The sequence below is a fragment of the Sorangium sp. So ce448 genome (assembly GCF_051520915.1).
Taxonomy (GTDB): domain Bacteria; phylum Myxococcota_A; class Polyangia; order Polyangiales; family Polyangiaceae; genus Sorangium; species Sorangium cellulosum_B.
On sequence record NZ_CP150343.1, the window covers coordinates 4,459,214 to 4,574,556 of the forward strand.

General features: G+C 72.1%; 81 protein-coding genes (2 of these 81 running past the window's edge). 45 read left to right on the plus strand and 36 right to left on the minus strand.

All coding sequences use genetic code 11. From position 1 onward, the window contains the following. Nucleotides 1–2,661, plus strand: partial view of a HEAT repeat domain-containing protein gene (locus tag WMF45_RS17000; RefSeq protein ID WP_437717926.1) — the 3' portion only. Its footprint begins 1,398 nt before the window's first position; the window shows 2,661 of its 4,059 coding nt (coding positions 1,399–4,059); its start codon lies off the left edge, out of view; the stop codon is at nucleotides 2,659–2,661. Between the two features lie 219 nt (nucleotides 2,662–2,880). On the opposite strand, the gene WMF45_RS17005 is transcribed toward WMF45_RS17000, so the two are convergent. Together WMF45_RS17005 and WMF45_RS17010 are read right to left on the minus strand one after the other, a co-directional pair. Further along, nucleotides 2,881–4,908 (minus strand): DsbA family protein, encoded by a 2,028-nt coding sequence (locus WMF45_RS17005; RefSeq protein WP_437717927.1) that lies wholly within the window; start codon nucleotides 4,906–4,908, stop codon nucleotides 2,881–2,883. Nucleotides 4,909–5,320: 412 nt separating this feature from the next. Beyond that, the gene (locus WMF45_RS17010) at nucleotides 5,321–5,815 is read right to left on the minus strand and encodes a hypothetical protein (protein ID WP_437717928.1); all 495 of its coding nucleotides are present in this window, start codon (nucleotides 5,813–5,815) and stop codon (nucleotides 5,321–5,323) included. Nucleotides 5,816–6,105: 290 nt separating this feature from the next. On the opposite strand from WMF45_RS17010, the gene WMF45_RS17015 reads away from it, so the two are divergent. After that, complete coding sequence (locus WMF45_RS17015) at nucleotides 6,106–8,910, plus strand: serine/threonine-protein kinase (RefSeq protein ID WP_437717929.1); 2,805 nt, start codon at nucleotides 6,106–6,108, stop codon at nucleotides 8,908–8,910. A gap of 65 nt (nucleotides 8,911–8,975) precedes the next feature. Continuing rightward, nucleotides 8,976–10,481 carry an MATE family efflux transporter gene (locus WMF45_RS17020; RefSeq protein WP_437717930.1) on the plus strand — a complete coding sequence of 502 codons (1,506 nt, stop codon included), beginning with the start codon at nucleotides 8,976–8,978 and terminating at the stop codon, nucleotides 10,479–10,481. A 19-nt stretch (nucleotides 10,482–10,500) separates the two neighbouring features. Here the strand turns inward: WMF45_RS17020 and WMF45_RS17025 are convergent, their stop codons facing one another. From WMF45_RS17025 to WMF45_RS17045, 5 genes are all read right to left on the minus strand, one after another. Further along, nucleotides 10,501–12,570, minus strand: a complete 2,070-nt coding sequence (locus WMF45_RS17025; RefSeq protein WP_437717931.1) for a bifunctional aldolase/short-chain dehydrogenase — start codon at nucleotides 12,568–12,570, stop codon at nucleotides 10,501–10,503. Between the two features lie 46 nt (nucleotides 12,571–12,616). After that, nucleotides 12,617–13,933 carry an adenosylhomocysteinase gene (gene ahcY / locus WMF45_RS17030; protein WP_437552819.1) on the minus strand — a complete coding sequence of 439 codons (1,317 nt, stop codon included), beginning with the start codon at nucleotides 13,931–13,933 and terminating at the stop codon, nucleotides 12,617–12,619. Beyond that, on the minus strand, nucleotides 13,923–15,035 hold the full coding sequence (locus WMF45_RS17035) for an ArsR/SmtB family transcription factor (protein WP_437717932.1): 1,113 nt from the start codon (nucleotides 15,033–15,035) through the stop codon (nucleotides 13,923–13,925). Before WMF45_RS17035 ends, ahcY begins: the two co-directional genes overlap by 11 nt. 251 nt (nucleotides 15,036–15,286) lie before the next feature. After that, nucleotides 15,287–16,582 (minus strand): M16 family metallopeptidase, encoded by a 1,296-nt coding sequence (locus tag WMF45_RS17040; protein ID WP_437717933.1) that lies wholly within the window; start codon nucleotides 16,580–16,582, stop codon nucleotides 15,287–15,289. Continuing rightward, a complete protein-coding gene (locus WMF45_RS17045) occupies nucleotides 16,579–18,387 on the minus strand; it encodes a peptidylprolyl isomerase (protein WP_437717934.1) in 1,809 nt (602 codons plus the stop codon). The genes WMF45_RS17040 and WMF45_RS17045 overlap by 4 nt, the downstream gene beginning before the upstream one ends. Nucleotides 18,388–18,516: 129 nt before the next feature. Here WMF45_RS17045 and WMF45_RS17050 point away from each other — a divergent pair, with 129 nt between their 5' ends. From WMF45_RS17050 to WMF45_RS17065, 4 genes are all read left to right on the plus strand, one after another. Further along, nucleotides 18,517–19,026 (plus strand): hypothetical protein, encoded by a 510-nt coding sequence (locus WMF45_RS17050; protein ID WP_012235598.1) that lies wholly within the window; start codon nucleotides 18,517–18,519, stop codon nucleotides 19,024–19,026. A 121-nt stretch (nucleotides 19,027–19,147) separates the two neighbouring features. Next, nucleotides 19,148–19,531, plus strand: coding sequence for a PilZ domain-containing protein (locus WMF45_RS17055; protein ID WP_437717935.1), 384 nt, complete (start codon nucleotides 19,148–19,150; stop codon nucleotides 19,529–19,531). 127 nt (nucleotides 19,532–19,658) lie between these two features. Then, nucleotides 19,659–20,084, plus strand: coding sequence for a hypothetical protein (locus tag WMF45_RS17060; RefSeq protein ID WP_437717936.1), 426 nt, complete (start codon nucleotides 19,659–19,661; stop codon nucleotides 20,082–20,084). Between the two features lie 10 nt (nucleotides 20,085–20,094). Then, on the plus strand, nucleotides 20,095–22,188 hold the full coding sequence (locus WMF45_RS17065; protein WP_437717937.1) for an ATP-dependent DNA helicase: 2,094 nt from the start codon (nucleotides 20,095–20,097) through the stop codon (nucleotides 22,186–22,188). Between the two features lie 63 nt (nucleotides 22,189–22,251). On the opposite strand, the gene WMF45_RS17070 is transcribed toward WMF45_RS17065, so the two are convergent. Beyond that, nucleotides 22,252–23,904 (minus strand): hypothetical protein, encoded by a 1,653-nt coding sequence (locus WMF45_RS17070; RefSeq protein WP_437717938.1) that lies wholly within the window; start codon nucleotides 23,902–23,904, stop codon nucleotides 22,252–22,254. 179 nt (nucleotides 23,905–24,083) lie between these two features. Between WMF45_RS17070 and WMF45_RS17075 the strand changes: the two genes are divergently transcribed. From WMF45_RS17075 to WMF45_RS17095, 5 genes are all read left to right on the plus strand, one after another. After that, a complete protein-coding gene (locus WMF45_RS17075) occupies nucleotides 24,084–24,671 on the plus strand; it encodes a gluconate 2-dehydrogenase subunit 3 family protein (protein ID WP_437717939.1) in 588 nt (195 codons plus the stop codon). After that, on the plus strand, nucleotides 24,668–26,305 hold the full coding sequence (locus WMF45_RS17080) for a GMC family oxidoreductase (protein ID WP_437717940.1): 1,638 nt from the start codon (nucleotides 24,668–24,670) through the stop codon (nucleotides 26,303–26,305). Before WMF45_RS17075 ends, WMF45_RS17080 begins: the two co-directional genes overlap by 4 nt. A 299-nt stretch (nucleotides 26,306–26,604) precedes the next feature. Further along, on the plus strand, nucleotides 26,605–28,338 hold the full coding sequence (locus WMF45_RS17085) for a sigma-54-dependent transcriptional regulator (RefSeq protein ID WP_437717941.1): 1,734 nt from the start codon (nucleotides 26,605–26,607) through the stop codon (nucleotides 28,336–28,338). 426 nt (nucleotides 28,339–28,764) lie between these two features. Then, nucleotides 28,765–30,108 carry a zinc-ribbon domain-containing protein gene (locus WMF45_RS17090; protein ID WP_437717942.1) on the plus strand — a complete coding sequence of 448 codons (1,344 nt, stop codon included), beginning with the start codon at nucleotides 28,765–28,767 and terminating at the stop codon, nucleotides 30,106–30,108. A gap of 209 nt (nucleotides 30,109–30,317) precedes the next feature. After that, nucleotides 30,318–33,419: a hypothetical protein gene (locus WMF45_RS17095; protein ID WP_437717943.1), complete on the plus strand. Its 3,102-nt coding sequence runs from the start codon at nucleotides 30,318–30,320 to the stop codon at nucleotides 33,417–33,419. 4 nt (nucleotides 33,420–33,423) lie between these two features. On the opposite strand, the gene WMF45_RS17100 is transcribed toward WMF45_RS17095, so the two are convergent. Both WMF45_RS17100 and WMF45_RS17105 read right to left on the minus strand, forming a co-directional pair. Continuing rightward, nucleotides 33,424–34,998, minus strand: coding sequence for a hypothetical protein (locus WMF45_RS17100; RefSeq protein WP_437717944.1), 1,575 nt, complete (start codon nucleotides 34,996–34,998; stop codon nucleotides 33,424–33,426). A gap of 131 nt (nucleotides 34,999–35,129) precedes the next feature. Then, nucleotides 35,130–35,813, minus strand: coding sequence for a hypothetical protein (locus tag WMF45_RS17105; protein ID WP_437717945.1), 684 nt, complete (start codon nucleotides 35,811–35,813; stop codon nucleotides 35,130–35,132). Nucleotides 35,814–36,492: 679 nt separating this feature from the next. Between WMF45_RS17105 and grxD the strand changes: the two genes are divergently transcribed. Continuing rightward, complete coding sequence (grxD, locus tag WMF45_RS17110; protein ID WP_437552835.1) at nucleotides 36,493–36,807, plus strand: Grx4 family monothiol glutaredoxin; 315 nt, start codon at nucleotides 36,493–36,495, stop codon at nucleotides 36,805–36,807. Here the strand turns inward: grxD and WMF45_RS17115 are convergent. Both WMF45_RS17115 and WMF45_RS17120 read right to left on the minus strand, forming a co-directional pair. Beyond that, nucleotides 36,804–37,562 carry a uracil-DNA glycosylase gene (locus tag WMF45_RS17115; protein ID WP_437717946.1) on the minus strand — a complete coding sequence of 253 codons (759 nt, stop codon included), beginning with the start codon at nucleotides 37,560–37,562 and terminating at the stop codon, nucleotides 36,804–36,806. The two genes, grxD and WMF45_RS17115, sit on opposite strands and share 4 nt — an antisense overlap. Next, the gene (locus tag WMF45_RS17120; RefSeq protein WP_437717947.1) at nucleotides 37,559–38,848 is read right to left on the minus strand and encodes an esterase/lipase family protein; all 1,290 of its coding nucleotides are present in this window, start codon (nucleotides 38,846–38,848) and stop codon (nucleotides 37,559–37,561) included. The genes WMF45_RS17115 and WMF45_RS17120 overlap by 4 nt, the downstream gene beginning before the upstream one ends. Before the next feature lie 90 nt (nucleotides 38,849–38,938). On the opposite strand from WMF45_RS17120, the gene WMF45_RS17125 reads away from it, so the two are divergent. Further along, the gene (locus tag WMF45_RS17125) at nucleotides 38,939–40,132 is read left to right on the plus strand and encodes a hypothetical protein (protein ID WP_437717948.1); all 1,194 of its coding nucleotides are present in this window, start codon (nucleotides 38,939–38,941) and stop codon (nucleotides 40,130–40,132) included. A 4-nt stretch (nucleotides 40,133–40,136) separates the two neighbouring features. Here the strand turns inward: WMF45_RS17125 and WMF45_RS17130 are convergent, their stop codons facing one another. The 5 genes from WMF45_RS17130 to WMF45_RS17150 form a co-directional block, all read right to left on the minus strand. Continuing rightward, nucleotides 40,137–40,739 (minus strand): adenine phosphoribosyltransferase, encoded by a 603-nt coding sequence (locus WMF45_RS17130; protein ID WP_437717949.1) that lies wholly within the window; start codon nucleotides 40,737–40,739, stop codon nucleotides 40,137–40,139. 41 nt (nucleotides 40,740–40,780) lie between these two features. After that, nucleotides 40,781–41,557 carry a 5'/3'-nucleotidase SurE gene (gene surE, locus WMF45_RS17135; RefSeq protein ID WP_437717950.1) on the minus strand — a complete coding sequence of 259 codons (777 nt, stop codon included), beginning with the start codon at nucleotides 41,555–41,557 and terminating at the stop codon, nucleotides 40,781–40,783. A gap of 24 nt (nucleotides 41,558–41,581) precedes the next feature. Beyond that, nucleotides 41,582–43,195 (minus strand): aldehyde dehydrogenase family protein, encoded by a 1,614-nt coding sequence (locus tag WMF45_RS17140; RefSeq protein ID WP_437717951.1) that lies wholly within the window; start codon nucleotides 43,193–43,195, stop codon nucleotides 41,582–41,584. A gap of 100 nt (nucleotides 43,196–43,295) precedes the next feature. Continuing rightward, complete coding sequence (locus WMF45_RS17145) at nucleotides 43,296–45,518, minus strand: hypothetical protein (protein ID WP_437717952.1); 2,223 nt, start codon at nucleotides 45,516–45,518, stop codon at nucleotides 43,296–43,298. Between the two features lie 98 nt (nucleotides 45,519–45,616). After that, nucleotides 45,617–47,443: a c-type cytochrome gene (locus WMF45_RS17150; protein WP_437717953.1), complete on the minus strand. Its 1,827-nt coding sequence runs from the start codon at nucleotides 47,441–47,443 to the stop codon at nucleotides 45,617–45,619. A 438-nt stretch (nucleotides 47,444–47,881) separates the two neighbouring features. Here WMF45_RS17150 and WMF45_RS17155 point away from each other — a divergent pair, with 438 nt between their 5' ends. The 3 genes from WMF45_RS17155 (at nucleotide 47,882) to WMF45_RS17165 (ending at nucleotide 55,325) form a co-directional block, all read left to right on the plus strand. Continuing rightward, nucleotides 47,882–49,510 (plus strand): TolC family protein, encoded by a 1,629-nt coding sequence (locus WMF45_RS17155; RefSeq protein ID WP_437717954.1) that lies wholly within the window; start codon nucleotides 47,882–47,884, stop codon nucleotides 49,508–49,510. Nucleotides 49,511–49,683: 173 nt separating this feature from the next. After that, nucleotides 49,684–51,900, plus strand: a complete 2,217-nt coding sequence (locus WMF45_RS17160; RefSeq protein ID WP_437717955.1) for a sodium-translocating pyrophosphatase — start codon at nucleotides 49,684–49,686, stop codon at nucleotides 51,898–51,900. 95 nt (nucleotides 51,901–51,995) lie between these two features. Then, nucleotides 51,996–55,325 (plus strand): SNF2-related protein, encoded by a 3,330-nt coding sequence (locus WMF45_RS17165; protein WP_437717956.1) that lies wholly within the window; start codon nucleotides 51,996–51,998, stop codon nucleotides 55,323–55,325. A 160-nt stretch (nucleotides 55,326–55,485) separates the two neighbouring features. On the opposite strand, the gene WMF45_RS17170 is transcribed toward WMF45_RS17165, so the two are convergent. Genes WMF45_RS17170 through WMF45_RS17180 form a run of 3 tightly spaced genes read right to left on the minus strand, consistent with a single transcriptional unit; the run spans nucleotide 55,486 to nucleotide 57,335 of the window. Then, entirely contained in the window at nucleotides 55,486–56,094 is a 609-nt protein-coding gene (locus tag WMF45_RS17170) for an ExbD/TolR family protein (RefSeq protein ID WP_437717957.1), read from the minus strand. Beyond that, nucleotides 56,091–56,654, minus strand: coding sequence for an ExbD/TolR family protein (locus WMF45_RS17175; RefSeq protein ID WP_437717958.1), 564 nt, complete (start codon nucleotides 56,652–56,654; stop codon nucleotides 56,091–56,093). The genes WMF45_RS17170 and WMF45_RS17175 overlap by 4 nt, the downstream gene beginning before the upstream one ends. 3 nt (nucleotides 56,655–56,657) lie before the next feature. Beyond that, nucleotides 56,658–57,335 (minus strand): MotA/TolQ/ExbB proton channel family protein, encoded by a 678-nt coding sequence (locus tag WMF45_RS17180; protein ID WP_012235624.1) that lies wholly within the window; start codon nucleotides 57,333–57,335, stop codon nucleotides 56,658–56,660. A 996-nt stretch (nucleotides 57,336–58,331) separates the two neighbouring features. Here WMF45_RS17180 and WMF45_RS17185 point away from each other — a divergent pair. From WMF45_RS17185 to WMF45_RS17200, 4 genes are all read left to right on the plus strand, one after another. Continuing rightward, nucleotides 58,332–58,952 carry a MotA/TolQ/ExbB proton channel family protein gene (locus WMF45_RS17185; RefSeq protein WP_231864858.1) on the plus strand — a complete coding sequence of 207 codons (621 nt, stop codon included), beginning with the start codon at nucleotides 58,332–58,334 and terminating at the stop codon, nucleotides 58,950–58,952. 226 nt (nucleotides 58,953–59,178) lie between these two features. After that, nucleotides 59,179–59,748, plus strand: coding sequence for an ExbD/TolR family protein (locus WMF45_RS17190; protein ID WP_437300011.1), 570 nt, complete (start codon nucleotides 59,179–59,181; stop codon nucleotides 59,746–59,748). Nucleotides 59,749–59,763: 15 nt separating this feature from the next. After that, nucleotides 59,764–60,345: an ExbD/TolR family protein gene (locus tag WMF45_RS17195; protein ID WP_020735583.1), complete on the plus strand. Its 582-nt coding sequence runs from the start codon at nucleotides 59,764–59,766 to the stop codon at nucleotides 60,343–60,345. Between the two features lie 191 nt (nucleotides 60,346–60,536). Continuing rightward, the gene (locus WMF45_RS17200; protein ID WP_437717959.1) at nucleotides 60,537–61,541 is read left to right on the plus strand and encodes a hypothetical protein; all 1,005 of its coding nucleotides are present in this window, start codon (nucleotides 60,537–60,539) and stop codon (nucleotides 61,539–61,541) included. Between the two features lie 121 nt (nucleotides 61,542–61,662). Here WMF45_RS17200 and WMF45_RS17205 read toward each other — a convergent pair whose 3' ends face one another. From WMF45_RS17205 to WMF45_RS17215, 3 genes are read right to left on the minus strand one after another with little or no spacing between them, the layout of a single operon-like run. Then, entirely contained in the window at nucleotides 61,663–62,964 is a 1,302-nt protein-coding gene (locus tag WMF45_RS17205) for a DUF4147 domain-containing protein (protein ID WP_437717960.1), read from the minus strand. Then, nucleotides 62,961–63,683, minus strand: a complete 723-nt coding sequence (locus WMF45_RS17210) for a hypothetical protein (protein WP_437717961.1) — start codon at nucleotides 63,681–63,683, stop codon at nucleotides 62,961–62,963. Before WMF45_RS17210 ends, WMF45_RS17205 begins: the two co-directional genes overlap by 4 nt. After that, nucleotides 63,683–65,014 carry an HD domain-containing protein gene (locus WMF45_RS17215; protein ID WP_437717962.1) on the minus strand — a complete coding sequence of 444 codons (1,332 nt, stop codon included), beginning with the start codon at nucleotides 65,012–65,014 and terminating at the stop codon, nucleotides 63,683–63,685. Before WMF45_RS17215 ends, WMF45_RS17210 begins: the two co-directional genes overlap by 1 nt. 981 nt (nucleotides 65,015–65,995) lie before the next feature. Here WMF45_RS17215 and WMF45_RS17220 point away from each other — a divergent pair. After that, complete coding sequence (locus WMF45_RS17220; protein WP_437717963.1) at nucleotides 65,996–68,113, plus strand: hypothetical protein; 2,118 nt, start codon at nucleotides 65,996–65,998, stop codon at nucleotides 68,111–68,113. Nucleotides 68,114–68,402: 289 nt separating this feature from the next. Further along, nucleotides 68,403–70,124 (plus strand): serine/threonine protein kinase, encoded by a 1,722-nt coding sequence (locus WMF45_RS17225; protein WP_437717964.1) that lies wholly within the window; start codon nucleotides 68,403–68,405, stop codon nucleotides 70,122–70,124. Between the two features lie 39 nt (nucleotides 70,125–70,163). Here WMF45_RS17225 and mutH read toward each other — a convergent pair whose 3' ends face one another. Both mutH and WMF45_RS17235 read right to left on the minus strand, forming a co-directional pair. Next, nucleotides 70,164–70,847, minus strand: a complete 684-nt coding sequence (gene mutH, locus WMF45_RS17230; protein ID WP_437717965.1) for a DNA mismatch repair endonuclease MutH — start codon at nucleotides 70,845–70,847, stop codon at nucleotides 70,164–70,166. 218 nt (nucleotides 70,848–71,065) lie between these two features. Continuing rightward, complete coding sequence (locus tag WMF45_RS17235) at nucleotides 71,066–74,689, minus strand: protein kinase domain-containing protein (RefSeq protein WP_437717966.1); 3,624 nt, start codon at nucleotides 74,687–74,689, stop codon at nucleotides 71,066–71,068. A gap of 418 nt (nucleotides 74,690–75,107) precedes the next feature. Between WMF45_RS17235 and WMF45_RS17240 the strand changes: the two genes are divergently transcribed. Continuing rightward, the gene (locus WMF45_RS17240) at nucleotides 75,108–76,307 is read left to right on the plus strand and encodes an aminotransferase class V-fold PLP-dependent enzyme (protein WP_437717967.1); all 1,200 of its coding nucleotides are present in this window, start codon (nucleotides 75,108–75,110) and stop codon (nucleotides 76,305–76,307) included. A gap of 28 nt (nucleotides 76,308–76,335) precedes the next feature. Here WMF45_RS17240 and WMF45_RS17245 read toward each other — a convergent pair whose 3' ends face one another. Beyond that, nucleotides 76,336–77,193 (minus strand): metallophosphoesterase, encoded by an 858-nt coding sequence (locus WMF45_RS17245; RefSeq protein WP_437717968.1) that lies wholly within the window; start codon nucleotides 77,191–77,193, stop codon nucleotides 76,336–76,338. A gap of 177 nt (nucleotides 77,194–77,370) precedes the next feature. On the opposite strand from WMF45_RS17245, the gene WMF45_RS17250 reads away from it, so the two are divergent. From WMF45_RS17250 to WMF45_RS17290, 9 genes are all read left to right on the plus strand, one after another. Next, nucleotides 77,371–79,119 carry a phosphoenolpyruvate carboxykinase (GTP) gene (locus tag WMF45_RS17250; RefSeq protein WP_437717969.1) on the plus strand — a complete coding sequence of 583 codons (1,749 nt, stop codon included), beginning with the start codon at nucleotides 77,371–77,373 and terminating at the stop codon, nucleotides 79,117–79,119. 288 nt (nucleotides 79,120–79,407) lie between these two features. Then, nucleotides 79,408–79,965, plus strand: coding sequence for a GbsR/MarR family transcriptional regulator (locus tag WMF45_RS17255; RefSeq protein WP_437717970.1), 558 nt, complete (start codon nucleotides 79,408–79,410; stop codon nucleotides 79,963–79,965). Nucleotides 79,966–80,055: 90 nt separating this feature from the next. Continuing rightward, nucleotides 80,056–81,132 (plus strand): polyprenyl synthetase family protein, encoded by a 1,077-nt coding sequence (locus WMF45_RS17260; RefSeq protein WP_437717971.1) that lies wholly within the window; start codon nucleotides 80,056–80,058, stop codon nucleotides 81,130–81,132. A gap of 80 nt (nucleotides 81,133–81,212) precedes the next feature. Further along, entirely contained in the window at nucleotides 81,213–82,487 is a 1,275-nt protein-coding gene (locus WMF45_RS17265) for a hydroxymethylglutaryl-CoA reductase, degradative (protein WP_437717972.1), read from the plus strand. Continuing rightward, nucleotides 82,484–83,215: a bifunctional demethylmenaquinone methyltransferase/2-methoxy-6-polyprenyl-1,4-benzoquinol methylase UbiE gene (ubiE, locus tag WMF45_RS17270; protein WP_012235642.1), complete on the plus strand. Its 732-nt coding sequence runs from the start codon at nucleotides 82,484–82,486 to the stop codon at nucleotides 83,213–83,215. The genes WMF45_RS17265 and ubiE overlap by 4 nt, the downstream gene beginning before the upstream one ends. 33 nt (nucleotides 83,216–83,248) lie before the next feature. Continuing rightward, nucleotides 83,249–85,093, plus strand: a complete 1,845-nt coding sequence (gene menD, locus WMF45_RS17275; protein ID WP_437717973.1) for a 2-succinyl-5-enolpyruvyl-6-hydroxy-3-cyclohexene-1-carboxylic-acid synthase — start codon at nucleotides 83,249–83,251, stop codon at nucleotides 85,091–85,093. A gap of 186 nt (nucleotides 85,094–85,279) precedes the next feature. After that, entirely contained in the window at nucleotides 85,280–86,215 is a 936-nt protein-coding gene (locus tag WMF45_RS17280) for a 1,4-dihydroxy-2-naphthoate polyprenyltransferase (protein WP_437717974.1), read from the plus strand. 5 nt (nucleotides 86,216–86,220) lie between these two features. Beyond that, nucleotides 86,221–87,294, plus strand: a complete 1,074-nt coding sequence (locus tag WMF45_RS17285; RefSeq protein ID WP_437717975.1) for a mandelate racemase/muconate lactonizing enzyme family protein — start codon at nucleotides 86,221–86,223, stop codon at nucleotides 87,292–87,294. Then, nucleotides 87,282–88,841, plus strand: a complete 1,560-nt coding sequence (locus WMF45_RS17290; RefSeq protein ID WP_437717976.1) for an AMP-binding protein — start codon at nucleotides 87,282–87,284, stop codon at nucleotides 88,839–88,841. The genes WMF45_RS17285 and WMF45_RS17290 overlap by 13 nt, the downstream gene beginning before the upstream one ends. Nucleotides 88,842–88,879: 38 nt before the next feature. Here WMF45_RS17290 and WMF45_RS17295 read toward each other — a convergent pair whose 3' ends face one another. Next, nucleotides 88,880–89,317 (minus strand): acyl-CoA thioesterase, encoded by a 438-nt coding sequence (locus WMF45_RS17295; RefSeq protein WP_437717977.1) that lies wholly within the window; start codon nucleotides 89,315–89,317, stop codon nucleotides 88,880–88,882. 186 nt (nucleotides 89,318–89,503) lie between these two features. Here WMF45_RS17295 and WMF45_RS17300 point away from each other — a divergent pair, with 186 nt between their 5' ends. Both WMF45_RS17300 and WMF45_RS17305 read left to right on the plus strand, forming a co-directional pair. Then, nucleotides 89,504–90,556: a hypothetical protein gene (locus WMF45_RS17300; protein ID WP_437717978.1), complete on the plus strand. Its 1,053-nt coding sequence runs from the start codon at nucleotides 89,504–89,506 to the stop codon at nucleotides 90,554–90,556. Nucleotides 90,557–90,775: 219 nt separating this feature from the next. After that, nucleotides 90,776–91,594 (plus strand): lysophospholipid acyltransferase family protein, encoded by an 819-nt coding sequence (locus WMF45_RS17305; protein WP_437717979.1) that lies wholly within the window; start codon nucleotides 90,776–90,778, stop codon nucleotides 91,592–91,594. Between the two features lie 25 nt (nucleotides 91,595–91,619). Here WMF45_RS17305 and WMF45_RS17310 read toward each other — a convergent pair whose 3' ends face one another. Beyond that, nucleotides 91,620–92,804 (minus strand): lipin/Ned1/Smp2 family protein, encoded by a 1,185-nt coding sequence (locus WMF45_RS17310; protein WP_437717980.1) that lies wholly within the window; start codon nucleotides 92,802–92,804, stop codon nucleotides 91,620–91,622. Nucleotides 92,805–92,954: 150 nt separating this feature from the next. On the opposite strand from WMF45_RS17310, the gene WMF45_RS17315 reads away from it, so the two are divergent. The 3 genes from WMF45_RS17315 (at nucleotide 92,955) to WMF45_RS17325 (ending at nucleotide 97,451) form a co-directional block, all read left to right on the plus strand. Continuing rightward, nucleotides 92,955–93,611, plus strand: a complete 657-nt coding sequence (locus tag WMF45_RS17315) for a hypothetical protein (RefSeq protein WP_437717981.1) — start codon at nucleotides 92,955–92,957, stop codon at nucleotides 93,609–93,611. 44 nt (nucleotides 93,612–93,655) lie between these two features. Further along, nucleotides 93,656–95,860, plus strand: a complete 2,205-nt coding sequence (locus tag WMF45_RS17320) for a protein kinase domain-containing protein (RefSeq protein WP_437717982.1) — start codon at nucleotides 93,656–93,658, stop codon at nucleotides 95,858–95,860. A gap of 100 nt (nucleotides 95,861–95,960) precedes the next feature. Then, nucleotides 95,961–97,451 (plus strand): tetratricopeptide repeat protein, encoded by a 1,491-nt coding sequence (locus WMF45_RS17325; protein WP_437717983.1) that lies wholly within the window; start codon nucleotides 95,961–95,963, stop codon nucleotides 97,449–97,451. Nucleotides 97,452–97,468: 17 nt separating this feature from the next. On the opposite strand, the gene WMF45_RS17330 is transcribed toward WMF45_RS17325, so the two are convergent. The 3 genes from WMF45_RS17330 to WMF45_RS17340 all read right to left on the minus strand — a co-directional run bounded on the left by WMF45_RS17330 (nucleotide 97,469) and on the right by WMF45_RS17340 (nucleotide 100,396). Next, a complete protein-coding gene (locus tag WMF45_RS17330; RefSeq protein ID WP_437717984.1) occupies nucleotides 97,469–98,224 on the minus strand; it encodes a hypothetical protein in 756 nt (251 codons plus the stop codon). 86 nt (nucleotides 98,225–98,310) lie between these two features. Further along, on the minus strand, nucleotides 98,311–99,648 hold the full coding sequence (locus WMF45_RS17335; protein ID WP_437717985.1) for an NAD(P)/FAD-dependent oxidoreductase: 1,338 nt from the start codon (nucleotides 99,646–99,648) through the stop codon (nucleotides 98,311–98,313). A gap of 241 nt (nucleotides 99,649–99,889) precedes the next feature. After that, the gene (locus WMF45_RS17340) at nucleotides 99,890–100,396 is read right to left on the minus strand and encodes a DUF2505 domain-containing protein (RefSeq protein WP_437717986.1); all 507 of its coding nucleotides are present in this window, start codon (nucleotides 100,394–100,396) and stop codon (nucleotides 99,890–99,892) included. 237 nt (nucleotides 100,397–100,633) lie between these two features. Between WMF45_RS17340 and WMF45_RS17345 the strand changes: the two genes are divergently transcribed. Next, nucleotides 100,634–101,065, plus strand: a complete 432-nt coding sequence (locus tag WMF45_RS17345) for a response regulator (protein WP_437552878.1) — start codon at nucleotides 100,634–100,636, stop codon at nucleotides 101,063–101,065. Nucleotides 101,066–101,122: 57 nt separating this feature from the next. Here WMF45_RS17345 and WMF45_RS17350 read toward each other — a convergent pair whose 3' ends face one another. The 3 genes from WMF45_RS17350 to WMF45_RS17360 form a co-directional block, all read right to left on the minus strand. Further along, nucleotides 101,123–103,348 (minus strand): protein kinase domain-containing protein, encoded by a 2,226-nt coding sequence (locus WMF45_RS17350; protein ID WP_437717987.1) that lies wholly within the window; start codon nucleotides 103,346–103,348, stop codon nucleotides 101,123–101,125. A gap of 90 nt (nucleotides 103,349–103,438) precedes the next feature. Next, nucleotides 103,439–104,830: a pyridoxal phosphate-dependent aminotransferase gene (locus WMF45_RS17355; RefSeq protein ID WP_437717988.1), complete on the minus strand. Its 1,392-nt coding sequence runs from the start codon at nucleotides 104,828–104,830 to the stop codon at nucleotides 103,439–103,441. Between the two features lie 67 nt (nucleotides 104,831–104,897). Then, on the minus strand, nucleotides 104,898–106,718 hold the full coding sequence (locus tag WMF45_RS17360; RefSeq protein ID WP_437717989.1) for a hypothetical protein: 1,821 nt from the start codon (nucleotides 106,716–106,718) through the stop codon (nucleotides 104,898–104,900). A 467-nt stretch (nucleotides 106,719–107,185) separates the two neighbouring features. Between WMF45_RS17360 and WMF45_RS17365 the strand changes: the two genes are divergently transcribed. From WMF45_RS17365 to aroA, 4 genes are all read left to right on the plus strand, one after another. Beyond that, entirely contained in the window at nucleotides 107,186–107,608 is a 423-nt protein-coding gene (locus WMF45_RS17365; RefSeq protein ID WP_044964995.1) for a hypothetical protein, read from the plus strand. A 919-nt stretch (nucleotides 107,609–108,527) separates the two neighbouring features. Beyond that, the gene (locus WMF45_RS17370) at nucleotides 108,528–109,124 is read left to right on the plus strand and encodes a hypothetical protein (protein WP_437717990.1); all 597 of its coding nucleotides are present in this window, start codon (nucleotides 108,528–108,530) and stop codon (nucleotides 109,122–109,124) included. A gap of 53 nt (nucleotides 109,125–109,177) precedes the next feature. After that, nucleotides 109,178–110,092, plus strand: a complete 915-nt coding sequence (locus WMF45_RS17375) for an isoaspartyl peptidase/L-asparaginase (protein ID WP_437717991.1) — start codon at nucleotides 109,178–109,180, stop codon at nucleotides 110,090–110,092. A gap of 411 nt (nucleotides 110,093–110,503) precedes the next feature. Beyond that, nucleotides 110,504–111,802 carry a 3-phosphoshikimate 1-carboxyvinyltransferase gene (aroA, locus tag WMF45_RS17380; RefSeq protein WP_437717992.1) on the plus strand — a complete coding sequence of 433 codons (1,299 nt, stop codon included), beginning with the start codon at nucleotides 110,504–110,506 and terminating at the stop codon, nucleotides 111,800–111,802. A gap of 150 nt (nucleotides 111,803–111,952) precedes the next feature. On the opposite strand, the gene WMF45_RS17385 is transcribed toward aroA, so the two are convergent. Together WMF45_RS17385 and WMF45_RS17390 are read right to left on the minus strand one after the other, a co-directional pair. Next, nucleotides 111,953–112,708: an alpha/beta hydrolase gene (locus tag WMF45_RS17385; RefSeq protein WP_437717993.1), complete on the minus strand. Its 756-nt coding sequence runs from the start codon at nucleotides 112,706–112,708 to the stop codon at nucleotides 111,953–111,955. 300 nt (nucleotides 112,709–113,008) lie between these two features. Then, complete coding sequence (locus tag WMF45_RS17390) at nucleotides 113,009–113,680, minus strand: sulfite exporter TauE/SafE family protein (RefSeq protein ID WP_437717994.1); 672 nt, start codon at nucleotides 113,678–113,680, stop codon at nucleotides 113,009–113,011. Nucleotides 113,681–114,577: 897 nt separating this feature from the next. On the opposite strand from WMF45_RS17390, the gene WMF45_RS17395 reads away from it, so the two are divergent. Next, entirely contained in the window at nucleotides 114,578–114,913 is a 336-nt protein-coding gene (locus WMF45_RS17395; RefSeq protein WP_437719549.1) for a 4Fe-4S binding protein, read from the plus strand. A 311-nt stretch (nucleotides 114,914–115,224) separates the two neighbouring features. Then, nucleotides 115,225–115,343 carry the beginning of a rhamnogalacturonan lyase gene (locus tag WMF45_RS17400; protein ID WP_437717995.1) on the plus strand. Its footprint extends 1,936 nt past the window's final position, so 119 of the gene's 2,055 nt are visible here — the first part of the coding sequence; it begins with the start codon at nucleotides 115,225–115,227; its stop codon lies off the right edge, out of view.

Below are 115,343 nucleotides of genomic sequence, written 5' to 3' on the forward strand. Positions count from 1 at the left end.
CCGCTGCCGCGAGCCGCTGCGGCGCTCCAGCAGCAGCCCCACGGATCCGCATCCACGGCGTCGACAGCGGCGGCATCGGTACCCGCAGCGCCGGCACCTGAGGCGCCGGTACCCGTACCGTCGGCACCCGCGGCGCCGTCACCCGCAGCGTCGGCGCCTGCGGCAACTCCGGCGGAGCGACGCGAGCTCTCCTCGAGCGCGCCGGCGGCGAAGGTCTCCATGCGCGAGGCGGGACGGTCTGCGTCCGCTGCGCAGAGGCGGAAAGGCCCCTTCACGCTGGCCATGGCCGAGCAGGCGCTCGCCGCCGTCGGATCGAGCGAAGAGGTGCTCGGGGTCCTCTTCGACTTCGCTCAGCAGTACTTCGAGTACACGGTCCTGTTCACGGTGCACGGCGAGCGCGCTGAAGGTCGCAACGCTTCAGGTCCAGGCGCCGAGCGCGAGCGCGTCACGAAGATCGCCGTGCCCTTCGAACGTCCGAGCGCCCTCTCCAGGGCGCGCGCGCTCCGCGCGCCGGTCGTCAGCGCCGTCGCCGGCAGCGCGCCTGACGCCGAGCTCCAGCGCGAGCTCGGCAGGAAGGTACATGCGGCCGCCGTGGCGGTCGTCCCGATCGTCGTGCGCAGCCGCGTCGTCGCGCTCGTCTACGGCGACGACGGCGCCACCTCGGTCGAGCTCTCGAGCATCGGAGACCTCATCGCGCTCGCCGGCGTCGCGGCGACGGTGCTGGAGCGGCTCATCCTGCGAAAGAAGCAGAACCGCAGCGGCGGAGCCCAGCAAAGCGACGGCCCGGCGCCCCACGAGGCCGCCGCGCCTCAGCAGAAGGCGCCCGCGCCGCCGCATCCCGCGCCCGCGCCTTCGGAGGACGCCTCCGCGCGTTCTGAGGACGCCGCTGCGCCGATGGACGAGCAGGCCACGGAGGGACCGCTCTCCCTGCGCACCCGCGCCGCGCTGATGGAGCTGAGGAGCATGGTCCGCGCGGACGCGCACGGCTCGCACGTCGCCGCCGCGGGCGCGCAGCTGCCTGCGGCGGATGGGGACCGCGACGCGGGAGAGCCCCCGCCCGCCGAGCCCTCCGACGTCGCGCCGCAAGCCGTGCGGCCGCAGGGCGGCTGGAGCACGGAGGACGGCGCTTCTGGGATCGACGCCGTCGCGCGGGCCTTCGGCCTTCGCGGCACCGGCGTGGAGACCGAGCCCGTGCGGCCGGACGAAGGTGTCGCGCATGCGATGGCCTTCAGCTCGACGATCCCGCCGGCCCCGACGCCGCACGCGCAGCGCATGGGCTCCGAGCCGCAGTTCCGGTCGGGCCTCGAGGTGGACGCGGACGTCGTGTCCGGCACGGCCGTCACGGCGCCGATGATGCCGGCGGTCACGCCGCCGATGATGCCGGCGGTCACGGCGCCGATGATGCCGGTGGTCACGCCGCTGCCTGGGCCGCGCGCCGCGGCGTCGTCGGCGCTCATCGACGAGATCCCCGACCTCGAGATCCCCGCGGCGCCGGTCCCTTCGGCGTCGGAGGACCTCGATCTCGGCGAGCCGGAAGAGGCGCGGACGAAGCGCTACTCACGGCCGCCGTGGATGCTCGACAGCTCGATCACGCCGGGCGCAGAAGAGCACCGGGAGCTCGGGCCGGCGCCGGCCGCGGGGCGGCCTTCATGGCGCCGCCGTACGCCTGTCGCCGTCGAGAGCGCCACGGCGTACGCGAGGCCCCCGTCCGAGCGGCGCGCCGCGGTCTCGCCGTCGCCGGCCGGCGACCTGCGCGCGGAGTACACATCGCTCGTTCAACATGTCCTCGCGGGCGGCGAGGCCGGCGCGAGGGCGTTCGCCGAGCTCGTGCGCAACGGCGACACGGCGATCTCGGTCGTCGCCGCGCGGTTTCCCGGTCCGCTCCGGATCGATCGTCAGCGCTTCCGTGAGCAGCTCGCCGGCCCGGAGGGCGCCGCGATCGTCGCCTCCGTGCCGCCTGCCTCCCAGTGCGGGCCGCTGCTCGAGCTCATCGTCGCGATCCGGCGCCCGGCGCTGCCCTTCATGACCGTGCGGAGCGCCTCGCCCGATCCCGAGGTGCGCCTGTGGGCCACGCACGTGCTCGGCGAGCTGACGTACCCGGAGGCCGCCAACGCGCTGCTCCCACGGCTCTTCGACGACAGCGTCGCCGTGCGGCGGATCGCGATCCAGTCGGCCGCCTCGCTGATCGCGGCGCCGCCCGCGGGCGGCCCGATCCTGCAGGGGCTCGACCACATCGCGCGCGACCGCGAGGAGGCGTCCGCGCGGCGGCTCGCGGCCATCGAGACGATGACCGAGATCCGCTCGGGAGGCAGCGTGCCGGCGCTCATCAGCGCGCTCACCGACCCTCACGAGGCGATCGTCGAGGCGGCGGCGCGGGCGCTGGTCGTCGTCACGCGGGACGATCTCGGCCGGGACGCGCGCAGGTGGCTGTCGTGGTGGTCGAGGAACGGCGAGCGCCATCGCATCGAGTGGATCATCGACGCGCTCACGCACGAGAAGCCTGCCATCCGCCGCGCGGCGATCGACGAGCTGAAGGGCGTCACCAAGGAGTACTTCGGGTACTACGAGGACCTGCCGCGGCAGGAGCGGGAGGCCGCCCAGGAGCGCTACCGCGCGTGGTGGATCTCCGAGGGGCGCTCGCGGTTCCGCACCACCGGCTGACGCCGCAACCATGGAGCGGGTGGCAGCGGGCGGGCGGCTCGCGGCGCCGCCTCCCGTGGGAGCGGCGCGCCGCCGCCTCACGGACGACGCGCGCAGAAGGAGGTTGAGCCCGCGTCGCGCGGGGAGGCGGGCGGCTCGGCCGCTCAGCGGGAGCCGCCCGTCGGGTGGGCTTCAGGGAGGGTCAGGGGAAGGGGAGCGAGCGAACCGCGCGGCGGCGGTTCACTTCGGCGCGGCGGGGGCGGCGGCCGGCTGCGTGGCGGGCGCCGGCCTCTTGGCGGGCAGCCCGGCGGGCGCGGTCTCGCCGGCTTCCTTCATGGCCTTGTCGATGAGCTTCTTGAACTTCGAGAACGGCTGCGCGCCGCTGATGAAGTAGCCGTTCACGACGAACGCCGGCGTCCCGCTGATGCCAGCCTTGTCCGCCACGGCGCCCTCGGAGTCCACGAACGCCTTGTGGGTGTTCCCGTCGAGCGCCTTCTTGAACTTGGCCAGGTCGAGGCCCTGCTCCTCGGCGTACTTCTCGAGCGAGGCGCGCGAGAGGGCGTCCGGCTGCCCCTGATTCTTGAAGAGCACCTCGTGGTACGCCCAGAACCCGGCGTTGCCCTTCTGCGTGTAGGCCTCCTGCGCGGCCTCGGACGCGAGCGGCGCGTTCTTGTGCATCGGCAGCGGCCGGTGGCGCCACACGATCTTCAGCTTGTCGCCGTAGGTCTTCGAGATCTGGGAGACCGTGTCCTCGACGCGCTTGCAGAACGGGCACTCGAAGTCCGAGAAGACCTGCATCACGACCTTGGCCTTCTCGCCGCCCTTCCACGGGCTGTTCGGCGCCGGAGCGGAGACCTCCTTGCGCTCGGGCGGCGGGGGCTCCTTGCCGTCCTTGATGATCTCGGCGTAGAGGTCCTTGGCCGCGACGCCCTTGGCGAGCAGCGCCTCCGACTTCTTGATCTCCTCGTCGATGATCGTCTTGAACTTGTCGATCGGCTGCGCGCCGACGAGCCGGCGGCCGTTGATGAAGAAGTGCGGGGTCCCGGACGCCTGCAGGTCGTCCGCGAGCTCCTGATCGGCGGCGATGGACGCGCCGTGCTTCTTGGTGGCGATCGCGGCCTTCACCTTCTCGACGTCGAGCCCGAGCTCCTTGGCGTAGCCGAGCAGGTCCTCGTCGTTGAGCTTCTGCTGGTTCTTCCAGAGCAGATCGTACGCGTCCCAGAAGCCCTTCTCGCCCTTCTGCGCGCGGGCCTCCATCGCGAGCTCAGCCGCGGGCTCGGCGCGCTGGTGGAACGGGAGCGGGTTGTTCTTCCAGACGAACCGGACCTTGTCCCCGTAGGTCTTGACGATCTCGTCGAGGGTCGGGACGACCTTGCTGCAGAACGGGCACTGGAAGTCGGACCACTCGACGATGGTGACCAGCGCGGTGGCCGGGCCCTTCGCCGGCGCGTCGCCGACGGGCACCTTCCAGATGGTCTTGTCGTCCTCCTGCGGGCGCTCGCGGTCCTTCTGCGGCGGCGCCTTCGCCTTGTTCTCCCCCGCGAGCTTCGCGTACACCTTGTCGGGCTTGGTCCCGGCGGCGACCGCCGCCTGCGCGGCCTTGAGCTGCTCGTCGATGACGGACGTGAACTTGTCGATCGGCTGAGCGCCGCTCAGGAACACGCCGTTGATGATCGAGGCGGGCGTGCCGGTGACGCCCGAGGTCTTGCCGACCGCCATGTCGGCGTCGATCTTGGCCATGTACTCCTGCCGATCGAACGCCGCCTTGAACTTCGCCCTGTCGACGCCGGCGTCGCCGGCCCACTTCTCGAAGTTCTCGGGCGTGAGGCTCTTCTGGTTCTGGAAGGCGAGCTCGTGGAACTTCCAGAACGCCTTCGAGCCGCCGAGGCGGAACACGGTCTCGGCCGCGAGCGCCGCCGGGCGCGCGTTCTTGTGGAAGGGGAGCGGGTTGTTCTTCCAGAGGATGCGCAGCTTCTCGGGACCGTACTTGTCCTTGAGCTGGTTGATCGTCGTCTCGACCTTGCTGCAGAACGGACACTCGAAGTCGCTGAAGACGACCATCGTCACCGGCGCCGCCCGGGTGCCCCACATGGGGTCCTTCGACGACACCGGGACCGCCGCGTCCTCGTCGGTCCACGGCTGACCGTCCTCGAGGGCCGCCGAGATCTCATGCCCGCGCGAGCCGGCGCTCCGATCGATGCTCCACATCAGCCCCATCCCTGCGATGAAGCAGAGAAGAAAGCCGACGATGGCTGTTCCCTTGTTCATGATGTTTCCTCTCTCAACGTGGTGGGGCTCCGCCAGGCGGGCCCCTCCTTCAACGCGGGCGCGGCACCGGGTGCAGCGCCCGCGACAAGATCGCGAATCGTGACCTCCCAGGGCGGCGAGCCACCCCGGGCCGAGGGAGCCGCCGCCGCGTGCGCGCGGCGCAGCCCCCAGCGGAGCGCCAGGGCCGATCTCGACCCCTCACGCCGGCGCCTGCGCCCGGCCACGGACGCAGCTGGCACCTCGCCCTCGAGAGGGCGAGCCTGCGCGACGTGGGACCGGACCAGCGCCTAGGAGGCTCGGGTCAGACCGGCAAGCGCTCCGGATCTCGCGGCAGAGACGCCGTCGCGCCGAGAGCTGCGGTCCACGAGAGACCACGCGGCGCGATCACGTGCGGGCTGCCGGCGAGCTCGCCTCATCGAGGCGGGTGGTAAACGCCCTGCGCGACGCCGGGACGCGGTCCTCCGGAGAGCGCCGCGAACGAGAAGAGCGAGAGCGGCGCGCACGGGGCGGGGAGGACGAGGTCAGGAAGGAGCAACGCCTGCTGCGGGGCGCTGGAGAGCTCGCTCACAGGGCCGGGGTGCCGCGAGTTCGGCCCGACCATCGGCCCGCCATCGCCCCTGGCGCAGCCCGGCGCCGCGTCGATCCGCGCGTCGGTGATCGGGAGGGTGCGGGGCGGAGCGACCGAGGAAGCTCCGCGGGGATCGCAGATCGGCGCGTCCCTCGTCTCGCCCGTCGCATCGTCGACGCTGGTCAAGACGGTGCATGACGGCTCGTCCGGCGGGGCGACGATCGTCATCCGGTCTTCCTCGCACACCGGGACGATCGCGGCGCGCGCTGTCAGCGGCAGGACCAGCGCCAACGCGAACGTCAGCACGGTCATCAGGCGCTGGACAGCGTGTCGCGACATCCCTCGCAAGGATTAGCCGAGGCATGCAGGGAGAGCAATGGCCCGGATCCCCGCAGGAACGCGACACTTCGGGGTCTTCCTGGACGGATCCCGACGCTTCTCCAGGGTACCGCCCGGAGGACGCCACTTGTCGACAGGGTGTGGATAACCCTGTGGATAAGGTGGAGATCCCCTGTGTCGAAACGGTGGTTCGAGCGGCCCGCGTCAGCAGGAGCACGGGCGATTTCAGCGTCGCGCAGCGATTCGCGCGAACTTGGCCCACCTTGTCCTACATCCGGTAGGTTCGCTTCATGGCGAACTCCTCCGCGACCGTGCCTCGCCCGGTTCCTCCGCCCTCGCACGAGCCCACCAAGAGCGGCTTCGCTGCGGACGATGTTCCCCGGCCGCTCGGCCGTTACGTGCTCCTGCGGCGCATCGCTCGGGGAGGCATGGGGGAGGTGTTCCTCGCCTCCACGACCGGGCTGGAAGGCGCCGAGCGCCCCGTCGTCGTGAAGATCATCCGCCGCGAGCACGCGTCCGATCCGAGCTACATCGCCCGCTTCCTGGACGAAGCGCGGGTGCAGGCGCAGCTCCAGCACTCCGGCGTCGCGCAGGTCATCGAGGCGGACGTCGACCCCGCGACGGGGGAGCCTTACGCGGTGGTCGAGCACGTCGAGGGCCGGAGCCTCGGCGAGGTCCGGGCCCGCGCGGTGCAGCTCGGGCACCGCTTCGACTGGGCGGAGGCGGTCGCGATCGCGACGATGATCGCCGAGGCGCTCGCCCACGTGCACGAGCGCAGGGACCCGTCGGGCGCCGCGCTCGCCATCGTCCACCGCGATCTGTCGCCGCAGAACGTGATGCTCGGCTTCGCCGGCGACGTGAAGATCATCGATTTCGGCACCGCCCGCGGGCAGAACCGGCGCTGCCACACGGTCGCGGGCGTCGTCTTCGCGAAGCCGGGCTACGTCGCGCCGGAGGTCGCCAACGGCGACCCGGGCGACGCGCGGGTCGATCTCTATGCGCTCGGGATCATGCTCTGGGAGCTGTGCGCGGGGCGCCGGTTCCTCCAGGGCGACGCGCAGACGCACATGGCCGCGGTCGCGCGCAACCAGAACGACCCGCCGCCGATCGCGCTGTCGCTCGGGGCCCCGTCGGCGCTCGACGCCGCCATCGGGCGGCTCACGGCCTTCGACCGCGAGGCCCGGTACCCGTCGAGCCGCGCCGCCGCGCGCGACCTCGCCGCGCTCCTCGGGGCGGCGGTCGCCCTGCCCGGCGGCGAACGCGGCGTGCGCGCGCGGGCCGCGCACCTGATGCAGCGCCTGTTCCCTGGCGAGCCGGGGCGCTCGCGCGGCGAGTTCGCGGCCCTCGTCGCCGCTGCCAAGGCCCATCGCGCCACGGCCGTGACGCCGGTGAGCCCGCGCGCCGAGGCCATGGCCTCCGCCGAGCGCGTGGACGACGGCACGCTGCCCGGGACGCGCTACCGGCTGCTGCGCGAGATCGGGACGGGCGCGAGCAGCACCGTCCACGAGGCGGAGCACGTCGATCTGGGGCGCCGCGTGGCGCTCAAGGTCGTCTCGGCGGAGCACTCGGCGACCGACGTGATCGCGAGCCGCTTCCGCCGCGAGGCCCGCGTCCTCTCGCGCCTCTCGCACGAGCACCTCGTGAAGGTCCACGATTTCGGCATGGCCGCGGACGGCCGGCTGTTCTGCGCCATGGACCTCCTGGAGGGCGAGACGCTCGACGCCCTGCTCGTCCGCGGCGGCGCGATCGACTGGAGGGACGCGCTCGCGATGGCCGCCAAGGTGCTGAGCGCGCTCGAGCTCGCGCACGCCGAGGGGCTCGTTCACCGGGACATCAAGCCCGAGAACCTCTTCATGACGCGCCCGCGCGGCGTCGAGGGGGCGCTCTCCCTCGCGGACGCCGGCCTGAAGCTGCTCGATTTCGGGCTCGCGAAGCGCCTCTCCGACGATCGCGGCGAGGCCGACGGCGTCGTAGACGAGACGGGCGCCGGCGAAGGGCCGGCCCGGGCCGCGGTCGCGATCGTCGGGACGCCCGAGTACATGGCCCCCGAGCAGGCCGCGTCGGGGCGCATCGACGGGCGCGCCGATCTCTACGCGCTCGGCTGCGTCCTCTACGAGATGCTCACGGGGCGCCTGCCGTTCGTCGAGCAGAGCCTCGTCGCGCTGATCGACGCGAAGATCAAGGGCAGCCCCGAGCGCCTCCGCGAGCGCGCGCCGACCCGGCAGATCCCGACGTTCGTCGACGATCTGGTGATGCGCGCGCTGGCCCGTCACCCGAGCGTCCGCTTCCAGAGCGCCGCCGAGATGCGAAAGGCCATCCTGGAGGCGCTGGGGCGACCTGCTCGCGCGCGCACCCGCCGCCGCGCGCTGGGGTTCGCCGCGGTCGCTGCCGCGATGGCGCTCGCGGGCGTGCTGGTCGTCGGCAAGGGGCGCGAGCTGGTGGCCCGTGTCCCCGCGGTCGCTGCGCTCGTCGGCGCTGCGGGCGAGGCGGCCGCGACGTCGGGTGATGCGGCGCAGCCCGCCGCGCCGGCGGTCGCCGCGGAGGCGCCGGCGGTCGTTGCGGAGGCGCCGGCGGCAGCTGCGGAGGCGCCGTCGCTCGCGGCAGCTTCCTACGCGCCGGCGTCCGTCGCGGCAGCTCTCGCGGCGGCCAGCGCGGCAGGGCAGGGGAGCGCCACGCCTCCGGCCCTCGCGGCTGTGCCCGCCGCCGGCTCCGATGCCGCCGCGCCCCGAGAGGGAGCCGCGCAGCCTGCGGCGGTCGTGTCACCTGCGCAGGCCGCCGTCGCGAAGAGCGACGCGGCGAAGCCGCTCGCGAGGGGCGAGTCCGCCCGGCGCGCCTCGGCGATGACCGCGCGCGCGCCGACGCCGAAGGCCGACAAACCTGCGGCGCGCGGCGCGGCGGATCGCGCCTCCCGCGAGGTCGCGAAGCGCGAGCCCAAGGCGCGCGAGCGATCGTCCTCGTCCGCGGCGCGCGAGTCGGCCGCGCCGACACCCGCGCGTGGCGAGGCTGCCACGGCGGCGAAAGACGCGCACGAGGATCGCAGCGAAGCGAAGCGGCGCCGTCACAAGCGGCGGTCCCGGGTCGCGAAAGCGGAGTAGCCGCGCGTCGCGCGGCGCATTTCGCTCGCGCATGGGCCGCGGCGTTGTATACCGCGCAGCCTGCGATGGCTCAGATCGCCTTGTCCGCGCCGGGTTCGAACGCCGTTACTTCGGGCCCACCCCATCGCGCCATCCTGCGGCTCGCGCTGCCGACCGTGGCGGCGATGCTCACCCAGAGCATCGTCAACGAGGTCGACATCGTCTTCTTCGCGCACCTGCCGTGCCCCGAGTCCTCGAACGCGCACGCGGCGCTCTTGCCGTCGCTGATCGTCCTGTGGCTGTTCGGCGGCTCGCTCAGCGCGATCTCGGTCGGCACGCAGGCGTTCACGGCGCGCCGCTTCGCCGAGAATCGCCCCGCGGACGCTGGCGCGGTCCTCGCGAACGCCCTGTTCTTCGCGATCGTCGCCGGCGTCGTGTTCTCCGCGATCGGGTACCTGACGATGCCGTACATCCTGTCCGTCATCATCAAGGTGCCGGACGCGCGGCAGGCGGCGCTCGATTACCTCGGCTGGCGCCTGCTCGGCGTGACGTCGATGGCGGCGACGTTCGCGCTGAAGGCGTTCTTCGACGGGATCGGCAAGACGCACATCCACCTGGTCTCGGCCCTCGCGATGAACGGGCTGAACATCGTGCTCTGCCTCCTGCTCATCTTCGGCAACGCCTCGCTCGGCATCCCGAAGTACGGCATCGCCGGCGCGGGCATGGCCGGCTTCATCTCGACCTACGTCGGCCTCGCGATCATGCTCGCGTACGCGCTCCTGCCGGAGTACCGGCGCAGCTACCGCCCGTTCGCCACGAGCAAGCTCTCGGCCCCGCTCGTCTGGTCCATCCTCAGGCTGTCGATCCCGAGCGCCGTCGCGACCGTCGCGATCATGACGGGCTTCGCCCTCTTCTACGCGATCGCCAGCAAGCTCGACCAGGTCGCGCCGGCGGGCGTGGTCTCGCCGCTCTGCCCCGGCGGCCGCGCGGAGCCGGTGTACGGCGCCGCGACCACGGTGATCGTCGGGATCCTGAAGCTCACGTTCACCGCCTGCCTCGCCTTCGGCACGTCGACGGCGACGCTGGTCGCGCAGTCGCTCGGCGAGAAGGACGGCGACAAGGCCGCGCGCTTCGGCTGGACCAGCGTCCGGCTGGGGCTCGCGATCTTCGGCGTCGTCGGCCTGCTCGAGGCGATCTTCGCGCCGCAGATCCTCGCGTTCGCCAGCAGCAGCGAGCTCGTCCAGGCCGCGGCGCTCCGGCCGCTCCAGATCATGGGCATCTGCACGCCGCTCGTCGCGGTCGGCATGATCCTGACGCAGGCGCTCTTCGGCGCGGGCAACACGATGTTCGTGATGGTCGTGGAGCTCATCCTGCACTTCACCTGCCTCGTCCCGCTGGCGTGGCTGCTCGGCATCACGCTCGGCTTCGGCCTGATGGGCATCTGGGGCGCCGGCGTCGCGTACGTGGTCCTCCTCGCCGCGACCATGGTGTGGAAGTTCCGCTCGGGGGACTGGAAGAAGATCCGGCTCGACGCCCAGAAGCCCCTCGACGAGGCCGTGATCGGCCAGGGCGGCGGCGGGGCGAGCGCGTAGGGGCCCTGAGCCGACCGGCTCAGCGGGGGAAAGCGGCGGCGTTCCCGCCGTCGACGGTCACGACGCAGCCCGTCGTGGCCTCGGCGGTCGCGAGGTAGAGGAAGGCCTGCGCCACGTCCGCCGCGGTGGTCTCGCGCCGGAGAAGGTTGTCGCGGAAGTAGTCGTCGACCGAGACGTTGCGGGCGCGGGCGCGCGCCTCCAGCAAGCCGGCGCCGAAGAGCGCGGTGCGGATCCGGTCGGCGTTCACGGCGTTGGCCCGGATGCCCTGAGGCCCGAGGTCCACGGCGTACTGGCGCATCAGCGAGACGAGCGCCGCCTTGGCGACGCCGTAGGGGCCGAAATCGGGCCCCTGGTTGAACGCGCTCTTCGACGCGTTGAACAGGATCGCGCCGCCTGAGCCCTGCGCGAGCAGCACCCGCGCCGCCGCGCGGGCGACGTTCTGGTGGCCGAGCAGGTTCAGCTCGAGCGACGCGCACAGGGCCTCGTGCCCCTCGGACGTGTGGAGCGATCCAGAGAACGCGCGGCCTGCATTCGACACGACGACGTCGACGCCGCCGAAGTGCGCCGCGCTCTGCGCGAACGCGCGGTGCACGCTCGCCTCGCTGCGCACGTCGCAGGCGACCTTCATGCAGCGGCCGCGGTAGCGGCCCCCGAGCTCGGCGGCGGCCTTCTCGAGCGACTCCTCGTCGCGATCGGCCAGCACCACGTGCGCCCCCGCGGCGAGGAACGCCGCCGCCGTCGCGTGGCCGATCCCCGAGGCGGCGCCCGTGACGAGCGCGATCCGTCGATCGAGCGGGCCCCGCTGGCCTGCGCCGAGCTTCAGCTTCGCCTGCTCGAGGCTCCAGTACTCCATGTCGAAGAGATCGAGCTCCGGGACCGGCTGGTACCCGCCGAGCGCCTCGGCGGCCTCGATCACGGAGACGGTATGGGCGTAGACGTCCGCGACGATCTCCGCCTCGGCGCGGGTGCCGCCCACGCACAGCGCGCCCGCCCCGGGGAACAGCAGCACCCGCGGGAACGGATCGAGCTCGTCGCGGACGACGCTCCGCGCCGCGCAGGAGCGGCGGAAGTACTCGTGGTACTCGTCCACGTACCTCGCGATGGCCTGCTCGACGGTCGCGCGGAAGCGCGCCGTGTCGGTGATGTCGTGGCTGTGGATGACGAGCGGCCGCGCCTTGGTGCGGATGACGTGATCCGGCGTGGCGCAGCCGATCTGCGAGACCCTGGCCAGATCGTCGCGCGCGCAGAACGCGAGCAGCTCCAGGCCGGTGCGGAGCGTGCAGACCCAGGGGCGCCCCGACGCGCGGGCGAGCGCTCCGCGGACGACCGGCCCGATGGCGGCCCGGAGGTCCGGATCCGCCACCACCGTGGGGTGCGAGACGATCACGCTGCGCTCGGCGATGTAGTGCTCGGCGCGCGTCACGGCGTCGATCATGCGCGTGTAGCTCTCCTCGGCGGTGTCTCCCCACGTGAAGACGCCGTGCTTGTCGAGGATCATCAGCGACGGGAGCGCCCCTCGCGCGAGGCGCTCCCGGACGAGCTCGGCGACGCGGCGGGCGAGCGCGAAGCCCGGCATGACGTACGGCACGAAGAGCGCGCCGTCCCCGTAGATCGCCTGGACGACCTCGGCCGAGCCGGGCTGATCGATGACCGCGAGGACGGCGTCCGCGTGCGTGTGATCGACGAACTTCGCGGGGATGATCGCGTGCAGCAGCGCCTCGACCGATGGCGTCGGGCTCGCCGGATCCAGCATCTGGCCGCGCAGCAGCGCGACCATCTGCTCGTCGGTCATCGCCTCGAGCGCGCAGGCGCGCTGGAGCGGCGCGAGGCGGCACGCCGGGAAGCCGCGCGGCTCGATGGTCGCGAGGTCCCACCCGCTGCCCTTGATGAAGAGCACGTCGACGCGATCGCCGAGCAGGTCGACGGCCGTGCTCTTGACGCTCGTGTTCCCGCCCCCGTGGAGGACGAGCGACGGATCGGCGCCGAGCAGGCGGGAGGTGTAGACGCGGAGGGCGAGATCCTCGCCCCAGGTCGAGGCGTAGGTGTCGAGGGTGCGCTGGGCTTCGTCCTTGCTGTGGCGAGGATCCATCGTTCGGCCGCCTACCCCAGCGGCGGAGGCGCCGAAAGCCCGCCGCTCAGTAGCGGTAGTTCTCGGCCTTGAAGGGGCCCTCGGCGGGGACGCCCAGGTACTTCGCCTGCTCCGTCGTGAGCTGGGTCAGCTCGACCCCGAGCTTCGGCAGGTGCAGCGCCGCGACCTTCTCGTCGAGCTTCTTCGGCAGCAGGTGGACGCCGATCGTGTGCTTCTCGGTCCACAGGGCGATCTGCGCGAGGACCTGGTTGGAGAACGAGGTCGACATCACGAACGACGGGTGGCCGGTGGCGCACCCGAGGTTCACGAGCCGGCCGCGCGCGAGGACGATCAGCCGCTTGCCGTCCGGGAAGATGAAGTGATCGACCTGCGGCTTGATGCTCTCCTCCTTGATCTCGGGGTTCTTCTCGAGCCACGCGATCTGGATCTCGGAGTCGAAGTGCCCGATGTTGCAGAGGATCGCCTCGTCCTTCATCGCGATCATGTGCTCCGCCCGGACGACGTCCTCGCAGCCGGTCGCCGTGACGAAGATGTCGCCGACCGGGGCGACGGTCTCGAGGCGCTTCACCTCGTAGCCCTCCATCGCCGCCTGCAGCGCGCAGATCGGGTCGATCTCCGTGATGATCACGCGCGCCCCCAGGCCGCGCAGCGACTGCGCGCACCCCTTGCCGACGTCGCCGTAGCCGCACACGACGGCGACCTTGCCGGCGAACATCACGTCGGTGGCCCGCTTGATCCCGTCGCCCAGCGACTCGCGGCAACCGTAGAGGTTGTCGAACTTGCTCTTGGTCACCGAGTCGTTGACGTTGATCGCGGGCACCTTCAGCTTGCCCGCGCGGTGCATCTCGTAGAGCCGGTGCACGCCGGTCGTCGTCTCCTCGGACAGCCCGCGGATCGGGTCGGCGCCGGTGAAGAGCTCCGGGTGCTTCTCGTGGGCGACGATCGTGAGATCGCCGCCGTCGTCGAGGATCATGTTGGGCCCCTTGCCGCCCTTGAAGGCGTAGAGCTGCTGCTCGATGCACCAGTCGTACTCCTCGAGGGTCTCGCCCTTCCACGCGAAGACCGGGATGCCGGCCGCCGCGATCGCCGCCGCCGCGTGATCCTGCGTCGAGTAGATGTTGCAGCTCGTCCAGGTGACCTCGGCGCCGAGGGCCACCAGCGTCTCGATCAGCACCGCGGTCTGGATCGTCATGTGGAGGCAGCCGGCGACGCGCGCGCCCTTGAGCGGCTGCGTCGGGCCGTACTCCGCCCTGAGCGCCATCAGCCCGGGCATCTCCTTCTCGGCGATGCGGATCTCCTTGCGACCCCAGTCCGCGAGCGTGATGTCGGCGACCTTGTAGGAGAGCTTCTTCTCAGCAGTCATGGTGTCCCTTTGCCTTTTCGGTGAATGCGCTTGAGCGCGCGCCGCGCCAGCCGACGAGCAGCTGCCAAACCAGGTGTCGATCCGGGCCTTCGCCCTGCCATGCCGACGGCAGCCGCCGGAGCTCGACGCCGGTGAGCCCGGCCTCCTCGGCGAGGCCTCGGAGATCGCCCGGCGAGAAGCCGAGCCAGATGTCCGCCTCCTGCTCCCGGAGGGCCTGATCGTGGTGCGCCTCGTAATCGAGCACGCACACCGCGCCCCCGCGGGCGTGAGCGCCGTCGCCGCGGCCGGGCGCGGCCGGGCGCGCGAGCTCGACGAGCGCGCGCATCGCCTTCGCCGGCTGAGGCGCGTGGTGCAGCACGCGCGCCGCGAAGACAACGTCGGCGCCCCCGGAGAGCGCCTCGCCGGCCTCCGGAGGATCGCCGCCGAGCGCGCGCGCCACGGCCCGGATCACCTCGGGCCCGTCGATCTCGCCGCACACCAGCTCGACGTTCTCGAGGCTGCGCCGCCGCAGGCGCTCCCCGGCGAGCTGCAGCTGCGCGCTCGCGCGATCGAGCGCGACGACGCGATCGAAGACGGGCGACAGCACCTCTAGCAGCGCCCCGTCGCCGGTGCCCGCGTCGACCGCCAGCCGCCGATGGGGCAGGAGCGGCGCGAGCGCCGCGAGGTAGGCGGCGAGCTCGGCCGGCGGCCCCGGGCGCAACGGCCGCCCGCCGCGCGCGAAGAACTCGCGCGTCTCGGCGTCGCGCGCGGCCAGCACCTCCTCGACGCGCGCGAGCGTCCCGTCCGCCGCGCACGCGCGCTGGCCCGCGCGCACCGCGTCGTCGACCACGGGATCGGTCGTTGCGCGCGGATCCAGGCGGAGCAGCGTCCACGTCCCCTGGCGTCTGGCGAGCAGGATCCCCGCCTCACGGAGCGCGGCCGCGTGGCGCGAAATCTTCGGCTGGCCCTCGCGGAGCAGCTCGGCCAGCTCCCCGACCGCGAGCTCCTCCGCCGCGGCCAGGCCGAGGAGCCGCACCCGCACCGGATCCGCCAGCAGCCGGTACAGCTCGCACCGCGCCACCGCCTCCTCCGGTTGAGCCGGCGTCTCTGCGGCCGAGACCATGGATCATGTATATGTGTTGATGCGCATAGATGCAAATAGTTTGAGCAAGGCCCTGAACGCGCCCGGTTCGCCGCCAAGGCCCGGCTGACACGTGTGCCCGGGCACCCCGGCTCGCACGCCGAGGCTGGCTCCCGTGCGGCGGGCAGCCGTGGCCAGCCGTGCGCACGGGGGCGCCCTTCGACGGCCGCTCCTTCCGCTTCCTCTTCGATCGCCGCTGTCGTGGTGCGCCGCGGCTCTTGGCTCGTGCTGGGTCAACCGAACGAGCGGACGGCCTTCTCCAGCTTCGCCTCTTCCGAGGAGCGGAGCAGGCCCACGGCCACCACGGTGAGGCGCTCCGGCCGGAACAGCGCGCGCGCGGCGTCGCGCACGTCGGCGACGCTGACGCGAGCGAGCTCCTCGTGCCGCGCCTCCGGGGTGCGCGTGATGTCGGCGAGCGCGGCGAGCCCGTGGAAGCCGGCGGTCGCCTCGGCGTCGTCGAGCATCGCCTCCACCGACCAGAGGTGGCGGTCGCGCGCCTTGGCGAGCTCGTCCTCGCGCGGGCCGACCTCGGCGAGCTCGCGGAGCAACGCGAAGATCTCCCGGACCACCACCGTCGCGCGGTCGTGCTGGACGCCCGCGGCGATGTCGACGACCCCGTCGTCCTCGTAGGCCTCGAACATCCCCGACACGTCGTAGCAGAGGCCCAGCCGATCGCAGATCCGCTCGTACAGCCGCGTCGACATGCCGTCGTCGAGGACGCGGAGGAGCATCTCCACGGCGGGCTCGCGCGGATCGCGCTCGCTCACGCCCCGGAACGCGATCCGCAGATCGGTCTGGCTCGACTGGTTCTCGATGAAGCGGAACCTCGGCTTCTTCTGCCCGTTGGGCGGGGGCGCGGCGGGCACCTGCTCGCCGCGCGGCATGGCGCCGAAGTGCCGCTCGGCGACCCGCGCGCACGCCTCGGGATCGAGCCGCCCCGCGAGGCAGAGCACCGCGTTCGCCGTCGTGTAGTGCCGGGCGTGGTGGACGCGCAGCATCGGCTCGTCGAAGCGATCGAGCGCCTCGATGTCGCCCGTGATGGTGAACCCGAGCGGGTGTCGCTCGTACATGAGCGCGCGCGCGTTGTTGTCCGCGTCGATGTCGCGCCCCTCGTCGTCCAGGTCCTCGAGGATCTCCTCGCGCACGATGCCGCGCTCGACCTCGATCGCGGTGAAGCGGGGCGACGTGGTCACCTCGCCCAGCAGGGCCAGCACCGGCTCCAGGTTCGTCGGCGGCACGGAGATGCTCATCACGCCGTGGTCGACGTGCGTCGCCGCGTAGAGCGTCCCTCCGAGGCGCTCGAAGGCGAGCGCCTGCGCGTGCGCGGTCGGCAGCGTCGGCGTCCCCCGGAACACCATGTGCTCCAGGAAGTGCGAGATCCCGTTGTTCTGCTGGCTCTCGAACCGCGAGCCGACGCGCAGGTAAAGCGACGCGACCGCCCGGTGGACGTGCGGTTGCGGTACGAGGACGACCTTGAGGCCGTTCGAGAGGACGACGTCGCGCGCGTCACGCAGCGGGAGCGACGTCATTCCCCCTCGTCTTCGAGCGGCAGCGGCGGCTCGCCGGAGCCGTCCTCGGCTGGCTTGGACTCCTTGAGGAGGTTCTGGTCGTACTTCACCTCGCTGCCGATCGTCGACTTCAGCCGGCGCACGTACCCGATGAGCGCGTCGTTCTGCTTCGCGGCGCGCATGGCCGACGTGTAGAACTCGCGATCCTTGTCCCACTGCTCCTGGCTCGCAGAGGTCTTCTCCTTGAGCTGGATCACCGCATAACCGTTCGCCAACGCCACGACGTCCTTGGGCAGGTCGCCCGGCTTGTTGAGCTGGAAGGCGATGCGCGCGGCCTCGGTGCTGTCCCTCGCGTCGGCGATGGGCGAGCCGGAGACGTTGAACGGCAGGCTCGTCTCAACGGTGGGCCGGTTCGGGTGCGTCGCGATCGTGTAGGGAGCTCGCGCCTCCCCGGCCTCGGCCTGGCCACCCTCCTTCGCGCCCCCGTCCTTGTTGCCGTCCTGCTTCGCCGCGGCGCCCGCCTTCGCGCCCGGCGCCGCGGCGCCCTCCTTCTCCCTCGCTTTCGCCGGCGTGAGCTGGGCCATGTACGCGGCGAGCGCGTCCTCCAGCGACTTGCCGCCCGCTGCGGCGGCGAGCACCTGCTTCGCGGCCTCGGCCGCGAGCCGCTCCGACTCGTGGGCGATGTAGAGGTCGCGCGCCGTCTCCTGCCGGCCGATCTTCTCGGCCTCGGCGTCCTTCGCGATCTGCTCGAGCTTGATCACGTGGAAGCCGTCCTCGGTCTCGATGAGGTCCGAGACATCGCCCGACTTCATCTCGAAGAGCTTGTCCTCGACAGGCTTGCTCAGGCGCCCCTTGGCCACGCATCCGAGCTCGCCGCCGCGCGCCGCGCTCGGATCGTCGCTCGCGCTGCGGGCCACGTCGGCGAAGCTCTCGCCCTTCTTCAGGCGCTGGACCGCGCCCTCGATCCGCGCCTTCGCGGCGGCCTTGCCCGCCTCCGGTCCCTGCTCGGCCTCCTCGGGCTTCACCTCGACCCTGAGGACGCGGGCGACGCGGCACTCGGGCTGATACTGCGCCTTCCGCCCCTCCCAGGCCTTGTCGAGCTCTTCTTTGTTGTTGTCGGCCCAGGCCTGGATCGCCTTCTCCGACGTGTCCACGATGAGATCGCTGTAGAAGCGCCGGTCGAAGCGCACATAGGCGAGCGTCCTCGTGGATTTCTCGCGCGAGAACTGCTCGAACGCCTCATTCTCGCCGACCCGGACCCGGGCCCGGATGAGCTCGCGCATCCGGGCGGCGATGAGCTCCTTCCGCTGGTAATCGCGGAAGTCCGTGGGGCTCATCTTCGTGATGTTCCGGATTTGCTTCTCGTACTGCTTGTTGTCGAATTTCTTCGTTTGCCGGTTGCGGACGTCCAGGTAGCGAGTGAGGTCTTCCCGGAGGCTGAGGGCGTAACCGACCTGGCGGATCTTGTCTGCCGGGAGCGAGACATGCACCCTGCCAGCCACGAGCTCGTTCGTGAGCTCGTCGTCCGAGACGCTGATCCCGAGGCGCTTCGCGTCCTCGTTGAGGAGCCACCGCTCGTAGAGCCCCTCCGCCGTGAGCCGCCGGTAACCCATCGCCCGGAGGCGGTTTTCGTCGGGGCTCCGCATCGCGAGCAGGTTCTTCGACGCGTTGAAGTCGATCGAGGAGATGCAGCTGCCTCGGACCTCGACTGCACAGGTGCTCCCGGCCGACTGCACGGGCCCCGTGCTCGGGCGAAACTGGACGATGAAGACGACGGCGATCGCGATGATGATGGCGGCGCCGAAGATTTGGCTCAGTCTGTTCACGAAGGGCTCGCTCCCGGGGCGTGCGCCGCTCGCTCTTCGAGCGGCCTCCCGCCTTGGCCTGGCGCGGCATAGCACGGCGTCGACGGCGTGTCTTTACGGCGGTCGGGAGCGGGGCTAGGGGCACATGCCATGGCAAGCTCGAAGTCACACCTCCCCGATTGCGGCCTCTACCTGACGACAAAGCCGCTCCCCGGAAACGAGGACAAGGTGCCTGCTGGCACCATCGTCTCCTTCCACAACCACTCGGACAACGGTCTGCCGACGGTCACGACGCCCGACCACAACGTTCACAACCGCTGGCACTTCCACGGCCCTGCCGTCGCGTTCCGGGGCACGACGTGGGCAGACTCCCTGCAGCGCCTCCCCGCCGAAGGGTTCTACACGCTTCGCAAGGAGCTCGCGTTCGACGGCGGCAACTGGCCGAAGGGCACGCTCGTGCAGCTCGGTTACACGCAGGCGGGCATGCCTATCCTGTTCATCGCCCGTGTGCGTTCGCGGCTTCAGGAGAACGACCTCTTCTTCTCCGACAAGGGCGTAGGCATCAAGCGCGAGCAGCTGTCCCTGCTCGAGCCCGTCTCCGTCTTCGAGGAGCCGAGCGACGGCTCCGGCCACCAGCCCGACCACGCCGACGCGCACTGACGGCCGCCGTAGAGGGCGCATCCTCGTGCACCGCGCAGGACGCAGCTCCCGTCCATACTGAATATCGACCGGAGCTCACATTTCTGTCCCCGGGCACGGCGTGTGCTTGTAATTTTCTTTCGTGATTCGACGCAGAACCCTCACCCCCCCGTCACTCCAGATTCCGCCTGAGCTCCTGGCCAACCGTCGCAGGAGCCCACGCCGTGAGCTGAGCGAACGGGTACGCCTGGAGACCGGCGAGCGCGCCGTCGCCGGCTGGACGCTGAACGTGAGCGTCGGCGGACTCAGGGTGGTGATAGAAAATTCACTCGATCCCGGTACGGAGCTAACGGTCTGGCTCGACGGCAGAAGCCCGCGTCCAGGTAAGATAATGTGGGTGCAGGACGAGCCCGATGGATCGATCGTGGGGGTGTGTTTCCTGGATGGCCTGGAGGATCGGGAGCGCATCAACGGTCTGGGGGGCGTGGAAGGAGGCCCCTCGAGGTCGCCGCGATCGAGCTCCTGAGCTCACAGGAGCGCGCCGGCGCGCAAGAGCGCCACACCTGGTCGGCGCTGTCGGCTTGACGAGGCACCCGCAATTTTGCGATGGATGTTCCTGCTGACAGCTGGGGGTAGCCGGAAACCAGCGGAAGATGCCGACACCCGCGGAGATAAAGAAGGCCCTGCTCCAGGCCGGATTCGAGGTTTATCGCACCCGGGGCGACGCCGTGCAGGTCGCGGAGCGGGTGCGGGAGAACCTCCTCATGGACTCGGGGATCGTCGTGGGCGCCGAGCCGCTGCGGGTCGGGTTCGTCGTGCGCGCCCAGCGCAACGACTTCCCGGGTGCGGCGGACGAGCAGCTCTTCGAGCGGGCGCGCGGGATGGCCGAGCCCGCCGTGGCGCGTGGCTACACCGAGGCCGAGGCCGCCCTCCGCCACGTCCGCGACCCCGGCGACGCCGAGCGGACGCTCGATACGTGGTGCGAGGTCCACTTCGAGAAGGGCGTGGCGTCGCTCGAGCTCGCCATCAGCGAGGTGGGGTTCGCCCTCTCGCTGGAGAAGACTGCCCTGCCGCGCTGAGCGGTACGCGATGCCTTTTGACCGCGCCGCGAGCCTGCTCGGGCCCTCGGGCCCGTTCGCGCGCGGCCTGGACGGGTACGAGGACCGACAGGGGCAGGTGGCGATGGCGAGCGCCGTCGAGCGGGCGCTCGCCGAGGACCGCATCCTCCTCTGCGAGGCGGGCACCGGGACGGGCAAGACGCTCGCCTACCTGGTGCCCGCGATACTGAGCGGTCGCAAGGTCGTCGTCTCGACCGCGACGAAGGCGCTCGAGGACCAGATCTACACGAAGGATCTGCCGCTCGTGGCCGAGCACCTCCGGCTGGATCCGCGCGCGGCGCTGGTGAAGGGGCTCGGCAACTACCTGTGCCTGCGGCGCTTCAGCGAGCTCCGGACCAGCCCTGGCGCGGGCGCCGGGCTCGCGGGGCGCTCGCTGCCGCTGATCGAGGCGTGGGCGCAGGAGACCGAGATGGGCGACGTCGCGGAGCTCGCCCACCTCGCCGAGGGGGATCCGCTCTGGCGAGAGGTCGCGTCGTCCAGCGAGACGCGCCTCGGCGCCTCGTGCGAGTACTTCGATAGGTGCTTCGTCACGCGGATGAAGCGCGACAGCGAGGCGGCGCGCCTCCTCGTCGTCAACCACCACCTCTTCTTCGCGGATCTCGCGCTGAAGATCGCCGGAGCGCGCCGCGGCTTCGCCGGCGCCGGCGCGCTCCCGCCGTACGACGCGGTCATCTTCGACGAGGCGCACCAGCTCGAGGACATCGCGACGGGCTTCTTCGGCGTCCGCGTCTCTCGCGCGCGGGTCGACTCGATGCTGCGCGACGCGGACCGGGCCTTCATCGCGTCGGGCCTCGCCGATCGCATCCTCGGGCGGGGCGAGGGGACGGCGATCACGGCCGTGGTGCGCGAGTCCGCGGACGCGCTCTTCGATCGGCTCGCCTCGCTGGGCGGCGCCGCCGGCGGCGGGGATCGCGGCGAAGCCCGGAGCCCGCTCGCCAGGGACGCCTGGTCCGGGGAGCTGCTCGACGCGTACCACCGCCTCGACGACCACCTCGAGGCGCTCGCGGCGTACGCGAGCGCGAACGCGATCAGCGAGGCGGTGCAGCTCGTCGGCAACCGCGCCGCGCAGCTGCGGGACGACGCGGCGCGGATCGTCGACCCCGCGACGAACCAGGTCACGTGGGTCGAGGTGCGCGGCCGCGCCGTCTCGTTCGGCGCGTCGCCGGTCGATCTCGGGGACATGCTGCGCGAGCACGTCTTCGAGCGGATCGGCGCCGTGGTGCTGACGAGCGCCACGCTGACGACGGGCGGCTCCGCCGGGGCGGGGTTCCGCTTCCTCCGCTCGCGGATGGGACTCGACGAGGACGTGTCGGTCCCTGTCGACGAGCTCGAGGTCCCTTCGCCCTTCGACTACCCGACCGCCGCGCTGCTCTACACGCCGCGCGACCTCCCGGAGGCGACCGACGCGGCGTTCGTCGAGCGGGCCGCCGATCGCGCGGCCGAGCTCATCGGCATCACGGGCGGCGGCGCGTTCCTCCTCTGCACGTCGATCCGCGCCATGAACGCGCTCGCCGCGGCCCTCCGCGTCCGGCTCGGGCGCGCCGCGGCGGTGGCCCGCGCGGACGGGAGCGCTTCGGGGCGGCAGGCCCCGCTGCTCGTGCAGGGGGACGCGCCGAAGGGCGCGCTGCTCCGCCGCTTCCGCGCAGAGCGGCACGCGGTGCTCGTCGCGACGATGAGCTTCTGGGAAGGGGTGGACGTCCCCGGCGAGGCCCTGCGCCTCGTGATCATCGAGAAGCTCCCGTTCGCGGTGCCGACCGATCCCGTCGTCGCGGCCCGGTGCACGGCGATCGAGCAGGGCGGCGGCAACCCGTTCATCGCCTACAGCGTGCCGCAGGCCGCGATCACCTTGAAGCAGGGCTTCGGCCGGCTGATCCGCGCGCGCACCGATCGCGGCATCGTCGCGATCCTGGACCGGAGGATCCGCACGCGCGGCTACGGCCGCGTGCTGCTCGACAGCTTGCCCGACGCACGCCGGACCGACCGCATCGAGGACGTGCGCGCCTTCTGGGCGGCCCGCGCGGCCGACGCGGAAGCGGAGCGAGGCGGAGCGCCGGCGCGGACGTGAGGCGCGGCGCGAAGGGGCCGCGAGGCGAAGCGCGGGACGACGCGCGCGCTCCGGCGACGCTCGTCAGGGATACGACGTCTTCCCGTAGATGCACCAGGCGCCGCCCTTCCGGAGGGCGATGACCTCGCGGAGCCTGTAGTCCGCCTTGAACCTTGGGTCTTCGTACGAGGCGCGGGAGGAGGGCACCGTGGGGCTCTTGCAGTCGATCGCGGAGGAGATGAGCAAGAAGTAGCGCGGGTTCTTCGCGAAGATCGCGTCGGTGTAGCCGGCCCCGACCTTGTGCGTGTACGCGCCCGGCAGGCGGGAGACCTCGGGGCTGAGCAGCCCGAGCATGTCCACGACCGGGAAGCCCGTGCGGTAACCGACGTAGCCGATGTCGGCGAGCGCGATGGGGCCAGGCTCCGCGTTCTGGACGAGCCACTCCGCGGAGCGCCCTGCGGCGTCGTCCCAGAAGCCCTTGTCGTTGACGAGGAGGTTCCGCTGGGCTCGCACGAGCTCGCCGGCGCGGGTCGCGATCGTGATCGCGCCGAACGCCGCGATCGCGAGCGACGCCACGCGCTCGCGGCGCGCGGCGATCGCGCGGACCGCGTCGTCGGCGAGCAGGAACGCGAACGGCTCCGCGGGCGCGAGGAACCGGAAGTAAGGCATCCAGTCGCCGCCCACGGCGACGACGTACACGCCGAACAGCAGCGCGATCGACGCGATCGCGAGGCCGCTCCGGCGCCGGTGGACGATGGATGAGGCGACCGAGAGGATCCCGAGCCACAGGAAGGCGCCGGCGTGCTGCGCGTACTTGCGGACGTAGTCGCCCCCGCCCTGGATCTGCTGCGCGAAGTCGCCCGTCTTCGCGGCGAGCGTGTTCGGGAGCCACGCGCCGTAGTAGCTGTGCCGCCATACGAGGTGCGCGGCGACCGGGAGCGCGAACGCGACAAGGCGCAGCACGCTCCGGCGCGAGAGCGCCTGCTCCGAGTGCCAGACGACGAGCAGCCCGAGGAACAGCGGCGCCTCCGGGCGGGTGAGCGCGGCGAGCGCGAACACCGCGCCGGACCAGGGGAACCAGGGGAACCATGAGAAGACGAGCGCGGGCCGAGCGCCGCTGTCGTCGCTGGCGGCGTCCTCTTCGCGGAAGAAGAGCTCGGTCCCCGCGAGCGTGAGCAGGAGGAACAGCGGCGTCTCCAGCCCGAACACCGCGTAGCCGGAGAAGAGGACGCTCATCGCGAGCAGCCACGTCGCGAGGCAGGGCACGTTCGAGAACGGACGCAGCCGCCGGGAGAGCAGGTAGGTCGGGACGAGCGCACCTGCGGCGCAGGCGGCGCCGAGCACCTTCGACGCCGCCGCCGGCGCCGCGCCGAGCTTCACCGCCGCGGCGAGGAGCACCGTCCAGAGGAAGTTCGTGTAGCCCTCGACGCGCTCGCCCACGTTGTAAACGAGCCCGTTTCCGTTCGCGAGGTTCTCCGCATACCGGAACGAGATGTACGCGTCGTCGATCGTGAAGCTCGCGACGCGGAGCGCGGCCGCGATCGTGATCACCATCGGCGCGAGCAGCCCGAGCGTGAGCTCCAGCGAGGCGGGGAGGGGAGCGCCAGCGAGCCAGGTTCGAAGATCGCGCGCCGGCGAGCTGTCGCGCTCGGCTCCGGACGGCTCCTCGCCTTCGATGGACTCGTCGTGTCCCACCTCCTCGCTCCTCCCCACCGCGGTCACGGGCTCGTCGCTCATCGGGCGCGGACGATACCGCGATTGTCACAGCCACAACGTCGAGCTGCGTAAATCGGGACAGGATGGTGTGCGAACACCCGCACGCAGTGCGAACGAAATTGCGCACTCTGACTGTAGGGCTACGCTGTCGAGGCAGCCACGGCGACGGCTTCCCGTGCTGACAAGGAAGGAGTCGAGTGATGAGCGAGCTCGTTGCGCACCTGCCCGTGATCGTTCCCGTCGTTGTCCTGGCGGCGCTCGCCCTCGCCGCCGTCTTCCTCGTGCGCAGGGCGTCGGCCCCCGGTGCGCCCTCTCCCGCGCTGTCCGTGAAGGAGCGGGCCATCGTGGCGGCCTGCGCTGACGCCCTGTTCCCGGCCGGGGGCCCGATCCCGGTCTCCGGCACGGAGGCCGGGCTGGTCGAGTACGTGGACCGCTACGTCGCGCGCACACCGCGGCCTCTCCGGCCTTACATGCGGCTGCTGTTCCACTTCGTCGAGCTCTCGCCCTGGGTCTTCGGGCCGCGCCGCGCACGCTTCACGCGCCTCCCGCAGGCCGATCGCATCGCGGTGCTCGCGTCGATGGCGCAGAGCTGCATCTACCTCCGGCGGGTGACGTTCCTCTCGCTCCGGACGATGCTCTCGATGGGGTATCTCGCGAACGAGAAGGTCGCCGGCGCGATCGGCGTCGCCTGCTGCGCCACGCCCTTCGAGCGCCGCGCCGCCGGCCGAGCGGCGGGTGAGCCCGCCGCCGCGGCGCCCCCGTCGCTCGCGCCGGGGGTGACGGCGTGAAGCTCCCCGTCTTCCCGGAGCCGCCTCGCGCCGTGGGCCGCGAGCGGCGCTCGCTCTCCGAGGCGACGCTCCGATCGAGGGGCGCGGTGGAGCCGCTCACGCCCGACGAGCCGCGCTCGCAGGTGAAGGTGTTCGCCGACTACGAGGGCGAGATGCGGGCGTCGTGCGAGGTGCTCGTCGTCGGCTCGGGTCCGGGCGGCGCGGTCGTCGCCAAGGAGCTCGCCGAGGCGGGCCGCGACGTGATCCTCGTCGAGGAGGGGCCGCCGTTCGGGGTGGAGGATTTCCGCCAGGAGCCGGGCGAGTCGCTCTCGCGCACGCTGCGCGAGGGGGGGATGCGCGCCGCCCGCGGGCGCATGCTCATCCCGACCATGCAGGCGATCGCGCTCGGGGGCGGCTCGGTCGTCAACTCGGCCATCTGCGCGCGCTCGCCCGCCTGGGTGTTCGACAAGTGGGCAGAGCGGACCGGCACGGCCTCGCTCACCCTGGACGCGCTGCTGCCCCACTACGATCGCGTCGAGCGCCTGCTCGGCGTCTCGCCCACGCCGATGGAGGTGCAGGGCGAGCGCAACCTGCGCTTCAAGCGCGGCTGCGACGCGCTGGGGCTGTCGAGCGAGCCGACCCACCGCAACGTGCGCGGCTGCCGCGGCTCGGGCGAGTGCTTCACGGGGTGCCGCAACCGCGCAAAGATGTCGACCGACGTCTCGTACGTCCCCGCCGCGATCCGGGCGGGCGCGCGCGTCTTCACAAGCGTCCGCGCCGAGCACCTGCTGCTCTCCGGCAGGCGCGCCGCCGGGATGCGCGGGCGCACGATCGAGCCGTTCACCTGGCGCGAGGGGGCGCCCGTCGAGATACGGGCGGAGCTCGTCGTGCTCGCGGCCGGCTGCATGGCGACCCCGCTCATCCTGCTCCGCAGCGGCGCCGCCGGCTCGAGCGGCCACGTGGGCAACGAGCTGCAGCTCCACCCGGGGCTCGCCATCATGGCGGTGTTCCCGGAGCCCATCGATCCATGGGAGGGCGCGACCCAGGGCTATCACTCGCTCCACTTCATCGAGCAAGGGATCAAGCTGGAGGTCCTCTGGTCGCCTCCGGCCGTGCTCGCCGCGCGATTTCCCGGCCTCGGGCACGACTACCAGCGTCATCTCCGGACATACAATCGGATGGCGCCGTTCGACGTCATCATTGCAGCCGAGCAGTCGCGCGGGACGGTGCGTCCGAAGCGCGGCAGCTGGGACCCGGATGTGCGATTCGACTACGCACCGCGCGACGTCGAGAAGATCCAGCGCGGTCTCGGCATCTTGTCCGACATCTGCTGGGCGGCGGGGGCCTCGTCGATACTGCCCGGGCTGCACGGCGTGCCCGACGAGCTGACGTCGCCGAAAGAAGCCGAGATCCTGAAGAGCAAACGGCTCGACGGGCGCGACACGATCACCGCGGCGAATCACGCCTTCGGTACGGCGCGGATGTCGAGGCGCCCGCGGGACGGGGTGGTCGATGAGGAGGGGCGCTGCCACGATCTGGACAATGTGTACGTCGCTGACACGAGCATCTTTCCTGGAAGTCCGGCAGTGAATCCGATGCTTACGTGCATGGCGCTGGCCGATCGCATCGCATGCGGCATCATCGAGCGCTGGTGATGCGCGCGGCGGCGTGTCACCACAGGAGTCAGTGAGCCAGGGGCGCCACATCCGTCGGGCAGGCACGGCATGTCGCGGACGGTATGTGAGGGGGGCTTTGCACCCGAGAAGGAGGCAACTCCCGAGTTGATAACAGGCCCCCGCGAGGTACAAGTTTAACGGCACGTTTCAACTCGCACGGGGCCGAGCCGTCCGTCCGCCGAGCTGGGAGGGAAGCTTTGGGACCGAACGCAGTTTCAGCTGCAATTCCGCGTGGACAAGCGCGCTCGCCGCATCGCAGCCACAGCCATCACGGCCGTGTGCTTCTCGTCGAGGACGAGCCCGACCAGGCGGCCATCCTCGAGGCGGTGCTGCGCCACGAAGGGCTCGACGTCGTCGTTGCGTCGAGCGGCGAGCAAGCGCTCGAGATCCACCAGCGGACGCCGGCTGACGTGCTCGTCACGGATCTCAACCTTCCGGGCATGACGGGGGTCGATCTGATGCGCCGGCTCTCGCCCGGCGAGCTCGAGGGGCCCGAGCCGAAGGCGCCGCCGCCCCACGTGGTCATGGTCACCGGCGCGGCGTCGATCACCAGCGCCGTCGACGCGCTCAAGCTGGGAGCGGCCGACTACCTCCAGAAGCCGCTCGATCCGGCGCGCCTCGTGCTGCTCGTGCGCGAGCTCCTCTCGTCGCCGCCGACCGAGTTCGACGACGACGACCCCCTCCATGGGCAGCTCGTGTTCGAGGGGATGATCGGCGGCTCGCCGCGGATGCGGGAGGTCTTCACCCGCATCGAGCGCGTCGCCGCGACGATGGCGCCCGTGCTCATCGTCGGCGAGAGCGGCACGGGCAAGGAGCTCGTCGCGCGCGCCATCCACAACCGGAGCCGCCGCCGCGCGGGCCCGTTCGTGCCGGTCCACACGGGCGCGATCCCGCGCGAGCTCATCGGCAGCGAGCTCTTCGGCCACGAGAAGGGCTCGTTCACCGGCGCGTTCGCGGCCGCGGAGGGCAAGTTCGAGGCGGCGGCGGGCGGCACCGTCTTCCTCGACGAGGTGGGCACGATGGACGCGGCCGTGCAGGTCAGCCTCCTCCGCGTGCTCGAGACGTACCGGTTCACGCGCGTCGGCGGCCGCAAGGAGATCGAGGCCGACGTCCGCGTCGTCGCCGCCACGAACAAGGACCTGCTCGACCTCGTCGACGACTGCGTCTTCCGCGAGGACCTCTACTACCGGCTCAACGTGTTCACGGTGACGCTGCCCCCGCTGCGCGAGCGCAGGGAGGACATCCTGCCCATCGCCGAGCGCTTCCTGCTGAAGTTCGCCAAGCGCTACGGCACCCCGGCCCGCCGCCTCTCCGACGCCGCCGTCGAGCGGCTGGCCGAGCACGACTGGCCCGGCAACGTCCGCGAGCTGCGCAACGTCATCGAGCAGACGGCGCTCTTCGCCTCGAACGAGCTGGTCTCGGCCAACGACGTCCAGCTCGGCCAGGGCCGGATCGAACGGCGCTCGGGCCGGCGTTCCTATGACAGCATCCCGTCGGCGAGGGTGGCGGCGCCGGTCGTCCCTGCCGAGCCGGCCGAGCCGCTCTCGGTGCCGATCGTTCATGCCGCCGACCTGGTGGTTCCCTCCGAGCCCGTGCCGTCGCACGTCGGCGCGCAGCCTGTGCCGTCCTCCATCGGCCCAGCCTCGATGCCGCGGAGGCCGGGGGAGGCGGGCACGCACGAGGCCGAGCCGTCGCGGGACGCCGGCGAAGCGGCCGAGCACCCGCTCGTGCTGCGCCTTCCGGTCGGAACGCGCCTGGCGGACGCGGAGCGCAAGCTCATCCTGCTGACGCTCGAGGCGGTGCGCGGCAACAAACAGCGCGCCGCCCGCGTGCTCGGGATCAGCCGCCGTGGCCTGTACTCGAAGCTGCAGGCGTACGGGGAGCACGTGGGGAGCCACGAGGCCCAGGGGCACAGCGAGAGCGCCGAGCCGCAAGACCCGGTCGACGATGTGCCGGTCGTCACCGACGAGCCCGTCCTGGAAGAGCTCGGTTCCGCGCGCGGCGACGCCTGACGGAGCCTCCTTGCCGCTCTGCGCCGCGAGGCCACACCGCGCCGCGCCGCGAGCTCACACCGCCACACCGCAGGTTCGCAGTACCGCAGCAATCACGGGTCGCGCGGGCGCGTCGAGTGTGAGGCGCCTCCCCGCGCGGATCCCCGCGCGGATCCCCGCGCGGAGGGGCGCCTGAGCCGCGCCGCCAGCCGGCTGGTCGCACTCCGGAGCCCGACCTGCGCGCTGCTGCGCCGCACCCCGACAACGGTCTCGTCGGAGGTCCGTCCCTTTGTGCTTTACGAAGGGACGACGACCTCGGCTATCGTAAAGCGGAGCTGCGAGATCAGACGCGCGACTGGCACGTCAGAGAGCGAGCCACCGGCGCGGCATCAAGGTAAACTCTACGCGACGCCTCGCCGGCACTACACCCCAGCGGGCCAGCCCCCAATGAAGATCACCTGCCAGTCCTGTCAGTCGAAATACACCGTCTCGGACGAGAAGGTCCAAGGCAGAACCGTCAAGATCAAGTGCCGCAAATGCGGCGCGACGATCCTCGTGAACAGCTCGGGCGTGACGACCAACGGCGGGGTCGCCGATCCGGTCTCCGGCACGACCGTTCCGAATGACGGGACGACGTACCTGGTCAACGTGGCGGACGGCGATCAGCGCTCGATGGCGCTGGCCGAGATCGTCACGAGCTACCAGTCGGGGGTGATCAACGCCGAGACGTACGTCTGGGCAGACGGCATGGCCGACTGGCAGCCGCTCGGCCAGATCGACACGATCGTCGCGGCCCTGCATGCAGGCAGCGCTCCCGCCTCCGTCGCCGCGCAGGAGGCGGCGCCGGTGCCCTCGACGTCGGTGCCCAGCGGGGGAGCGGCCCTCGGGCAGACCTCCCCGGGCGTCGAGTCGGTCGCGGCGGCCGCTCCTCGAGCAGCGGCGGTGCGTCGCGATCCGGCGCGTCCGACGCAGGATCTCTTCGGCGCGAGCCCGGGCGTCGAGGCGCACCGGCCCAGCTCCGACGATGTGGCGACGAGCGCTCCGCTCTTCAAGAGCGGCGCCGCGCCTGGCCAGCGCGACGAGAACTCGATGCTGTTCTCGCTGAGCGCCCTCACGGCGAAGGCCGCCGCTCCGGCCCCGGCGCGGGCGGCCGTCACCGCCTCGGACGACTCCGGCCTCATCGACCTGAAGGCCCTTGCGTCGGGAGCCGGCGTCCGAGCGCCGTCGCCCGTCGCGAGCATCGTCGCCAACGATGGCGGCCTGTTCCAGCTCAGCGCGCCGATCGTGACCACGGCGCGAGCGCCGTCGGTCGCGCCGCCGAACGTCGGCGAGGCCCCTTCCAAGAACCGCGCCCCGCTGATCATCGCCGCGGGCATCGCGATCGCGGGCATCGCGATCGCAGGTGTCTTCTTCCTGATGAAGGGCGGGGGCAGCACGCCGGTCCCCACCGCGGTCGAGACCACGCCGCCCACGGCCGCCGCGCCGGCGACGACGGCGCCCCTCGACACGGCGCCGGCGCCCGCGCCCACCGCGTCGGCGACGGCGTCGGCGACCGCGACGGCAGAACCCGTCGCGAGCGCCGCGCCGAGCGCCGCGCCGACGGCAGCAGGGGCGCGTCCGAGCACGAGGCCCTCGACGCGACCGAGCACCGGTGGCAGCACCGGAGGCAAGCAGGCTCCTGCTGCGGCCGCCCCGGCGCCGGCCGCTCCGGCCCCCGCGAAGCGCGGCGGCTGCGGGTGCGCGGTCGGCGATCTGATGTGCGCGATGCAGTGCTCCGCCAAGGGCAAGTGAACGCGCGTCGGCCGTCGTTCGATCGGTGAGAGGAGCTCCTCGTCGCCGGAGCCGCGCGTGCAGCGGCTGCTCCGGCGCTGGGCGCGCGATGCGCGGCCGGCATGGGCCAGCCGCTGCAGACACGCACGACGCGAGCCGCGGCTGAACCTTGGCGTGGGCGCCCGCAAGGACGGTGCGGCGCCTGGACCGCCGCGCTAGCATCGTCCGTCATGAGTGAGCCCGACGGGCGGCTGCGCGCGCCGATTCCTCGGCGGATGCCGGGCGCGGCGCGGCGCTCCACGATGGCGCTGCTCCTCTGCGCGAGCGCGGCAGGGTGCGGTGGACAGGCGGGGATGGCGCCCTCCGGAGGACCGGCGTCGAGCGATCGCAGCGCTTCCGGGCAGGCGTCGCGCCCGGCTCCGGGCGGGCGATCGTCGCAGGGGGCGCTCGTGACCATGGTCACTCCATCGCGGCTGCTCCCGGATCTCGTCGGAGAGCGCGGCGTGGTGGCCAGCGAGGCGGGGGCCAAGCGGGTGCTCATCGATCGCATGCGCGTCGTCGCGCACGACGATGGATCGCTCGAGCGCGCCGCCGACCTGTTGCCGTCAGGTCAGGTCACCTCGCTCAAGCTGCCGACGCGCCTCGGCGGCGGGTACCTGTTCCACGCCTCGAACCGCGGCAGCGCGCAGCTCTGGCGGGCCCAGGCGTGGCTCGCCCCGCTCGAGCCGCTCGTCCAGCTGCCGTCGGAGGCGAACGAGATCCTCGCGGGGTTCGATCGCCTCTACGCTCGGCTCTCTCACAGCCACCGGCTCCTCGCGATCGACGCGCAGACGGGCGCGGCGATGCCGCTCGGCCCGCTCCCACCGACGAGCACGTACGGCCAGATCGCCTTCGCTGACGGATGGCGGGCCCTGGTCGAGGCCGATCTGCGCGGCCTGCTCGTCACGTTCGACGCCGGGGCCACCTGGCGTGAGGTCGAGATCGACGCGCGGCCGACGTCTGTCGCCGTCGTCGGCGGCGATCCCGCCGTCATGACCGCGAGCGGGCTCTACGCGGTCGATGCGCGCGGCGGCGTGACGTACCGCACGCTGGATGCTTCCGACGACGTGCAGGAGCCGCCGGCGCGCGCGCAGGGGCCTCTCGGGAGGCGCCCGCTCCGCGCCGCGGTCGAGGACGGGTGGCCCGACTCGAGCGCGACCGCGGTGGTGGCTCGCGGCGGCGCCCTGGCGCGCGTCTCGCTGCGCGACGGGGCGGTCATCGACGTCGCGCCCGACGCCTATCCTGAGCGAGAGGCGGCCTGCCATGCGATCCGCGCGGGGGCGTCGTTCGGGTTCGTGTGCGGCGAGCGCGAGGGGCCGACGACCCTGTACGCGTTCCAGCCGCCGCTCGGCATGCGTCGGCTGATGCGCTTCGACGAGCCCCGCTTCGTGGTCGCGAGCGGCAACGGCGCGCTGGTGATCCGCGGCTCCTGCAGCGAAGACAGCGCGGAGCGTGCCGGGCGTGCGTACTGCGTCGTCGCCGCCGACGGGCGCGCCCGCGAGATCCACGTCCGCGCGCCCACGCGAGACGTCGGCATCGAGCGCGTCGTCGCGCTGTCCGACGGCCGCATCGCCGTCCTCTCGCCGCCTCGCCTGGACGCGGCGGGGCAGCTCACGCTGCTCAAGGGGAGCGACGTCATGACCGTCCCGCTGATCCTCCCGCCCAAGCCGCGCAGCACCGCGCGCGATCTGCAGCGCGGTATGTGGATCGAAGGGTTCGAGGAGCGTGAGCCCGGCGTCATCGGCGGCTGGGTAGAGGCAGGCGGTCCGATCGTGGGCGTTCGGATCGACGCGAAGAGCGGGAAGGTGACCGCTGGGGCGCCGCGCCAGGACGGCACGGGCGCGCTCTTGTCTGGGCGGTTCGCGTTCTCCCTCGGAGAAGGCGAGCGCGCCGCCGAGTCGACGGACGGCGGCATGACCTGGCGCTCGCTCGATCTGCCGGAGCGGGACGACGACACCGCGGCGTCGAGGACGCGCGCGTGCGGCCCCGTCGGCTGCGTCTTCAGGGGCTGGATCCGGGTCGGCTGGGGCAAGACGGCGCTGCCGGACGATCTCGCCGAGGCGAAGCCGCCGCCGGTGCTCCAGACGCCGCTCCGCGCGGGGAGCCCGATCGCGATGCGCTGCGAGGCCCTCGGCTCCTCGACGCCACCGCTGCCGGACAAGCCTCCCGCCGCGCCTTCCGCGCGCGCCGAGGGGGCGCGCCCGGCCTCGTCGGTCACGCGCTCGGCGTCGACGGAGACACCGACGTCGCCGTGGGCTCCTTTCCGCAACACGCCGCCGCCCAAGCGCGGGGTCGACGAGATCGGCCTCGATAACGGGGCTCCGTACGACATCGTGACGATGCGCGCCTACGCATGGGGCAAGCGAGGCGCAGACTGGGCGCGCGCCGGGCGCTGGCTCCTCCGCTTCGACGATCGCTTCGACCCGGATGGCGGGGTGCGTTCCAGCGGCGTGAGCGCCTCGCCTTGGTCGGATGAGGCGTCGGCCGCCGAGGCGCTCGGGGTGGTGACTCAGGGGGCGGCGTCCTGGGGCGCGTACCTCGATCCTGGCGGACGGGCCGCGCTGACCCACGTGTGTCGGGGCGCCGGATGCAGCCTGTTCGCAGCCTCCGAAGGGATGCCGATCCTTCCGTTGCGCGACAGCGCAGGCCGCGCCGGCAATTTCCTCCGGCCGTTTCCGAACGGCGCCGTGCGGCTCGGCGAGACGTGGTTCTTCGTGACGCCCGGCGGCTCGTACGACGTCGTCGCGCTGTGGCGCGCCGACCTCGGGATCGCGCGACAGCTGGCGACCTACTATCGCCCTGGCCGCTCGGGCTACGGCGTGGATCCTCCGCGCCTGGTCCGGCGTGCGCTGGGCGGCGGCGTCGGCCTGCTCATCTCGGCGGCTCCCGACCCTGGCGTGCGCGCCGGCTCCTGGCACGTGCTCCCGATCGACGGCGAGACCGGCGCGCTCGGCGAGGCCGTGCCGCTCGGCCGCAAGGACCTCGCGGATACGCGGATCGAGCGCTGCGCTCCGGGTCAGGACGGCTGGCTCCTCGACACGAGCCTGGAGGGCTCGCCGAGCTTCGATCTCGGCGGAAGCGCGCCCTCCGTCGACGGCGCCGAGTTCCGGCTTCGCCTGGATCCAGGCAGCGCGTGCGTCGAGGCGATGGCGGTGAGGCTGCAGGGCGCCTTCTCGAAGGCACCCGAGAAGCAGAACGATGTTGGCGCCAGCGCGATCCCGCTCGCTGCGACCGAGCGCGCAACGGGCCGGAGGTGGCGGTTGCGCTGCGAGCCGAAGGACGCCGCAAGATGATCCGCTAGCGGGTGATGGCCTCCGGCGAAACGGCGTTCACCCGTCCCTCGACGCCGACCTCCTCGCCTCCTCCGTAGCGGATGGTCCCGAGCCAGTCGGCCGTCCATGCGATCGGCGCGGCGGAGCTGTTGAGCTGCGCAGGGCCTGAAGCGTTCACGACGATCTCGCCGATCATCCCGGCTGTCTCCGATGCCTCGGTTCCAGCACGCCACAGGAGCGTGAGCCCGCCAGCGCACAGCATCGCCATGCAGTCGCTCGTGCAGTCGGAGTAGCCGCCGAGCAGCTCGCCGAGCGCCTGGCACTCTGCGGCAGCGGCGAGCGCTGCGGGGACCGACTCCGCGGCCTCCTCCGCTGCGACCCCGAGCCCCGTCACTCCGCCGATGTACCGGGTTGGCGACCATGTCAGCGTCCCCGCGAGCCGGAGCACGTCGCCGGGATCCGCCGTCCACGACATGAAATGTGCCGGTGGCACGCCCGCGTTGTCAGAGGTCACGCTGCCGAGCCAGCTCGCCTCGAAGAGCGCGCGTCCCTGCATGTCTGCCACGCCGCTCAGCTGGCCGTCGAGCGCGAGCGGCGTCCTCGCGAGCCCGGCACGCGCCCATCCACGACACCTGTCGCGCAGGGGGATCGGGAGCGCGGCGAGGTGCGCCTCTGCTGCAGCGTCCCAGTCACGCTCGATCCGCTGCGCGGCAAACGCGCGCGCATGGTCCGGCGGCGCCGCGCGCTGCATGGCGTCGAGCAGGGACGCGGCTTCCACGCCGGCAGGCGAGAATGCGTCGAGCAGCTGCTCGGTCGCTGCTTCGAGCATCGCGGTCAGCCCCTCCGCCGTCACGAGGGTCAGCTTCGTGTCGAGGCGCGTCGCCGCCATATCGATCGGCAGGTCCTTGATCGGGACCCAGACGTCGCGCGCGGAGCCGGCCTGCAGCTCTCGTTCGCCCACGCAACCCCACATGATCCGACCGCTGTGCAGAGCGACGGTAAGGCTCGGCCCTACAGGCGCGCCCTTGACGACAACCGGTTCGTCCGGACCGCCGTGCGCCACGAGCGCGCCCACGGGGGCTTCGGGCGCAGCCGCTGCGATCTCCTCGCAGGTGGCCTCCGCGACGACGCTCGCCGTCCAGTCCTTCGCGACGCGCGTCCCCTCGTAGACCGGGATGACGCGGAGCGTGCCGAAGCCCTCCGCGCTCACCGAAACACCGAGCTCCGCGGACGGCCCGCCCTTCGTCGCGGCGCGGAGCCGAAACGTGCTTCCCAGGGTCGACGCGTGGAGCTGAACCGAGGCCCTCCCACTTTCGTCCGCGACGGCCGTCGTGCGGTCGACCCATGCACCTGCAGCTTCGCCGAGGAGGGTGAAGCTCACCTCGTAGGGCGCCGGCGGTTGTCCCGCGACCCAGACCGTGCGCAGCTCCCCTGGCACGAGCTGGAGCGTGCCTTCCTCCTCGAACGCCAGGACGGTGGGTTGAGCGGTCTCCCCGGGCATATCGGGGCCGCCCGTCGACTCATTGGCCATGCGAAAAGAGCAGGACGCCAGTCCGACGATGGCGATCCAGGGAGCCGAGTACTTCCAAGGCAAGCTCACTCTTGGAGTGTACCTTGCATCTCCCCCGGCGAACAGTGGAGGGGCAAACGTACGACGGAGGTCCCGAGGCGCGAGCGGTGGCGCCGCGCCTCGATACATGAGGCAGACGGCGCCAGCCCGCAGGGGCGCGACTACTTCACGTAGATCTGGGCGACGGCGAGGCCGCTGCCCTTGACGGTCATGATGGCCTTCGCGGGGCCGCCCACGGGGAGCGGATTCTTGAAGCAAGAGCCTTTGCCACCGAGCGTGGCGTTCGGTCCCGTTGTGTTGTCCTGGGAGAGCACCACGGGCGGCAGCATCGGCGCGGGCTGCGCGACGATCTGCAGGTTGAGCTCCTGGACGCCGAGGCCCACGCCGATCACCGAGTAACATTTGCCCGGCTGGATGTTGAACGGCTGCTCGAGCGTCTGGCCGTCCTGGAACTGCCCGGCGAACGCGCCGCCCTCCGGCTGCATGCCCTGGACCTCGGAGGCCGCCATCGCGGTGAGGATCGGGGTCGCTGCGCTGACCGCGGCCGGCGCGATCGGGGTCGCCTGGCCGGTGCTCGTGCCCGTTGCGGTCGGCGTCGTCGGCGCCGGGGTGGGGGTCGTGGTGGCCGGCGGCGGGTACTGGCCCGGCTGGGTGGGTTGGCCGTACTGGCCCGGCTGGGTGGGCTGACCGTACTGTCCGGGCGGGTATTGTCCGGGGGGGTACTGGTTTGACGCCCCGTACTGGTTCTGCATCTGCGACGGGTTGTTCGGCTCCGGGTCGCTGCCGCCGCAGGCGAGGGGCGCGAGGCCGAGCAGGGCCGCTGGGATGAGGACGTGCAAGCGCATACGAGGCTCCTTCAGGGTTGTGCGGGTGAGGCCGCGAGAATGGGACGCTCGCCGCACCCGCGGCGGCTCACCGCCGCTGGTCACGGTCGGTAAGACGGCCGAGGTGGGGGCGTGTTCTACAACGACTTGGCGGCGCGAGGCCAGACGCTGCGGTGCAGATGGCACGAGGCGCGTCCAGCGAGCGGAAAGCGGCGTCGCCGCGGCCCGGGTACCCAGGTCCTGGAGCACGTTGTCGACCAGCGTTCGACGTTTCGGTGTTCGCGGGCGGCCGCGCGCGGTGTCGATCGCCCGCCGTGTCCCCGCACGGCCGCGGCCGTCGAGCCCCCGATGGATGCGCTGAGCCTGGCCGGCGCTGCCTACCGCCTCAGCCCCCGCGAAGACGCACCAAGCCGTCGGCGCACCCGCCCGAGGAACCACTGGCTACACTGGTCCCTGCAGCCTTCCATGGGACCCCTGCGGCGCTCCAGCCCAGTTGACGCGGGCGGAGGGCGACACCAGAAACCCCGTTCTCAACCGCGCGCGGGGCGGGGCGGTCACGTGGTTCGCTTGGCGAGCCCAGCGCGGTCCCCTCGCGAGCCCCGCCGGCACGCCACGGCGTGCCGCCCGGCAGTCACGCGCCGCTTCTGTGTAGATTGAACAATGGGCGATCCCGCTCGCGGCGGGAGATCAGGAACGAGCCATGAGCGACATCCACCAGGCGATCAAGGATACCGTCGAGAGCAACCGCGTCGTCCTCTTCATGAAGGGCACCAAGACCTTCCCGCAATGCGGGTTCTCGGCGCGGGCCGTCGACATCCTGAAAAAGTGCGGCGTGGACTTCAAGGACGTCAACGTGCTGTCCGATCCCTCGCTGCGCCAAGGGATCAAGGACTTCTCGCAGTGGCCGACGATCCCGCAGGTCTACGTGGACGGGAAGTTCATCGGCGGCTCCGACATCCTGACGGAGATGTTCCAGTCGGGCGATCTGCAGAAGCTCCTGTCGAAGCAGGACTAACGTCCCGATCGCTGGGGGGCGCGAAGCCCCGCCGCGCTGACGGCGCGGCGCAGGACCTCGTCGAACATGTCGCCGGTGAGGCGCCCCGTCTGGGTGTTCTGCTGGCTGACGTGGTAGCTGCCGAAGAGCAGCGCCGCCCCGCCGCCGCGCGGATCGGGGATCGCCGCCTCCACGCCGTGCGCGAACGGTGGGAGGCGTGGGTGAGCTTCCGCGCGATCCCCCGCGGACGCGCCGCGCGAGCGGGAGAGCGCGGCGACGGCGTCATAGCCGATCTTGCCGAGCGCGAGGTAGACGCGCGCCCGATGCAGCGCTGCGAGCTCTCGGTCGATCCACCCGCGGCACGCCGCGAGCTCGGCGATCGTGGGCTTGTTGTCCGGGGGAGCGCAGCGGCAGGGGGCGGTGATGAACACGCCCCGGAGCGAGAGCCCGTCGTCGCGCGAGGTGCTCGTCGGCTGCGAGGCGAGCCCCGCTCGATAGAGCGCCGCGTAGAGGAAGTCACCCGACCGATCGCCCGTGAACATGCGGCCGGTGCGGTTCCCGCCGTGCGCCGCCGGAGCGAGCCCGACGATCACGAGCGGCGCGTCCGGATCGCCGAAGCCCGGCACAGGGCGGCCCCAGTAGGTCTGGCCCCGGTAAGCGCGCCGCTTCTCTCGCGCGACTTGCTCGCGCCACGCCACGAGCCGCGGGCAGCGCCGGCACTCGACGAGCTCCGCCGTGATCAGATCGAGCGCGCGCGCCGCGCCGCCGCGGCTCACGCGGCGGGCTCGCCGCCCGAGCTCGTCGAGGCGCTGCTCTGCCCCACCTCCACGCCGCGCTCCGAGGCGCGCGCCTCCGCGAGCGGGCGCGGCGGCGCCGCCGCGTGCTCTGTCAGGCCGCCCTGCTCGCCGGCCACCATCCCGGTCACGATGCGGTCGAGCACCGCGTCGAAGCGCAGGCGATTGAAGCGGGCTCCGCTCGCCAGCCAGTCGATGTGCCCGCCCTTGCCCGGAAAATGGCCGACGATGTCCAGGTGGTCGGCCTTGCCGGCCCAGATGAGCTCCCCCCAGACCTGCGAGGCCAGCGGGACCACGCCGTCGTTGGCGTCCGGCGGCGGCAGCTCCCCGAGCACGCGCGCGAGCTTCTGCTCGATCGAGCCGTCGTGGGAGCGGCAAGGGTAGTGCTCGTTCAGGCGGGCGGTGATGTTCGACAGCGCGGTGAAGATGGCAGCCGACATCGCTCCCCACGGCGACCGGAGCGCCGATACCCAGTCGCGGACGGCGTTGCGTGGCGCGTAGGTCGCGACGCTCTGGTACCGCAAGCCCGCGCGGTCCTCGAGGCCGGCGTGGAGCAGATCCATCGCCTCGGGCATGAGCTGGACGATGGCGCCCTGGTCGTCGCGCAAGAGCTTCAGCCAGGCGCGCAGCTCGCGGCTCGATGCGTCGTCGAGCACGCGGATGAAGCTCTCGATCGCGCGATCGATGAGCTCGATCTCGAAGAAGCCGAGCTGCGCCCGGCCGAACGCGGCGACCAGCGCCGACGCGGCGGCGAGCGGCGGCGCGCCGAGCTTGAGGCCGGCCACCGTCAGCGCGGTGACGGCGTAGAGCAGGCGCTGGCCGCTCACCGTGGCGAAGAAGGCGGCGAGCGGGGTGCCGAAATGGGGCGTGTTGATGGTGGTGACGGACCGCAGCCGGCTCGTCCAGCCGAGCCGGCGGTGAGCGTTCCCGGGGAGCCGCGCCGTCGGCGAAGCGACGAGGCGAGCGTCCAGGCCTCCGGTCGAGTGGCCTACGATGTGGATGGGGCCGTCGTCGTCCCCGGCGCTCTCGTCCACGAGGCGGGCGAGCTTCGCCGCCCGGCGGAGGATGGAGGCGGTCGGGTGGACCTCGCAGACGTGGATCTCGACGATCCGGCCGCGATCGCGGAACCGCTCCTCGATCGCGCGGATGAAGTGCTCGAAGTACTCGAGGGAGGCGAGGGTCGCGAAGCCGAACATGCCCGGCGACAGGTAGACGCGCGTCTTCTGCACGCGCGGGAATGTGCCATGTCCGCCGGCCGTCCGCGGCATTTCCGTCTCCGCCCGCGCCTGCGACCGTGACGGCCGGGCGGCGTGAAGAAGCGGCGGCATGCCGGCGGCAGATCCGGCTACCCTGCGAGGGTGGACGATCCCAGCGCGCGGGAGATCGAGGCGGCTGTACAGGAGGCCCTGGGCCTGTTTGGAACATCGGGCTCGGTGAGCGTGCAGGGACGCCAGATCGCGCTGCGTGGGCGCGGTGCGCCCGTGGCCATCGATCTGGAGCAGCTGGTCGAGCAGTGGCCGCTTCTGCCACAGGAGCTGCGCACGCGTAAGGCGTCCGACATCGCGCGGCGGCTCGCTCTGGCGCACCGCGCGGTGAGCTCGCTCGCGCCGCCTGCGCCGGCCGCCCGGGTCCGGCCAGCGCGGCACCTCGTGATCCCCGTCGGCGCGATCGCGCTCGTGATCGTCGTCGCGCTCTTCGCGTCGCGCATGCTCCGATCGCGGGAGGCCCCGGCCGCCTCGCCCACAGAGCCGGAGACGACCGCCGGCGAGGATGCGGCGCGGAACGCGCGCACCTGCGAGGCCGCGCGCAAGCGGATCTACGCCGGCGCTTCCATGGGGCCGTTCGAGCTCGCGGGCTGGGTCGCCGAGCTCTGGCTGGCGATGCCGCGCGGCGCCGGCGCCGGGGAACCAGCAGCCCTGACCGCCGAGTCCGTGGGGCTCGGCGTGCTCATCGCGCAGGGCAAGCTGACGGTGGGCGCCGATGCCGAGCTCGCCGCGATCACCGACGGGGCTGTTGAGATCGTCCCCGGGTTCGATGCGGAGGAGGCAAGGCGCTCTCCGTCGTGGCGCGCGATCACCGCGCGCTTCTCTGGCGGATACGCGCGGGCATACTTCGATCCCGCGCACCGGGCGCGCTTCGTCGCGCTCGGCGATCGCATGGCCGACGCGTCCGCCGCGGCGCTGGGCGCCCTGTACGCGCGCTGCGCGCACCTGCCCTACCACGACGCCGGCGCCTGGTTCCGCGGCTCGGATCCGGCCGCAGCGGCGACGGCGCTCGTCTATTCGTCCGGCCTCTTCGCCGAGATGTCGGCGGTCGATCGTGGGGCGCTCGCCGCGCTGCCGGGGGTGGGGCCGATCGACGCCTTGCGCGGCGCAGGCGCCTCGCTCGATGCCGCGAGCCTGGGCAAGCTGGTGGGGGCGCACGGCGGGGGCATCACCAAGGGCGGGACAGGCGCGATCGTCATCACGTTCCCCGTCGGCGGGCCGACCCGGGCGACGACCGCGAGCCGCACCGTCGCGCGCAAGCTGCAGGTCGGCGTGGGCCAGGAGTGAACGCTCACTCGCCCGCGGCGAAGTGCACGATCGAGAAGACCGGCGCCGCGTCGCCGGCGCGCTCCGCGAGGAGCGCACGACCGCCGAGGAAATCGAGCTCGACGACGAAGGCGAAGCCGGCGACCTCGCCGCCCTGCGTGCGCGCGAGCTCGGCCGCGGCCGCGGCCGTGCCGCCGGTCGCGAGCAGGTCGTCCACGATGAGGACCCGGGCCCCCGGCCTGATCGAGCCCTTGTGCATCTCGAGCTCTGCCTCGCCGTATTCGAGCGCGTACGCCACCCGATCGGTCGCGGCCGGGAGCTTGCCTGGCTTGCGCACGGGCACGAAGCTGGCGTTGAGCCGGGCCGACAGCGCGCCGCCGAAGATGAAGCCCCGGGACTCGACGCCGACCACGACGTCGACATGCTCTCCGACGAAGCGCTGGGCCAGGAGATCCAGCGTGATGTGGAGCGCCCGCGGATCCGCGAGGAGGGGCGTGATGTCCTTGAAGAGGATCCCGGGCTTCGGAAAATCCGCGACGTTCCGGAGGTGCGCCTTGAGATAACGGAGCGCGTGCTCGGAGGGCAGGGCGTCGTGATTGAACATGACGCCGAGCGTAGGCGACCGCATTCGAGCCGGAAAGCGCTCCACGCGTCGCGGCGCGAGCTACGTCATGTGATGTGGCCGTCGTTGAGCTCCGCGGCGAGGAGGCCTGCGATGCCCTCATGCTGCGCGGCGAAGAGGTCGAGGGTCAGCGGCGTGACGCTGACGGCCCCTGCGTCGTAGGCCTCGGTGTCCGAGCCGGGGACGAGGTCGTGGCGTACGCCCGCGCCGCCGATCCAGAGGTACTCGTGCCCGCGCGGATCCCGGCGAAAGATCACCTCTTCGGTGTACAGGCGCGCGCCCATGCGCGTGGCCCGCACGGGCCAGCTGGCGCCCGCAGGGATGTTGACGTTGAGCAGCGGCGCTGGACGGCGGCCCTCCTGCCCGGCGGCGCGGTGGAGGGCGAGGGCGAGCTTGACGCCGAGCGCCGCTGCGGCCGGGAGCGACGCGCCTGCATCGGCGGAGAGCGCGAGCGAGGGGACTCCGCGGAGCGCTCCTTCGCGCGCGGCGGCCACGGTGCCCGAGTAGAAGATGTCGGCGCCCAGGTTGAGCCCGTGGTTCATGCCCGACACGACCAGATCGGGGCGCCGCGGCAGCACGCGCGTGCCGGCGTGAAGGGCGACGTAGATGCAGTCGGCGGGCGTCCCGTCGACCGCGAACACGCCGGGCGCAGCCTCCAGCAGCCGGAGGACGCGGTGCAGGCTCAGGGAGTGGCTCGTCGCGCTCTGGTTGACCGCGGGGGCGCACACCACCACGTCGGCGTGCCGGGCGAGCTCGTCCCGCACCGCGGTCAGACCCGGGGCTGAGTAGCCGTCATCGTTGGAGAGGAGGATCAGAGGGCGCATGCGTTCGCTCGATAGGTCTCAGGATCAGCGACCGAGCATGCGCCTCGCGAGCGCGGCGACGAGCTCGACGAGGGCGCTGACGCGGCCGAACCATCCGGCTCCACCTCGCGCCCGCGCCATCGCGAAGGCGACCGTCCGGAGCGCGGGCGTATAAGGGTACCACCACAGCTCGCTCTTCGCCCTGCTGCGGTCCTCGAGCAAGAAGCGCGGCCGCGTGAGCTCCGCGAGCGCGTGCGGGCTGCTCGTGACGCCGTAGCCGCTGTCTCCCGCCCCCGTCCACGGCGCGGCCGGGAGCGCGCCCGTGAAGCCGTGGTTGTTGATCGTCACCACGCCGGAGCGCAGCCGTCGCGCGAGCGCGTGGGCCCGCTCGTAGCCGCGGGTCCAGAGGCTGGTCGTGAGCGCGAAGCGGGACGCGTTGGTGCGCGCGATCGCCTCCTCGGCGTCCTTCACCACCAGGATGGGAAGAACGGGGCCGAAGGTCTCCTCCCGGAGCAGCGGCGTGTCCTCGCGCTCCACCTTGAGGACCGTCGGTGGGAAGGCGAGCGAGCCCTCTTCCGGCGTGCCGCCGGCGAGGATCTCTGCCCCGCCCTCGACGGCCGCCTCGAGCTGATGCCGCACGAGCTCCGCCTGCCGCGCCGTCGTCATCACGCCGACGTCGATGCCTGCCCGGAGCTGCCCCGCGAGCGCGACGACGCGCGCGATGAAGCGGTCCGCGATCGCCTGCTCGACGTAGACGCGCTCGATGGAGGCGCAGTTCTGTCCGGCGTTCGTGAAGGCGCCCCAGAGGACGCCGCGCGCGGCGCGCTCCAGATCGCAGTCGCCGAGGACGATGGCGCTGTCCTTCCCGCCGAGCTCCAGGGATGTCGGGATGAGGCGCTCGGCGCACGCGACGGCGATCGTCTTGCCGGTGGCGACGCTGCCCGTGAAGACGACGAGATCGACGCCGGCCCCGACGAGCGCGGCGCCGACGTCGCCGCCGCCCTGCGCCACGGCGAGGACGCCGTCCGGGAGCAGCCCGTCGAACAGCGACGCGACGAGCGCGCCGGAGCGCGGCGTGACCTCGCTCGGCTTGAAGACGACGGCGTTGCCCGCGAGCAGCGCCGGCACGATCGTGCGCAGCGGGATCGCGACAGGGTAGTTCCAGGGCGTGATGAGCGCGACGACGCCGCGCGGATCCCTCTGGATGCGCCCGACCTTGCCGGGGTAGGCGAGCGGATCGAGCGCGACGGGGGGGTCGTCGAGGAGCTCCTCGATGGACCGGCTCCAGTAGTCGATGAGATCCGCGTTCGGGAGCACTTCAGCGAGCGCGGCCTCCTCGATCGGCTTGCCGCACTCGCGGTGCACGAGCGTCGCGATCTCCTCGGCCCGCGCGAGCAGGCGCTTCTTGACGCGCGCGATGAGCTCGGCGCGCTCCCTGATCGGGACCTCAGCCCAGGCGATCTGCGCCGCCCGCGCTCTGGCGACGATCGTCGCGAGGTCGCTGAGCTCTGTCTCCGCCACGCCGTCGAGGGGCGCTCCCCCTGCCGGGCTGCGCAGCGGGAAGGGACCGGAGCTCGCCACCCTGACGGACGCCGACGACGCCGCGTCGCCAGCTGTGGCGCCGGCCTCGTGGGGAAGGGGAGTCGTCTCGGAATCCATCGGGCGCGGAGCCTAGCACCGCGCTCCTGCCCCTCTGCATGGGGCATGTGGCGACCCCGAGGGAGCAGGCCCCGACCGGACCGGCCGGGGGCGCGGGTTTTTACGGAGCGGGATCAGGTGCAGGCGCGGTCTCTTCAGCGGGCGCGGGCGCAGCGCCCTCACCGTCCGGGGTGGCGGTGCCGGCGGGGCTGCCTTTCCGCTTCGTGGGCCGGTCGGGCGTCGGGCTCGCCGCGGCGGGCGTGATCGACACGACCGTTTGCTTGCGGCAACCGACGATGACCGCCTGGCCGGCGGAGAGCCACGCGGGGGTCGACGTCTTCTCCGTCGTCAGCTTGCCGAGCCGCACGTAACGCGTCCCGCAAGGCACGTCGAGCGTCTCTCCGGTGCTTCCGGCGAGCGAGCCGTTCACATACACCGACGCGCGCTCTGGCGAATTGACCGTCAGGTGGCCCCGGCTCGGTGGCAGATCCTCGGCCTTGCCTGCGGCCGGCGCAGCGCTCGCCTCGGGCGCAGCGCTCGCCTCGGGCGCAGCGCTCGCTTCGGGCGCAGCGCTCGCTGCCGGCGTCGCGGTCTCGGCCGCGGACGGTGCAGCGGGCGCCGTCTCGGTGGGCGCGGCGGTCGGCGTCGGCGCGGTGGCAGGCGGCTGCGCGGTCGCGCTCTGCGTCGCTCCCGGAGACGTGTCGGGGGCGACGTCGGGGAGGGGCGCGGGCTCGGGGTCAGACACGCTGAGCCGGTACGCGACCGCTGCGCCGCCCACGAGGAGCGCCACGGCGGCGATCACGATGCCCACGCGGGAGCGCGGGCGCGGCGGCGGTCGCACGGTGATGCCGGCGTCCACGGCGGGCCGCGTCGTGACGTGGTCGGAAGGCTTCACGTCCTTGTCGGCCGGGAGGGGCGGGTCCTTGGTGATGACCTTCGGGAGAAGGTCGCGGTCGGCCGCCTTCGGCCTGGACCTGCGATCCGCTTCGTCGCTGGCGTCTCTGGACAGCGTTCCAGGCGACGAAGCGCCGGTCTCTTCCGCGACCGAGCGCGCGACGGCCTGGGCTTCGGACCGCGCGGAACGGACCGCCGTCTCCTCGTCTTCGAGGCCCTCGGGGCGAGAACGAATGACGGTGGGCTCGTCCTCGAGCATGCCGCGGATCACGGTCGGCTCGTCGTCGACCATCTCGCGGCTGAACTCTCGCTCGGTGGCAGGCTCCCCCATCGCGCGCCGCGTGGCGGCGGCGATCGGATCCGGCGCCTTGGGGGTGACCGGCTCACCAGAAGAGGACGGCCCACGGGCGGTGACCGCCTCGAGCGTGGAGGCGTCGTCCGCGGCGGCCGTGGCGTGTACCTCCGCGCGGTCGGGCAGGGATCTGCGCTCCGCGCGCGCCTCGGCATCCGGCGCCGCCCTGCGCTCGGCCGGGAGCTTCAGCGCTGCAGCGGGCTTCTTGCCGGGTTCCGGCTCGTCGGGGAGGAGCCCTGCGAACGAGAGCTCGCTGTCGCTCTCCGCCACCTTCGGCCGCGCAGCGACGTCCTCGTGGGGGAAGAACGGCTTCGTCTCTGCGCGCGGGCTGGAGCCCCGGGCCGGGGGCACCGCCGGGCCTGCAGCGGGCGCGTCCTTGCCCAGGGCAGCTGACCTGGCCGCAGGCGCGGTGACCTTGGCCGCGGTCCTGGCTGCCTCTCTCGGCTTCAGCTCGGCCGCCTCCGCGGGAGGACGGAAGGTCTCCTGAGCACCGGCGGGGGGGCCGGCGTCAGCCCGGGGGGGATCGATGGAGGCGGCGGGCCTGGCGGCCGGCTTCCCGGGGGAGCTCGGAGGCGGCGCAGGGTTGCGCGCCGGCGTCGCCGCGGCCGGCTTGACGGCTGCGGCCTTGACCCCGCTCGCTGCGGGCGTGGCCGCCGCGGGCGTCTTCACCGGCGGCTGCTGCGGCGTCTTCGCCGGAGATTGCTGCGGTGCCTTCGCGGCCGCTGCGGGCTGCCTCGCGGCGCTGGCCGCCGCGGTCTGCGATGCCTGCGCGGCCGCCGGGCTGAAGGCGTCGATGCCACCGACGTCGTCCAGGACGGGCTCGAGGGAGCGCGGCGCAGACGGTCCGCTCGCTGCGACCGCGCTGGCCGCCGCTGCCGGCCGTGCTTCGTTCGCCGGCGACGTTTCCGTCGAGCTGAACCTGGGGTCGGGCGAGGCCGCGCCCGCCGTGTCGTTGGCGATGGCGCCGGGCGCCTCGCCGCGATGCGGGACGAGCTCGGCGGAGGCCGCGAGCTGCGCCCGGGTGCGAGGCGCAGCGGCGTTCCGCTGCACCCGGTGGAGGAGCGCTTCGAGGGTGGCGACTTTTTCGGCGACGTTCACGCCGCGCCAGCATATCGCGGCTCGGCGCTCGTTACATCATTCGCGGTGAAGGGGCGCGACCGGGCGGGCTCACCGGCGGAAAATCCCGCCGGAAGGGGTCAGAGGGTCTCGAGGTAGGCGACCAGATCGTCGATCTGGGCGTCCGAGAGCTGGGACGTCTTGCCGTGCCGGTCGCCGCCGCCGCAGGCGGGGTTGGTGAACCGGTCCTTCAGCGTCGGCGCGCAACCGTCGTGCATGAACGGCGCGCGCGCGCCGATGCGGACCAGCGACGGCACCTGGAAGGGCTTGCCCGTCCCGACGTCGAACGAGTCGTTGGTCGTGAGCTGAGCGCCCGCGTGGCAGCTCGCGCAGTCGACGGCCTTGTCGTGGAAGAGGGCCTCGCCGCGCGCGACGGCCTCTGCGTCGGGCGCCGACGACACCGGCGGAGCGGGGAGGCTGTCGATCCACCGGGCGAAGACCTTCACCCGGCGCGGTCCCTGGTGCATGCCGCCCATGCGCCGCTCGAAGACCTCGTCCATGATGGCTTCGATACCCGACATATCGCCGTCCCAGTGGAACGGGGCCGTGTTGAGGATCCCGCCGCTGACGAACTGGGTGCGCCGCGGTCCGATGGGGTTGAAGTGCCAGGTATGGCTGTCCTCGCCTCCCTCCGGATGGCATGACGCGCACGCCATCGGGCCGGCAGTGTTCCGGTGGAACATCTCGTGGCCGGTGTCCCTCCGGCTCTCCCCGGGGAGCGTGATGACCTTGGCGGCGCGGTTGCCGGCGGTGTTGGGAGCCCCGAGGACCTGGATGCCCGCCGGCTCGCGGGTCTGCACCACCACGGAGCCGCCGGCGAACGCGACGGCCGTGGGCTCGCCTTCCACGACCACGCGCTGCTCCGCCTCGACGCAGGTTCCTTCGAAGGCATCAGCCGTCAGGTTCAAGTTCGCGCGGCTGGTCATGAGGATCTCGCTCCTGCCGGCCGCGACGACCGCATACGAGAGACCGTCATCGGACACCGCGACATCGACCGGGAGGGTCGCGGAGGGGAGAGCAGCGGCCAGGTTCGGCTGGCCGTCGGAGTCGGGCGTCCCGACCTCCGAGACCGTGCCGTGGACGACGCTCCCATCGCATCCGCCGGAGCTGTAGCCCCCCTCCACGATCTCGACGGGCGCGATCAAGGCGCGCTGGTGGACCATCGCGACACCGCCAGTCGGCAGCTTGATCGTCCGCCAGGCGACGGTCGGCGCGAACTCCTGACCGAACAGGTTGAACTTCGGGAGCTTCTTTTGCTCCATGACGATGCCGTCCGCCCCGATGGTGAGCAGCTCGGCAGACCGGAACTTGCTGACCAGGAGCCGGTCCCCGTCCACGATCACGTCGCGCAGATCGCGATCGAGCTTCAGGCGGCGCGTCGCCGCTCCGGGACCGGCCGGGAGCGTGACGAGCTCGCCGCCGAGGCAGGCCACATGGAGCGCGTCGGTCTGCGCATCGTAGGCGACCCCCCGCGGGGCCGGGCACACGTCGCGCCGGTCGACGATCGTCCCGCTCTCCGCGTCGACGGTCACGATCGCGCCGCCGCGGCGGAGCGCGACGTGGAAGCGACCGGCGTCGTCCTCGACGACCCTGCCCGGCTCGTCGCCCTTCTGCAGGGCGATCTCCGCGGTCAGCTTCTGCGCCTGGAGATCGACGATCCAGACGCGGTCGCGATCCGGATCCGCGGCCACCGCCCGGAGGGCGCTCTTGCTCACGGCGAGCGTTCCGCCGCTGATGGCGGGCGGCGGCTCCGCCGCGACCGCGACGCTCCCCGGATCGCCGATGCCGATGTCGGGGGTGTCGTCCTCACCGAGCTCCCACGGAGCGCAGGCGGCAAAGGGTGATGCGATGACAAGGATGGCGAGGAACGGGGAGAAGCTGCGGCGCGACGCAAGCAGTCTATGCATGAGGGCCTCCGGTCCGCCGCCAAGCAAGATGGCGGCCACTTCATTCGATGTTCTTCCATTCGATCGCGCGCGGCAATACGTGTTGCCGCGGAGAGAGCGACGTATTCCTGCCGTCCACAACGCGCGTGAGCGGGGTTGGGGGGCGGGTCTGGCGAGGGTCCCGGGATGCGCATCGGTGACGACGTCCCTGCTGTCGTGGCCCATTGCGGCACGGCATGACGAGCGCACCAGACCATCGGGCCCGGCGTCGCTGCGGACGGTGTCCGGCGCGGTCTGCGTAGGACGTGGGCCTTGGGGCGCAAGCATCCCGTGGGCCGAGAGCGCGGGCTGCCCGGTCACCTTCGCCGGACGGCGAGGCGAGCCATCGCCGAGACGCGATGCGTGGGATCGCCTGTGACTTGACGGGTGCTCTCGCCGCCCATAAGTGACCGACCGGTCATGAAAAGCACCGCACCCTCGTCTCGACGCAGCATCTCGCTGGCTTCGACGCTCGCCGGGCTGCTCGCCCTCGGGCTCATCGCCTCACCGGCCGCGGGGCAGCCGGCCGCTCCCCGACCGGCGGCTCCGCAGCCGGTCACCCCGCCGCCCGCCCCGGCGCCTCCTGCCGCGGGCCAACCGCAGCCCCCGGGCGCTCCTGTCGCTGCGGCCCAGCCGGCGGCGCCGAAGGCCGATCCGCTCGCCACGGCGCTCGCGCCGCAGCCGGGAGGGCTGACCCCGGACGACGTCGCGAAGGCTGCGCTGCAAACGCGCGCGTCGCTCCGCGCCAAGCAGGCCGATCTCCGCGCGGCGGCTGCGAAGGTCGACCAGGCGATGGTCAATTTCTTTCCGCGCGTGACCCTGACGGCGACGTACACGCGCCTGTCTGAGGTCGAGAGCGCAGGGCTCGGGGGCATCGTCGGCGCGCAGAACACGGGGCTGATCCAGGTCGGTCCGTGTCCGCCTGGCGTGCAAGGGCAGTGTGTCGTCGACAGCGGCGGTCAGCCGGTGGGGGCAGCCTCGCTGTCCTTTCCGGCGCCCCTCAACAGCATTTCGCTCGCGGCGAATCTCGCCGTCCCCATCTCGGACTACGTGTTCCGCATCTCCCAGGGATATGCGGCTGCGTCCCACGCGGAGAGCGCGAAGAAGCTCGAGCTCCAGGCGGAGACCCTTCAGGCCGCGGCCGACGCGAAGGTCGCCTTCTTCAACTGGGTCCGCGTGAGGGGGCAGGTCGTCGTCGCAGGTGAGGCGGTGTCTCAGGCGAAGGCGCACGTCGAGGACGCGCGCCGCACCTTCGAGGTGGGTCTGCTCTCACGCGCCGACGTGCTCCGGCTCGAGGCTCAGGTGGCCGGCGCAGAGCAGGTGCTCAACGAGGCGCAAGCCGCGCTCCTTGTCGCGGATGACCAGATCCGGATCGCGCTCGGCGCCGCACAGGACAGGCCGCTCACGCTGGGGATCGACGTGATGGGCAGCGCGCCCGCGAAGCCGCCAGCCGAGGCGCTCCCGGGGCTGGTCCAGGAGGCGCTCCAGAAGCGCCTCGAGATCCGCGCGCTCGACGAGACGCAGTACTCGCTCGAGAAGGCCGAGGCGGTCACGAGGGCCGGCTACTTTCCGCGCGTGGATGGGTTCGCCGATCTCACCTACGCGAACCCCAACCAGCGTGTCTTCCCGACGCAGGATAAGTTCGCTTTGACATGGTCCGCCGGCGTCCGCGCCACGTGGGTCGTCAACGACATCTTCGCCACCGCGGGCGCGTCCGCCGAGGCGAACGCCCGCACCACGCAGATCGCGGAGCAGAAGGCCGCGCTGCGCGACGCCCTCCGCCTCGAGGTGACCTCGGCGTATTCCGAGCTGAGCAAGGCCGCGAGCAGCATCGAGTCAGCGGAGCGCCAGCTCGCGGCGGCCGCGGAGTCGATGCGCGTCCGATCCGAGCTGTTCCGGGCAGGGCGGGCCACGAGCGTCGACGTGGTCGACGCCGAGGGCGAGGTGACGCGCGCGCGGCTCCAGCAGCTCAACGCGCGTGTCGGCGCGCTCGTCGCCAAGACCCGGCTGGACCACGTGGTCGGACGCGACGTGAAGGACCTGAAATGACCTCGCCGCGCGCGTCTTCTTCGCTTGCACGGCCCTCCTGGCCGGAGTAGGGAAGGCGTGCGCCGCTGCACCGCGGGTTCCTGCGGCGCCGTTGTCGACACCGTGGCAACCACCCGCATCATCCCTCACCGGCCGAGGCAGCGCGTCCACGGTGCGCGCCCGGTCCGCCCGTCATGACGGAGCTTGCGCTCATCCTCAGCGGCGGCCTGCTCGGGCTCGCCTTTGCGGCTTACCTCGCTCGCTGGGTCGTCGCACGCCCCGCGGTCGAGCCCGAGATGCAGCGCGTCGCCGCGATCATCCAGGGGGTCGCGGAGGCGTACTTTCGCCGCCAGAGCAGCGTGATCGGCGCGGTCTCCGCGATGGTCGGAGGCGCCATCTTCCTCGCTTACGGCCTCCTCCGGCGCGCCGGGGAGAACAACCCGGTGCCGGCGCTGGAGCTCGGTGTCTGGCTGACGCTCTCGTTCGCGGTCGGGGCCGCCAGCGCGGTCGCGACCGGCCGTGTCGCCGCCTGGATCGCGCCCCGCACCAGCGTACGCGCCGCGAGCGGCGCCCGCCGCTCGCTCGATCTCGCCTTGCAGATCGCCCTCCGCGGCGGCGCCGTGTCGGGGCTCTTCGTCGCGAGCATGAGCCTGCTCGGCCTCGGCGGCCTGTTCGCCGCGGTCCTCGCGTTCCGTGGCGGCTTCGGCGCCGAGCCGGCCGAGGCGCTCGCGCTCGCCCCGACCATCCCCTGGGTCATCGCCGGTTACCCGCTCGGCGCGTCTTTCGCCGCCCTGATGGCGCAGCTCGGCGGCGGTACCTTCTCCAAGGCGGCCGACCTCGGCGCGGATCTCGCCGGCGCGGAGGTCGGGCTCGACGAGGACGACCTCCAGAACCCGGCCACGATCGTCGATCTGGCGGGTGATACGGTCGGCGACTGCGCCGGGCGCGCGGCCGGCGTCTTCGCCTCCACCGTCGCCGAGAACGCGGGCGCCATGGTGGTGGGCGCGATGCTCTTCCGCAACAACGCCGGGCTCCCGAGCGCCCTCGCCGTCGTGCTCTTCCCGCTCGTCAGCCGCGCGTTCGGCCTCATCGCGACGCTCTTCGGCGTGATGGTCGTCAAGACCGACGACCGCGAGGACGCCTTCAACGCCCTCGTGCGGGGGCTCTACGTCACGGCCACCCTCCACGCCGTCGGCATCGCCGGGGCCGCCAAGTGGCTGCTCGACGCCCACTGGGTCATCTTCTTCGCCTGCGGTGTGATCGGCATCGTCACCGGCATCGGCGTGCTGCACGTCACGCAGTACTACACCGAGCAGCGGCACCGCCCGGTGCGCGAGCTCGCCGAGGCGGCCCGCAGCGGCTCTGCGATGGCGGTGCTGCGCGGGCTCGCCATCGGCCTCGAGAGCTCGGTGCTCCCGCTCCTGGTCGTCGTCGGCGCCACCTTCGGCTCCTACCTGCTCGGCGCCCGCTCCGGGCTCGCCGGGGGGGGCCTGTTCGGCACCGCGGTCGCGACGATGGGGATGCTGGGCACCGCGGGGTACGTCCTCGCCATGGATGCGTTCGGCCCCATCGTGGACAACGCGGGCGGGATCGTCGCCGTGACCGTCGCCCGCGAGCGGCCGGACGTGCGTGGCCGCACCCTCGTGCTCGATGCCGTCGGCAACACGACCAAGGCGCTCACGAAGGCGTACACGGCCGGCGTGGCCGCGCTCGCCTCGCTGCTGCTCGTCGCCGGCTACCTCGATGAGTCCCGGCGCCGCGCGTTGGCGTCGAGCGCGCCGATCCGCGGCGAGACGACCGCGATGGTCCTGCGCCTCGACCGGCCCGAGGTCTATCTCGGCGCCTTGGTCGGGATCCTCCTTGTCTTCTGGCTGGCCGGCCGCTGCATTCGCAACGTCCTCCAGGCTGGCCGACGCGTCCTCGACGAGGTGAGGCGCCAGGCCCGCGCCCGCCCGCCGGGCTTCGTCGGCGACCACGAGCCCTGCGTCGAGATGGTCTCTCGGGCCGCGCTGCGCCATATGATCGCGCCAGCCCTCGTCTCCGCGGTGGTGCCCGTCGTCGTGGGACTTGCCTTGCGCTTTGCAAGGACGGAAGATAATCCTCTGGTCGCGGCCGATTCAGTCGCGGCCTTGATCATGGCCGGGACGGTCGCAGGCGTCCTCGGATCGCTCTTCTTGGGGAATACCGGGGCGATCTGGGACAATGCGAGGCAGTACATCGCGACCGGCGCGCACGGTGGGCGCTACCTTGTCGACGAGACGGGGGCGCGGGCGGACAACCCCACCTATGGTGCCGCCGTCGTCGGCGACACGATCGGCGATCCGCTCAAGGACGTGGCCGGTCCCGCGATCCACGTGCTCATCAAGATGCTCCCCGCCGTGATCATCGTGTTCTTACCGTTCTTCATCTGATGACGGTTCTTCACCCAGCGGGATTTGCCAAGAGATCCCGTTCACCCGACCCATCCCGGCGAATTGCCGCCGCACCCGTATCCCGAGCCCACGACGTGCCGCCTCCGATCTCCGACGCACTCTCCACCCTCAGCGATCGTGGCCTGCGAAGGCTGCTTGGCGCCCGCACCTTTCTCCGCGGGCTGGAGTACTTCCGCCGCCGCGTCGTCGAGGACATCTCCATCAACGAGACGATGGCGAGCGGCACCGTCCGCGCCGCCGACTCCGAGCCGTATCCCGTCAAGGTCGAGCTATCGCCCGATGGCATCCAGTCACAGTGTTCCTGTCCGGCGTTCCAGAAGGCTGGGCAGCACTGCAAGCACGTCGCGGCGCTGCTCATCAGCATCCGCGACCAGGCGCGCGGCGCGCAGCCGCGGCGCGAGCCGCCGATCCCGGCGCTCGTCCCGCAGACCGCCCACGCCGGCGGTGACGCCCTGAAGCGCGTGCGCCGTCGCGACCGCCGCGGGCGCCTGGCGATCACGCCGGCGGCGCCCGTCCCGACCGTCGTCGGCACCCACGGGCCGCCGGGCTCACCCGTCGCCCTCGCGGCGCCGATCCTGGACGCGACGGCCAAGCAGACGGGGATCGGCGCCTGGCTTCCGCCCGAGGGCGTCACCGGGGCACGGCGCGTGGAGTTCCGCCTCCACGTGCGGCAAGGGGCGCTGACCGTCACCGTCCTCGACGCCGAGGCGCGCGTCCCGGTGCTGCCCTCTGCGGCGCTGGCCTGGCAGGCGCTCTATCCGACGCCGGATCGCGACGCGCTCCGGCTGCTCGCCCGGTTCGAGAGCGGCAACCCGCGCCACCCGGCCGTCGACATCCGCGGCGAGGACGTGGCCGAGCTGCTCCCGCTGCTCGAGGGGCAGCGCGTGCTGCTCGAGCCGGCCCTGATGCAGCTCCGCTTCGGCGACGACAGCCTGCGGCCGCGCTTCGATCTCGAGACCGTCGGCGGCGACACCATCATCGTGAAGACGAGCTTCGAACGGGGGAACGACAAGCGCCGCTTCTCGCTGCTGCAGGGCGGGTGGTTCGAGGGCTGGCCGGGCTGGCACATCGACACGCAGGAGGGGCTCGCGCGCCGCATCGACAAGCGCGTCTCCCCCGCGGCGATGCGCCGCCTGCTCCGCTCGCCGACCATCGGCGAGCCGATGAGCGAGCTGGCCCGCATCATCATGCAGGGGCTGCCCAAGATCGCGCTCGAGGTCGGCGCGGAGCTGCCCGACCTGAACCAGATCGCCGAGGTCGTCGATCTCGTGCCCACGTTCCGCATGCGCGCGGGCGGCTCGCTCATCGAGGCGCGCGTCACGCTGACCGCCGCCTACGGCGACGCCGAGGTCGCCGTGCGCGCCGACGGCATGTCGCCCCCTGTGCTCATTCAGCCGCCCGAGGAGGGGATGAAGCGCGCCCGCTGCATCCGCGTGGACATCGCCGCGCAGCAGGAGGCGGCGAGCAAGCTGCTCGCCCTCGGGCTCAAGCCGGACGAGACGGGCCAGGGCTTCGTCGCGAACGGCGACCAGGCGCTCACCTTCTGGACCGAGGGGCTCGCCGAGCTCCCCGACGACTGGGATCTCTTCGTCCCCGAGGATCTCGTCGACACGCAGGTGCGCGGCAGGCCGATCGGCGTGTTCGCCAAGGTCACCTCGGGGATGGACTGGCTGAACGTCAAGCTCAGCTTCGAGAGCGAGGGTGTCGGCGTCGATCGCGACGAGCTGCGCCGCTGTCTCGCCGAGGGCAAGCGCTACGTCCGCCTCGAGGACGGGTCGTTCGCCGGGTTCGATCCCGACGCGGTGCGCGCGATGCTCGATCGCGAGGTCGAGCTGATGATGGCGGCCGGCAAGAACGGCCGGCTGCCCCTCGCGCAGGCCGGGCGGGTGCACGAGCTGCTCCAGCACGCGAGCGGATCGAACGTGACCGCCTCCGCGCGCGAGCTGTTCCAGAAGCTCAGCAACATCGACGAGATCGGCAGCACCAAGCGGCCCAGGAACCTGAAGGCGACGCTCCGTCCCTACCAGGAGGCGGGCCTCTCGTGGCTCAAGTTCATCCATGACATCGGCTCGGGCGGCGTGCTCGCCGACGACATGGGCCTCGGCAAGACGGTCCAGACGCTCGCCCTCCTGCTCGCCGTCAAGCAGGAGGAGAAGCACATGCGCGCGCTGATCGTCGCCCCGACGAGCGTCGTCACGAACTGGGAGCGCGAGCTCGCCCGGTTCGCGCCCTCGCTGTCGGTCGCCCTCTGGCACGGCGCCGATCGCAAGGATCAGATCGACGAGGTGAAGGCCGCGGAGGTGGTGATCACGAGCTACGCGCTCCTCCGTCGCGACGAGGATTTCCTCGCGCAACTCGACCTGAGCTACGCCATCCTCGACGAGGCGCAGCACATCAAGAACCCGATGAGCGCCACCGCCGCGGCGGCCAAGCGGCTCCGCGCGAAGCGCCGGCTCGCGCTGACGGGCACGCCCATCGAGAACCGGCTCTCGGAGATCTGGTCCATCTTCGACTTCGTCTCACCGGGCCTGCTCGGCTCGCTCGACAAGTTCGAGGCCCGCTTCTCGCGCCCGATCGAGGCGGGCGACTACAGGACCGCGCAGCGGCTCCGCGCCGCCATCCACCCGTTCATCCTGCGCCGCACGAAGCAGGAGGTCGCCAAGGATCTTCCCGAGAAGATCGAGATGGATCAGATCTGCGATCTCACCGGCGAGCAGCGGGCGCTCTACCTGCAGGTCGCGCGCGAGGTGCGGGCGCAGGTCCTCGGCGAGGTCGAGCGCGTCGGCCTCGCGAAGAGCCAGCTGCAGATCCTCGCCGGCCTCACCCGCCTCCGGCAGGCGGCCTGCGACCCGCGGCTGCTCGGCTTGCCGCGGGAGTTCGGCGACGACGACTCGGGCAAGCTCGTCGCGGTCCGCGAGCTCATCGCGAACGCCGTCGAGGGCGGGCACAAGGTCCTCGTCTTCAGCCAGTTCGTGATGATGCTGAGGCTCATCGAGAAGGCGATGAAGGAGGATGGTGTCGCCTACGAGTACCTCGACGGCTCCACGAAGGACCGGGCGGAGCGCGTCGACCGCTTCCAGAACGATCCGAGCGTGCCGGTCTTCCTCATCAGCCTCAAGGCGGGCGGCACGGGCTTGAACCTCACCGCGGCCGACACGGTCATCCACTTCGATCCGTGGTGGAACCCGGCGGTCGAGCAGCAGGCCACCGACCGCGCCCACCGCATCGGGCAGACGAAGGTGGTGACGGCCTATCGGCTCATCGCCGAGGGGACGATCGAGGAGAAGATCCTGCTGCTCAAGGACAAGAAGCGTCAGCTCGTCGCCTCCGTCCTCAGCGAGGACGCGGGCGGCGCGAAGAAGCTCACCAAGGCCGACCTGGAAGAGCTGTTCGCGGTGGACTGAACGGACGACGGCGCGCAGGGGAGCGCGCCAGTCGCGGAGCACCGGCCGATCCATGAGGGCGCGCAGGGGAGCGCGCCCTCATCGAGGCACGGGTGGATCCATGGCGGCGCTCGGAGTGGCCCTCACGGGGCCTTCCGGCACCGCAGGGCGGGGGAGGGGGCTACGGCTTGCGGCCGCCGCTCAGGACCATCAGGTGGTACTTGCCGAACTCGCTCTGCCCCAGGGTGAACAGGACCTCGATCAGCAGGCGGTACGGCGTGGTTGCGTCGGCGACGATGATCGCCTCCGACGACGACGGATCGAGCCCTTTCGCTGCGCGAATGGCCTTGTCCGTCTCGCGCGCGTGGGACAGGGCGTTCGCCAGCGGCACGATGTAGAGATCGTTCGGGCCGCTTCGCTTGTACTTTGCGTCGACGCCCGACTGCGCGAGCTGCTCGCGGTTGGGCAGCATGACGATAGGGGTCGGATCCTCGCCGACCAGGATCTGCGACTTCGAGACGATGACGACCACGCCCTCCTGGGAGGGCTCGGCCTGCATCACCGACTTCGGCAGGGTGAGGTCCTTCGACTGCGGGATGGATGCCGCCGACGATCCCACGCTCTTCAGCAAGAAGACGAGGATGATCGTCATCAGGTCGAGCATCGCCGTGATGTTCAAGAAGTCGATCTCGGGGTCCCGCCGGTTCCTTCGGATCGCCTTCCGGAGGGCCGCCTTATAGCGGACGACGCTCGCCTTCGGCCGCGGGGCAGGTCGCTGCTCGACGCTCATCGGGCCACCCCGAAGTGGACCTCCGGGAACAGCACCTCCCCGTCGTCGCTCCTCAGCGCATCCATCACGTCGATGATCGTCTTGTAGTCGATGCCCGGGTTCGCCGTGATCGTCACCTGCGTCTCCTCTTTGAACTCGGGGCGGGCGTTCTTGAGGCGCTTCGCGCACGCCGTGAGCGCGAGGTAGTCATAGCTGTCGTTCGCCTTCGGCACCGTGACCCCGCCGCCCACGTCCTGGCAGCCGGTCGCGATGTTGCCGCTCGACGTCTTCAGCGAGATCCCCTGGCTCGTGATGAACGCGGAGAGGTTCAACGCCTTGCTCGAGAGCTCGCTGCGCACCTTGCCCCCCCCGATGGATGGCGGGGTCGTGTCGATCGACGACACGAATGTCACCGACACGCTGGCGAGCACGAAGATGAGGATGTTCATGATGATGTCGAGGTACGGGACGACGTTGAGCTCGCCGGCCTCCTCCCCGGCTTCGGGCTCCTTGGGGTGCGATAGGCGCCGGATCTTCGATCGCTGCGCCGAGCTGAGCGGGACGTCTTGCGGGTCCGCCATGGGCTAGTAGCCAGGCTTGCTGCTGATCGTGAGCAGGTTGAAGACGCGCTCGGTCGTCGACTCGAGATCGTGCTGGATGTTCTTGGAGCGGGTGTGGAGCAGCACGTGCGCGATCATGCAGACGACCGCGATGGCGAGGCCGAACGCCGTGTTGTACATGGCCTCCGCGATGCCGTTCGAGAGCATCCGCTGCTTGTCGGCCTGCGAGAGGCCCTGAGCGGCGATGGAGGCGAACGTGTTGATCAGGCCGGAGACCGTCCCGATGAGGCCGATCAGCGTCGCGATGTTCGCGAGCGACCACAGGGCGCCGATGCGCTTCTCCACGGCCGGCTTGAGCTCGGACAGCTTCTCGCTGAGGGCGGCGTCGATCTCGTCGGCCCCCTTGTTCGCGTGGGTCAGGCCGGCCTTGACGAGCTGCAGGATCGGGTAGTCGCTCGCGTCGCAGAGCTTGATGGCGCGGTCGATGTTGCCGGCCGCCACCAGCTTCTTGACCTGCGCGAAGAACTCCTTGGAGTTCACGCGGTAGCGTCCCAGCTGGAACGCGGTTCGTTCGATGATGATGGTCACCACGACCGCGGAGACGACCAGGTTCGCGATCAGGAAGGTCGGATTGTGCTTGATGGCCTCCCACATCCCACCTTCGCCACCACCCTCGGCCGCCAACATCAGCAGATGACGCATCCTCGAAGTCCCTTTCTCAGCGTCGTCAGAAGCCCGACAATCTCCAGGCGCGGCGACTATAACTGCCGCCCGATCCCGTGTGCAAGCTCGGCGATGCTGCCGCGCCCCGGGCCGCGAGGCCGGGATCGCCGAAAATCCCCGCAAGAACCAGCGCATCTTACGGCGAGCTCGCCCCGGCCACGCGGACGGGCGCCGACGGCGCCCGGGCCGGACAGGTAGGTCCGGAGACCCCTGAATCGCTCCGGCTGCCGGCGTCTGAGCGGGCCACCGTGCTCTGCCATCGCCGCGTCGTCCGGGCGGATGAGTCGCTGCGCTCGCTTCCGGGTGACGCGGCTCGCACTGCCGCGGCGCGCGATCCGGCCGGCGGTGGTCATGCGGGCGCTGCGCCCCCTGAAATTCGCGGCATCTGCCGCTGGTCGGCCCGCATCGCTCCCGGCCGATCATGACATAACCTCGCGATTGTTGTAAAGTTTTGCCCGTATCAGAGCGCTCACGTGTGGCCAAATCTCTCTTGACGGCGCCGGGTCTCAATCGCGAAGATGCGCGAGTCCCCCGGGCGCGTCGGCGTAGCTTGGCCACAAGGCGGCACGCTCTGCGGTGAACGGGGAGCCGCGCCCAGAGCCATGAAAGGGCCCCTGGCGCGACGACGCGAAGTCAGTCTTGGACGACAGGTGGGAGAGCTGGGACGGCGCCGCGCGCCGGCACCAGAAGAGACGATCAGGACTCTTGCAGAGGTCAGCGCCGCTCGGCTAGCGTCCCGTGGGCATCTCGCCAGAGAGCGACAGCAGCACGCCGTCCACGGCCAGCGCCGCCAAGCAAAACAGGCCTCTCATCCGTCTTTACGTGTGAGTGAAAGACTGCCGCCCCTCGGCAACACGAGTCTGACAAAGGGAACCGATCGAGTTGCGCGAAACCTCATCCCGGGGACGCGAGGCGAACTGGAGGACAGAAGCAATGCACGGAGCGTATGAAGCTTTCAAAGAGGGTGGGTGGGGTATGTGGCCCATCCTGTTCTGGTCGATCCTCACGATCGGCATCATCGTCGAACGCGCCCTCTACCTGTTCGGCTCGTCCATCAACAAGGACGTCTTTCTCGCCACCATGCAGAAGTGCATCCTGGCGGGTGACGTTGCCAAGGCCGTGAAGATGTGTTCGGCGGCGAACGCCCCGCTCGCCCGCATCGTCCAGGCCGGCCTTGTCAAGGTGAACCGTCCCGACGAGGAGGTCCAGGCGGCGATGGACGAGGCGGCTCTCCGCGAGCTGCCGAAGATCTCGGCGCGCACCTCGTACCTCGCGCTGCTCGCGAACCTCGCGATGCTCTCCGGCCTCCTCGGGACCGTGACGGGCCTCATCAAGTCGTTCGGCTCCGTCGCCGGCGAGTCGGTCGACCCCAGCCAGAAGGCCCGCGTGCTCGCGCTCGGGATCTCCGAGGCCATGAACTGCACCGCCTTCGGCCTCGGCGTGGCCATCATCGGCCTCATCGGCTTCGCCGTGCTGAACGGCAAGACGCAGCACATCGAGGACGACATCAACGAGGCGTCGGTGCAGATCCTCAACCTCGTCGTCGCGAACCGTCAGAAGGTGAATGTCGCAGCAGTAGGTCAGGCGGCTGCCTGATGGTCCTCGGCGGGTCCAGGTCGTCGAGCGCCCTCCGCGCGCGATGTCGCCTGGGCCCGCTCTCGCGCCTCGAAGCCCCGGACGGCGGGTTCCGCCGCCGGGGTCCCGGGAACTTCGGAAGAGCGACGAAGTCAGACCCAGCATGGTGGCCCACCGCGAGCTGCGGGCAGGGCGTTCCCCGGAACAACTTGGATAGGTGGGCTCAGGCTCACGTTGGGAAGGCAATATGGGCGGCGTAGACGTCGGCGACGGTGGCGGCAAGAAGCGGTCGACGAACAGCGATATCAACATGATCCCGTTCATCGACCTGCTGATGGTCACGATTGCATTCCTGTTGATCACGGCGGTCTGGGTCACCAACTCGCGCATGAACGCGGACGCCCAGGTCCCTGGCCCTCCGGACCCGAACAAGGAGCTCACCCCGCAGACGCCGGAGAAGGTGCTGAACCTGCACATCGGCGAGAGCGAGTTCGGGCTCGTGTGGAAGCAGGGCGCGACGGTGGTCAACGAGGTCAAGGTGAACAAGTCGCCCGTCGAGATCGGCGACGCGAGCTCGAAGATCGTCCGCTACCCCGAGCTGGCGAAGCGGATCGAGGAGGAGTGGAAGACCCACGGCGGCCACCGGGATCCGAGCGACAAGAAGCTCGATCAGGCCATCCTCCACACCGACAACCGGACGCCCTTCAAGGAGATCGTCGCGGTGCTCGACGCGCTCTACGCGCCCAAGCGCGAGATGCGGCTGCCCGATGGGAACAAGCAGGTCCCCGTGTTCAACATGACGTTCTCGGTCCGCTGAGGCAGGAGCGCGCACATGGATAGGTTCAATCCGAAGCACCACAAGAACCCCCACGCCCACGTGATCCACCAGCCGGGCCGCCGGCTGATGAAGGGCGTGCCGCTCCGGTTCGTGTGGAACAAGGTGTCCGGACACGGCGCTCGCAGCCCGAACGCGGGGCTCAACCTCGTGAGCTTCATCGACTTCCTCGTCGTGACCGTGATCTTCCTCCTGATGTCCTTCTCGGCGTCAGGCGAGATCGCTGTCGACAAGAACGTCAAGCTCCCGAAGGCGGAGAACGTCGAGGACGTCATCGACGCGCCGATGGTCGCCGTGAACGGCAACCAGATCCTCGTCGACGGCGCCCTGGCCGGGTCGACCCGCGCGATCGAGGAGCTCGGGCGCCTTCAGAAGATCGACGAGCTCTTCAACCTGCTCAAGAACAAGCGCGAGCTGTGGAAGCAGGTGCAGCCGAACAAGCCGTTCCCCGGCGTGTGCATCCTCCAGGTCGATCAGAACGTGCCCGCGCTGGTCGTGAAGAGCGTGTTCCAGACCGCGGCGTTCGCCGGTTACCCGAACGTCAGCTTCATGGTCAGCAAGCTCCCGAAGTCGCAGTGATCCCCGCTTCTTGACCTATCGAGCACAGAAGGATGGGGCACGCCGGGCGACTCCCGGCGGCCTCGGTCACCATGGAACGGTGGTGGCTCCAGCGGCGCGCTCGGCGCGGCCTTCGCCTCTACGCGGCTCGCGTGGAGGAGGCTGCCTTGCTCGGGTGAGCGGGCTGGGGCCTCCTGCGTGGAGCCTCTGCTATGTCCTCTGAACAGCCGCCCCGCGAGCGCGGCCTGCCGTCGGTCTACAAGGCGCGCGAGGCGCGCTCCAAGATGCGCTGGCCCCCGGCGAAGTTCTGGGGTTACACGGCCCTCGTCCTGGCGGTCTCGGCGATCCTCCACTGGAAGTGGTCGCAGGGGCAGATGGAGAGCGCGCGCCAGAAGCTGATGGCGCGCCAGCGCGCCGTCGCCGTCGAGCTCGGCCCGCGCTGGTTCCCCATGCGCGAGCGCGTGGAGGGCTGGACCCTCGATCTGGCGCGGAGCGCCGGCGCCGATCTCGTGGATCGGGAGGCGCTCAAGACGTGGAATTTTCGTGAGATTGCGGGTATTTACCTGCGCCTCCGGGTAGACGAGGCCACGGGCGTCGACGCCGTCCGGAAGAACGCGCAGCAGTCGCTCCGCGACGCGTTCACTGCGTGTCTCTTGCGTGTACCGAACCCGAACCCGCTGGCCGGCGCGGAGTGCAAGCGCACGCGGGACTGCCCCGCGGGCGAGTACTGCAACGAGGCCGAGCGCTGCTCCAGGCCCGCGCAGCCATTCAACCTGCGCGTCGCCTACCGTACGATGCACGTCCTCTCGGACGAGTGGGTGCGTGACGCACAGGATGCCTCGAGCGAGCTCCGCTTGCGGCTGCTGGAGTCCAGCTTCGAGGACACGATGCGCGACGATGTTCCGCTCGCGGCGGAGCTCCTCACGCGGGCGCAGTATTACCTCCTCGTCCTCGACGAGCCGGCCGAGGGAGCGACGAGCACCGAAGCGTTGCTCGGGGTGTCGCACATGGCGCGGGTCGGGGTGTGGCGGCTGTCGGACGGCAAGCCCATCCTGCGGGTGCGCCGCGAGGCGAGCGGCAACCTCATCGGTGGGACGCCCTCGATCGAGGGGAGCGTGCTCGATGCCCGGCAGCGGCAGGCGAACAGCTGCGCGCTCGCGCTCGCGGTGCGCGAGGCGATGGGCGACACCACGGCCGCGGTCACCGAGCCGCAGTGAGGGCGCGCCGCTTCCGCGGCGTGCGTGCCGCTCATCGCGCCTGCGCGCGTGAGCTCGCCTCGTAGCGCGCGCCGCCGCGTGAGCTCACGCGCGCTGCTTCGCCGCAGCGCGCGCTGCCGCGTCAGCGCGCACGCGCGCCTCCTGGGAAGTCTCGCGCGACGATGTGCAGGTCCGTGAGGTTGTGACCTGTGGGGCCCGTCTCGACACGCGTGCCGAGCGCGCGGTGAACGACGGCGTCGTCGAAGCGCGCGAGCGCGGAGTCGATCGTGCGGTCGTCCGTCGCGGCGGCTGCCGCGCGGGCAACGGCCGCTCCCGCGGCGCCGGAGCTGCCGTCGACGCCGTCGGAGGCCGCGCAGAGGAGCGCGACGTCCGGTGGCAAGCCGCGCAGGGCAGCGAGCGCGATCCATCCTGCGCGGCCGCCGGCCCCGCGGTGGGCCGACAGCGCCAGCGTCGGTTCGCACGGGATCACGGCCGCTTCGCCGGGAGCGAGGGTGCGCGCGAGCGCGAGGCGACGCTCGACGATCGCGCGCGCGTCGCCGTCCTCGGCGCGGGCGGCGGTGGCGCGGAGCCCTGCCCTGTCGGCGAGGGCCGCCGCCACGCGATCCGCGAGCTTGTCCGGATCGGCGAGCACGCGCGCTTCCAGGCGCCTCGCGTCCGCTGGCTTCAGCGATTCGCTGAACGCGGGCGTGAGCCGCGCGAACCGAGGGGCCCAGCGATCGAGCGCGGCGAGCGCCTCCTCCACGCGCGTCGGGTCCGGGACGGTGGGGCCCGAGCCGACGTCGTGCGGGAGTCCACCCACGACGTCGCTCATGAGCAGCGTCAGCACGCGCGCCGGGGCCGCCGCCGCCGCGAGCCGCCCGCCCTTGATCCGCGACAGGTGGCGGCGAACGAGGTTGACGTCCTGGATCGGCGCGCCTGCTTCCAGCAGCTCTGCGACGATGGCCTGCTTGTCCGCGAGGGACACGCCCGGAGGCGGCGCGGCGAGCAGCGCCGAGGCGCCGCCGGAGAGGAGGGCGATCAACAGATCCTCGGGCCCGAGCGCGGCCGCGATGGCGAGGGCCGCTTCGGCCGCGTCCACGCTGCGCGCGTCGGGGATGGGGTGCGCCGCGCGCATCACGCGCAGCGGGCGCAGCGCGGCCTCCTCGGGGTCGGCCATCGATGTCGTCTCATCGCGCGCGGCGAGCGCCGGGGCCGCGACGGTGATGACGAGCCCTCCGGCGATCCTGTCACCCCAGCGGCGGAGCGCCCCCTGGGCCATCCCGGGCGCCGCCTTCCCCGCCGCGATCACGAACACGCGGCCGCGGTGCGCTCCGGCTTCGGCGTCGAGCGCGCGCTCGACGAGCCCAGCTGGCTCGAGCTCTGAGAGCCCGGCGCGGAACGCGGCCACCAGCGTCGCGCGGAGCTCGTCGAGCGCGGCGCTCAACGGGTCCTCGCGCCAACCACGCCGCGCTGCGCCGCCCCCTGGGCGGGGGCGCGGTCGCCTGCGTCGACGAGGTGCGCGCGGAGGAAGTGATGCCAGCCGAGCGTGACCGAGAGGAGCGCCCGCTGCGTGTCGCGCGGGCCATCGTTGCCCGAGAGCTCCGGCCCGCGAAGGCGGAGCGCACCCCGCAGGCCGAGGAACGGGCCCGTGGCGTCTCCCAGGAGCGGCACGTCGAGCGACATCGAGAGCTCCAGCCCGGGCTCCGCGGCGAGCGCGGCTCCGGGCGGCGCTTCCCAGAACGAGCCCACGCCGAGCGCCACGGAATCGATGAAGAGGTCGAGCCAGGGCGCGCTGCGCTCGAGATTGCTCGCATAGCGGGCGAGGAAGAGCGGCTGGATGAAGACGCCGCTCGCGATCGAGCGCGCGACGGGCGCTCCCTCTGCGCCGAGCGCGTCCGTGTAGTGCGCGTACAGGCCGGCGGTCGAGAGGTACACCGCGGCGCCGCGCGCGCAGAGCGCCGGACCCCCATCTGCGAACGAGGCGCCTGCGCCCGCGCGCAGATCGAGGTCTCCGTCCAGCCGGCCGTACGCGCCGTCGCCTTCCGCATACGCCGTGGACGCCCCCGCGAGCGCCGCGAGCGCTGCGACGCCGGCGAGCGCTCTGGTGATGGTGCGGCGCGTGGGCTCGGACGATCCGCGGGCTGCCTTGTTCCTGGTGGTCATCAGCGTATCAGCGCCTCCCGCACCGTATCCCGCAGCTCGGGCGCGAAGAGGATCCGGGTGCGAGTCATCGTCTCGTTGCGCAGCCGATCCAGCAAGAAGGACACCTCGGCGGGGCGCCGCGGGCGCCCTCTGGAGTAGACGACCATGAGCGACGCGTCCTCGGCGTAGGGCGTGTCCTCGGCGACGTCGACGCCGACGTACACCTCCGGGTCGAGCCCGGCGCTCTGCGCGATCTCGCGCACGGTCTCGAGCGCCGCCGCCCGCCGGGCGTCGCGCTCGGCCGGCGACTCGCCGGGCTCCGGGAACAGCTCGACCGACTTGAAGAGCGAGCGCACGCGCAGGCGGCGGGCGAGATCGGACAGCACGGGATCGGGCGCCGCTTCCCAGGCATGGATGGACCCGAGCAGGACCTGATCGTCGAGCTCGAGGTACTGCTCCAGGGTGGGCATCTCGCCGACGGCCATCGCCGCGACAGCCGTGGGGACCTCGGGGATCCGGTCCCCGGCGGTGAGGCGGGTGACGACGCGCCGCAGGATGGCGCCGATCATCCACTCCGCGCTGCGCGTCGTCTTGTGGAAATAGACCTGCTGAAACATGAAGAAGCGAGCGAGCAGGAACGACTCTATCGCGCTCATCCCCTTCGTACCGTCGATGGCGAGCGCGGGCGCTGGCGGGGCAGACGCGGCGCCGCCGCCGGGCATCTCCACCTGGACGTCGCTGAACCTGAGGCTGCGGAGCAGCCATGGCAGGTCGTACTCGCCGTACCTGACGCCCGTCGCGTGCGCGTCTCGGAGCAGGTAGTCGCAGCGATCGACGTCAAAGGTGCCGCTCACCGCCTTGGCGAGGTACGGCAGCTCGTGCCGTCCGCCGATGAGGTCGGCGACCCGCTGCGGGAGATAGGGATCCTGGCGCACGAGCACCTGGTGCACGTCCGAGGACGGGTCGAGCAGGATGCGCTCGGTCCAGCGCTCGTGGTGGAGCGCCCCCGGCATGGCTTCCTCGAAGAGGTGCGACAGCGGGCCGTGGCCGAGATCGTGCAGGAACGCTGCGGCGATCGCGTCGCGCGCGCGGTCGCTGGTCACTCTCTGCCAGAACGGAAGGTCGCGATCGATTTGACGGAGCCTCGCGATCAGGAGGCGCATCACGTGGGCGGCCCCGAGCGCGTGCGAGAAGCGGGTGTGCTCGGCGCCTGGGAAGGCGAGCGACGTCAGCCCGAGCTGACGGATGCGCCGCAGCCGCTGCACCTCGCGAGTGCCGAGCAAGCGCGGAACGATGGCCGCTTCGCCGCTCTCGAACTCGATCAAGCCGTGGACTGGGTCGCGCAGGATCAAGATGGGTCTCCACTCGACGCCATGGGCGCAAACGGCGCCGAGTCACTCAGGAGTCGCCTGATGGCGTCGATCTGCGGGCGTGCGCGCAGGGGGGAGGGCTCATTGCTTCGGGCGTGCGGTGTGGAGCACAGCATGGTGCGCCTCGAACAGGGGCGGGAAATCAAGGAGGTATGCGACGTTCCCACGTGGGCCCGCGGAAAGGCAAGCGCGGCTCGTCGCCGAGCCTTCCTCGTGAGCGATCCAGCGAACCGGTCGGCTCCGCCTGACGAGGACGACAGGCGCGCGGCGTCGGGGCGTCATGAGCGTGGCGTGCGACGGAATCCACGCGACGGGGCCAGCCACGCCGAGGCGGAGTCGCGCGGCGGACGTCGTGCGGCCGACGTCGCGGACGTCGCCAACGTCAAGCGAGGGGCAAATTGCGTCGAGCGTTGCGTGAGGCGAAGGCACGCGTGGCGCACCACGGCACCGCGAGCGCTGCCCCGCGGCCGCGTGCGATTGCGTACGAGCGCGTGTGATTGCGTGCGATTGCGTGCGGTCGCGGTGCACGAGACGAGCGCTCGAGATGCGCGGCTGAGATGCCAGAGGCGAATCGGGCGAACAGCGCGCGACCATGCGAGGAACGTACGAGGAACGTACGAGGAACGTACGAGGAACGTGCAAGGACGACGTGGACCACAGCGGGGTGAACAGACGCGACCAGACGCGACCAGACGCGACCAGACGAAAAGGAGGCGCCGCGATGCCAGCGAGCGAAATTGCGATCGGAGAAAATTGTGTTCGGAGGATGAAAGTGCTCGATTTCTTGAAGCTGGACGAGCATCCTGGTGTACGGTAGGAGGCTGACTATTCCGTTGGTTAACGCGGGTCATCGGATATCCGGGAGATCAAGTCGAGCGCATGACCACGACCAACGGACGACAGTCGGGGCGGGAGCATCCTGCAGATGAGGAGCAAGGTCGGGTGACACGCGAATCGGGAGGCATGGCGAGCAGTGATGAGGCTGAGCTCGACGAGTCGCCGAGGCGGCTCGACGCCATCCTCCGCGCCCTCCCAGAGTCGGAGCTCAAGGGCCTCATCACACGCATGGGGATCCGCATCGACGCTGCGAAGCGCATCGACGCGCCTTCTCAGGCGGCGCGGGCGCTGGTCGGCCTCCCCGACGTGCGCGACCCGTCGCGGCTCCCGACCGCCAGCCGCGAGCTGCTCCATCGCATCGCCGAGGCGGGCGGCGTGCTCGTCGTCCCCTCGCTCCCAGCCGGCCTCGAGCCGCTCATCGCCCGTGGCGTCGTCTACGCGCGCAAGACCGACGAGGGCATCGAGCTCGTCCTCCCGGCGGCGTTCCTCGTCCAGCTGAAGAGCTGGGAGAGCGAGGACCCCCGGGCGATCCGGGCGCTGCTCGCGCAGGCGCCCTTCGAGACGATGAGCGCGATCGCGACGCACTACCTCGGCCGCCCGGCCACGCCGCCCATCGCGCTGTCCCTCGAGAACGCGTGGGAGACGCTGAGCGATCCGGAGCGGCTCCGCGAGGAGATCGATCGCCTCGCGCCCGTCGAGCGCCGCCTGCTCGAGTCCATCGAGGCCGTCGGCGGCGAGGTGGACACGCAGGAGCTTCTCGATCTGGAGCGGGAGCCGATGCGCCTGCGCAGCGCGAGCGGGGTGACGGCGAGCCGCCGCGGCGCGGGCTTCGCGCTCGAGCGCCGCGCCTTCCTGATCCCGATCCATCCGAACCGGCACGTCGTGCCGACCGAGGTGGCCGCCATCGTCGGCGCGGATCGCCGTAGGATGCGCGAGAAGCGGCGCGAGCAGATCCGGTCGTTCGTCCTGGAGGAGGATCACGCCCCGCGGCGAGCTCGCTTCGCCTCGGATCCCGGGATGCTCGCGCTGGCGCTCGCGTACTGCGTGCGCGAGCCCGGCAGCGACGTGCGCCCCGGCGTCGGGACGCCGCGATCGCTGCTCGTCCGGCTCGCGCAGCGCTTCGGGCGGGACGTCGAGGGCGTCGCGCTCGTCGCAGCGCTGTCGCGCGCCGTCGGGCTCTGGGACGCATCCGCCGCGTCGCCGGCGACGCCGCCCGGCTCGCTCCAGGTGCAGGAGCTGACGCCGCTCCTGTTCACGACGTGGCGCCGCGGCGGCGCGTGGGATGAAGCGCGCGCCGAGCGGGAGGTTCTCCGGGTCGCGTCGGACAACCGCGACGCGAGCCCCATCGGCGCGCTCCGCGAGATGGTGCTCGACGCGCTGCACGATCTCGGCGAAGGCCGCTGGGTCCCCTGGCAGTCGCTTCAGGGCTACCTGGCGGCGGACGAGCGCATCGCCGGGGTCGAGCGGCTGGTCCGTCGCTGGGCCGAGCGCGCCTCGGTGGAGGCGCCGGAGGTCCCCGACATCACGCGGCGGATCGCGCTGGAGTCGCTGCCAGCGCTCGGGATCATCGATCTCGGCGGGGCCGAGGACGTGGCCAGCGCGGAGCTGGCGCTCCGGCTGACGCCGCGCGGGCGGGCGCTCCTCGCGGGCTCCGCGCCGAGCTCGGACAGCAGCAAGAGCAAGTTCGTCGAGGCGCACGCGCTGCGCGTCGGCCTGAGCGCCAAGGTCGCTGCCGTGCTCGGGCTCTCGTCGTTCGCCGAGATCGGCCGCGTCGGCGATCAGGTCGATCTCCTGCTCACGCCGCCGTCGATCGCGCGCGCGCTGTCGGTGGGCCTCGACAGCGACGCCCTGCGCTCTCGCATCGAGGCGGTGGCGCCGCTGCCGGACACCATCTCGCGCATGCTCATCCAGGCGAGCGTCGTCATCGGCAAGGCGAGCTTCGTCGGCGCCTCCGGCTTCCTCTGGATCGAGGATCCCGAGATCCGCGAGCTGCTCCGCACGCGGAGACCGGCGGCCGAGATGTTCGTCGATCCGTCGCCCCCCTCGGGCTTGCTCATCGAGGCGGGGGTCGATCTGGAGCGGCTCATCCGTCGCTGCCGCGCGCTCGGCGTCGAGATCGAGGCCGATCTCGGCAACCTCAAGGCGACGCGGCAAACCCCGGCGCACGGCACCGAGGGACCGCACCGGACCTCCTCGACGGCGAACATGCGCCGATCCCGGACTCCGCCGGCGCGCACCCGCTGAGCTCGCTGTCAACCGGCATCGAGAGGCGAGAGGCCATGAGCGCGGGCCGACCGCTGAGCCGAACCTGAAGGAACGGCCTTTCGGTCATCGGCGCTCACAATCGGACCGCGGGGGCGCTTCGTCCGTGGTGCGGCGGTGCGTGAGGCGCGCCGGCTAGCCCTGGACTGCGCTTGATTCCGCCTGTTCCGCGCCCGCGTCCCACCTGGGAGGCGGTTTTTCGCAGCTCTTTGCATTCCTGCGGCGTGAGGGGAATCGCTTCGGAGAAGCGCGACGTGTATACCTTAGCTCGATGGCGCCCTCCTCTGGTGAGCCGGACTCGACCGAAGGAGAAGTCTCGGTCGGCCCGGAGACGGCTGCGTTTCCGCTCGGCCCGGGGGAACCGAAGGCTGACAACGTCTACACGATTGCGCCTGGCACCGTCATTGCGCGCAAGTACCGCGTCGAGCGCACGATCGGCCGTGGAGGCATGGGCCTCGTGGTCGAGGCGCTGCACCTCGATCTCGATACGCGTGTCGCCATCAAGTTCCTGCTCCCGGAGTTCATGTCGTACACCGAGGCGTCGGAGCGGTTCATGCGCGAGGCGCGCACGGTCGCCAAGCTGCAGACGCACCACGTCGTGCGCGTGCTCGACGTGGCCGCACTCGAGAGCGGCGAGCCGTACATGGTGATGGAGCTGCTCGACGGCGTGGACCTCGCGGGCCACGCCGCCGAGTCGGGCACGCTCGCGATCGGCGAGTGCATCGATCACATCGTCCAGGCGTGCGAGGCGCTCGCGGAGGCGCACGCGCTCGGGATCGTCCACCGCGATCTGAAGCCGGCGAACCTGTTCCTGACGAAGCGCCCGGACGGCGCGCCGCACATCAAGGTGCTCGACTTCGGCGTCTCGAAGATCCTCACCGGCGACACGGGCAACGTCTCGCTCACGCAGACGACCACGATCCTCGGGTCCGCGCTCTACATGTCCCCCGAGCAGATGCGCTCCTCGAAGAGCGTCGATCCTCGCACCGACATCTACGCGCTCGGCGTGTGCCTCTTCGAGATCATCGGCGGCAGGCCGCCGTACGTCGCCGATAGCTTCCCCGAGCTGTGCGCGAAGATCTACACGTCGCCGCCCGAGGCGCTCCAGGACCTCCGCCCCGAGGTGCCGGAGGGCCTCGTCGAGGTGATCGAGAAGTCGATCGCGCGCGAGCCGGAGGATCGCTTCCAGTCGATCGCGGAGTTCGTTCAGGCGCTCGCGCCGTACGCCGCTCCGGGCACGCGCACGACCATCGGCGCGATCCTTCGCCAGCACGCCGTGGAGCTCGACCTGCCTCCGCCGGCATCGCGGGCGGCCATGACGCGGACGTCGCGCGCCTCGCGCACGAGCAGCGGCGGGCCGTCGGTGAGCGACAGGGGCGCGCGCACGGGCAGCTCCACGCCTCCGGTCGAGGAAGAGGCCCCGCGCCGCGGGCGCACGCTGCTCTACGTGGGGGTCGGGGCCGTCGCTGTCCTCGTGGGCGCGTGGGGCGCGCTCCAGTTCCAGCGAAGCCGCTTCGCGGTGGGAGGGAGCGAGGCGACCGCTCCGGCGGACGCGCCTTCGTCAGGCGACACCGCGACTCCCGGCGCGCCGACGGCGACGGCGCCTCAGGCGCCAGACACGGCCGCCGCGATCCCGACGGTCGCTGTCCCTGCGGCCACCGCAGCGACCGCTGACGCGGGCGAGAGCGCGGCGAGCGCGAGCGCGGTGGACGCTGGCCCATCGGATGCGGGCGCGAGCTCGACCGAGACGGCGGCGGATGCGGGGAGCGGGCCGTCCGCAGCGAGCTCGACAGCGCCGAGCGCCAGCGCTGGCAAGCCGCCGCGCGCCGGCGCGGGCGGGCGAGGGCGCGCGCGCCCGACGGAAGCTGGAGGGGCTGCCGTGGATGCGCCGGCGCCGCGCACCGTCACGCCGACCGTGAACGACGATCTCTCGCTGGAGACATGCACCGCCACGATGCCGGACGGCTCCAAGAAGGTCGTCCCCTGCAAGTGACGCGCGCCGGGCCGCCCGTTCGCGGCGGGGGCTCTCCGGTCACGCCGGGATCGCGGCTGGATCGCTGAGGATCGCGCCGGTGAAGCTGGGGCGCAGGTAGAAGCCGCGCGGCAGCGCGGCAATCATCTCCCCGTCGCGGCCGAACGCGAGCGTCCGCGAGCGCCCGCTCGCCGCCTTCGGCCGCACCTGGAGCCAGCGCCCCGCGTGCGCGGTGAGCGCCTCGACCGCGCCGATGCCAATGAGCCCCATCAGGTCCTCGAAATCGGCGCGCAGCACGCGCTCCTGCGCGTCCGTCGGCCGCCAGAGCCGCGGGGCGCCCAGCCGTCGCTCCTCGCTCGGCCGGCCCGGAGCTGCGATGATCGGGACCCAGAGCACGCAGGCGAGCTTCGCGCGAGCGCGCGACGTCTCCCACTCCGCACGATCGGCGTCCGACAGCGAGATCGAGCAGACGAACGTCGACTCCTGCGGCGCCCCGGTGACCTCGACGGGGATCGTCTTGAGCTCGATCCCGAGGTGGGGAAAATCGGGCCTCGACGTCGAGCCGGCCGTCGCGCCGAGCGCGCGCTCGACGAGCACGCCGGCGGCGCCCTTCGTGCGCACGCCGCCTCGGGGCACGGCGCAACCGAGCGCGCGTGCGAGATCGGCGAGCTTCAGGCCGGCGAGCGCGGCCGCCCGGCACCGGAGCTCGGCTTCGTCGCGAGGCGGTTTCAGCGCAGAGATCAACGACGCCGCCCTTAGAGCATCGCGGGGCGCGACTCCAGCGCTCAGCCGCGATCGAGAAAGGTTGGCCGCCGGGATGCGCCGGGACGTCGATGGGGATCGAGCAGCGCTGACCCGGGGGCCATGGCGGCCTGATACGCGGCCCCCCCGAACGCGCCGCCGAGAAACAACCTACTGCTTAAATCCTTCTTTGAGCCGACAGGATTCAGAGGAAAAACGCATCAGGAATTTCCTGTATGGACTTTCCGAGGTCCACCGGTGCCGGGCCTGGCAGCGCGCTCGTCGTCGAGCGGCCATCTCAGGTCAGCGAGCTGGCCGGTGATCCGCAGCAGCATTTCCCTCAGGGAGGAGGCATTCGCGCGATCGTTCGGGTTGTGTCGTAAACAGGCATACATGAACGCCGCGATGTCTGCGGTCCTCGGATCGTCGGCGATCCGCTTGATCGGCGCAGGGAGCCCGTCGTGCGTGACGTGCGCCGTGATGAGCGCGACCTCGGTGGGCGCGTCGAACAGCGTCTTGCCGGTGAGGATCTCGTAGGCGAGGCAGCCGAAGCTGTAGACGTCGGCCGTGAGCGGGGTCGGCGTGACCCCGGTGGGGACGACGCCCCAGATCTCCGGGGCGCCGTAGCAGCCGGTGGCGCAGCCGGGGCGGATGTGGCGGCCGGCGAGGCCGAAATCGACGAGCACGGGCTCGCGTCCCCCGCGCAGGATCACGTTCGTCGGCTTGATGTCGAGGTGTCCGACGCCGACGGCATGCATGGCTTCCAGCCCGGCGAGGATGCCGTCGAGCAGCGCCACGGCGCTCCGCGAGGTGAGGCCTCGAGCGTCGAGCAGCTTGTCGCAGCGGATGCCCTCGATGAGCTCCATCACGAGGATCGGCTTGGGGCGGGCGCCCGCGTCGAACGTGACGAAGCCGGCGAGGTTCGGGTGATCGGGCAGCGAGAGCAGCGCGCCCGCCTCCTCCCGGAACAGGCGGAGGAAGTCGGCTTCCGAGACGCTCCTGGCCGCCGTGTGATCGTACTCCGGCACCTTGAGGGCGAAGCGCTCCGCCGACGGATCGTGTCGTTCCTCGGTGCGGGTGACGACGAACACCGTCCCCAGCGAGCCGCCGCCGAGCTGGCGGTGCACGTAGAAGCCGCCGAGCGTGCGCCGGCTCGGCAGCCACGCGGGCAGCGGCTGCTCGGGCAGGGCGACCCCGCTCGGGGCGCTCTGCCGCCGGACCGGGAGCAGCAGGACGCGCGGCACGACGAGGGCGACCACGTCGGCGAGCGCGCTCGGGATGCTCGCGCGCGCGGCCGAGACGAGCGCCTCGATCGGCGCGGCGACGCTCGGCTCCGCGTCGCCTTCCTCCTGCAGCGCGACCTCGATGGCGAGGCGCAGCGGCTCGGTCGCGCGGGAGGGCGCGGAGGCCGGGTGCTCCCCGCAGCGCCGGCGCGCGCCCGCGGTCAGCTGCGCGAGGCGCGTCAGGGCCTCTTCCAGGGCGGCGAGCGGCGAGGCGTCCGCGTCGCCGTCACCCGCGCCGGTCAGCGCGCTGAGCGCGCGGGCCGCGTTCATGGCTCCGAGCGCGCGCGCGAGGCGGGCGAGCGCGCCCCGCACGATCTCCGTGCGCTGCGACGCACCCGCAGGGAGCGCCGTGACGAGCGCCTCGATGGCGGCGATGCGCTCGAGCGCCACGCGCGCGCGCTCGGCCTCGGCGAGCTCCGCGTCGAGGCCGCCCTGCCGGGTCGACCGGCGCGACGGCGCGGCGTCGCTCTCCGGCGCGCGCGCGCGCGCGCCGCCCTCGCGCCCGCCGCGCGCGAACCGCGCGTAGGCGCGCAGCAGCTGGGTGACGTCCGGGTGCATGCTCGCCTGACCGAGCACGTCGAGGTCGTCTGGGTCGCCGCCGCGCATCGCCGCGTGCAAGAAGATGTCGGCCGCGTCGGCGGCGCCTTCGCGCACGAGCGCGTCGAGGCCGCGGGCGACCGAGGCGGCGATGGCGCGGCGGAGCGACGAGCCGCGTTCGGCGCGCAGCCGGTCGAGCAGCACGCCGATGGCGCCCGTCCAGCGGGCGAGCACCCGCGCCTTGAGCTCTGGCTCGCCGCCGAAGTCGGTGCTCTCGCCGTCGATCAGGTGGATGAGCGCGCGCAGGTTGCGCTGGTGCACGGTGACGTGCAGGGGCGGCGAGGCGCTCGCCCGCGCGGCGGGCCCCTCGGCGCGGAGCAGCCAGCGGGCGAGCCGCTCGTCGAGATCGTCCAGGGACGCGACCCCGGTCGCGTCCTCGCTCGGCCGCCGGTTCAGGAGCAGGAGGCTCTTCAGCAGGCCGGAGCCGAGCAGCTCGGCGTCCAGCTCGCGCACGAGCCCCACCGCGGCCCTGCGCGCCGCGGTGCTCTGCGCGTCGTCGTGCTCGCAGAGCTCGATCTCCTCGAGCGCGCCCACCACCTCGGTCGCGAGGGCGTAGGCCTCGAGCGCGCGGCCGTGCGCGTCGCGCGGGCCGGTCTCGACGAACGCCGCGACGGCGCTGTCGAGCGCGCCGCGCAGCAGCGCCACCCCGGCGCTGTCCATCGAGAGGTCGCGGTGGATGACGCGCGCCAGCGCCGCGAGCCCGTCGTCGCGGACGTGCGCGCTGGGCGGGGCCTCGAGCGCGTCCTCGAGCGCGCGGGCGCAGCGCGCCGCGGCGCGGGTGCCGAACGGCTCGCCGCGGCTCATCACGCCGCGCAGCTCGCGCCGGAGCTCGACGATCGCCTCGGCGGTCGCCATCGGGGACGCGCGCGCGATCTCGTCGAGCAGCGCGTCGGCGGCCTCGGGCTCCGCGTCGGCCGCGACGGGGAGCCCCCAGGCCATCGCCGTGGCAATGCCCGGGTCCGCGGCGAGCAGCGGGCTCCGGAGGAGCTCGATCGCGCGTCCGAGCGCGCCGTCCGGATCCACGGCGATGCTCGCGGCCAGCGACGCCGCGCCGCGCCGCCACTCGGTGGGCGAGAGATCCTGGGCGAGCAGCGCGCGGACCTCCTCGGCGAAGTCGGGCAGCACCCCGGCGAGCAGCCCTCGCGCCGCGGCGACGTGGCGCCACACGAGCGGCTCGCGATCGGCGAGGAGCGTCTGCCAGGCGAGCGCGATCCCGTCGGCGCTGCGGTCGAGGTCGCGCCGCCGTCCGTCGCCGACGTTGCGGAACAGCCGGAGCGGGAGGTCGTCGCCCTGCATGGCCCGGCGGGTCGCCTCGCGGGCGGCGCGCTCGATCAGGCGCGCGGCGAGCCGTCGCTCCGGGAGCGAGCCGGTCGACGGCGCGGCGATCCAGTCGCGCGACAGCTCGCGCCGCGAGGCGAGCAGGAGCGCGAGCGGTTCGACCGGGATGTCGGTGCCGGCGGGGAGCCAGAGCGAGAGCATCACGCGGGCGCGGATCCCTGCCCCGGACAGGCCGCGGGCCGAGCCGGCCGCCATGCGCGTCGCGAGGGCGACGAACGTCGCTGCGTTGCCGGCATAGAGCTGTCCCAGGACGCGCCTGCCCAGCTCGCGCCGCTCCGGCCCGAGCGGGAGCGCCCCGGCGATCTCGTAGAGCGCCACGCTCGCCGCGGCCGGCGCGAGCCAGCTCAGATCGTCGAGAAGCCCGTCGGCCATGGCGGTCTGGACGCTCCGGAGCAGGCCATCCGGGCTGAGGGAGTCGAGCGGGGTCGATCCATCGAGCGCATCGACCAGCGCCAGCGAGGCGATCGTCTGCCGGAACAGCGCGCGCCGGACGTTCGGGTCGTCGTGGGACGTGAGGTCGACGAGCCCTTCGAGGTATTCCGCGCGCGGTCGCATCGGCAGGTTGCGCAGTCTAGCGCGACGACGCGCCGGCCCCCCTCCCACGCCGCTGCAATCCTCGCCCGTCATGGAACCTCCCACCTCGATCCGGAGCGCATGCCGCTCCACATGGCTCCGAGAGAGCTACCTCCCCCTACGATGATCGGACCGGCCGGAGGCGCGCCCCCGCCGCGCGCTCCGCTGCCTCGCCTCGGCGAGCACGACATGGCGGGGCGAGGGGCCAGCCCCGTTGATGCTCGATTTCGTGCAGAAGCGGGCCCTCTCGCGTCCGGTCGCCTGGGCTGTCGGCGCGCGCGTGGGGCAGATGGCAGAGCGCTCCAGGTCGATCCACGCGCGTCGAGGACGCAATCCACGCATCCTGCGCAACGCACCGCACCCCACGGACCGACTGGGTGGAAGTGGGCATCGAAGTGGGTTAAGCGGCAGCGCGTACGGGGCCTCGTCGCCCTGCGTGTTCGCCGCGCGATACCGCGACCGAAGAGCTGGAATGCAAGGAGACGTGGAACAGGGCTTCTCTCTCGACCTCGACGCGTTTCGCGCGGCGTACTCGCGCTTCCTCGCGCCGGCGGGGGACGCGGCGCCGCGCATCCTGCTCACGGGGCACTCCCACCAGGCCTGGCCTGATGTGGCGCGCGACGCGCTCGCCGCATGCTTCGACGACGCTGCGCGGCTCGTCGACGGCAAGTGGGACGCCGCGGTGTTGCCGAGGCTCTCGGCCGTCGGCGCGGCGATCCTGGAGCGGATGGGCTTCGAGCGCGGCGATGCCATCGCCTTCGGCCAGAACACCCACGAGCTCGTCTACCGGCTGATCACGTCGCTCCCTCGGCGCGAGCGGCTCCGGATCGTCACCACGCAGGGCGAGTTCCACTCGCTCAGGCGCCAGCTCGCCCGCCTCGCCGAGGAGGGCGTCGAGATCGACTGGGTGAGCGTCGAGCCGCGCAACGCGCTCGCCGACCGGCTGCTCGCGGCGCTCCGGCCGGGCACCTCGATGCTCGCGATCTCGGCCGTGCTCTTCGAGAGCGCGACGGTGGTGCCGCGGCTCGACGAGATCGTCGCGCGCGCGGCCGAGATCGGCGCCGTCCCGCTCGTGGACGCCTACCACGCGTTCAACGTCGTCCCGCTCGCGTGGGGCAGCGCGGCGCCTCACGTCTTCGCGGTCGCGGGGGGCTACAAGTACGCGGCGATGGGCGAGGGGATCTGCTGGATGCGCGTCCCGCACGGCTGCGGGCTGCGCCCGGTCTTCACCGGCTGGTTCGCCGACTTCGGCTCGCTCGCGGGCAGCAGCGGCGGCGTCGCGTACGCGCCCGGGGGCGCGCGATTCGCGGGCTCCACGTTCGACCCCTCCGCGCTCTACCGCGCCGCCGCGGTGATCGAGCACTGGGATCGCTTCGGCCTCACAGTCCCGCGGCTGCGCGCGATATCGCTCCGCCAGACCGGGCGCATCCTCGACCTCCTCGACGCCGCGGGCCACGGGGGCGACATCGTCTCGCCCCGCGAGCCCGAGCGCCGGGGCGGCTTCGTCGGCGTGCGCTCGGCGCGAGCGGGCGACGTCGTGGAGCGCCTCCGCGCCCGGCGCGTGCTCGTCGACGCTCGGCGCGACGTGCTCCGCATCGGCCCCGCGCCTTACCTCACCGACGCCGAGATCGACCAGGGCGTTGCGGTCCTCGTCGAGGAGCTCGGTCGCTAGCGCCCTGGCGACGTTCTCGTCGGGACGATCAGGGTTCGCTGTGGACGCGCGGCGCGTCGGGGTACAGCGACCGGAGCCCGCGCCAGGCGACGTCGGCGGCGCTCTCCGCGGGCTCGGCGAGATCCCACTCCAGGTAGAGCTTGTCGCCGTCGTAGCAACCGAAGCTCGTCGACAGGCAGAGCAGCGGCTCGCGCTCGGTGGCATACCCCTCGCGCGCGACGTCGTGCCCGTAGATCGCCACGCGAGCGTCCGGGTCGATCGCGCGGAGGAAGGCATAGGCGCGGTCGCTCGATGTGCTCCGCGCCCAGAGCAGCGCGCCGAGCGTCCCGTGCAGGCTCATCTCCGAGAGCGGCACGTCGAGGAACCCGTCGAGCGGGAGCCGATCGAGATCTTGCCGGCTCTGAATGCGGGCGTGCGGCGCCGCGTGGAGCATGACGAGCCGGGCCGAGCGCGCGGCCGCGACGAACGGCCACCCGCGGAACCAGCTTCGCATCGTCAGCGTGTCCTCCGGGCCGAGGAGATCTTCGAGCCGCAGCGCCTCGTCCGGGAAGAATTTCGCCACCACCGGACCTCCCACGTGCGCGTGCTCGTGGTTTCCGAGCAGGTAGTGAACCCTGCCGGGGTGGCGTTCCGCGAGACTCCTCGCCTTTTTCAACAAGGTCACGGAATCGCCCCGGTAGAACGAGCCCAGGTAGTCGGGCCATTCACCTTCGTCGAGCTCGGGCCCGTGGACCAGGTCGCCCGTGATCACGAGGACCGCGCCGTCACGGCCGGTCGCCGCCTGCTCGAAGATCTCGGCAACTCGCTCGAAATCCGCGACATTGCCCTGTAAATCGGTGGCGACGATCAGTCTGCCCCGATCAGGGAGGTCGACGACACGCTGCACGTCTCCAGCATAGCCGAACGTCCCTGCGTTCGCCTCGCGTGAACTGAGCCCATCCGACGCGTGAACGCCGGCCGGCTGCCACGCCACGCCCTCTGCCAGATCGTCCAGATTTGACGAAATACTACAATAGTACTGTCGCTTGGCGGAGGTTCTCGCTCGGGCTAGGCTCGCAGTCGTATGCAAAACCGGAAACTTTCAGCGTGGGTGGACGAGGTCGCCCATCAGACGCGGCCTGATCGGGTCGTCTTCTGTGACGGCTCCGAGGCGGAGAACCGAACGCTGATCCAGGGGATGCTGAGCGACGGTACGCTCCTCGCGCTCGACGGGGAGAGATACCCGAGCTGCTACCTTCACCGGAGCGACCCGACCGACGTCGCCCGGACTGAGCACCTCACGTTCATCTGCACTCGCGACAAGGAAGACGCGGGCCCGACGAACAACTGGATGTCGCCGGACGAGGCCTCGCAGCGGGTCGGACCGCTGTTTGACGGGGCGATGAAGGGGCGAACGATGTTCGTCGTCCCGTACCTGATGGGCCCAGTGGGATCGCCCTCGGCGAAGGTCGGAATCGAAATCACCGACAGCCCTTATGTCGTGGCGAGCATGCGGATCATGACCCGTATGGGCCGGGTCGCGCTCGATGCGCTGGGCAGCTCCGATGACTTCTGCAGGGGGCTGCACTCGCTCGGGGACCTGAGCCCCGAGCGCCGCTTCGTCTGCCATTTTCCGGCGGAGCGACTCATCTGGAGCGTCGGCTCCGGGTATGGGGGCAACGCGCTGCTCGGGAAGAAGTGTTTCGCGCTGCGCATCGCGAGCACGATGGCGCGCGACGAAGGGTGGTTCGCGGAGCACATGCTCATCCTCGGCCTGGAGGACCCGGGAGGGCGGGTGACGTACATCTGCGCGGCGTTCCCGAGCGCCTGCGGGAAGACGAACCTCGCCATGCTGGTGCCGCCGGCGTCCCAGAAGGGGTGGAAGGTATGGACCGTCGGCGACGACATCGCCTGGCTCCGCGTCGGCCGGGATGGCCGGCTCTGGGCGATCAACCCCGAGGCGGGCTTCTTCGGCGTGGCGCCGGGGACGAGCTCAAGGACGAACCCGAACGCCCTGGCGACGCTGGCCAGGAACTCGATCTTCACGAACGTGGCGCTCACGCCGGAGGGGACGCCGTGGTGGGAAGGCTTCGACGGTCCGGTGCCGCCGGTGCTCACCGACTGGAGGGGACGCCGGTGGACGCCCGGCAGCGGGGAGCCCGCGGCGCATCCCAACAGCCGGTTCACCGCGCCGGCCCGCCAGTGCCCGTCCATCTCGACGGAGTTCGACGCCGCAGCGGGCGTGCCCATCTCGGCCATCGTCTTCGGCGGACGGCGAGCGCGGCTCGCGCCGCTCGTCTGCGAGGCGCGCGGCTGGGCCCACGGCGTCTATCTGGGCGCAACGATGGCCTCGGAGACGACCGCGGCCGCCACCGGGAAGGTCGGGGTCGTCCGCCGCGACCCGATGGCGATGCGCCCCTTCTGCGGATACAACATGGGCGATTACTTCCGGCACTGGATCGAGCTCGGCGAGAACCGCGCGGCGTTCCCGAAGATCTTCCACGTGAACTGGTTCCGGCGGGGCGAGGCGGGCGCGCTCCTCTGGCCAGGCTTCGGCGAGAACCTCCGCGTCCTCCGCTGGATCGTCGCGCGCGTGCGCGGGGACGCGAAGGGACACGACACAGCCGTCGGGATCATGCCCACGGACGGTGAGCTCGACACGAGCGGCCTCGGCGTGAACGACGAGGCAATGCGCGAGCTCTTCGCCATCGACCGCGACGCGTGGCTGGAGGAGGCGCGCGATCGCGAGGCGTTCCTGGAGTCGTTCGGCTCGCGCATGCCCGAGGCGCTGCTCCGGCAAAACCGCGACCTCATGGCCCGGATGCAGGCGTGAGCTAGCGCCGTCGAGAGCGGTTCACACCCGAATCACGCCACGCACCGCCGCGAGGCCGGGAACGGCCCGCGCCGAAGATCTGCGGCCGCGACGCGCGAGCCGTGCCCAGGAGCACCCCGGCGCGCGACGCCAGGCCGCGCGGCGCGCGGCCCAGGAAGTGACCCGCGCGCCCGCGCCAGCCAGGAACCGACCCCCCTCGTCCGCGCTGCGTGGCGAGAACGGTCGGGAATGTCTTGACGCCGGCGCAAGTCGGCCCACACAGTTCTTTCAAAGAATTTTGAAACTTTCATGAGCCACGCAAGCGACATCCATCGCCAGGCGGAGCTGCTCGCGGCGGACGCGATCGGCGACGTCATCGAGCACTGGGGCTTCCGCCGGGTGCTCGGACGGATCTGGACCGTCCTGTTCATTGAAGGCGGAGCCCTCTCCGCCGCCGAGATCGGCGAGCGGCTGCAGGTTTCTTCCGGCGCAATGAGTATGTCGCTGACAGAATTGCAAAGGTGGGGTGTAGTACGAAGAGTATGGAAACCGGGCGAGCGGAAGGAGTTCTTCGAGGCCGAGACGGACTTCTGGAAGATGATTTCCAAAGTGTTCGCCGAGCGCGAGCGGCTGATCGCCGACTCCGTGAGGGAGCGCCTCGAGCGGGCTTCGGCGCTGCTCGAGGGCCTGCCTCCCAGCGACGCCGCCCGGTTCAGCCTCGATCGGGTGGAGCGGCTCCTCTCGTTCGTGATCGTCGCGCAGGCCGCGCTCGACGGGTTCATCAAGAGCAGGACCGTGGATTTCTCGCGGTTCGGGGATCTGGTCCGGTTCCCCATCCGCGCCGTGCGCTCCCGGCGAGGCGCCTAGCGGGCCCGTGATTTCGGAGAGCTCGACCGTCACGGGGGCCCCGCGCGGTGCGGGGCGCAGCGTGCGCTCGTGCTTCCAGGTGGAGATGGGATGACTGCGACTACAACGTTTACTGGGACGGTCCAGCGGAGCGATGTCGTCTCGAGCCTCGGAGGCATGTGCGCTGGGCGAGGGCTCGACGCGCTCGCCGCGCGCCTCGCGGAGCTGAGGCGCCTGCTCGACGGGGACCTCGGCGACATCGAGCGCGAGATCGCGAAGGTCGGGCTGGACGGCGAGACGCCGGCGCACCGGAGCGCTCGGCACTTGCTCGGCCTGAACGGCAAGCGGCTGCGGCCCATCTGCGTCGCGCTGGCCTCCCACATCGGGAGCGGCTTCAACGACGCCGCGCGGACGTTCGCGGTCGCGGTCGAGCTCGTCCACAACGCGACGCTGCTGCACGACGACGTCGTCGATCTAGGCGACCTCCGGCGCGGCGCGGACGCGGCGCGGGTCATCTACGGCAACGCCGCCTCGATCTTCGGCGGCGACTACCTCCTGCTCGACGCGCTCTCCAAGATCCAGGCGGTCGGCATGACCGACGTGCTCGAGCGGGTGCTCCTCGTGATCAAGGAGATGGTCGTGGCCGAGGCGCTCCAGCTCGCGTCGCGGGGCCGCGTGCGCACGAGCACGAGCGAGTACTTCCAGATCGTCGACGGCAAGACGGCGTCGCTGTTCCGCTGGGCGATGTTCGCAGGGGCGCGCGCGGGCGGCGTGAGCGAGCCGCTCTGCAAGGCGCTCGAGAGCTTCGGGACGAGCCTCGGGGTCGCGTTCCAGCTCGTCGACGATGTGCTCGACTTCGCCGGCGACCCGGAGGCGACCGGCAAGGCGCTGCTCACGGACCTGCGCGAGGGCAAGATGACGTACCCGCTGCTCCTCGCCATGGAGCGCGACCGCGAGCTCACGCCCGCCCTCGAGGCGCACTGCGCGTCGGAGGACAAGGCCGTCGAGCCGGAGCTCGGCCGGCGCATCGCGCAGATCATGGTCGAGAAGCGCGTCGTGGACGACTGCCTGGAGCTCGCGTCCCGGCTCTGCGGGGACGCGGTGCGGAGCATCGAGCCGCTCCCGGAGAGCCCGGCGAAGGCGGCGCTGGAGGGGGTCGCGATGTCGACGCCCCGGCGGAAGCGGTGAGCGGCGATGACGAACCCCTTGATGCAGTGCGCGGAGCGCGCGCCCCGCTCGCGAGCGCGCGCGGCGCGCGGAGACACCCGATGAGCCAACACGTGTCCAGCCGGATCAGCGGCTTCTACAAGCGGTGCCTCGAGGAGCGGCTCCGCGCGATCCAGGCGCTCGGTCTTCTCGACGAGGAGGCGCTCGCGCACCTCGCCAGCGGGGGAGGGCTGCCGACGGCGGTGGCCGATCGGATGTGCGAGAACGTCATCGCGACGCACGCGCTCCCGCTCGGCCTGGCGCTGAACTTCCGCGTGAACCAGCGCGACGTGCTGGTGCCGATGGCGGTGGAGGAGCCGAGCGTCATCGCCGCCGCGTCGAACGCGGCGCGCATGGTCCGGCGGTCGGGCGGCTTCTCCGGCGAGGCGGACCCGCCGATCATGACCGCCCAGGTCCAGCTCGACGACGTGCCGGACGCGGAGGCGGCCGCGGGCCGGCTGGAGGCGGCCCGCGCGAGCCTGCTCGCGGCCGGGGACGCTGCCATCCCCAGGATGGTGGCGCGCGGCGGCGGCTGCCGCGATCTCGAGGTGCGCGTCCTCTCGGCGGAGCTCGGCGTGCTCGTCGTGCACCTCTACGTCGAGGTCGGCGACGCCATGGGCGCGAACCTGGTCGACACCGTCGCAGAGGCGGTGGCGCCGCTCGTGCAGCGCATCGCCGGCGGGACGCTGGGCCTGCGGATCCTCTCGAACCTGACCGTCCGGCGCCTCGTCCGGGTGACGGCCACCGTGACGGACGACGCGCTCGGGGGCGCGGACGTGGCGAGCGGCATCGCGCGGGCGAGCCGCTTCGCGGAGCTCGATCCGTACCGGGCGACGACCCACAACAAGGGCTTCATGAACGGGCTCGACGCGGCCGCTGTGGCGCTCGGGCAGGACTTCCGCGCCATCGAGGCGGGCGCGCACGCGTACGCGGCGATCGGCGGCCGGTACCGGCCGCTCAGCACGTGGGAGCGCGTCCCCGGCGGGCTCGTGGGGCGGGCCGAGCTGCCGCTCGCCGTCGGCACGGTGGGCGGCGCGACCGAGGTGCACGCGGGCGTGCGCGCGGCGCTGCAGCTCGTGGGCGCGAAGAGCGCGCGCGAGCTCGCGGTGGTGCTGGCGTCCGTCGGGCTGGCGTCCAACCTGGCGGCGCTGCGCGCGCTCGCGAGCGAGGGCATCCAGCGAGGCCACATGCGGCTCCACGAGCGGAAGCGCGCGATCGACGGCACGTCGACGGCGGGCGGGGAGTCCGCCGCGCCGCCGTCCGGCGAAGGCAAGCGGTTCGTCGCAGAGCGAGCCGAGGCGCCGCGCGCGGTGCACCAGGCGGGGGGTGGGACATGAGCGAGGCGAGCCAGGATCAGGCGCCGCGCGGCGGGCGCCGCTTCGGCACCGGCGAGATGTTCGACGGCATCGCGGAGCGGTACGACCTCCTGAACCGGGTCATCTCGCTGGGGCTCGATCAGGGCTGGCGGCGGCGCGCGGTGCGCTCGCTCGAGCTCTCGCCCGGCGCGACGGTGCTCGACCTCGCGACCGGCACCGCCGATCTCGCGATCGCGATCGCGCGGGCGCACGAGGTGAAGGTCATCGGGGTCGATCCGTCGCAGGGGATGCTCGGCGTCGGCCGCCGGAAGGTGGAGGCCGCGGGGCTCGCGGGGCGGGTCGAGCTCGAGGTCGGCGACGCGCAGCAGCTCCAGCTCGGCGACGCGAGCGTCGACGCCATCTCGATGGCGTTCGGGATCCGCAACGTTCCGGATCGCGCGCGGGCGCTCCGCGAGATGGCGCGCGTCACGCGGCCCGGGGGGCGCATCGCGATCCTCGAGCTCAGCGAGCCGCGCAGCGGGCTCATGGGCAAGCTCGCGCGCTTCCACATCCACACGGTCGTCCCGTACGTGGGCGGCGCGATCTCCGGCAAGGACGAGTACCGGTACCTGCAGGACTCGATCGCGAGGTTCCCGCCGCCGGACGAGTTCGCGGAGCTGATGCGCGGCGCGGGGCTGCGCGTGCTCCGCGTGGAGCCGCTCACGATGGGCGTCGTGTGCCTCTTCGTCGCGACGCCGGAGGGGGCCTGAGGTGCGCGCCAGAGAGGGCCTAGGGGGGCGGTGATGGGCGGGTCGAACCTCCACTCTGCCTGGGCGCAGCTGTTCGTCCGCGCGCTCGCGCAGGCCGGGGTGCGCGACCTGGTCCTCTGCCCCGGATCGCGCTCCACGCCGCTCGCGATCGCGGCGATGGAGAGCGAGGAGGTGCGCTGCCAGAGCGTCGTCGACGAGCGGGCCGCCGCGTTCTTCGCGCTCGGGCAGGCGCGCGTCACCGGACGGCCCAGCGTCTTCGTCTGCACCTCGGGCACCGCCGGCGCGCACGCGCTCCCGGCGATCATCGAGGCGCACCAGAGCTTCACCCCGCTCATCGCGATCACGGCCGACCGCCCGTGGGAGCTCGCCGACGCCGCGGCCGCGCAGACCATCGATCAGACCAAGCTCTTCGGCGACCACGTCCGTCACTTCGCCGAGCTCGGGCTGCCGGATCCGTCGCCCCTCGCGATGCGCGCGGTGACGCGCATCGCGGCCCAGGCGGTCGCGCGCGCGCTGTCGCCGACGCCGGGCCCGGTCCACATCAACGCGCGCTTCCGCAAGCCGCTCGAGCCGGTCGACGTGACCGGGCCCGAGCCATGGCAGGCAGAGTGGGAGGCGCTGATGCGCCGCGGCGGCACGCGGGTCGTGTCGGCCCGCGCCGGGGTCGATGGGCGCGCGATCGAGGAGCTCGCCGCGCGCTGCGCGCGCGCGGAGCGGGGGCTCATCGTGTGCGGCCCCGCCGAGAGCCGAGAGGACGACGCGCGCGCGCGCCGCGCCGTGCTCGCGCTCTCGCGCGCGACAGGCTTCCCGGTGCTCGCCGAGGGCACGAGCCAGATCTGCTTTGGCGGCCTCACCGAGGGCGTCGTGATGCCGGCGTCGTTCGATTCGTTCCTCCGCGCGCCCGAGTTCCGCGCGGCGAACGCGCCCGACCTCCTCCTCGAGCTCGGCGCCCCGCCGACGTCGGCCGGCTACGCGACCTACATCGCCGAGCACACGAGCGCGCGCCGCGTCGTCGTCTCGGCGCACGGCTGGAACGACCCGACGAGCGCCGCGGCCGCCCTCGTCATGGGTGAGCCCGTGGAGGTGTGCGAGGCGCTCGCGGCGCGCCTCGCGGGGGCGGCGCTGAGCCTGGGGCGCGGGCGGCGGGACTGGGCCGCGACGTTCGCGCGCGCCGGCGAGATCGCGGCGGCGCACGCCGCGCGCGCTTGCGCCGGGGACGAGCTGACGGAGGGGGCCATCGCCCGGATGGTGGCCAGCGCGTGCCCTGCGGGCTCGCTGCTCGCGATCGGCAACAGCATGCCGGTGCGCGACCTCGACACGTACTGCTCTCCGTCGGCGCGCGCGCTGCGCGTGCTGCACCAGCGCGGGGCGAGCGGGATCGACGGCCTCGTGTCGGCGGCGGCCGGCGCGCGCGTGGCGGCCGCCGCGCCGGTGACGTTGCTGCTCGGCGATCTCAGCCTGCTGCACGATCTGACCGGGCTGCTCCTCGCCGCGAAGGCAGCGGGAGACGGCCGAGCGCCGCTCGTCATCGTGGTGGTCCAGAACGACGGCGGCCGTATCTTCGAGCACCTTCCCATCGCCAGGCGCGGCGCCGAGCTGCTCGAGCGGTGCTTCACGATGCCGCAGCACCTCGATTTTGCGCCGGCGGCGGCGATGTTCGGGCTCGCCTACGCGCGCGCCGGCACCGCCGGGGATCTCACCCGCGCGCTCGCCGCGGGGTACCAGCGGACGGGCGCGACGCTGATCGAGGCGGTGGTGCCGCCCCACGACGGTGCCGCCCGCGTGGCGCGGCTCTGGTCCGACGTTCGTCGCGACGTCGCGGCCCTGGTCAGCGCGCCGACCGCGGACGGCGCGGCGGCCGATCTGCAGACTCCATGAGCGGCGCGCGCGCCGAGAACCCCGAGCTTGCCGAGAGGGATCCAGGATCATGAGCCAGGTCAACGCGAACACGAGTCCCGCACCCGACGATGTCGCGCGCGGCGCGTCCGGCGAGGGCGCCGCGCAGCGCGGGAGCGCTCGCGCCGCCGCGAGGGCGCGCGGGCCCCACGAGCTGGAGAGGGGATCGTGAGCGCCGCGGCGGCCCCTCAGACGGCGGGCGCAGCGGCCCCGGGTGGCGTGCGCCCCGGCTCGCTCCGGGCGTGGCTCCTCGCGTGCCGGCCGGCGACGCTCACCGCGGCGCTCGCGCCGGTGATGGTCGGGACGGCCGTCGCCTACGCGCTCGGCGGGATGCGGCTCGGCCCGGCGCTCTCGGCGCTCGCGGGCGCGATGCTCATCCAGATCGCGACGAACTTCGCGAACGACGTCTTCGATCACGAGAAGGGCGCCGACACACACGAGCGGCTCGGCCCCACGCGCGCCGTGCAGGCGGGGCTGCTCACCCCGCGCCAGGTGCGCGCCGGGCTGCTCGTCACGATCGCGCTCACGCTGCCGGTCGGGGTGTACCTGGCGTTCGTGGGTGGGTGGCCCATCGTGGTGATCGGCGTCGTCTCGATCCTCGCTGGTGTCGCGTATACCGGTGGGCCGTACCCGCTCGGCTATCACGGCCTCGGCGACCTCTTCGTGTTCGTGTTCTTCGGCCTCGTCGCCGTCTGCGGTACGGCGTTCGTCCAGCTCGGCTCGGTCCCGCCGCTGGCGTGGTCGGCGGCCGTGCCGATCGGCGCCATCGCCACCGCCGTGCTCGTCGTCAACAACATCCGCGATCGCGAGACGGACGTCGTCGCCGGCAAGCGCACGCTCGCCGTCCGGCTCGGGCGCCGCGCGGGCGTCATCGAATACGCGATGCTCTTTGCCGCCGCCTACGCGGTGCCGGTCGCGCTCGCCGCCGGCGAGGGCCGGCGGTGGACGCTCCTCGTGTTCGCGACGTTCCCGCGCGCGGTGCGCCTGCTCCGGGTGCTGGCGACGACCGACGGCCGGCCGCTCAACGACTGCCTCGCCGGGACGGCGAAGCTGCTGCTCGCCTATGCGCTGCTCTTCTCGCTCGGCCTCGCGGCCCGGCTGTAGGGATCATGCGCGTCGTCGATGCCCGCCTCGCGTCCCGGGTCCTCGAGGGCGCGCGCCGGGGCCTCGTGCTGTCGCTCATCGACGACGAGGGGCGCGTCGGCCTGGGTGAGGCCACCCCGCTCCCCGGCTTCTCACCCGACACGGCCGACGACGACCAGCGCGCGCTCGCCGAGCTGCCGGGGGCGCTCGGCGCGATCGAGCTGCCGGCCGAGGAAGCGACACCGACGGCCACGGCGTCCGCCATCCAGCGCGCGCTCGCGCCGGTGTCACCGCGGCTGCGGGATCTCCCGGCGGCGCGCTTCGCCCTGGAGACGGCGCTGCTCGATCTGCTGGGCCAGCGGCTCGGCCTCTCGATGTCGGCGTGCCTCGGCGGACACGGTCGCTACGCCGAGGTCCAGGTCAACGGGCTGCTCACGACCTCGGAGGCTCTGCCGGAGATGCTCGATCGCGCTCGCGCGCTCGCCGCGCGCGGCGTCCGCGCGATCAAGGTGAAGCTCCGCTCGCGCGGGGAGGAGGGCTTCGCGCGCGACCTCGAGGCGCTGCGCGCGCTGCGGCGGGAGCACCCGGGCGTCGAGCTCCGGCTCGACGCGAACGCGGCGTGGTCGCTCGACGAGGCGCCCCGTCGGCTCGCGCTCCTCGCGCCGCTCGGCCCGCGCTTCGTCGAGCAGCCGGTCGCGCCGGAGCTCCTCCATCACCTCGGCGCGCGCGAGGTCCCGTGGGCGGCCGACGAGTCGCTCGCGGTCGAGGGCATGCCGGAGCGCCTGCTCGAAGCGGAAGGCTGCGCTGCGTTCATCCTGAAGCCCGCGATGCTCGGCCTGATGCGCGCGCACGCGCTCGGCTGCAGGGCGCAGGCGCGCGGCATCGACGCCGTGGTGACGCACCTCTTCGACGGGCCCATCGCGCTCGCCGCCTCGTGTGAGCTCGCGCTCGCCTTGCCGCGCGCGCCGCTCGCGTGCGGCCTCGACGCGCACGCCGGCCTGGAGGCGTGGCCCGCGATCCGGATCCCGCAGCTCCGCGAGGGCGGCCTGGTCGCGGCCAGCGATCAGCCCGGCCTCGGCATCCGGCCATGGACGGACTGAGCCTCCTCGACGCCGTGCGCGATCCCGCGATCGCCGCTCGGACCGCGATCGTCCTCGGCGGCGCCGAGGACGACGCGCAGCGCGCGATCGACGTCCCCGCGCTCCGCGTCGGCCCCGGCGGCGCCCTCCGCTTCGGCGAGCTGGCGCCCGCGGTCGCGGCGGTGTCTGCTCGGCTCGCCCGCGCGGGGGTAGGGCAGGGGGCCCGCGTGGCGCTCGTCGCCCCGAACGCCCTCGGGACCGTGGTCGTCATCCACGCGCTGCTCGCGCTCGGCGCCGTGCTCGTCCCGATCCATCCCCGGCTCACGGCCGGCGAGGCGGGCCTCCTGATCGACGATGCGCGCCCCGACCTCGTGCTGCGCGAGCCTGCGCTCGCCGCCTTGCTCGACGACGCCGCGCCGGAGATCGGCGCGCTCCGCGAGCGCGGGGCGCGCGCCGCCGAGGCCGCGCGCGTCCCGCCGCCGGACCCTTCCGGCGATCTGGCGATCGTCTACACCTCGGGCACCACCGGGCGTCCCAAGGGCGCGGTGCTCTCGCGCCGCGCGTTCCTCGCCGCCGCCGAGGGGAGCGCGGCCAACCTCGGCGTGCGCGACGATGATCGCTGGCTGCTCTGCCTTCCGCTCTGCCACGTCGGTGGCCTCTCGATCGTGACCCGCTGCTTGCTCGCGCGGCGCGCTGTGATCCTCGCGCCTCGCTTCGAGCCCGCCTCGGTGCTCGCCTCGATCGCCCGCGACCGCGCGACGCTGCTCTCCGTCGTGCCGACGATGCTTCTGGCGCTGCTGGAGGCCGATCGCGACAACGTCCTCGCCCGGCTCCGCGCGGTGCTCGTCGGCGGCGCGGGCGCTCCGGAGCGGGCGCTCGACGAGTGCGCGCGCCGCGGGGTCCCCGCGCTCACCACGTACGGCCTCACCGAGGCGTGCTCGCAGGTCACCGTGCAGCGCCCGCGCGATCCGCGCGCGACAGAGCCGGGCTCCGGCTCCCCGATCGCCGGCGTCGAGCTTCGCATCGAGGGCGCCGGCAGCGACGGCGTGGGCCGCATCGAGATCCGCGGCCCGGTGCTGTTCCGCGGCTACTACCGCGGCTCCGACCGCGCGCCGGAGCTCTCGGTCGACGGCGCCGGGTGGTTCGGCACCGGCGATCTCGGCGCGCTCGACGCCGCCGGGCGGCTGCATGTCGCGGCGCGCCGCAGCGATCTCATCGTGACCGGCGGCGAGAACGTTTACCCCGCCGAGGTGGAGCAGGTCCTCGCGTCCTGCGCGGGCGTCGCCGGCGCGGTGGTGTTCGGCGTGCCTGACGATCGCTGGGGCCAGGTCGTCGCCGCGGCGATCGTCCCCGAGCAGGGCGCGCCGTGCGAGGCGGGCGGCGCCGCGCCCTCGCCCGCATTGCTCGGCGATCTCGCGGCCGTCGTCGCGGCGCGGCTCGCCCCGCACAAACGCCCGCGGCGCCTCTGCGCCGTCGCGGCGCTGCCGCTCACCGCGGCCGGCAAGCTCGATCGCGCGGGCGCGGCGGCGCAGCTCGCGGCCGCGCTCGCCCCGTTCCCTCCACGCTAGCGCCCGGCGCGCCGTCCAGCGGCCGTCGCTCGGCGCGGCTAGGCGAGCGCGCTGCGCAGATCGTCCGGGAGCGGGCACGGCGTGAAGCGCGCGCCGTCGATGCACACGTGCACGGTCTGCCCGATGGCGGCGACCCGGCCCGCCGTCGTCACGCGGTAGCCCACCGTGAACGACGTGTCGCCGAGCTTCGGCGCGAGCACCTCGACATCGATGGCGTCACCGAACCGGAGCGGCAGGAGGTAATCCGCCTCGGCGTGGACGAGCGGCAGCTTGATCGTGCCGCCCGCGATCATCGCAGGGAGGTCGATGCCTCGCTCCTTCAGCGCGATCATGTACGCGTCGCTGAAATACTCGAGGACCCGCGGATAGAAGACGATGCCGGCCGCGTCGACGTCCTGGAAGCGCACGGCGCGGCGCTCCACGGCGAGGCGCGGCGCGGTCTGCTTGAGCTCATCGACGCTGAACGCGCGCTTCATCGCGCCGCAGGTTAGCGCAGAGGCGCCGAGCACGTCGCGAGGAGAGCGGTGCTCCGCCGCACCGCGGCGCCCTCCTTCTCCAGCTCTGACGCGGGCGGTCAGGTCTGACCGCCGACGCTTCGCCGGGTCGTTCTGCTGTCCCTTTCTGCTCGCCGTCGTCCGTTTCGCAGTCCATGCTCGCCCGCGATGGCTGACCGACGTCCCGGCGGTCTCGGGGCCGGGTCCCGCAGGCTGCGTCGCGCCACCTCGAAGGATCGCGAGCGCCGCGCGACGCGATGCCTCGGGGCCCGAGCGCCGCGCTCCCGCGGCGTGCTCGCGGCGCTCGCTTGCCTCCTGGCCGCGAGCTTCGCGGCCGCGTGCGAGTCGGCGCCGGTGTCGACCCCGACGCCGATGCCCTCTCAGAGCCCGCCGGTCGCTGCGCTGCCGCGGCCTGCGTTCGCGGAGACCTCGACGCCGACCGGCGCGGCGCACGCGTCGAACCCGCTCGGCCTCCCCCCGTACCCGATCAAGCTCGAGCCGGGCCGCCGCGTGTTCACCTTCTCGGACCGGATGCTCGCCGGGGCCAAGCTCGGGTCCACGCTCGTGCTGTATGCGGCGACCGTGGTCGGCTTCGACGGCGACGACCTCATCGTCGAGGGGAGGGGGGGACCGTCGTTCAAGGTTCACCCGGGCTACGTCATCCCCGTGCCCGACGCGCCCCGCCTCCGGCCCCACGACCCGCTGCTCACGGAGTGGAACGGCGTCATGAAGCACGCCGTCCTCACCCGCTTCGTGAAGGACAAGATCGAGGTCCGCTACACCGACATGGACCCGCGGACCCCGCTCGCGCAGCTCAAGGGGGTTCGCTTCGTGGTGCAGACAGCGGGGCTCGCCCCCGGCAACTTCGCCGCATGGAAGGACGGCGACACGTGGCGCCACGTGCTGCTCGTGTCGCGGCTCGGCGGTCCCGCGGCCGAGCCGGGCGCCGTCCTGACGTCGCTATCCAGCAGCTCCGCACGGTGGTTTGCCCTCGGTTATGGTGGCGCCGCGCTGCTCGCCGACGAGTCGGCGCTCCGTCCGCTCCCCGTCAAGCCGCAGCTCAAGATCGGGGCGAGCGTCTGGGCCGAATGGGTCGGCGCGCTGCGCCCCGCCGTCGTGCAGAGCGCCGAGGAGACAGGCCTGTACACGGTCAAGTTCGAGCGTGCCGGGCGGCCGGCCACGGTCGGCTGGGGGCTTCTCACGCCGCCGCTCGCGCCGTAACCGCACGCCACCGCAAGAGCGCGTCGCTCGAGCCGCCACGCTGGCCCGCGGAGCGATCCTGGCCCATCGCGAACTTCCGAGGTGGGCGAGCGCCGGATCGCGCCTTTCGCCGCGCCGCGAAGCGACGATCCGGAGTCGAGTAACGCCGCTTGCACGCAGCGCCGGTGCGCAAGACGCTACGCGTTTTCGCCCGACATGGAGAGTGGTAAGCGCTGTAGTATGGATCTCAGGAGCGCATGGCTGGCGACGCGCCAGTGGGTCCCTTTCACCCTCAGGACCATGGCGTACGGCACCGTGTCTCTGACGCTGGGCCCCCTCACGCCGCAGCGCTCCGCGAGCCTGTGGGCGATGCGACGCTGGTGTCAGGCGAGCGCGCGAGGGCTCGATATCGAGATCCAGACGAGCGGACTCGAGAACGTGCCTCCCGGGGTGTTCGTCTACTGCTCCAACCACCAGAGCCTGCTTGACATCCTGGCCCTCGGCGCCGTGCTGCCGGGCGATTTCAAGTGGGCCGCCAAGCGCTCCCTCATGAAGATCCCATTCCTCGGCTGGCACCTCCGGCTCGCGGGTCATGTGCCAGTCGATCGCACGGTCGGCTCCCGCGCCGCGGTCGAGGCGATCTCGCGGTTCGAGGAGGTGCTCAAGAGCGGCAAGCCGCTGCTCGTCTTCCCCGAGGGGACGAGGAGCGAGGACGGCATCCTCCGGCAGTTCAAGAACGGCGGCTTCTATGCAGCCGTCCGCGCCGGCGTGCCCGTGGTGCCGGTCGCCATCGACGGCACGCACCTCCTCATGAAGAAGGGCGCCCTCGACACCGGCGACGGCACCCTGCGGGTCGTCCGCGTCCGGGTCGGCGCGCCGATCGCCGTGCGCCCGGACGGCCGCGAGGGCGCGCGGGTCAACGAGCTGCGCGAGCGCGCCCACGCCGCGGTGAGCGAGCTCCTCCGCTCGATCGGTGGTCGCGTCGAAGCGCCGGCCGGCGCCGCGGCCGCGTCGGAGGCGCCGGCGAGCGCCGACCGGACCGAGCAGGCGTCCGGCTGACGGGTCGACGCGCCGGCGGGGCGGTTCAATCGCAGAGGCTGGGGAGCGCGTCGATCTCGGCGAACAGCTCGTCGTAGCCGTCGATGCGACGGCCCCCGTGCGACTCATCGTCGAACCGGTAGAACACGCGCCGCGCGACCGGCATCACGCCGCCGTTGTCGTAGGCCTCGGCGTCGGTCGCCGTGTTGCCGAACGCCCACGCGGGCAGCATCTCCCTTCCGTCGAACAGCCGCCCGAGCTCCGCTGTCTTGTACTCTGCGGCGCCGTCGCCCGTCGCGCCTGTCAGGCTCAGCGTGGTGTGCACGATGCCAGGCGGGAAGCCGTACGCCTCGAGGAAATCGCGCGTGCGCTGGACGAGCCACTCCGGCCGCGCGGTCAGGTACATCGGGCGATAGCCCTTCGACGTGAGCCGGTGGAACGCCGCCGCGGCGTGCGCGTGCGCGCCGGGCAACTCGCCGAGGAGGAGTGAGGTGAACTCCTCGGTCTCCGTGCCGGTGAGCGTCCCATCGACGTCGCTGACGAACATCGGCGCGCCCCGCGGGACGACCTCGATGAAGAGGTCGGTGCTCGAGAGGTCGCCGCGGACGACCAGGTGGACCCGGTGCCGGCCCGGACCGAGCCGCTGCGCCGCGGGGATCTCGAAGAAGACGCGGCCGCCGTCGTCGCTGACGCCCTCGACCGCGCGGTGCGCCGAGTCCGCTTCCGTCGTGGTCGCCGAGCCGAGGCGCTCCCACTCTCCGCCGCAGCCGCGGAGCAGATAGATGTCGACCCGCTCATCCTTCAGGTCCTTGTCCGTGATCCCGTAGGAGAACTTTCCGATGATCCACTGCGGGTCGCCCGGCGTCAGGTAGAGGTCGCGTCCGCGGTGGTTGGGGCTCCCAGCGCCCGCGATGAGGTACGAGGACGGGTGATTCCACGCGAGCTCCTCGCCCGGATCGGGCGGCGCCGCGTCGCACGCCGGAGGTGGGTTGCAGAAGGCTCCCGGCGCCCCGCCGTCGCTCGAACCGCCGTCGTCGCCGCTCGGCGTGCCGCCGCCGCCATCGCCCTTACCCCCGCCATCATCCTGGCCCGCGCCGCTGTGCTGGCCGTCGCCATCGCTGCCCCGGCCATCGTCGTTGCCTCCCTGGCCACCGCCCCCGCCTCCGCTCGGCGTCCACTCGAGCGTCGCGTCGGCCGATCCGCAGCCGATCGCGAGCGCTGTTGTCGCCATGACAAGTAGGATCCTGGTCTGCATCGGGCCCGAGTGTGACCGAGTCGCCCCCGTTCGAACAGCGACCTCCGGTCGTCGAGGGCCTCCCGGCGGACCGCGCTCGCCCCTTGCGCGCTGGCCCGACTCCGGGCAATCGTAGCGGCCCCAACGATGCCCAAGCCCGATCCGAAGGTCTTGCTTCGCCACGCCGGTGACTATCTCAAGGCGCACCCCGAGGAGATCGCGAGGGCGCTCCGCGGCGCGCTCCGCCTGCGGTTCGGCGTCCCGATCGATGCGCTGCGCTATCTGGCGCGAGAGCTCAGCGGCGGAAAGCGCGCGCCGAAGGACATCGTGATCGAGGCCGCGCCCCCGGGCCTGCGCCTCGCCCTGACGGTGAAGATCATGGGCGCCCCGATCCGGGCCTCGTTCACGGCCTTCGCCGAGGAGCTCGACGTGCGCGCGGAAGCGATCCAGGTCGGCCTGCGGATCGCCGACCTCAAGCTGCAGGTGATGGGCGACGAGGCCTCGCCGATCGCCGGGCTGATCGGCTCGGGGGCGATCGACCTGAACAAGCCGGGCGATCTCGTCTCCTTCATGCCCAAGCGGCCCGCCGCGCTGATCGACGCGAAGGGGGACAGGATTACCCTGGATCTCCTCAAAATCCCGGCCCTCGGCGGGAATTCGGCGGTCGTGCGGGCGCTGCGCATCTGCGCGCCGGTGCTCGGTGTCCGTGCGCTCAAGACCAAGGATGACCACCTGGACGTGCACCTCAAGGCCACCCCCTCCGGGGTCGCCGCCGCGATCGCCGCGGTGCGCGCGGGCGTCTGAGGCTCTTTCCGGTGGGGGCCGTCGCCCGCTAGACTTCTCCGTGCATGTCTCGGCTCCCCGAGCCCTCGCCGGCTGCGCTCTCGTTCCAGTTCCTTGCCGAGATCGCGTCCGGTGCCACCACCCGCGTTGATCTCTGCAGGTCGGCAGGTCCGCACCGGCCTGGGGAGCTGCTCGCCGTCAAGCGGCTGCACCCGCACTTCGCCGAGGATCAGAACGTCTCCACCCGGTTCCTCGACGAGGTGCGCACGACCGCGGCGCTCAAGCACCCGAACGTGGTCGAGGTCGCCGGCTGGGGGACGGACGAGCAGGGGTGGTACTTCGCCGTCGAGCTCGTGCAGGGCGTGAGCCTCGCGCGGCTCATGAAGACCGTCTTCGACACCGGCGAGATGTTCTCCGAGCGGCTCGTCGTCCACGTCGGCGCGACGCTCTGCCGCGGGCTCAGCGCGGCGCACGAGCTCCGCTCGCCTTCCGGCGCGCTGCTCAACCTCGTGCACCGCGATCTGACGCCGGGCAACGTGCTCGTCGGGTTCCAGGGCGAGGTGAAGATCGCCGATTTCGGGCTCGCCAAATCGTCGCTCCGCGTGGCGACGACGGCCGTCGGGGCGCGCCGGCGCGTGACGACGTACATGGCGCCGGAGCAGGCCCGCGGGGGCGCCGCCGACAGGCGCTCCGACCTGTTCTCGCTCGGCGTCGTGCTGTTCGAGCTCTTCACCGGCAAGCACCCGTGGCCGTCGACGAGCGACTACGAGCTCCTGCGGAGCATGTCGACGCAGCCAGCGTCCGACCTGCGGGAGCTCCGGCCGAAGATCGACAAGGAGCTCGTGTCGATCGTGATGCGCTGTCTCGAAAGGGACCCGCCGTCGCGCTTCCAGAGCGCGGACGAGATCCTTGCTCGGCTGGAGGGCTGGCTGCACAGCCACGGGTACCACGAGGGGAACGAGGAGGCGCTCGGGCGCTTCGTGCGGCGCAACGCGATGAGGCAGATGCGCTGGTTCGAGCGCGCCGTCACCGGCGGCTTCGCCGGGGTCGCCAAGGCGCCGCGCCCCTCGCTCTCGACAGCCGAGGCGATCCCGCGCCGGCCTTCGGCCGATCCGCGGGGCAGGGGGGCGAACGCCCCCGGTCGGCTCCGCGGCGGCGGGGGCGCGCGCGCTCAGAGCGACGACGCGACCGACATCGAGGCGCGCCGCGGGACGCTGTCCCGGTCGCCGACCGGCCTCACCCCGCGCGAGGCGGACGCCGCGGACGACGACCTCGACCGGCGCGGACCGATCGCCTCCGAGACGGTCGAGGAGGCGACGGTCGTCGTCGGCAGCAACGGCAGGGTGCGCGCAGATCCCGGGTCCTCCAGCTCGGGCGGAGCACGGCGCCGCAGCAGCCTGCCCTCGTATGGATCGCTCACCGATCGGGACAGCGAGCCGCTGCCGGTGTCGGGGAACGAGCTGCGCGCGACGTCCGGGAACGAGGCGACGCCCTCGATCTCTCCCGTGCGCGTATTCTCCGTGGATCACGACGCCGACACACCGCTCACGGCGCAGGGCGCGCCGGGAGTGGCGAGGCCGCTGCACGCGGAGGTCGACCGCCTCACGACCGAGGCGCTCCGGCTCCGCGAGGAGGCGCGCTTCGCGGTCGCCCACGCCGAGCGCAAGCTGGCGCTGGCCAAGGTGGCTGCTCACCTCTCCGAGATGGCCACCGAGGCGCTGCGCCTCTCCGCGAGCGCCGCACCGGAGCGCGCGTCGCACCGCCTCGACGAGGCGCTCGCGCTCGAGCGGGCGATGCACAAGGTGATGTCCGCGCCGCTCACGCTCGCGCCCGAGACGGCGGCGCTGCCTTCCGCGTCGGGCAACGAGCAGCGGGCCATCCTCGCCCAGCTCGGCCTTGAGCACCTGGCGTCACCCGCCACGTCGAGGCCCTCGGACTTCGGCGCGCCCCCGCATCGGCTCACTCCCGCGCCCGGGGACGCGAGCGCGGCCCTGCATCGGCTCACGCCGACGCCCGGGGATGCGGGCGCGGCCCAGCCGTTCATGGGCGCCGACCCAGCGAGGAGCGACGCGGCAGGCGCGCCCTACGCCGCGCTCGCCGTCCGGGGCGACGCTGCGGGCGACGCGATCGGCCTGCCCACCGCCGCGGACGCTGTCGCGTTTCAGGCAAGCCTCCGGCCGATGCTCCTCGGCGTGCCGCGCGCGCTCGCGCTCGCCGTCGCGGCGGCGGCCTTCATGGCGTTCGTCTTGCTGGCCTGGTTCTATTCCTGAAGCGCCGCTGCGCGCGCTGGCGGGGGAGCGCGCGAGCGCGCCCGACGCGCCGAGACGTCGCTTGATCCCGGCGGGGCACGGCGGCTACCGTCCTTGGATCATGAGCGAGCAAAGCGACTGGGTGCTGATCGGCCTGGATGAGACCACGGCGCGCCGGCAGGGGATCCCCGCGCGCATGCCGGTGCCTCGGGGGGAGTTCGAGGGGCTGGCTGACAAGGGGCTCAGCATCGACGCCGCCCGCAAGTGGATCAAAGACTTCCTCACGAACTCCGAGCCCGGCAAGAGCGGCGTCTGGCGCAAGCAGAACAGCACGCTCGTCTCGCAGTTCGAGGCGTTCCTCGACAAGGCTCCGGTCTGGGAGCGCGCGCAGAAGGCGTTCGGCGAGCGCGATTACGAGAAGGCGATCTCGGCGCTCAAGCGCATCATCACGATGGATCCCGACGATCACGCCGCGCGGCTGAACCTCGCCTCGGCGCAGGCGAACATGGGCGATCACCCCGCGGCGCTGAAGAGCTTCCAGGCGATCCGAAAGACGTTCCAGGGGGACGCCGACTACCACGTGGCGGTCGGGCAAGTGCACCTGGCGATGCAGAAGAAGGACGCCGCCCTCGACGAGATGGTGCTCGCGCTCGAGGCGAAGCCCGACTGCCAGCCGGCGCTCGACGCGATGGTCCAGCTCGGGGTCCTCCTGCCGATCTACGAGAACCCGCGCGACGCGGCCTCGCTCGTCTACGTGCGCTCCGACGCGGTGCTCGAGTACCTCGCGGGCCAGTGGGACGCGGCGCCGCGCGACGGCGCCTTCTATCTCGAGCAGCTCGCCTACCATGAGCGCGAGCTCCGCCACGACGTCGCGCTGGCTGCAGCGGAGCGCGCCGTCGCCGCCTCGGGCGAAGGGGCGAGCCGCGAGCGCGCGCACCTCGCGCGGATCGCCGCGCTCCGCTCGCTCGGGCGCACCGACGAGGCGCTCGCCGCGGCCGAGGCCTTCGTCGCGACGGCGCCGTCCTCGTCGGGCGCCTGGGTCGAGCTCGCCAAGTGCCTGTCCCATGCGGGCCGCGGCGCGGAGGTGCCCGCCGCGGTCGAGCGCGCGCTGGAGAGCGACCCAGGCGACCTCGCGGCGCTCTCGCTCCGGTTCTGGCCGAGCGATCCCGCGGACATCCAGAAGGTCAACGAGGCGATCCCCGCGCTCACCGCCTTCGTCGCGGCTCACCCCGAGAGCGCCGGCGCGCGCCGCTCGCTCGCCCGCGCCGAGCTGGTCGCAGGTCGGATCGACGACGCGCTCGCGGGCTTCGCGGCGGCCGTCGCGCTCGCGCCCGGGGACGACGACCTCCGGGCCGAGTACTGGACCGAGCTCGGGAAGCAGCAGCGGTACCCGGACATCATCGCCGACGCCGCGAGGCTCTCGGACCTCGCGAAGCGCGACTGGAAGCTGCGATGGAACGAGGCCGAGGCGTACGCCGCGCTCGGCAAGAACATCGAGGCGCGGGCGGCGTTCTCGGCCATCAACTTCGACGAGTCGCTGCACGTCGACGTGCGCCGCAGGGCCAAGCGCGCCGTCAAGACGATGGATGAGACGCCGCCCGTCGCGCCGTGACGCCGGGCCGCGCGCGCTCAGAGCGAGCCGGAGACGCCGAGCCCGACGGTGTCGCCCGTGACGATCGGCTTCACCGACAGGGCGACGTCGTTGCGGACGAGCTTCTTCTCCGGCGCGGCCAGGCCGCCGATGAACATCGCGGCCCCGGCGACCTGAGCCAGCCCGTCGACCATGAGGACGAAGACGCCGCCGCCCTTCGCATCGGCGGTGCCGACGGTGATGAACGGTCCGGCGAGCGGGATGTAGAGCGGGAGGTAACTCTCGCCGCTTCCGCCGCTCGCCCTGTCCGCGCTCTCCGCCACGAGCCCGACCATCGCCGAGAGGATGTAGGTGACGCCGAACGTCACGGCGCCGCCGATGACCAGGCCGCGGCGCGCCCTCTCCTCGACGCGGTAACCTTCCGGGACGGCCTGCCCTTCCTCGTAGTTCATGACCCTCGGGCCAACCGGATACGAGCCGGAAGGCGAGGCGTATCCCGGGGGCGGGGCGTATCCCGGGGGCGGGGCGTATCCCGGAGGCGGGCCGTATCCCGGAGGCGGGGCGTATCCCGGAGGCGGGTAGTAGCCGGGCTGCTGCCCATACGGGGCAGGCGCGCCGTACGGCGCGGGGGCCCCGTGGGGCGCGGGCTGCGGCTCGCGCGGCGAGGACGCAGCGGGAGGCGCCTGCGCGAAGGCGGAGGGGGCGCTGAGCAGGAGTGCGGCGAGGGGGGCTGCGCTGGCGAGGAGCGCTCGCCACGGGTGCGTCGAGGCGCCCTGTCCGGGATGGGTCGTCATGGTCAACGACGCTAACGCAGCTCCGTCGCGAAGGTCCAGACGAGCGCAGGGCGCCGGCGCGCGGCGTGTGTGCTCTCGGGCGGCGGCTATGCGCGCGTGCGCGCGGGCTCCATCGGCTGGTGCCTCCTCACGGCGCCACCGTCCATGCGCGCCTCGAGCGCCGGCGCGTGGTGGTCCTCCAGGAGCGGCGGGATCTCGCCCGTGATCAACCGCGAGGCGCGCTCGTAGGTCACGTAGGACAGGGCCCACGAGAACAGCACCAGGAAGCGGTTACGGAAGCCGATCAGGAAGAGGATATGCACGAACAGCCACGCGAGCCACGCCAGGAACCCGGAGAGCTTCAGCTTGCCGAAGTCGGCGACCGCCGCGGCGCGCCCGATCGTCGCCAGGGATCCCCGGTCGTTGTACCGGAACGGCAGCCGCGGCAGCCCCCGCAGGGTGCGCGCGATGCAGCGCGCGGCGTGGCGCCCTCCCTGGATCGCGGCGGGCGCCACGCCGGGCACGGGCGTCCCGTCCTCCTGCTTCAGCGACGCGAGGTCGCCGATGACGTAGATGTCCTCGTGACCCGGCACCGTCAGGTCCGGCGCCACCAGCACGCGCCCCGCCCGGTCGAGCGGCGCGCCGAGGGTGCGGGCGAGGGCGGACGCCGCCACGCCGGCCCCCCAGAGCACGGTCCTGGCTTCGATCCGCTTGTCGCCGATCGAGACCCCCTCCTCGTCGATGTCGGTGACGCGGCAGTTCGTCCGCACCTCCACGTTGAGCGCGGCCAGCTGCTGTCGCGCCTTCTCGCCGAGCTCCGGCACGTACGACGGCAGCACCTGCCCGGCCCCTTCCAGCAGGAGGATGCGGGCGCTGCTCGGATCGATGTGCCGGAACTCGCGCACGAGCGTGTGCCTCGCGAGCTCCGAGAGGGCGCCGGCGAGCTCGACGCCCGTCGGGCCCGCGCCCACCACCACGAACGTCATCCAGGCGCTCCGCCGCGCCGGATCCGGCTCGCGCTCGGCCGCCTCGAAGGCGAGGAGGACGCGCCGGCGAATCTCGAGCGCGTCCTCGACGGTCTTGAGCCCGGGCGCGAAGGCCGCCCACGCGTCGTTCCCGAAGTACGAATGCGACGCCCCGGCCGCGATGATCAGCTTGTCGTAGCCGAGCTCGCCGTCCTCGAAGATCACCCGCTTCTGGACGGGATCGATCGCCTTCACCTCGGCGAGGATCACGCTCGTGTTCTTCTGCTTGCGCAGCACGTGGCGGATGGGCGTGGCGATGTCGCTCGCGCTCAGGCCCGCCGTCGCGACCTGATACAGGAGGGGCTGGAACGTGTGATGGTTGTGCCGGTCGATCACGGTCACCCGTACCGGCTCGCGCCGGAGCGCCCGCGCCGCGTAGAGGCCGCCGAAGCCGGCACCGATGATGACGACGTGCTCCATGCCGTGGCCCTGGTTCCCGCACGCCACCGCAGCAAGAGCCGGAGCCGCAGATCTCCCGCTTTGACCCTGGACGTGCAGGGGTGCGCCCTCGCTCGTTCGCGGGAGGGAGGCCGCGAGACGGCCGCTCGCGATCCCCTCTCGTCTCCCTCTCGCCGGCGTCGCCGTCCGTTCGTCGGGCAGCGCCGGCGTCAGGCGCCCTAGGCGGTGCGCGGCAGGGACCGGCCGATCGCCACTGGCCCGGCTAAGCCGTTTTGCCCTGAGCGATCCACTTGTTCATGAAGACCGCGCTGACCTCCCACCCTTGCCGAAGCTCCTTTTCGGCGCTGCTCTCGAGCATGCCGCCGATGCCGAACACCTTCGCTTCGATCGTGATCTCGGCGATCCGACGCACCTTGTTGTCGCCGATGGCCTCGGCGCGCACCACGCCCTCGTTGCGCATCTTGTCGGCCAGGGTGCTTGGCGTCAGCTTGAAGGTCCACACGTTCGTCGCCTTGTTCAGCTTGCCCTCTTCGGTGTAGCGGAACCCGGAGCCGAGCAGCTTCTCGACGGGACCAGGCAAATTCATCTTCGGCTTCCCGGCCGACCTCCGGATGATCTCGGTCGCCGTCTCGACCTGCTCCGTGATCGTGAACTCGGGGAAACCGAGCTCCTTCCTGTAGAGCTCCTCGTTGAATGTCTTGTCCAGGAACAGCTTCCAGAACGTCTCGAGGTTGCAGTTGATCTCGTGTGTGAGGGTGAACTTGCCCATGGGATCGTTCCTTTGCGGTGCGCGGGGTCGATGACGTCCGGCTCCGCGTTTACCGCAGCCCGTACGTGGCGTCCATGTCTCGGCCGGGACCGCTGAACACGGGATCTGCGCTGGCGACGCGTCCGTCTGCGTTGCGCGCGCCACCGGCGCTGCGCACGCTTGCGTACGCGCGCTCCGGGCGATGCGGGCGCTGGCGGCGGGCTTCCAGCGCTTCTGCGTCCGTGCGATCATGACGCTGTGACGTGCATCCTCGTCATCGACGACGACGCCGCGATCCGAGCCATGTTTGCGCGTTCGCTCCGTACGCTGGGCGACGTCGAGGAGGCGAACGGCGGGGCGCCGGCGCTGCGCCGGCTCTCCGCGCGCAAGTTCGATCTCGTGGTGCTCGATCTGCACATGCCGCTGATCGACGGCTTCAGCGTGCTCGAGTCGCTCTCGGCCAAGGGAGCGCTGAACCGCGACACGCCCGTCTTCGTCGTGACGGCCGACGAGTCGCAGCAGGCGCGCATCCGCGCGCTGCGACGGCACGCGATCTTCCTGCTCTCGAAGCCGGTGAACCTCGCCATGCTGGTGTCGCTCGCCGAGTCGTCGCTGAAGAAAGCTGCGGCCCGCGCCACCCCGCCCCCGCCGCCCGACGAGGCGCAGCCCGAGAAGCCGAAGGAGGACTGAGCGCGACGCGCCGGCCGCGCGGCTGCGGGGGAGGCAGCCGCGCCCGGTCCGAAGGCGCTACCGCGGCGCCAGGTCGAGGGGAGGCGCAGCGGGGCGCGGCCGCGGCGGCGCCTGGCCGGGGACGGGCCCGCGCGGCAGCGTCGAGGCGGGCGGAGTCGCCGGCAGTCCGGGCTGGCTCGCAGGCCGTGGCGGAGGCCACCCGGTGACGGACGGCGTGGGCAAGGGCCCTGGGACGCGCGGCGCAGGGGTGGCCGAGGAGCCCGGGTACGGCGCCCCCGGCGCGGGCGCGGCGCCGGGGACGTATGCCGGCTGCGCGCTCGGGAGAGGGGTGGCTGCATCGGCGGGCACCGCGGCATCGGCGGGCGCTGCGGCATCGGCGGCCGCGTCGGCGGGGGCGGCCGCGTCGGCGCTCAGCTCGGCTGCGGCTGCATCGGTCGGGGCCGCGGCGTCCGCGACGGCGTCGCTCGCGACCGTCGACGCCGTCGCTGCCGCGTCCGGCTTCGCCGCGGCATCGGCGCCGGCATCGGGCGCTTGTACCGTCGGTGCGGACGCGCTGGGGTTGGCGGAAGGCACCACCACACCGCCGAGCCGTATGCGGCCGGAGCGCGCGAGCAGCAGGAACGCAACGGCCGCGACCACGCCGAAGACGATGAGCGCGAGCAACGCCACGCGGACGAAGGACCCCTTCGCGGGAGGGGACGCGCGGCGCTCGGGCGCGGACGCGACAGCGCTCGTGGGGCCGCCCGCGTGCGCCGCCGGACCGACGTAAGCCGCCGGCCCCGGGGGCACCGGCGGCCCCACGTGCAGCGGCGGCGGGAGCAGCGGCAGCGGCGAAAGCCCCGCCGGGAAATCGAGCGGCGAGCCTGCGCCGTCCGGGTTCGACTTGCGGGTCGCATCCGGGGTCGATTTGCGCGTCGCGTCCGGATTCGACTTGCGCATCGGATCGGCGTTCGCGCGGCGCGGGCTCGTCGGCGCCGGCAGGCGCGAGCTCGCCGGCCCCGACATGCGCGAGCTCGCCGGTCCCGACATGCGCGAGCTGGCCGGTCCCGACATGCGCGAGCTCGCCGGCCCCGACATGCGCGAGCTCGCGGGGCCTGCCGGGGACGAGGGCGGCGCTGCGTCGGCCACGCCCCCGCCCTCCGTCGACTCCGGGCCGTCCTGCAGGATCGGCAGCATGGAGATGCGCCGCAGCATCACCTCGGTCGCGTCCTCGGGGCGCGAGGCCTGCGGCTTCTGAGGGTGGGCGCGCTCGGCGAGGATCCGGTCGAGCTCGTCGAGCGCCTGATCGATCCGCTCCTTGCGCGCCTCGGCGACCCCGGGGAGCAGATCGCGCACGAGCTGGCCGACCTGTTTGTCGGTGTAGCTCTCGCGGACCGCGGCGCTCACCTGCTCGAGATCGCGGCGCAGCTCCGCGGCCGTCTGGTACCGCTCGTTCGGGTTCTTGGCGAGCGCGCGCATGATGATGCGGTCGAGCTCCGGGTGGACCTCGGGCATGATCTCGCGCGGCGGCTGCGGGTTGCGGTTGGCGATCTGCTGCATCGCCTCCAGCGGGCCCTTGCCCCGGAACGGCGTGTGACCCGTCACCAGCAGGTAGAGCAGCACGCCCATCGAGAAGAGATCGCTGCGGCGGTCGAGCGTCCCGCCCATGACCTGCTCGGGCGAGAAATACCCCGTCTTGCCCTTGATCGCGCCGACGCGGCTGGTCTGCGCGCGCGCCCGCGTCTTCGCGACGCCGAAGTCGACGACCTTGACCATGCCGTCGAACGTCACCATCACGTTCTCCGGCGTGACGTCGCGGTGGATCAGGTTGAGGAGCTCGCCCGTGTCGTCGCGGACCTCGTGCGCCGCGTGCAGCCCGGCGCACGCGTCGATCATCACGTGGAGCACCCAGCCGAGCGGCAAGAGCGCGCGCTTCGCCTTCTGGTTCGAGAAGATCTTCGCGATCGGGGCGCCGTCGATCCACTCCATCGCGAGGTACGGCCGATCGCGGACCTCGCCGTACGCGAGGATGTGCACGACGTTCGGGTGGAGGATCCGCGACGCGGTGCACGCCTCGTCGAGGAACATCGCCCGCGCGTCGTCATCCCCGCGCATCGCGTCCGACAGCAGCTTGACGGCGACGATCTGGACGGAGCCGTTGGGCCGCCTGAGCCGCGCAGCCCACACGGCGGCCATGCCGCCCACGGCTGCAGGGAACAGCAGCTCGTAGGGGCCGATCGTATCGCCCGGCTGGAAGTTCCCCGGGTCGTCGTCGTTCCAATCACTCCACGGATCTTTGGCCACGCGCTCCCCCACCATGTCGGAAGACGTGCAGCGCGACAAGACCTGGCGCTCGGCCCCGTCTTCCCGCTCCCCTGCGCGGCGCCGCCGGTGTCAGGCCCGGCGACGCTCGCCTACCATGCGCTCGAGCCGCCCGAGCGCCCGGACGAGGACGTCCTCGCTCGGGCCGAAAGAAAAACGGACGTGGTGGCGGAACCGCGACGGCCGCCCCGCCCGGCGCTTGCCGGGGTTGACGTCGAAGAACTCGCCCGGCACGACGATGATCCGCTCCCCGAGGGCCGCCCGGAAGAAGCCGTAGCCGTCGGAGAGCCCCGGGGGCAGATCCGCGACCGAGCCCCAGACGTAGAACGTGCCCTCGGGCTCCGCGTCGACCGTGACGCCGATCCTGCGCAGCCCCTCGAGCATGATCTCCCGCTTGTGCGAGAACGTCCGGTGGATGGCCGTCGTCTCGGCGCGGGTGTGCTCGATGGTAAGCAGCTCTGCCGCGGCGCGCTGCATCGGCTTGGAGCCGCCGCCGTCGAGGAAGCTGCCGGCGCTCGCCACCGCCTCGATGACCTCGCGCGGCCCCAGCGTCCAGGTGACGCGCCAGCCGGGGTAGCGCCAGTTCTTGGTCAGGCCGTCGAAGATCACGACCGGATCGCGGTCGACCTCCTCGACATAGCGCGCGGCGCTCTCCATCGGGGCGACGTCGCCCATCCCGTAGATGTAGTGCGAGTAGAACTCGTCGAGCAGGAGCGCGCAATCGAGCTCCTTCGCGGTGCGGACCCAGGCGGCGAGCTCTTCGCCGCGCACGTGCTTCCCGGTCGGGTTGCAGGGGTTCGAGGCGAGGATCGCGCTCAGGCCGCGGCCCAGGATCTCGCGGCGCAGGTCGCCGACGGAGAACGAGTAGCCGCGTTCGCCCTCCAGCAGGATCGGGATCGGCGAGAACAGCCGGAAGACGTCGAGCAGCTCCTCGTAGGCCGTGTAATCGGGGAGGAAGTGGCCGAGGTTGATCTGCCCGAGCGCCGCCGCGGCGCGGGTGAGGGCGATGCGACCCCCGCCCGACACCGCCACGTTCTCGGCCGTGTAGCGCGACGGCATGCCCCGCCGGTACGCGCGGTTGTAGAGCGACGCGATCGCCTCGCGCAGCTCCCAGAGGCCGGCCACGGGCGCGTATTCCTGGTCGTCTCCGGAGATCGGCACCGACGCGCAGCGCGCGGGCGAGCCCGGGAGCGGGCCCGTCTCCGGCTGGCCCTGCCCGAGGTTGCACCAGCCGTCCGTCCCCTCGTCGGCGCCCGCCTTGAACCCGAGGCGCGCGGCCTCGGTCGTCACGTAGATGACGCCCGTCCGCGGGACCTTCCGGAAAGCGTGGACCGCCCGGTCGTCGCCGCGCGGCGGGGCCGGCGTGTTCCCCCGGTCGGCCGCCGCCCCAGGATCGCTGGGCCGGGCCTCGTCTCCCTGGAGGTCGCTTCGCTCGTCGGGATGCTCTCGCTCTGCTTCTGTCATCGTTTGTTTCCAGGCAACTCTGGGCATGGGAGGCGCTGCCGTGGCGACCCAGCAGGAGGCGAGCGCCTCAGGCCTGCTGGGCCGTCGGCTTTCCGCCGTCCTCGCTCGCCGGCTCGGGCTGCCGCGCCCACGGCATCGTCTTACCCGAGAAGATCCAGAGCAGGTAATAGCAGAAGGCGAGTGAGACAGCGGTGAGCGCCGTGTACTTGTCGTCGTTGTAGTTGAACGTGATCCAGATGAACTGGCTGAGCGCCGCCAGGCCGAACAGGGGGACCTCGATCTGGCGTTTCACCCGGGTGAGCGGCGCGCTCAAGATCATGAATGAATAGTAATAACAGGTCAGCTGCGAGAGCAGGATGACGAAGATCTGGGCGAGGCACTGGGCCACCCACAGCGAGCGGACCCGCCGGCACACGTAGATGAAGCCCGCCAGGCTCGCGGCGATGATCCCATAGGCGATCCAGCGGTATTTCGCGTAGCGCTCGTTGCGCATCCGCTTCCAGACCTCGAACGGATCGACGAGCTTCGTGTCCTTCGTGTACTTCATGCGGCCGGACTCGACGCCCGTACCGGGCTGGTGGCCGACGAGCACGCGGAGGCCCATGTGGTTCGTCAGCGGCGTCTGGTCGTGCACCTTGAGCGTGTGCTCGTAGAACTGCCGGTACGAGTCCGTGCCCGAGACCTTCATGCTCACCGGAACGAGCACGGCGGCCGCGAGGACGCCGCCGATCAGCACCTGCACGTGCGATCTCGCCATGCGCTTGTGGCGGACGAGGTGAATCCCGGCGACGGTGAGCCAGCCGATCACGGGCAGGCCCGGGAAGATGCGCAGGAGGCCCGCGTAGACCATGCTCGCGCCCGCGAGCTTGAAGTAGCGCTTCCGGATGAGGCAGGCCGAGAGGACCAGGTAGAAGAGCCAGTCCTGCCGGAGGAACGCGCCGCCCGTCCAGTAGAACGGCGCCGACGACTGGCAGCCCCAGAAGATCGCCGCGACGGCGAAGACCCGCCACCCGAAGGCCCAGTAGAGGGCAGCGAACATCCCGAGCAGATAGAAAATATCGAAGCTGGCGAGGAACTGGAGGTAGCGGGTGCTGGCCGGCTGGAGGTCCGCCCAGAACTTACCCATGATCGTCCAGACCGGCGGCGGGTTGTAGCCGTGGTCCTTCTGCATGTCCTCCCAGTAGCCCTTGTCCGAGGCTGTCCGGAAGAACTGCACGTCGGCCTTGAACGCGTCCCAGCGCTCCGGTGAGAAGTGCGTCTTGCAGATCTCGGGCGTGCTGAGCACCTCGCTCGCCGGCATGAGGAGGTTGTCGCCACCGAGGTTCCGGATCTTCTTGTCCGGGTGGCGCACCTCCTTCGCCATGTCCAGCTTGACCTGCCGCCCGGTGTCCTCGTTCGTGTACGTGACGAGCCCCAGCTCGTCCTGCGCGATCAGCGCGCATTTGTAGAGGCCGTCGTACCCCATCTCCGGGAAGTACTTGGCCCCCATGTAATAGTGGAACTGATCCCAGCGGTGGTAATACTTGGGATAGCCGAAGCGGAAGCCGTTGAAGTACGCGATGATGGCGGCGACACCGAGCGCCACGCCTGCGAACCGCTTCCAGCGCTCCGCGATCGGCCGGCGCATCCCCTCGCGGTGCGTCTCGTAGAAGACGCAGAGCGCGGCGCCCATCGCGATCGCCACCTTCGCCATGTCCACGGCGCGGGCGTGCTCGTCGATGTACCGGTCCAGACCATAGAAGAAGAGCGCGACGCCCGCGGCGACCGTGCTGTACCGCGCGAGCACGCGGAGCCGCGACGGGGCGAACCAGTTGAGCGCGAACGCGACGCCGAAGTAGGCGCAGAGCGCGATGACGATCTCGATGACTTGTTGTGACGTGAGCTTCATTGCCTGCGGTTCGGATCGGGATCGAGGTGACGCGGGACGCGCCGGCGGGCCTCTTCGCCGGCCTTCCGCGGCAGCGCGCCCGGCGTCGGGCGCTGCTGCCGCCGCCCCGACCCGCCGCTGCGGGCTGGACTGGAGCCCGTCGGCCGGGGCGACGCCGTAGGTGCAGGGCGCACCCCGTCCCGGACGGGCTCCACGGGGGAGGCGGGGGCCACCTTAGCCGAAATCCCAGGAGTGTGGCGCTCTCGTTGTGGTCGCCATGGGCATCGGCGAGCGTACCCAGGTGGCGTGCGTGGGACCGGTGTGACCGGGGCGGAGCCGTGTCGGCTCGACGTGCTGCGCAATTGAGCGGGCTTCCTCCGCCGAGCAGAGCTCGTGTATCGTCTCCCTTCGTGTCGAACGATAGTTTCTCTTCCGCTTCTTCGGGGGGCTCGGAGCGAGAGGGGGCCCGTGGCCCCTACGGTTTTCTCGTGCGGGTCGACGGCGCGCCGCCGCTCTGGTGCCGCGAGGTGCGGGGCTTCCACCGCGCCGCCGTCGCCGCGGCCGATCCTGACGCGCTGCCTCCCGCGCAGCTCGTGCTCGTCGGCCTCGACGAGGCGGCGCGCGCGTGGCTCGCGTCGTGGGCCGAGGACAGCGAGCGCGTGCGGCGCACGCTGACGATCCGCCGGCTGCTCGACGACCGGGAAGCCACCGCGGTCGTGACGCTGGCGTCGTACGGCTATGGAGTCAACACCGCGCTCGCGGTGGAGTCGGTCGTGGTGCCCGGGGGCGACGGCCCGGCGGCGATCCTGCGCAGCGGGGTCCACACGAAGGAAGAGATCGACGCGATGCTCGCGGTCCTCGCCACGGCGCTGCCGGAGGGCGAGGAGGCGAGCTGGTTCGCACACGTCTGACGCGCGCGGGGCCCGGTCACGGCGCGCCGATCCGCCGCGCGACGTCCCTGCCGTTGTTCCACCGGACCTGTTCCGACGGCTGCGCGTTTGCGTCCGGCACGTCGTCTCGCCGGAGCGCGCTGCGCCTCGTCCTGCCGAGACGCGCCTTTCACCTCGCCCTGCCTGGCTGGTCCTCCGGTGACGCCTGCCCGGCCGCGCGCGGTGTGCGGTGTGCCTTGTCGACCGACGCCTGCCCGGCTGCGCCGCGAGACGCGGTGGGAGCGGTGGGACGATGCGGACCGTGGGTGGACATGGATGGAATGGAAGAGAATCGCTTTCGATGTTTCGGTGCGTGAGCCCCTTGCTCGCCTGAACAGCGGTGATACGCTGGTCCTCGGCCTCGGACGGAGCATCAGCTCCAGGATGGTCCTGCCGTGGAGCACCACGGTGCCGGGGTCGACACCAGATCGGCGGGCTCTCCGCTGATCCGCAATCGAACACCCTTGCCATGCCGGACGATCTCTTTCGATCCGGCGCGGGGTGCCGGCAAGCCGGAGGAGGGATGGACACCATGCACAGTACCAGTGGCTCTTCTATACCGGAGGCTGGGAACGGCTGACCCTCGTGGAGCGTGGACGCAGGGTCATCGGGGCCTTGCAAACGCTTCCGCGCTCGGCCAGGTCCGGCGCTCGTTAACCTGTTGACTGCCATAGCGACCTCCGCGAGGCCGGCAGAGAGGGAATCGAGGAAGACTCAGGTCTTTCGGCAACGATTCTCACCGGTGCTCCGGGGCTGAACGCTCGTCGCGATGGGACAGGGGGGCGCCGCACAGGCGGGATCAAGCGGGGTCCAGAAGGCCTCCGGTAGAGGCCCACGGGACGGGTCGGGTGCGAGCAAAGCACCCGACCCGTTTTTATTTCCATTGCCTGGGAGCGCTTTTTTGTCCTGCGCCGTGCCCGTCTGGTACGCGGGCTCGATGCGGATGCTGCTGCTCGCGCTGCTGCCGGCGTTGCCCCTGCTTCCAGCGTGCGCCGACGCCTTCGGGGATCGAGAGGCGCCGGAGCTGGGAGCCGCGCTCGGCGCGTTCCACGTGGTCGGGACGCAGACGGCGAACACGTGCGGGGAGGGGGCGCTCGGCGCGAAGCGCCTGTGGGAGTTCGACGTCGAGCTCGCGCGCGGCGACGGCGCCCTGTACTGGAACAACGGCGCCAGCGTGATCGCAGGCGTCATCGACGACGACGAGGTGAGCTTCTCGATCGACGGGCGCGTGGTGGTGGACATGCGCGCCGGCGACGCGCCGCCGGGGCCGCCGTGCTCCGTCGAGCGCCGCGACCGGGCGCTCGGGCAGCTCGGCGGCAGAGGGGATGACGTCGCGGGGTTCAAGGCGACGATGTCCTTCGAGTTCGTGCCCACCGCGGGGTCTCGGTGCGAGGACCTCGTCGCCGGAGAGCTCAGCGTCGCGCCGGTGGTCGCGGCGCTGCCGTGCGGCATGGCCTACGATCTCAAGGCCAAGCGGAGCGCGCTCCCGCCCGAGTGAGCGTCGGGTGGGCGTGGACCTCCGGGCGCGCGCCGCGGTAGGGTGCCACGATCGTGAAGCACGTCATCCATTCTCTGGGCGGGCGCGGCGGGCGGCGCACCGTCCTGGTCCACGGCGGCGCGGGCAACGTCGCTCCGGAGCGGCGGCCGCTGCATGCGGCGGGGTGCCTCCGCGCTGCGCGCGAGGGGGCGCGTGTGCTCTCCGAGGGAGGGAGCGCGCTCGACGCGGTCGAACGCGCGGTGCGCGTCCTCGAGGACGATCCGCTCTTCAACGCGGGCACGGGCGCGTGCCTCAACGAGGAGGGCCACGTCGAGCTCGACGCGTCGATCATGGAGGGCCGCGGGCTCAGGGCCGGCGCGGTCTGCGCGCTCTCGGAGTTCGCCGAGCCGATCGCGATCGCGCGCGCTGCGCTGGAGGACGGCCGGCACGTGCTGTACGCGGCGCACGGCGCCGCGCGGTTCGCGCGGATGAAGGGGTTCACGCCCGTGGGCGAGGCGGCGCTCATCACGGAGGCGGCCCGGGAGGCGCTCGCGGCGGCCCAGCAAGGCATCCGCGCGACCTCCTGGGCGGGCAACACGGTCGGCGCGGTGGCGCTCGACGAGGGCGGGCTCACCGCCGCGGCGACGAGCACGGGCGGCACGGTCAACAAGCGGGTGGGGCGGGTGGGGGACTCGCCCCTCATCGGGGCAGGGACGTACGCGGACGACGAGGCCGGGGCCGTGTCGACGACGGGCCACGGCGAGGGGATGATCCGGCTCGCCGTTGCGCACTCGGCCGTGGAGCGGATGCGCGCGGGCGTCGGCGCGGTCGACGCGGCGAGCGGGATCATCGCGCACCTGGCGGAGCGCCTCGACATCACCGGGGGCGTCATTGCGCTCGATCGGGCTGGGCGGTTCGGGCTGGCGCGATCGACCGCGACCATGTCGTGGGCGGCGGTCGGCGATTGGGGCGAGGAAAGCGGTGTGTGAATTCGCTCTACAGAGAGCCCAGATTATTCCATGGTTACTGTTCATTGCGTGACGCCCCTGGCGCTCTCGCGTGTGCGGTCGTGAGCATCACTGTCCGTCCGCGTTCGTCCTGAGCTGGGGTGTTCGCAACCAAGCCGCGGCGCTGTTGCGCGCGTCGGATCATGGCGTGTCATGCACGGCGAGGCGGCCTGAACGGTGCCCGATCCACGGGGACGACGGCATGCTGTATTTCATGGCGCTGCTGCACGCGAGCGGCGAGTTCAATGCGTACGCGCCGCAGTGAGGCGCGGTGGCGCGGCGGCGGCGGCGGCGGCGGCGGCGGCGCGAAGATTCGTGTGATCCGGGCTCCGTCGAGCGACGCGATGAGCCCGTGGCGCACGAATCTGCGCCCCGCTATAGTCCGCCGCCCCCATGATCCCTGCTGGTCCTCTGCCCATCACCCCGCTGTCCTCGCCGCCGGATCGGATCTGGCGGGTCCCTGGCTCGAAGAGCATCACGAACCGCGCGCTCGTCCTGGCTGCGCTCGCCGACGGCGAGAGCACGCTGGAAGGGGTGCTCCACAGCGACGACACGCGGCACATGCGGTCTGCGCTGGAAGCGCTGGGGATCGGGATCGAGGACGCCGGGCCGCACACGCTGGTGGTGAAGGGGGGGCGGGGCCGGCTGCGCGCGCCGGGGCGCGAGCTGTTCGTCGGGAACAGCGGCACAACGGTGCGGTTCCTGGCGGCGCTCGCGTGCCTCGTGCCGGGCGAGGTGGTGCTGGTCGGCGACGAGCACATGGCCAAGCGGCCGATCGCCGATCTGGTCGACGGCCTGAGGCAGCTCGGGGCGGACGTGGAGTGCGCGACCGGGTGCCCGCCGCTCCGGATCCGGGGCGGCCGGCTGAAGGGTGGCACGCTGACGATGCGCGGCGATCGCTCCAGCCAGTACTTCTCGGCGGTGATGATGGCGGGCCCCTTCGCCGACGCCGCCATCGATCTGCGTGTGGCCGGTGAGCTGGTCAGTCGCCCCTACGTCGAGATCACGCGGCGCATGGTCGCGGATTTCGGCGGTCGCATCGACGAGGCCGCGGGCGGGTTCACGGTCCATCCCGCCGCGGGGTACCGCCCGCGGGCGTACCCGATCGAGCCGGACGCGTCGTCCGCGAGCTATCCGTTCGCGCTCGCCGCGGCCGCGGGCGGCGCCATCACCGTGCCCGGGCTCGCCGAGGGCGCGTTGCAGGGAGACTACCGGTTCGTCGAGCTCCTGGAGCAGGCGGGCGCGCGCGTGAGCCGGCAGGCCGATGCCACCACCGTGCGCAGCGACGGGCGCCTGCGCGGCATCGACGTCGACATGCACCACATCTCGGACACCGTGATGACGCTGGCCGCGATCGCCCCGCTCCTCGAGGGGCCGACGACGATCCGGAACGTGGCGAACATCCGGATCAAGGAGACGGACCGCCTCGCCGCCACGGTCGCGGAGCTCCGCCGCCTGGGCCAGGAGGTGACCCACGGTGACGACTGGCTCCGTATCGAGCCTCGGCCGCTGACGCCCGCGCTCGTGCGCAGCTACAGCGACCACCGCATGGCGATGAGCTTCGCGATCCTGGGGCTCTGCCGGCCAGGGATCACCATCGAGGATCCGGCCTGCGTCGCGAAGACGTACCCGACGTTCTGGGAGGACGTCGATGCGTGCTCCCGCGCAGAAGGCGCGGCGCCCGCCGTGTGATCCCTGCCCGCGCCGCCGGTCGGGCGCTCAAGAGACGGCGAGCACGGCCTCCACCTCGATCTTCAGATCAGCCACGTCCCGCGGCACCTCGGAGGGCGCGCGCTCGACCAGCTGCGCGAGATCCATAACACACGCGCGCCGGGCCCCCTGTCAGAGGCGGGGCCGCGCGTTCTCGTCGAGCCAGTCGAGCGCCTCGTCCATCACCCGCTCGGCGTCCGGCAGCGCTCCGTGGTGCGCGCCGGGCATCTCCCGGTAGACCGCCGGTATCTTCGCGGCGAGGAGCCCGCTCGCGCCGTCTTTCATGCGGTACGTGGCGTCGAGCTCGCCGCTGATCATCACCGCGCCCCGGATGTCCCGGAGGCGCGCGGCCGAGGGCGTCGTGGGCGCGCCGAGCAGCACCAGCCGCGAGTACCGCTCCGGCCACCGCTCCGCGAGCCGCTCCGCGAGATAGGCACCCTGCGAGTAGCCGATGACCACGAGGTCTTCCGCCTCGCCGCCGCACGCCGCCAGCGCGTTCCGGATGCGGCCGTCCTGCTCCTCGGCGTCGGGCGAGTACTTGCTGAACACCCGGTCGGCGCCGCAAGGCACGTCGCCCTGGAGCCCGAGCACACCGCCGTGCTCCCGCGCCGTCCTCGTGAAGGCCTGCACGTAGCCCAGCCCGTGCCCGCACATGCCGTGAAGGAACACCATCCGTGGACACGCGCCGAGCGGCCCGGTGACGACGAACGCCGGCAAGTCGCCTGGCACGGGCACCTCGGTCGCCGTGAGCGGCGGCTCGACGGGCTGCCGCTCGACCCTCGCGGGCTGCACCGGGCGCTCCTCCGCGAGGGCTCGGTCCTCCTTGCTACACCCCGTCGTGAGCATGGCGACGCCGAGGGCGGCCAGAGCCAGAACGGAGAACTTCATACGACTGGCTTGGTGCCAGGACCGGCCGACGGCAAGCGGGGCGCCGCGCAGAGAGCAGGGCGAGCTGTGCGGAGATCACGGCTCGTAAAACAGAGGGTGAGCGGGCTCATCTGTTCATTGCCCTCTCTGCCTCTTCCGCGCTTGCCACGACGGCGACGAGGAGGCGCCTCGGAGAGAGGGGCAGATCGGCATGGGCTGCCAGAAGGCGCTCTCGCTGGCGATGTCAGCCGGGCTGTTGCTCGTGACGGCGTACATCGGTCGCCAGCGCGCGCCGCGCGGCGGATGCGCGGGCCAGCTGGATCAGCGGCCCCCCTGGTGGCCGATCAGGAGATGACCCAGGTCCACCGCGATCATGACGACGGTCGCGGCGACGAGCACGGCGAAGAGGAGGCGGAGGATCCGGTTCGGGAGGACGTTGGTGGTGAGCGCGCCGAGCTGGGAGCCGACGGAGGAGCGGACGAGCAGGGCCAGGGCGAGGCGGAGCGAGACGAAGCCATGGAGCGCTTGCTCGAACGTGCCCACGGCGACGGTCACGAAGAGGAGCAGCACGCCCGTGCCTGCGGCGTTGCGCACCGAGAGCCCGAAGCCGTAGAGCAGGATCGGCATGAAGAGGACGCCGCCGCCGATGCCCATGAGCCCCGAGGCCGCGCCCAGCACGACGAGCAGGCGCGTCCCGGCGTCCACGCCGATCAGGCTGCCGCCGAGCATCACGAGATCGATGCGAGGCTCGCCGCGCCCGAGGTGGCGGTACTTCAGGAAGGACGCGATCGAGGTGCCGCACTTCTGGCAGAGCGCCGAGCCGACCGCGACCGGCGCGGGCACGCCCACGATCGCGATCAGCACCGGCGTGAGCAGGAAGCCGCCGCCCACGCCGAACATCCCCGCGATGTAGCCGATGAAGAGCCCGAGCAGCGCCAGCATCACCAGCGAGACGGGGTGTCCCACGCCAGCATGAAGGCTGATCTCGAGCATGGCGCCCCGCTCAGATATGGTACTCGAGCCCGTTGTCCTGGCGGAGGTGCGGTGCAGGGCGGTAACTCTCCGACGCCCCGAGAAATCGTGTGGCCCGTGCGATTCATGTGACGGGCTTTGCCCCTCACGGCCGGGAGGCGAGCCGCCGACCGGACGATGAGGGACCGCGCGAGGTATGCATGAGACGACCTGTTTCTTGAGAGGGGTCCGCTCACCCGGCGAGCAGCGCGGTTTTGTTCTTTGGGGTGGATAGTTTGTCCGTTATAACGGATGCGTCCGGCTGGCGCGCCTTCACGGATCGTCGCGCTGTGCGAGCGCGGCGCCGAGGCGCGCAGGGAACAGCCTGGCATCGCGGCAGGGGAGGCTGCAGTAGCCGGGGCCCAGCGGTCGATGCGCGCGAGGTGCCACGGAGGTGCGCCCGGAGCAGCACCTTGGCAGCAGCCCCTGGTGCCTCTCCAGCAATCAGGGAGCCGCCCACCGGATCGGTGCCGGGAAACAGGCCATGGCATGTCGGCTGCCATTGCAGTGGAAGGGGGCGGACAAGGCAGCTGGCCTGAACAAGGGAGCCTTCCCAACATGAGCGAGGAACTGGAGCCTGAGGGCGAGGTCGGACGCGTCCTCGACGGGAGCGACACGCTGGCGCTGGAGGCCGACGTCCTGGTGCTGGGCGGCGGGCCCGCCGGGACCTGGGCCGCGCTCGCCGCGGCGGCGAAGGGCGCGCGCGTCGTGCTCGCGGGCGTCCGCATCCTCGATCACAGCCCCGCGCTCGAGCTCCTCGTCGACGGGAGCGGCGTGGTCGCCGGGGCGTCCGGCATCTGCCGGCAGCGCGCGCACAGGTGGGTGGTGAGGGCCGGGGCCGTGGTCATCGCCACCGGCGGCTGCGCCTTTGCAGGCGCCATGATCGAGCTCGTCAGCGATGCCCGGTGCATCGGGTGCGATCTCTGCGTCGAGGTCTGCCCCACCGACGTGTTCGACCGTGTGCCGGGCGGCGCGCCGGTCATCGCCCGGCAGGGCGACTGCCAGACGTGCTTCATGTGCGAGGCCTACTGCCCGGTGGACGCGCTCTATGTGGCCCCGGAGGCGGAGCGGCCGGTCGCCGTGGACGAGGGACGGCTCGAGGCGTCCGGGCTGCTCGGGAGCTACCGGGCCGCGGTGGGGTGGGGCACCCGGCGCAAGCCGGGCGCCGCCGCGGACGAGACGTTCCGCGTCCTCACGGTCGCTCGCCAGACCTAGAGGCGCCGCGAGCGCCTCCGCGTGCCTTCACGGCAGCAGCCCCCCATCCCCATCCCCGCCACAACGGGTCTCGCGGTGAGCCGTTCGAGCGCGAGCACCTGCTGTCCTGAAGGAGCTCGGGCCAGTCGAGCCCGCTGTCCTCAGGTGCGTGGCGGTAAATTTTCGATGCCCGAGAAATCGTGCGTCCCGTGCAATTCTGGTGACTGACTTCGTCCTGCTCTCACAACCTGGGTGAGAAACGAGGCCACCATTCCGCTCACGGCCGGGAGGCGAGGCGCCGACCGGACGATGAGGGGCCACACGAGGTATGCATGAGACGACCTATTTTCTTGATTTGCTTTTCGCTCGCTGCCGCTCACCTGGCATGCGGATCGAGCGGTGACACCGGAACCGGCTCGGACGGGGCCGGCGGAGAGGGCGCCGGGACGGG

Excerpts from the sequence above, each read along its gene's own strand:
- WMF45_RS17140 (WP_437717951.1), bottom strand. The coding sequence starts at position 43,195 with ATGGATTCCGAGACGACTCCCCTTCCCCACGAGGCCGGCGCCACAGCT.
- WMF45_RS17325 (WP_437717983.1), top strand. The coding sequence starts at position 95,961 with ATGAGCGAGCAAAGCGACTGGGTGCTGATCGGCCTGGATGAGACCACG.
- WMF45_RS17330 (WP_437717984.1), bottom strand. The coding sequence starts at position 98,224 with ATGACGACCCATCCCGGACAGGGCGCCTCGACGCACCCGTGGCGAGCG.
- WMF45_RS17190 (WP_437300011.1), top strand. The coding sequence starts at position 59,179 with ATGGGCGGCGTAGACGTCGGCGACGGTGGCGGCAAGAAGCGGTCGACG.
- WMF45_RS17335 (WP_437717985.1), bottom strand. The coding sequence starts at position 99,648 with ATGGAGCACGTCGTCATCATCGGTGCCGGCTTCGGCGGCCTCTACGCG.
- WMF45_RS17360 (WP_437717989.1), bottom strand. The coding sequence starts at position 106,718 with ATGAAGCTCACGTCACAACAAGTCATCGAGATCGTCATCGCGCTCTGC.
- WMF45_RS17150 (WP_437717953.1), bottom strand. The coding sequence starts at position 47,443 with ATGCATAGACTGCTTGCGTCGCGCCGCAGCTTCTCCCCGTTCCTCGCC.
- WMF45_RS17175 (WP_437717958.1), bottom strand. The coding sequence starts at position 56,654 with ATGGCGGACCCGCAAGACGTCCCGCTCAGCTCGGCGCAGCGATCGAAG.
- WMF45_RS17210 (WP_437717961.1), bottom strand. The coding sequence starts at position 63,683 with ATGACCACCAGGAACAAGGCAGCCCGCGGATCGTCCGAGCCCACGCGC.
- WMF45_RS17025 (WP_437717931.1), bottom strand. The coding sequence starts at position 12,570 with ATGGATCCTCGCCACAGCAAGGACGAAGCCCAGCGCACCCTCGACACC.
- WMF45_RS17305 (WP_437717979.1), top strand. The coding sequence starts at position 90,776 with ATGGATCTCAGGAGCGCATGGCTGGCGACGCGCCAGTGGGTCCCTTTC.
- WMF45_RS17075 (WP_437717939.1), top strand. The coding sequence starts at position 24,084 with ATGAGCGAGCTCGTTGCGCACCTGCCCGTGATCGTTCCCGTCGTTGTC.
- aroA (WP_437717992.1), top strand. The coding sequence starts at position 110,504 with ATGATCCCTGCTGGTCCTCTGCCCATCACCCCGCTGTCCTCGCCGCCG.
- WMF45_RS17265 (WP_437717972.1), top strand. The coding sequence starts at position 81,213 with ATGAGCCAACACGTGTCCAGCCGGATCAGCGGCTTCTACAAGCGGTGC.
- WMF45_RS17255 (WP_437717970.1), top strand. The coding sequence starts at position 79,408 with ATGAGCCACGCAAGCGACATCCATCGCCAGGCGGAGCTGCTCGCGGCG.
- menD (WP_437717973.1), top strand. The coding sequence starts at position 83,249 with ATGGGCGGGTCGAACCTCCACTCTGCCTGGGCGCAGCTGTTCGTCCGC.
- WMF45_RS17250 (WP_437717969.1), top strand. The coding sequence starts at position 77,371 with ATGCAAAACCGGAAACTTTCAGCGTGGGTGGACGAGGTCGCCCATCAG.
- WMF45_RS17020 (WP_437717930.1), top strand. The coding sequence starts at position 8,976 with ATGGCTCAGATCGCCTTGTCCGCGCCGGGTTCGAACGCCGTTACTTCG.
- WMF45_RS17130 (WP_437717949.1), bottom strand. The coding sequence starts at position 40,739 with ATGCGGTCGCCTACGCTCGGCGTCATGTTCAATCACGACGCCCTGCCC.
- grxD (WP_437552835.1), top strand. The coding sequence starts at position 36,493 with ATGAGCGACATCCACCAGGCGATCAAGGATACCGTCGAGAGCAACCGC.
- WMF45_RS17225 (WP_437717964.1), top strand. The coding sequence starts at position 68,403 with ATGGCGCCCTCCTCTGGTGAGCCGGACTCGACCGAAGGAGAAGTCTCG.
- WMF45_RS17040 (WP_437717933.1), bottom strand. The coding sequence starts at position 16,582 with ATGACGTCGCTCCCGCTGCGTGACGCGCGCGACGTCGTCCTCTCGAAC.
- WMF45_RS17095 (WP_437717943.1), top strand. The coding sequence starts at position 30,318 with ATGAGTGAGCCCGACGGGCGGCTGCGCGCGCCGATTCCTCGGCGGATG.
- WMF45_RS17195 (WP_020735583.1), top strand. The coding sequence starts at position 59,764 with ATGGATAGGTTCAATCCGAAGCACCACAAGAACCCCCACGCCCACGTG.
- WMF45_RS17155 (WP_437717954.1), top strand. The coding sequence starts at position 47,882 with ATGAAAAGCACCGCACCCTCGTCTCGACGCAGCATCTCGCTGGCTTCG.
- WMF45_RS17170 (WP_437717957.1), bottom strand. The coding sequence starts at position 56,094 with ATGAGCGTCGAGCAGCGACCTGCCCCGCGGCCGAAGGCGAGCGTCGTC.
- WMF45_RS17200 (WP_437717959.1), top strand. The coding sequence starts at position 60,537 with ATGTCCTCTGAACAGCCGCCCCGCGAGCGCGGCCTGCCGTCGGTCTAC.
- WMF45_RS17060 (WP_437717936.1), top strand. The coding sequence starts at position 19,659 with ATGCCGACACCCGCGGAGATAAAGAAGGCCCTGCTCCAGGCCGGATTC.
- WMF45_RS17285 (WP_437717975.1), top strand. The coding sequence starts at position 86,221 with ATGCGCGTCGTCGATGCCCGCCTCGCGTCCCGGGTCCTCGAGGGCGCG.
- WMF45_RS17260 (WP_437717971.1), top strand. The coding sequence starts at position 80,056 with ATGACTGCGACTACAACGTTTACTGGGACGGTCCAGCGGAGCGATGTC.
- WMF45_RS17185 (WP_231864858.1), top strand. The coding sequence starts at position 58,332 with ATGTGGCCCATCCTGTTCTGGTCGATCCTCACGATCGGCATCATCGTC.
- WMF45_RS17340 (WP_437717986.1), bottom strand. The coding sequence starts at position 100,396 with ATGGGCAAGTTCACCCTCACACACGAGATCAACTGCAACCTCGAGACG.
- WMF45_RS17395 (WP_437719549.1), top strand. The coding sequence starts at position 114,578 with ATGATCGAGCTCGTCAGCGATGCCCGGTGCATCGGGTGCGATCTCTGC.
- ubiE (WP_012235642.1), top strand. The coding sequence starts at position 82,484 with ATGAGCGAGGCGAGCCAGGATCAGGCGCCGCGCGGCGGGCGCCGCTTC.
- WMF45_RS17105 (WP_437717945.1), bottom strand. The coding sequence starts at position 35,813 with ATGCGCTTGCACGTCCTCATCCCAGCGGCCCTGCTCGGCCTCGCGCCC.
- WMF45_RS17355 (WP_437717988.1), bottom strand. The coding sequence starts at position 104,830 with ATGACAGAAGCAGAGCGAGAGCATCCCGACGAGCGAAGCGACCTCCAG.
- WMF45_RS17065 (WP_437717937.1), top strand. The coding sequence starts at position 20,095 with ATGCCTTTTGACCGCGCCGCGAGCCTGCTCGGGCCCTCGGGCCCGTTC.
- WMF45_RS17320 (WP_437717982.1), top strand. The coding sequence starts at position 93,656 with ATGTCTCGGCTCCCCGAGCCCTCGCCGGCTGCGCTCTCGTTCCAGTTC.
- WMF45_RS17160 (WP_437717955.1), top strand. The coding sequence starts at position 49,684 with ATGACGGAGCTTGCGCTCATCCTCAGCGGCGGCCTGCTCGGGCTCGCC.
- WMF45_RS17010 (WP_437717928.1), bottom strand. The coding sequence starts at position 5,815 with ATGTCGCGACACGCTGTCCAGCGCCTGATGACCGTGCTGACGTTCGCG.
- WMF45_RS17385 (WP_437717993.1), bottom strand. The coding sequence starts at position 112,708 with ATGAAGTTCTCCGTTCTGGCTCTGGCCGCCCTCGGCGTCGCCATGCTC.
- WMF45_RS17180 (WP_012235624.1), bottom strand. The coding sequence starts at position 57,335 with ATGCGTCATCTGCTGATGTTGGCGGCCGAGGGTGGTGGCGAAGGTGGG.
- ahcY (WP_437552819.1), bottom strand. The coding sequence starts at position 13,933 with ATGACTGCTGAGAAGAAGCTCTCCTACAAGGTCGCCGACATCACGCTC.
- WMF45_RS17090 (WP_437717942.1), top strand. The coding sequence starts at position 28,765 with ATGAAGATCACCTGCCAGTCCTGTCAGTCGAAATACACCGTCTCGGAC.
- WMF45_RS17220 (WP_437717963.1), top strand. The coding sequence starts at position 65,996 with ATGGCGAGCAGTGATGAGGCTGAGCTCGACGAGTCGCCGAGGCGGCTC.
- WMF45_RS17240 (WP_437717967.1), top strand. The coding sequence starts at position 75,108 with ATGCAAGGAGACGTGGAACAGGGCTTCTCTCTCGACCTCGACGCGTTT.
- WMF45_RS17015 (WP_437717929.1), top strand. The coding sequence starts at position 6,106 with ATGGCGAACTCCTCCGCGACCGTGCCTCGCCCGGTTCCTCCGCCCTCG.
- WMF45_RS17050 (WP_012235598.1), top strand. The coding sequence starts at position 18,517 with ATGGCAAGCTCGAAGTCACACCTCCCCGATTGCGGCCTCTACCTGACG.
- WMF45_RS17315 (WP_437717981.1), top strand. The coding sequence starts at position 92,955 with ATGCCCAAGCCCGATCCGAAGGTCTTGCTTCGCCACGCCGGTGACTAT.
- WMF45_RS17070 (WP_437717938.1), bottom strand. The coding sequence starts at position 23,904 with ATGAGCGACGAGCCCGTGACCGCGGTGGGGAGGAGCGAGGAGGTGGGA.
- WMF45_RS17120 (WP_437717947.1), bottom strand. The coding sequence starts at position 38,848 with ATGCCGCGGACGGCCGGCGGACATGGCACATTCCCGCGCGTGCAGAAG.
- WMF45_RS17295 (WP_437717977.1), bottom strand. The coding sequence starts at position 89,317 with ATGAAGCGCGCGTTCAGCGTCGATGAGCTCAAGCAGACCGCGCCGCGC.
- WMF45_RS17235 (WP_437717966.1), bottom strand. The coding sequence starts at position 74,689 with ATGACGGGCGAGGATTGCAGCGGCGTGGGAGGGGGGCCGGCGCGTCGT.
- WMF45_RS17035 (WP_437717932.1), bottom strand. The coding sequence starts at position 15,035 with ATGGTCTCGGCCGCAGAGACGCCGGCTCAACCGGAGGAGGCGGTGGCG.
- WMF45_RS17390 (WP_437717994.1), bottom strand. The coding sequence starts at position 113,680 with ATGCTCGAGATCAGCCTTCATGCTGGCGTGGGACACCCCGTCTCGCTG.
- surE (WP_437717950.1), bottom strand. The coding sequence starts at position 41,557 with ATGCGCCCTCTGATCCTCCTCTCCAACGATGACGGCTACTCAGCCCCG.
- WMF45_RS17005 (WP_437717927.1), bottom strand. The coding sequence starts at position 4,908 with ATGAACAAGGGAACAGCCATCGTCGGCTTTCTTCTCTGCTTCATCGCA.
- WMF45_RS17290 (WP_437717976.1), top strand. The coding sequence starts at position 87,282 with ATGGACGGACTGAGCCTCCTCGACGCCGTGCGCGATCCCGCGATCGCC.
- WMF45_RS17310 (WP_437717980.1), bottom strand. The coding sequence starts at position 92,804 with ATGGCGACAACAGCGCTCGCGATCGGCTGCGGATCGGCCGACGCGACG.
- WMF45_RS17300 (WP_437717978.1), top strand. The coding sequence starts at position 89,504 with ATGGCTGACCGACGTCCCGGCGGTCTCGGGGCCGGGTCCCGCAGGCTG.